General features: G+C 46.3%; 103 protein-coding genes, 2 tRNA genes and 2 pseudogenes (2 of these 107 running past the window's edge). 81 read left to right on the plus strand and 26 right to left on the minus strand.

Annotated elements, in window-relative coordinates; genetic code table 11:
• A protein-coding gene (gene acnA, locus BCY86_RS03745) for an aconitate hydratase AcnA (protein ID WP_075276520.1) crosses the window boundary here: on the plus strand, positions 1–840 show its 3' portion. The gene continues 1929 nt to the left of window position 1, outside the view; only the last 840 of its 2769 coding nucleotides appear in the window; its start codon lies off the left edge, out of view; its stop codon occupies positions 838–840.
• 105 nt (positions 841–945) lie between these two features.
• Positions 946–2274: a dicarboxylate/amino acid:cation symporter gene (locus BCY86_RS03750; protein ID WP_075276521.1), complete on the plus strand. Its 1329-nt coding sequence runs from the start codon at positions 946–948 to the stop codon at positions 2272–2274.
• A 1405-nt stretch (positions 2275–3679) separates the two neighbouring features.
• Here BCY86_RS03750 and BCY86_RS03760 read toward each other — a convergent pair.
• Entirely contained in the window at positions 3680–4885 is a 1206-nt protein-coding gene (locus tag BCY86_RS03760) for a tetratricopeptide repeat protein (protein ID WP_075276523.1), read from the minus strand.
• Positions 4886–5010: 125 nt separating this feature from the next.
• Here BCY86_RS03760 and BCY86_RS03765 point away from each other — a divergent pair, with 125 nt between their 5' ends.
• A complete protein-coding gene (locus BCY86_RS03765; RefSeq protein ID WP_245776263.1) occupies positions 5011–6462 on the plus strand; it encodes a TldD/PmbA family protein in 1452 nt (483 codons plus the stop codon).
• A gap of 12 nt (positions 6463–6474) precedes the next feature.
• The gene (pdxA, locus tag BCY86_RS03770) at positions 6475–7488 is read left to right on the plus strand and encodes a 4-hydroxythreonine-4-phosphate dehydrogenase PdxA (RefSeq protein WP_075276524.1); all 1014 of its coding nucleotides are present in this window, start codon (positions 6475–6477) and stop codon (positions 7486–7488) included.
• A 1483-nt stretch (positions 7489–8971) separates the two neighbouring features.
• On the opposite strand, the gene BCY86_RS09705 is transcribed toward pdxA, so the two are convergent.
• Positions 8972–9196: a hypothetical protein gene (locus tag BCY86_RS09705; protein WP_156865047.1), complete on the minus strand. Its 225-nt coding sequence runs from the start codon at positions 9194–9196 to the stop codon at positions 8972–8974.
• A gap of 502 nt (positions 9197–9698) precedes the next feature.
• Complete coding sequence (locus BCY86_RS03790; RefSeq protein ID WP_245776264.1) at positions 9699–10451, minus strand: uracil-DNA glycosylase; 753 nt, start codon at positions 10449–10451, stop codon at positions 9699–9701.
• Between the two features lie 479 nt (positions 10452–10930).
• On the opposite strand from BCY86_RS03790, the gene BCY86_RS09710 reads away from it, so the two are divergent.
• A complete protein-coding gene (locus BCY86_RS09710) occupies positions 10931–11095 on the plus strand; it encodes a hypothetical protein (RefSeq protein WP_156865048.1) in 165 nt (54 codons plus the stop codon).
• A gap of 136 nt (positions 11096–11231) precedes the next feature.
• Complete coding sequence (locus BCY86_RS03800) at positions 11232–11588, plus strand: hypothetical protein (protein WP_156865049.1); 357 nt, start codon at positions 11232–11234, stop codon at positions 11586–11588.
• 137 nt (positions 11589–11725) lie between these two features.
• Here BCY86_RS03800 and BCY86_RS03805 read toward each other — a convergent pair whose 3' ends face one another.
• The 3 genes from BCY86_RS03805 to BCY86_RS03815 form a co-directional block, all read right to left on the minus strand.
• Positions 11726–12592: an energy transducer TonB gene (locus tag BCY86_RS03805; RefSeq protein WP_156865050.1), complete on the minus strand. Its 867-nt coding sequence runs from the start codon at positions 12590–12592 to the stop codon at positions 11726–11728.
• Entirely contained in the window at positions 12582–13016 is a 435-nt protein-coding gene (locus tag BCY86_RS03810; RefSeq protein WP_075276531.1) for an ExbD/TolR family protein, read from the minus strand. Before BCY86_RS03810 ends, BCY86_RS03805 begins: the two co-directional genes overlap by 11 nt.
• A gap of 61 nt (positions 13017–13077) precedes the next feature.
• Positions 13078–13758, minus strand: a complete 681-nt coding sequence (locus BCY86_RS03815; protein WP_075276532.1) for a MotA/TolQ/ExbB proton channel family protein — start codon at positions 13756–13758, stop codon at positions 13078–13080.
• 432 nt (positions 13759–14190) lie between these two features.
• Here BCY86_RS03815 and BCY86_RS03820 point away from each other — a divergent pair, with 432 nt between their 5' ends.
• From BCY86_RS03820 to BCY86_RS03860, 7 genes are all read left to right on the plus strand, one after another.
• On the plus strand, positions 14191–17802 hold the full coding sequence (locus tag BCY86_RS03820; RefSeq protein WP_075276533.1) for a BadF/BadG/BcrA/BcrD ATPase family protein: 3612 nt from the start codon (positions 14191–14193) through the stop codon (positions 17800–17802).
• 22 nt (positions 17803–17824) lie between these two features.
• A complete protein-coding gene (locus BCY86_RS03825) occupies positions 17825–19687 on the plus strand; it encodes a 2-hydroxyglutaryl-CoA dehydratase (RefSeq protein ID WP_075276534.1) in 1863 nt (620 codons plus the stop codon).
• A 24-nt stretch (positions 19688–19711) separates the two neighbouring features.
• Positions 19712–21127 carry a CCA tRNA nucleotidyltransferase gene (locus tag BCY86_RS03830; RefSeq protein ID WP_156865051.1) on the plus strand — a complete coding sequence of 472 codons (1416 nt, stop codon included), beginning with the start codon at positions 19712–19714 and terminating at the stop codon, positions 21125–21127.
• A gap of 1324 nt (positions 21128–22451) precedes the next feature.
• The gene (locus BCY86_RS03840; protein ID WP_075276536.1) at positions 22452–22667 is read left to right on the plus strand and encodes a hypothetical protein; all 216 of its coding nucleotides are present in this window, start codon (positions 22452–22454) and stop codon (positions 22665–22667) included.
• Between the two features lies 1 nt (position 22668).
• Positions 22669–22869 carry a hypothetical protein gene (locus tag BCY86_RS03845; protein WP_075276537.1) on the plus strand — a complete coding sequence of 67 codons (201 nt, stop codon included), beginning with the start codon at positions 22669–22671 and terminating at the stop codon, positions 22867–22869.
• 21 nt (positions 22870–22890) lie between these two features.
• Entirely contained in the window at positions 22891–23058 is a 168-nt protein-coding gene (locus tag BCY86_RS09715; RefSeq protein WP_156865052.1) for a hypothetical protein, read from the plus strand.
• Between the two features lie 1279 nt (positions 23059–24337).
• Complete coding sequence (locus tag BCY86_RS03860; protein ID WP_156865053.1) at positions 24338–24553, plus strand: hypothetical protein; 216 nt, start codon at positions 24338–24340, stop codon at positions 24551–24553.
• 1254 nt (positions 24554–25807) lie between these two features.
• Here the strand turns inward: BCY86_RS03860 and BCY86_RS10200 are convergent.
• Positions 25808–26020, minus strand: coding sequence for a hypothetical protein (locus BCY86_RS10200; protein ID WP_075276541.1), 213 nt, complete (start codon positions 26018–26020; stop codon positions 25808–25810).
• Between the two features lie 269 nt (positions 26021–26289).
• Here BCY86_RS10200 and BCY86_RS03870 point away from each other — a divergent pair, with 269 nt between their 5' ends.
• Together BCY86_RS03870 and BCY86_RS03875 are read left to right on the plus strand one after the other, a co-directional pair.
• Entirely contained in the window at positions 26290–27045 is a 756-nt protein-coding gene (locus BCY86_RS03870) for an SDR family NAD(P)-dependent oxidoreductase (RefSeq protein WP_075276542.1), read from the plus strand.
• 12 nt (positions 27046–27057) lie between these two features.
• Positions 27058–28497, plus strand: coding sequence for an FAD-binding oxidoreductase (locus BCY86_RS03875; RefSeq protein ID WP_075276543.1), 1440 nt, complete (start codon positions 27058–27060; stop codon positions 28495–28497).
• 350 nt (positions 28498–28847) lie between these two features.
• Here the strand turns inward: BCY86_RS03875 and BCY86_RS03880 are convergent, their stop codons facing one another.
• The 4 genes from BCY86_RS03880 to BCY86_RS03895 form a co-directional block, all read right to left on the minus strand.
• Positions 28848–31553, minus strand: coding sequence for a glycosyltransferase family 39 protein (locus BCY86_RS03880; protein WP_075276544.1), 2706 nt, complete (start codon positions 31551–31553; stop codon positions 28848–28850).
• Between the two features lie 17 nt (positions 31554–31570).
• The gene (locus BCY86_RS03885; RefSeq protein WP_075276545.1) at positions 31571–34417 is read right to left on the minus strand and encodes a valine--tRNA ligase; all 2847 of its coding nucleotides are present in this window, start codon (positions 34415–34417) and stop codon (positions 31571–31573) included.
• Between the two features lie 62 nt (positions 34418–34479).
• Positions 34480–35592, minus strand: coding sequence for a response regulator transcription factor (locus tag BCY86_RS10520; protein ID WP_156865054.1), 1113 nt, complete (start codon positions 35590–35592; stop codon positions 34480–34482).
• A 117-nt stretch (positions 35593–35709) separates the two neighbouring features.
• Positions 35710–36453: an extensin family protein gene (locus BCY86_RS03895; RefSeq protein ID WP_075276547.1), complete on the minus strand. Its 744-nt coding sequence runs from the start codon at positions 36451–36453 to the stop codon at positions 35710–35712.
• Between the two features lie 53 nt (positions 36454–36506).
• Between BCY86_RS03895 and BCY86_RS03900 the strand changes: the two genes are divergently transcribed.
• The 7 genes and pseudogenes from BCY86_RS03900 to BCY86_RS03920 all read left to right on the plus strand — a co-directional run bounded on the left by BCY86_RS03900 (position 36507) and on the right by BCY86_RS03920 (position 40870).
• The gene (locus tag BCY86_RS03900; RefSeq protein ID WP_075276548.1) at positions 36507–36704 is read left to right on the plus strand and encodes a hypothetical protein; all 198 of its coding nucleotides are present in this window, start codon (positions 36507–36509) and stop codon (positions 36702–36704) included.
• Between the two features lie 32 nt (positions 36705–36736).
• Positions 36737–37071 (plus strand): annotated as a pseudogene (locus BCY86_RS10600) (hypothetical protein).
• Positions 37071–37247, plus strand: a complete 177-nt coding sequence (locus tag BCY86_RS09725) for a hypothetical protein (protein WP_156865056.1) — start codon at positions 37071–37073, stop codon at positions 37245–37247. The pseudogene BCY86_RS10600 and the gene BCY86_RS09725 overlap by 1 nt, the downstream one beginning before the upstream one ends.
• Positions 37228–37518, plus strand: coding sequence for a hypothetical protein (locus BCY86_RS03905; protein ID WP_156865057.1), 291 nt, complete (start codon positions 37228–37230; stop codon positions 37516–37518). Before BCY86_RS09725 ends, BCY86_RS03905 begins: the two co-directional genes overlap by 20 nt.
• Positions 37519–37700: 182 nt before the next feature.
• Positions 37701–38732 carry a cation diffusion facilitator family transporter gene (locus tag BCY86_RS03910; RefSeq protein ID WP_083604174.1) on the plus strand — a complete coding sequence of 344 codons (1032 nt, stop codon included), beginning with the start codon at positions 37701–37703 and terminating at the stop codon, positions 38730–38732.
• Between the two features lie 13 nt (positions 38733–38745).
• Positions 38746–39426 (plus strand): OmpH/Skp family outer membrane protein, encoded by a 681-nt coding sequence (locus BCY86_RS03915; protein ID WP_172824790.1) that lies wholly within the window; start codon positions 38746–38748, stop codon positions 39424–39426.
• A gap of 73 nt (positions 39427–39499) precedes the next feature.
• Positions 39500–40870, plus strand: a complete 1371-nt coding sequence (locus BCY86_RS03920; RefSeq protein WP_075276552.1) for an ATP-binding protein — start codon at positions 39500–39502, stop codon at positions 40868–40870.
• Here the strand turns inward: BCY86_RS03920 and BCY86_RS03925 are convergent.
• The gene (locus BCY86_RS03925; RefSeq protein ID WP_075276553.1) at positions 40815–41408 is read right to left on the minus strand and encodes a response regulator transcription factor; all 594 of its coding nucleotides are present in this window, start codon (positions 41406–41408) and stop codon (positions 40815–40817) included. The genes BCY86_RS03920 and BCY86_RS03925 overlap by 56 nt on opposite strands.
• Before the next feature lie 192 nt (positions 41409–41600).
• On the opposite strand from BCY86_RS03925, the gene BCY86_RS03930 reads away from it, so the two are divergent.
• The 11 genes from BCY86_RS03930 to BCY86_RS03990 all read left to right on the plus strand — a co-directional run bounded on the left by BCY86_RS03930 (position 41601) and on the right by BCY86_RS03990 (position 51179).
• Positions 41601–41831, plus strand: coding sequence for a hypothetical protein (locus tag BCY86_RS03930; RefSeq protein ID WP_075276554.1), 231 nt, complete (start codon positions 41601–41603; stop codon positions 41829–41831).
• A gap of 257 nt (positions 41832–42088) precedes the next feature.
• Positions 42089–42805: a tRNA (adenosine(37)-N6)-threonylcarbamoyltransferase complex dimerization subunit type 1 TsaB gene (gene tsaB, locus BCY86_RS03935; RefSeq protein WP_075276555.1), complete on the plus strand. Its 717-nt coding sequence runs from the start codon at positions 42089–42091 to the stop codon at positions 42803–42805.
• A 41-nt stretch (positions 42806–42846) separates the two neighbouring features.
• Positions 42847–45132 carry a tetratricopeptide repeat protein gene (locus BCY86_RS03940; protein ID WP_075276556.1) on the plus strand — a complete coding sequence of 762 codons (2286 nt, stop codon included), beginning with the start codon at positions 42847–42849 and terminating at the stop codon, positions 45130–45132.
• 50 nt (positions 45133–45182) lie between these two features.
• Complete coding sequence (locus BCY86_RS03945; RefSeq protein WP_156865058.1) at positions 45183–45518, plus strand: hypothetical protein; 336 nt, start codon at positions 45183–45185, stop codon at positions 45516–45518.
• Positions 45519–46353: 835 nt separating this feature from the next.
• A complete protein-coding gene (locus BCY86_RS03950) occupies positions 46354–46599 on the plus strand; it encodes a hypothetical protein (protein ID WP_075276558.1) in 246 nt (81 codons plus the stop codon).
• A 155-nt stretch (positions 46600–46754) separates the two neighbouring features.
• A complete protein-coding gene (locus tag BCY86_RS09730) occupies positions 46755–46901 on the plus strand; it encodes a hypothetical protein (protein ID WP_156865059.1) in 147 nt (48 codons plus the stop codon).
• Entirely contained in the window at positions 46883–47257 is a 375-nt protein-coding gene (locus BCY86_RS03955; RefSeq protein ID WP_075276559.1) for a hypothetical protein, read from the plus strand. Before BCY86_RS09730 ends, BCY86_RS03955 begins: the two co-directional genes overlap by 19 nt.
• Positions 47258–47728: 471 nt before the next feature.
• Positions 47729–47926: a hypothetical protein gene (locus BCY86_RS03965; protein ID WP_075276561.1), complete on the plus strand. Its 198-nt coding sequence runs from the start codon at positions 47729–47731 to the stop codon at positions 47924–47926.
• 1450 nt (positions 47927–49376) lie between these two features.
• Positions 49377–49452, plus strand: a tRNA-Phe gene (locus BCY86_RS03980).
• A gap of 62 nt (positions 49453–49514) precedes the next feature.
• Entirely contained in the window at positions 49515–49991 is a 477-nt protein-coding gene (locus tag BCY86_RS03985; protein ID WP_245776265.1) for a hypothetical protein, read from the plus strand.
• Positions 49992–50018: 27 nt separating this feature from the next.
• Positions 50019–51179 (plus strand): metallophosphoesterase family protein, encoded by a 1161-nt coding sequence (locus tag BCY86_RS03990; protein WP_083604177.1) that lies wholly within the window; start codon positions 50019–50021, stop codon positions 51177–51179.
• An 80-nt stretch (positions 51180–51259) separates the two neighbouring features.
• Here BCY86_RS03990 and BCY86_RS03995 read toward each other — a convergent pair whose 3' ends face one another.
• Positions 51260–51646 carry a hypothetical protein gene (locus tag BCY86_RS03995; protein WP_075276565.1) on the minus strand — a complete coding sequence of 129 codons (387 nt, stop codon included), beginning with the start codon at positions 51644–51646 and terminating at the stop codon, positions 51260–51262.
• Positions 51647–51699: 53 nt separating this feature from the next.
• Between BCY86_RS03995 and BCY86_RS04000 the strand changes: the two genes are divergently transcribed.
• Together BCY86_RS04000 and BCY86_RS04005 are read left to right on the plus strand one after the other, a co-directional pair.
• On the plus strand, positions 51700–52998 hold the full coding sequence (locus tag BCY86_RS04000) for an anthranilate synthase component I family protein (RefSeq protein ID WP_075276566.1): 1299 nt from the start codon (positions 51700–51702) through the stop codon (positions 52996–52998).
• Between the two features lie 67 nt (positions 52999–53065).
• Complete coding sequence (locus BCY86_RS04005) at positions 53066–53887, plus strand: SPOR domain-containing protein (protein WP_075276567.1); 822 nt, start codon at positions 53066–53068, stop codon at positions 53885–53887.
• A 151-nt stretch (positions 53888–54038) separates the two neighbouring features.
• On the opposite strand, the gene BCY86_RS04010 is transcribed toward BCY86_RS04005, so the two are convergent.
• Both BCY86_RS04010 and BCY86_RS04015 read right to left on the minus strand, forming a co-directional pair.
• Positions 54039–54111 (minus strand) — tRNA-Lys (locus BCY86_RS04010).
• A 58-nt stretch (positions 54112–54169) separates the two neighbouring features.
• Complete coding sequence (locus tag BCY86_RS04015; RefSeq protein WP_156865060.1) at positions 54170–54844, minus strand: hypothetical protein; 675 nt, start codon at positions 54842–54844, stop codon at positions 54170–54172.
• 824 nt (positions 54845–55668) lie between these two features.
• Between BCY86_RS04015 and BCY86_RS04025 the strand changes: the two genes are divergently transcribed.
• Together BCY86_RS04025 and BCY86_RS04030 are read left to right on the plus strand one after the other, a co-directional pair.
• The gene (locus tag BCY86_RS04025) at positions 55669–56727 is read left to right on the plus strand and encodes a polyprenyl synthetase family protein (RefSeq protein WP_083604178.1); all 1059 of its coding nucleotides are present in this window, start codon (positions 55669–55671) and stop codon (positions 56725–56727) included.
• On the plus strand, positions 56642–58120 hold the full coding sequence (locus tag BCY86_RS04030; RefSeq protein ID WP_156865061.1) for a hypothetical protein: 1479 nt from the start codon (positions 56642–56644) through the stop codon (positions 58118–58120). The genes BCY86_RS04025 and BCY86_RS04030 overlap by 86 nt, the downstream gene beginning before the upstream one ends.
• Before the next feature lie 364 nt (positions 58121–58484).
• On the opposite strand, the gene BCY86_RS04035 is transcribed toward BCY86_RS04030, so the two are convergent.
• The gene (locus BCY86_RS04035) at positions 58485–59456 is read right to left on the minus strand and encodes a tetratricopeptide repeat protein (protein WP_245776266.1); all 972 of its coding nucleotides are present in this window, start codon (positions 59454–59456) and stop codon (positions 58485–58487) included.
• Positions 59457–60246: 790 nt separating this feature from the next.
• Here BCY86_RS04035 and BCY86_RS04045 point away from each other — a divergent pair.
• Positions 60247–60594, plus strand: a complete 348-nt coding sequence (locus tag BCY86_RS04045) for a hypothetical protein (protein WP_156865062.1) — start codon at positions 60247–60249, stop codon at positions 60592–60594.
• A gap of 168 nt (positions 60595–60762) precedes the next feature.
• Positions 60763–62004, plus strand: a complete 1242-nt coding sequence (locus BCY86_RS04050) for a hypothetical protein (RefSeq protein ID WP_156865063.1) — start codon at positions 60763–60765, stop codon at positions 62002–62004.
• Positions 62005–62016: 12 nt separating this feature from the next.
• On the opposite strand, the gene BCY86_RS04055 is transcribed toward BCY86_RS04050, so the two are convergent.
• A complete protein-coding gene (locus BCY86_RS04055; RefSeq protein WP_075276575.1) occupies positions 62017–64806 on the minus strand; it encodes a 2-oxoglutarate dehydrogenase E1 component in 2790 nt (929 codons plus the stop codon).
• 141 nt (positions 64807–64947) lie between these two features.
• Between BCY86_RS04055 and BCY86_RS04060 the strand changes: the two genes are divergently transcribed.
• From BCY86_RS04060 to BCY86_RS04100, 8 genes are all read left to right on the plus strand, one after another.
• Positions 64948–65613, plus strand: coding sequence for a DNA-3-methyladenine glycosylase (locus tag BCY86_RS04060; RefSeq protein ID WP_075276576.1), 666 nt, complete (start codon positions 64948–64950; stop codon positions 65611–65613).
• Positions 65610–66014 (plus strand): dihydroneopterin aldolase, encoded by a 405-nt coding sequence (locus BCY86_RS04065; RefSeq protein ID WP_075276577.1) that lies wholly within the window; start codon positions 65610–65612, stop codon positions 66012–66014. Before BCY86_RS04060 ends, BCY86_RS04065 begins: the two co-directional genes overlap by 4 nt.
• Before the next feature lie 1708 nt (positions 66015–67722).
• Positions 67723–67956 carry a hypothetical protein gene (locus BCY86_RS04085; protein WP_075276581.1) on the plus strand — a complete coding sequence of 78 codons (234 nt, stop codon included), beginning with the start codon at positions 67723–67725 and terminating at the stop codon, positions 67954–67956.
• 682 nt (positions 67957–68638) lie between these two features.
• On the plus strand, positions 68639–68830 hold the full coding sequence (locus BCY86_RS09735) for a hypothetical protein (RefSeq protein WP_156865064.1): 192 nt from the start codon (positions 68639–68641) through the stop codon (positions 68828–68830).
• A gap of 673 nt (positions 68831–69503) precedes the next feature.
• Entirely contained in the window at positions 69504–70103 is a 600-nt protein-coding gene (locus BCY86_RS04090) for an RCC1 domain-containing protein (RefSeq protein ID WP_172824793.1), read from the plus strand.
• Positions 70104–71156: 1053 nt separating this feature from the next.
• A complete protein-coding gene (locus BCY86_RS09740; RefSeq protein WP_156865065.1) occupies positions 71157–71300 on the plus strand; it encodes a hypothetical protein in 144 nt (47 codons plus the stop codon).
• Positions 71301–71434: 134 nt separating this feature from the next.
• Positions 71435–71770, plus strand: coding sequence for an alpha/beta hydrolase (locus tag BCY86_RS10730; RefSeq protein WP_420814552.1), 336 nt, complete (start codon positions 71435–71437; stop codon positions 71768–71770).
• A gap of 123 nt (positions 71771–71893) precedes the next feature.
• On the plus strand, positions 71894–72433 hold the full coding sequence (locus tag BCY86_RS04100) for a hypothetical protein (protein WP_156865066.1): 540 nt from the start codon (positions 71894–71896) through the stop codon (positions 72431–72433).
• A 1033-nt stretch (positions 72434–73466) separates the two neighbouring features.
• Here BCY86_RS04100 and BCY86_RS10735 read toward each other — a convergent pair.
• Positions 73467–73643 (minus strand): GNAT family N-acetyltransferase, encoded by a 177-nt coding sequence (locus BCY86_RS10735; RefSeq protein WP_216636032.1) that lies wholly within the window; start codon positions 73641–73643, stop codon positions 73467–73469.
• 1158 nt (positions 73644–74801) lie between these two features.
• On the opposite strand from BCY86_RS10735, the gene BCY86_RS04115 reads away from it, so the two are divergent.
• The 8 genes from BCY86_RS04115 to BCY86_RS04155 all read left to right on the plus strand — a co-directional run bounded on the left by BCY86_RS04115 (position 74802) and on the right by BCY86_RS04155 (position 83977).
• Entirely contained in the window at positions 74802–75830 is a 1029-nt protein-coding gene (locus tag BCY86_RS04115) for a ComEC/Rec2 family competence protein (RefSeq protein WP_083604179.1), read from the plus strand.
• Between the two features lie 49 nt (positions 75831–75879).
• The gene (gene ubiE / locus BCY86_RS04120) at positions 75880–76614 is read left to right on the plus strand and encodes a bifunctional demethylmenaquinone methyltransferase/2-methoxy-6-polyprenyl-1,4-benzoquinol methylase UbiE (protein WP_075276587.1); all 735 of its coding nucleotides are present in this window, start codon (positions 75880–75882) and stop codon (positions 76612–76614) included.
• Positions 76615–76618: 4 nt separating this feature from the next.
• Entirely contained in the window at positions 76619–77998 is a 1380-nt protein-coding gene (locus BCY86_RS04125) for an isochorismate synthase (protein WP_075276588.1), read from the plus strand.
• A complete protein-coding gene (menD, locus tag BCY86_RS04130; protein WP_075276589.1) occupies positions 77995–79776 on the plus strand; it encodes a 2-succinyl-5-enolpyruvyl-6-hydroxy-3-cyclohexene-1-carboxylic-acid synthase in 1782 nt (593 codons plus the stop codon). Before BCY86_RS04125 ends, menD begins: the two co-directional genes overlap by 4 nt.
• A gap of 362 nt (positions 79777–80138) precedes the next feature.
• Positions 80139–80567 (plus strand): alpha/beta hydrolase family protein, encoded by a 429-nt coding sequence (locus tag BCY86_RS04140; RefSeq protein ID WP_075276592.1) that lies wholly within the window; start codon positions 80139–80141, stop codon positions 80565–80567.
• Positions 80568–80681: 114 nt separating this feature from the next.
• Positions 80682–81506 (plus strand): 1,4-dihydroxy-2-naphthoyl-CoA synthase, encoded by an 825-nt coding sequence (gene menB, locus BCY86_RS04145; protein ID WP_075277572.1) that lies wholly within the window; start codon positions 80682–80684, stop codon positions 81504–81506.
• 11 nt (positions 81507–81517) lie between these two features.
• Positions 81518–82426 (plus strand): 1,4-dihydroxy-2-naphthoate octaprenyltransferase, encoded by a 909-nt coding sequence (gene menA, locus BCY86_RS04150; RefSeq protein ID WP_075276594.1) that lies wholly within the window; start codon positions 81518–81520, stop codon positions 82424–82426.
• A 6-nt stretch (positions 82427–82432) separates the two neighbouring features.
• Entirely contained in the window at positions 82433–83977 is a 1545-nt protein-coding gene (locus BCY86_RS04155) for a class I adenylate-forming enzyme family protein (RefSeq protein ID WP_075276597.1), read from the plus strand.
• On the opposite strand, the gene BCY86_RS04160 is transcribed toward BCY86_RS04155, so the two are convergent.
• Positions 83958–84467, minus strand: a complete 510-nt coding sequence (locus BCY86_RS04160; protein ID WP_075276599.1) for an acyl-CoA thioesterase — start codon at positions 84465–84467, stop codon at positions 83958–83960. The two genes, BCY86_RS04155 and BCY86_RS04160, sit on opposite strands and share 20 nt — an antisense overlap.
• Before the next feature lie 429 nt (positions 84468–84896).
• Here BCY86_RS04160 and BCY86_RS04165 point away from each other — a divergent pair, with 429 nt between their 5' ends.
• The 11 genes from BCY86_RS04165 (at position 84897) to recD (ending at position 98597) form a co-directional block, all read left to right on the plus strand.
• Entirely contained in the window at positions 84897–85214 is a 318-nt protein-coding gene (locus tag BCY86_RS04165) for an SUMF1/EgtB/PvdO family nonheme iron enzyme (RefSeq protein WP_075276602.1), read from the plus strand.
• Between the two features lie 9 nt (positions 85215–85223).
• A complete protein-coding gene (locus BCY86_RS04170; RefSeq protein ID WP_075276604.1) occupies positions 85224–85442 on the plus strand; it encodes a hypothetical protein in 219 nt (72 codons plus the stop codon).
• 178 nt (positions 85443–85620) lie between these two features.
• Complete coding sequence (locus tag BCY86_RS04175) at positions 85621–85806, plus strand: hypothetical protein (RefSeq protein WP_075276606.1); 186 nt, start codon at positions 85621–85623, stop codon at positions 85804–85806.
• 1135 nt (positions 85807–86941) lie between these two features.
• Positions 86942–87208, plus strand: coding sequence for a hypothetical protein (locus BCY86_RS04185; RefSeq protein ID WP_156865067.1), 267 nt, complete (start codon positions 86942–86944; stop codon positions 87206–87208).
• Between the two features lie 83 nt (positions 87209–87291).
• Positions 87292–87651: a hypothetical protein gene (locus BCY86_RS04190; RefSeq protein WP_156865068.1), complete on the plus strand. Its 360-nt coding sequence runs from the start codon at positions 87292–87294 to the stop codon at positions 87649–87651.
• 131 nt (positions 87652–87782) lie between these two features.
• Positions 87783–88025 (plus strand): hypothetical protein, encoded by a 243-nt coding sequence (locus tag BCY86_RS04195; RefSeq protein WP_156865069.1) that lies wholly within the window; start codon positions 87783–87785, stop codon positions 88023–88025.
• Positions 88026–88297: 272 nt separating this feature from the next.
• A complete protein-coding gene (locus BCY86_RS10525; RefSeq protein WP_275935844.1) occupies positions 88298–88426 on the plus strand; it encodes a hypothetical protein in 129 nt (42 codons plus the stop codon).
• A 773-nt stretch (positions 88427–89199) separates the two neighbouring features.
• On the plus strand, positions 89200–89388 hold the full coding sequence (locus tag BCY86_RS10065; RefSeq protein WP_075276617.1) for a hypothetical protein: 189 nt from the start codon (positions 89200–89202) through the stop codon (positions 89386–89388).
• 81 nt (positions 89389–89469) lie between these two features.
• A complete protein-coding gene (locus tag BCY86_RS04210) occupies positions 89470–92922 on the plus strand; it encodes an exodeoxyribonuclease V subunit gamma (RefSeq protein ID WP_075276619.1) in 3453 nt (1150 codons plus the stop codon).
• A complete protein-coding gene (locus tag BCY86_RS04215; RefSeq protein ID WP_075276621.1) occupies positions 92922–96506 on the plus strand; it encodes a UvrD-helicase domain-containing protein in 3585 nt (1194 codons plus the stop codon). The genes BCY86_RS04210 and BCY86_RS04215 overlap by 1 nt, the downstream gene beginning before the upstream one ends.
• A 3-nt stretch (positions 96507–96509) precedes the next feature.
• Complete coding sequence (gene recD, locus BCY86_RS04220) at positions 96510–98597, plus strand: exodeoxyribonuclease V subunit alpha (RefSeq protein ID WP_075276622.1); 2088 nt, start codon at positions 96510–96512, stop codon at positions 98595–98597.
• Positions 98598–98812: 215 nt separating this feature from the next.
• Here the strand turns inward: recD and BCY86_RS04225 are convergent, their stop codons facing one another.
• Both BCY86_RS04225 and BCY86_RS04230 read right to left on the minus strand, forming a co-directional pair.
• Complete coding sequence (locus BCY86_RS04225) at positions 98813–99217, minus strand: SxtJ family membrane protein (protein ID WP_083604181.1); 405 nt, start codon at positions 99215–99217, stop codon at positions 98813–98815.
• A 99-nt stretch (positions 99218–99316) separates the two neighbouring features.
• A complete protein-coding gene (locus BCY86_RS04230; protein WP_075276624.1) occupies positions 99317–100531 on the minus strand; it encodes an SGNH/GDSL hydrolase family protein in 1215 nt (404 codons plus the stop codon).
• A 299-nt stretch (positions 100532–100830) separates the two neighbouring features.
• On the opposite strand from BCY86_RS04230, the gene BCY86_RS04235 reads away from it, so the two are divergent.
• Together BCY86_RS04235 and BCY86_RS04240 are read left to right on the plus strand one after the other, a co-directional pair.
• Positions 100831–101778 (plus strand): tyrosine recombinase XerC, encoded by a 948-nt coding sequence (locus BCY86_RS04235; RefSeq protein ID WP_083604182.1) that lies wholly within the window; start codon positions 100831–100833, stop codon positions 101776–101778.
• A gap of 51 nt (positions 101779–101829) precedes the next feature.
• On the plus strand, positions 101830–102705 hold the full coding sequence (locus BCY86_RS04240) for a hypothetical protein (protein WP_156865070.1): 876 nt from the start codon (positions 101830–101832) through the stop codon (positions 102703–102705).
• Between the two features lie 836 nt (positions 102706–103541).
• Here BCY86_RS04240 and pdxH read toward each other — a convergent pair.
• On the minus strand, positions 103542–104138 hold the full coding sequence (pdxH, locus tag BCY86_RS04255) for a pyridoxamine 5'-phosphate oxidase (protein ID WP_083604183.1): 597 nt from the start codon (positions 104136–104138) through the stop codon (positions 103542–103544).
• 37 nt (positions 104139–104175) lie between these two features.
• Here pdxH and BCY86_RS04260 point away from each other — a divergent pair, with 37 nt between their 5' ends.
• Both BCY86_RS04260 and tatC read left to right on the plus strand, forming a co-directional pair.
• A complete protein-coding gene (locus tag BCY86_RS04260) occupies positions 104176–104667 on the plus strand; it encodes a Sec-independent protein translocase subunit TatA/TatB (RefSeq protein WP_075276629.1) in 492 nt (163 codons plus the stop codon).
• Positions 104664–105476, plus strand: a complete 813-nt coding sequence (tatC, locus tag BCY86_RS04265; protein ID WP_075276630.1) for a twin-arginine translocase subunit TatC — start codon at positions 104664–104666, stop codon at positions 105474–105476. The genes BCY86_RS04260 and tatC overlap by 4 nt, the downstream gene beginning before the upstream one ends.
• Before the next feature lie 314 nt (positions 105477–105790).
• Here tatC and rsfS read toward each other — a convergent pair whose 3' ends face one another.
• The gene (gene rsfS / locus BCY86_RS04270) at positions 105791–106240 is read right to left on the minus strand and encodes a ribosome silencing factor (protein WP_083604184.1); all 450 of its coding nucleotides are present in this window, start codon (positions 106238–106240) and stop codon (positions 105791–105793) included.
• Between the two features lie 196 nt (positions 106241–106436).
• Between rsfS and mutY the strand changes: the two genes are divergently transcribed.
• A complete protein-coding gene (gene mutY, locus BCY86_RS04275) occupies positions 106437–107612 on the plus strand; it encodes an A/G-specific adenine glycosylase (RefSeq protein WP_075276631.1) in 1176 nt (391 codons plus the stop codon).
• Between the two features lie 68 nt (positions 107613–107680).
• Positions 107681–109045 carry a TolC family protein gene (locus tag BCY86_RS04280; RefSeq protein ID WP_083604185.1) on the plus strand — a complete coding sequence of 455 codons (1365 nt, stop codon included), beginning with the start codon at positions 107681–107683 and terminating at the stop codon, positions 109043–109045.
• A 470-nt stretch (positions 109046–109515) separates the two neighbouring features.
• Here BCY86_RS04280 and BCY86_RS04290 read toward each other — a convergent pair whose 3' ends face one another.
• Positions 109516–109842 carry a hypothetical protein gene (locus tag BCY86_RS04290; protein ID WP_156865072.1) on the minus strand — a complete coding sequence of 109 codons (327 nt, stop codon included), beginning with the start codon at positions 109840–109842 and terminating at the stop codon, positions 109516–109518.
• Positions 109843–110193: 351 nt separating this feature from the next.
• Here BCY86_RS04290 and BCY86_RS04295 point away from each other — a divergent pair, with 351 nt between their 5' ends.
• The 7 genes from BCY86_RS04295 to BCY86_RS10530 all read left to right on the plus strand — a co-directional run bounded on the left by BCY86_RS04295 (position 110194) and on the right by BCY86_RS10530 (position 113313).
• Positions 110194–110652 carry a hypothetical protein gene (locus BCY86_RS04295; protein WP_075276634.1) on the plus strand — a complete coding sequence of 153 codons (459 nt, stop codon included), beginning with the start codon at positions 110194–110196 and terminating at the stop codon, positions 110650–110652.
• A 92-nt stretch (positions 110653–110744) separates the two neighbouring features.
• Positions 110745–111056 (plus strand): 30S ribosomal protein S16, encoded by a 312-nt coding sequence (gene rpsP, locus BCY86_RS04300; protein WP_075276635.1) that lies wholly within the window; start codon positions 110745–110747, stop codon positions 111054–111056.
• 24 nt (positions 111057–111080) lie between these two features.
• Positions 111081–111314, plus strand: coding sequence for a KH domain-containing protein (locus BCY86_RS04305; RefSeq protein ID WP_075276636.1), 234 nt, complete (start codon positions 111081–111083; stop codon positions 111312–111314).
• Positions 111315–111378: 64 nt separating this feature from the next.
• The gene (rimM, locus tag BCY86_RS04310) at positions 111379–111897 is read left to right on the plus strand and encodes a ribosome maturation factor RimM (protein ID WP_172824795.1); all 519 of its coding nucleotides are present in this window, start codon (positions 111379–111381) and stop codon (positions 111895–111897) included.
• A gap of 15 nt (positions 111898–111912) precedes the next feature.
• Positions 111913–112662 (plus strand): tRNA (guanosine(37)-N1)-methyltransferase TrmD, encoded by a 750-nt coding sequence (gene trmD / locus BCY86_RS04315; RefSeq protein ID WP_075276638.1) that lies wholly within the window; start codon positions 111913–111915, stop codon positions 112660–112662.
• Positions 112659–113057: an RNA methyltransferase gene (locus BCY86_RS10330; RefSeq protein ID WP_075276639.1), complete on the plus strand. Its 399-nt coding sequence runs from the start codon at positions 112659–112661 to the stop codon at positions 113055–113057. Before trmD ends, BCY86_RS10330 begins: the two co-directional genes overlap by 4 nt.
• Entirely contained in the window at positions 112945–113313 is a 369-nt protein-coding gene (locus BCY86_RS10530) for an RNA methyltransferase (RefSeq protein ID WP_275935851.1), read from the plus strand. The genes BCY86_RS10330 and BCY86_RS10530 overlap by 113 nt, the downstream gene beginning before the upstream one ends.
• Before the next feature lie 317 nt (positions 113314–113630).
• On the opposite strand, the pseudogene BCY86_RS10535 reads toward BCY86_RS10530, so the two are convergent.
• A pseudogene (locus BCY86_RS10535) lies at positions 113631–114092 on the minus strand (methyltransferase); the annotation flags it as partial.
• A gap of 272 nt (positions 114093–114364) precedes the next feature.
• On the opposite strand from BCY86_RS10535, the gene BCY86_RS04335 reads away from it, so the two are divergent.
• Both BCY86_RS04335 and BCY86_RS04340 read left to right on the plus strand, forming a co-directional pair.
• Positions 114365–114553, plus strand: a complete 189-nt coding sequence (locus BCY86_RS04335; protein ID WP_075276642.1) for a hypothetical protein — start codon at positions 114365–114367, stop codon at positions 114551–114553.
• A gap of 41 nt (positions 114554–114594) precedes the next feature.
• Positions 114595–114810, plus strand: a complete 216-nt coding sequence (locus BCY86_RS04340; RefSeq protein WP_075276643.1) for a 4Fe-4S double cluster binding domain-containing protein — start codon at positions 114595–114597, stop codon at positions 114808–114810.
• A 310-nt stretch (positions 114811–115120) separates the two neighbouring features.
• Here the strand turns inward: BCY86_RS04340 and nth are convergent, their stop codons facing one another.
• Positions 115121–115343, minus strand: partial view of an endonuclease III gene (nth, locus tag BCY86_RS04345; protein ID WP_075276644.1) — the final stretch only. Its footprint extends 467 nt past the window's final position; 223 of the gene's 690 nt are visible here — the last part of the coding sequence; its start codon lies beyond the right edge, outside the window; its stop codon occupies positions 115121–115123.

Consider the following 115343-nt stretch of genomic DNA (forward strand, 5'->3'; position numbering starts at 1 on the left):
CCTTCGGGAGATCTTTTTGAATGGAACGGAAGCTCTACATATGTAAGACATCCCCCTTATTTTGCAAAGATGAGTGCTGATCCGGATCCTGTTCGTTCTATCCAGGGGGCACGCGTCTTGGTCGTCCTCGGGGATTGTATTACCACGGATCACATTTCTCCCGCAGGCTCCATTAAATCAACTAGTCCAGCAGGCAGATACCTCCAGCAACAGGGAGTGGAGCCACAGGACTTTAATTCCTACGGCTCTCGGCGAGGAAATCACGAAGTGATGGTCCGAGGTACTTTCGCAAACGTGAGGTTGCGCAATCAGTTGGTTCCTGGAGTTGAGGGAGGGATGACTCGTTATCTCCCTACAGGAGAAGTCCTTTCCATCTATGATGCAGCGATGCGCTATGCAGAAACCAGTACTCCCCTTCTGATCATTGCTGGCAAAGAATATGGATCGGGTTCTTCACGGGATTGGGCTGCAAAGGGTCCTCATTTGCTGGGAGTGCGGTTTGTCATTGCAGAGAGCTATGAGCGGATCCATCGGAGCAATCTAGTTGGAATGGGGATTCTTCCGCTCCAATTTAAGGCGGGTGAAAACTTTTCTTCATTAGACTTGACAGGAGAGGAATTGTACAGTGTGGATGGTCTTAAGGAAGTGTTGGATGGTGCTTCCTCCCATGGACGTCAAGTGATCATCAGAGCACGTAGGGAAGGAGTGGGAAATGAGGTGCGTGAATTCCAGGTTGATGTTCGTATTGATACACCTCAGGAAATCCTTTACTACAAGCACGGAGGCATTTTGCTCTATGCCCTTCGCCAGCTGCTTGCTCGCGACTCCGTCCGTTCATGAGTAAGCACCCTCTCCTTTTTCCTCTGCTGAGGAATGAATCCGATCGACTCTATTCGATCGACTGGGCAACCATTCCATGATAATTATAGCTTAAAGGAAAGACAAGTGGCAAACTCTTTATCAACCCGCTGGTATCGATCGAGTGGAAATTTAATTCTGATTGGGCTCTTCCTTGGGATTGTATTGGGAGGCTCATTCCCGAAAGATTCCTATCCCATACTTTTTGATTGCTTCTTCTTCTGCTCCAAGATTTTCTTGAGTCTCATTAAAGGTCTGATTGTCCCTCTTCTCATTTCGACGATTATTGTCGGAATTGCTCAGACGGGGGATGTGAAGGCGGTGGGGCGTATGGGGGCCAAAGCGCTTCTTTATTTTGAAATTGTCACTTCAATCGCTCTGGTGATTGGACTCGTGATCGGTAATTTATTGAAGCCTGGGGAGGGGCTTCCGATCGATCTGAATGCACGAGTTGGCATGTCTGCTTCACGTCCCCTTTCGGGTTGGGAGATTGTGATGCATGCGTTCCCTTCGAACCTTGTCAAACATGCTGCAGACGGAGATATTCTGCCAGTTGTTGTTTTTGCCACACTGTTTGGTATTGCCCTGACAAAAGTAGGAGAACGCGGACGTCCCGTCCTGGTGTTCTTCCGAGGCGTTGCCCAAATTATGTTTAAGTATACGGACATCATCATGAAACTTACCCCTATTGGTGTGTTTGGCGCGATGGCGTCCAGTGTTAGCAGTATGGCTGCAGGACACTTAGAAGATGGGGTTTTGATTAAGGGGTGGTCAGCTGTTTCCCAACTTCTGGGGTGCTATGCGTTGCTAGTGGGGAGCCTTTACTTCTCTTTGGCGGCTCTTGTAATCATTGTATTTATTCCTATCCTCTTCCTTATTAAAGTTCCTGTGCGTTCATTTTTTCGAGTTATCCGTGAGCCTGCGCTGACCGCTTTTTCTACAGCGAGCAGCGAAACGGCGCTCCCCAAATTGCTTGAAGAAATTGTTCGGTTTGGAGTGCCATCTAGAGTAGCTGGCTTTGTCATTCCAACAGGGTATTCCTTTAATCTGGATGGGTCTACGCTCTACTTGGTATTGGCTACGTTGACTATTGCCCAAGCCGCTCATGTCAACATGACAATCACACAGCAGATCATGATCATGCTGACTTTCGTATTAACTTCGAAAGGAGTAGCAGGTATTCCGAGAGCGACACTGGTGATCATTGCGGCGACATGCGATAGCTTCCATCTTCCTGGGGAGGCTGGCGTAGCCATGCTCCTTGCAGTGGATGGGGTTATGGACATGGCGCGCGCTGCGACCAACGTGATTGGAAACGCCCTAGCCTCTGTCGTCGTTGCACGATGGGAAGGAGTGTTAGGTGTAGAACAACGGCCTATTGACACTGAAGAGATGACCCCTGGAATTCACCTGTAGTAGCCTCATACCTTCATCAAAACTGATATCATCAGCTCATAACATTTGCGAGCTTGTGGATTCTTTTTGCCTTCAGTCGTCTTTAAAACTATTTCTAGTTTATTTCTCTTCTAAACTTTTCCCTTTATTTTAATCCACCATTTTTTCTTCGGTGATGACATATAAATCAGGATAGGTGGGAAAATGAGTTGTAAGTAGCTTGTTCGAGCGATGTGTAGCTGGATCCATTGACAGAAAGTGACTCTTATCTGTGTCTATCTGTCTATTCTGGCTGGAAGCAAGGCATATGTGGTATACAGAAAATATTGGTGTATAATTGCACGATTGCCGATGATGAAAGTGAGGCTAAAATTGGTGAGATCTATGATGTAGCATCCTATTATTATTTTTGACCTAAATACCTAAATTTGTTTTTAAAATATCATTAAATTTAAAATATCCATTGGAAGAATGGAGTCTAGGATTAACAAGCATTATGAGGTAAAAAGTGGAGATAAAAAACAGATTTTCTTATCTTGTTCTTCTAAAAATGAAGATGATTGAGATTAATGCTCCACAAGTGAGGATTGTCAAAGGTGTTAATAGAGGAAAAAGTATATGGAAGGAAGGCCTACTTAGGTATGAATCTTGGATTAATTACTATACGTTACGTTTTAAGAAAACGAGCCATTGAGAAAACAATTTAAGCATTCTTTTTTTTGAACTGGCTTATATGATCAGTAAAACATGATTTTTATATATATGCGGTAATATAATTATTCAGAAAGAAGATGGAAAAGTGTGTTTTAAATTTATGAGTTGGAGGGAAATTATGATCATCATTGGGCAGTTGGAGTTGATCAATTGATGCGTTTGGCGCATGATGGTTTTTATTGGCCTATTCTTAATCATATTGCAAGTTGGAAGGGAAATACGTGAGAAAAAAGATGCTCCATGAATCAGAGGTGATAAGGATAAATGGATATTATCTGTGTATTATTGAGGAAATCAATTCTTATAAAGAAATTAATAGATATTATCGAAAAAAATAGAAGATAAACTTTTGTGTCTTCTTGAGCTTGAGAAAGATCCAAATAAGATAAAATGAATTTGTGGCAGAAAATTAAAAAATAAAAGTATTGAGTGTGCTTTGCGACCCGAATCAGGTCAAGTAATTTGGGAAATGTATAATCTAAGAAAATCTGTTGTTTGTCCTGGGAATTGAGGTTTATTCATTTGATCAAAGAGAAGGATTTGATTATTGAATTTAATGAACAAATGGAACTTTTAGAAGTTCATTTTTAATTTTTTTTAGATTAAATAAAGAAAAGGTAGTTCTTTCTATGATATGAATAGATTAATGTAGGAAGATTTCCTGTGCCTTTAGAGTGATTCTCCCGCATGATTTAATATTACAGATAAGAACTTAGTTTTGGGTAGTCTCGATTTCATGGAGGCGCTCGAGGAGGAGGGGGTGGTTAGGCCACTGGAGAAACGAGCTGTCGGCAAGGTCTTTTGCTTCCTTGAGTAAGCCTGAAGCGATCAGAGAATCCAGCTGATCAAGCGTTTCTTCGATTTTAAAGTAGGGTTGTGTGGAGGAGGGAAGGGGAATGGGTAGTGGGGTTTGGGTTTTCGGAGGTTTGGAGGAGACAGAGACGGAAGGAATGGGGGGAGGAGAGGGGACTTGTGCTTTGGATGCTTGAGAAGTTCCATCGAGGTTGCTGATCAAGCGTTGGACATTTTGGTCGTGTGGGGCTTGTTGCTTGAGGTTGGCGAGGAGAGCTTGATGGAGCTCATCATTTTTTTGTTCCTGAGCGATTCGAACCATTTCTTTTTGTACGGCGAGCGCTTTTTCGTTGTGACCGATGCGATCAAAAGCTTCCACCAACAATTGCAAGGCTGGAAGGTCAGAGGGGTAAGCTTGTAAGCAAATTTGGAGTTTGAAGATCGCAAGCAGGGTATCGTCTTGCCTTCCTCTTGCGAGGTAGAGGGAAGCGGCTGTGCGGGCGTAGAAGGGCTCTGGTTTATAAAGAAGGAGGCGTTCGATGACCTGGAGCGCTTCTTCTTGTTGGCCTGCCTCCAGAAAGAGAGAGGTTGCTTGAGCGAGATGCCCCACGATTTCATCCACTTTGTTCAGCGGATGAAGCGCTTCGGCAAGTCTAAGATGAGAGAAAGGATTCGAAGGGTCCAACGCGGCGAGTTCTCGATAAAAAGGTAACGCTTTTTCTATTTTCTGATCATTCGTCCAGTAATTGGCAAGTTCCTGAAGAAAATGGATGGCTTCCTTCGTTTGCCCTGTTTGTCGGTACAACCTCGCAAGAGCAGAGCACACATGAAGATATTGCTCCTTCTCTTGGGGTAGGTACTTTGTAATTATTTGACTCATTTGTTGGTAAACTGCAATCGCTTTAGGTATTATACCTTCAGATACGTACAATTGTCCTGCTCGAGCATAGAGCGATAGAGCGTGAGCATAATGACCCAATTTGATATGAAGATCGCCCAGCTTGAGGAGGATATAGGTATCCTCCGGGGTCTCCTGGAGGAGCTTTTGGTATTCTAGAGTCGCTTTTTCATATTTTTGATTAGCTACAAATGCCTTGGCTTGTTTTAATGTTCTTGCGCGGTCCATTTGCACGCGTCCTGAAAAGGAAGGATCTCTGTATAGTCTAGGATGAATGAAAATGAAGCGAATCTTCTTGGTAGATTGAGAACGATCTCGACGTTCAAGAGAATTCGATGTAGTTTCCGGTGATCATGATAACTCACTCTATATTGTACAAAGCCCCTTTTTCTCAAGGGGGTGATTATGCCATTGATGAGGTCCTCGCTCAGCGGTTAATTCAAATTGCTCTCTCGAAAGGGGGCGACTACGCTGATCTTTTCTTTGAGTACCGTGTAGCAGGTAGCTTTGTATTTGATGAGTGTTTTCTTAAAAATTTATCTCGCGGAGTATCGATGGGGCTTGGTGTCCGTGTACTTCAAGGGGATGCAACGGGGTACGCTTATGTGGAACGATTCGATTGGAAAGCAATGGTTGGAGCCGCTCAGACGGCCGCTCAGATCGCTTCAGGAGGCGGAAGGCAAGCTGCTTTTCATTTCCATCGAGGGGATGAAATGCCCACCCGCTATTCGCTTTCACAGGTGACGCTCGATAGCAGCACTGCTGAAAAACGCAAGTTGCTTGAGCAAGCCGCAGCTGGCGCTCATGCCTTCGATCGACGTGTTATTAAGGCAGAAGTCAGCCTCGCTGAGGAGTTGAGAGAAATTTTAGTTTTTACGTCAGATGGAAAGAAAGTCGAGGACACGCAGCCTCTCGTTCGCTTTGGTCTTCGGGTAGTTGCGGAAGATCGAGGCAAGAGGCAAGAGGCCTCTTCAGGGGGTGGAGGACGCATCAACCTCGATTATTTCTCAGTGAAAACTCCTCAGGCTTATGCGGAAGAGGCTGTCAAGCAAGCGATTGTGATGCTGGATGCTCGCGAGGCTCCTGCTGGTCAGATGGAAGTGGTCCTTGCTCCAGGAGATAGCGGGATCCTCCTCCATGAAGCGATAGGACACGGGCTGGAAGCTGACTTCAACCGAAAGGGCACAAGCAACTATTCAGGCCAAATGGGGCAGCAGGTGGCTAGTCCTCTCTGTACGGTAGTTGATGATGCGACATTTGCTCAGACCAGGGGAAGTCTCAATGTGGATGATGAAGGGAATACCCCTCATCGGACCGTGTTGATCCGAGATGGTCAATTGGTCAATTATTTACATGACCGGATCAGTGCAGCTTATTTTAACGTCCAAGCGAGTGGCCATGGACGGCGGGAAAGCTTCGCTTCCGTCCCTCTCCCCAGGATGACAAATACAATTCTGGAGCCAGGGCCCCATGATCCTGAGGAGATCATTCGAAGCGTTAAAAGAGGGGTATACGCTAAAAAATTCGGTGGGGGGCAAGTGGATATCACCAATGGGGATTTCGTTTTCTCCTTGACCGAAAGCTATTTAGTGGAGGACGGAAAGATCACAGTCCCTCTCAAGGGGGTTAACTTGATCGGAAACGGGCCTGAAGTCTTGCGGAAAGTCACCATGCTTGGTCATGATTTCAAGTTGTCTGACGGGATTTGGACATGCGGTAAGGATGGACAGAGCGTTCCTGTCGGATTAGGATGTCCTACTGTCAAAATTTCTTCAATTACAGTAGGGGGAACTCAGATTGGGTGAGTTTGTGAAGAGATGGACAGAGCGCGGCTAGCTATCAGTATCGGATGCCCTTGTGGTATTGGGCCAGAGGTTAGCCTTCTTGCGGCTTTTAAACGACCATTTCCATCTCTCCTGGTTGGCGATGAGTTTGTCCTTAGGCGTACCGCCTCTCTGTACCCGATCGATTCCGCACGACTCATTCGTGTACAGTCTCCCGAGGAGGCGTGGGCACTCCAAGAAGGGACTCATGCCGTTTTCCAGCCTACCTCTTCACTCGAGTGGAACGAATGCGAGCCAGGAGTCCCTTCTTCTGCTGCAGGTGCTGCTCAGCTAACTTGGATTGATACTGCGTGCGATCTGGTTGCTCAGGGGGTGGCTGACGCTCTCGTGACAGGGCCTGTAAGTAAGTATTGGATCGCCTCCTCTCAAAAAAGGGGGGATCTATTCCGAGGCCATACGGAGTATCTCAAGCAGCGACTAGGGGCCCTCGATGTGGTGATGGCCTTTTGGACGGAGCGGTTGGTTACAGCGCTGGTCACGACTCATCTGCCATTGATAGACGTGCCTCGCGCGGTCACTTCTGAGCAAGTGGAACGCACGATCTATTACCTTGGACTCTTTTTGGCTTGCCTCCATGAGGATCGCACCATGGGACGGATCGCTGTGTCTGGATTGAATCCACACGCAGGTGAGGACGGACTGCTGGGGCATGGCGAAGAACAGCGGATTCGGGAAGGTATCCATGCTGCGTGCATCCGTTTAGAGGAAGCTCAGATCCGTGGGGAAGTAATCGGTCCTATCCCTTCGGAAGTAGCTTTCCGACTGGCAGTGCAAGGGGATTATAGCGGGGTCGTCGCGATGTATCACGATCAAGCGACAATTCCCTTGAAATTGGTCAATTTTGGAGAGGCTGTCAATGTTTCTTTAGGCCTTCCTATCATACGGACCAGCGTTGATCACGGAACTGCCTACGACCGAGCAGGCAAGGGGTCAGCAGACCCCCGTGGGATGGTCCTGGCCATGCACCTCGCTGAACAGCTGGTCTAGATCGTCTGGATAGCTCCCTTTGTATGGTGTGATCAATCTATCCTTGGATAACGACCTGCTTATCCAAGAGCGTTATCCTTCGCCGTAGACTTAAAAGCTCCTCCATGCTCTTGGGGATCGAATCATGCGTTGAGAATTCATTTCGAGATATACATTTTGAATTTTAAAATAAATGAATCCGATAAACATTGTCGTGAGTTGATTTTTAAATCAATTTTCAATGTTTTTTGCATGATTTGATTGATGCATATCTTTTTTTTAATTCCACTGTAAGTGTGGGGGTGTCTCTTTCTGTGCGTCAGCATTTGCTGAATTAAAATAAAAGACTATATTTTTAGATCTAAAAATAATATGGATTAGATAGGATGATGAAACAAAAAAGTCTCTTGCAAGGATTTATTTTAAAATTCAACATGTACATCTCGAACAGACTATTTTTAGCTCTCTTATAGGGAGGAGGTCCGTTTTAACAAGATCTTCTGTATTGTTTTGCTTATTGTTGGCAGTTTGTTCTTCTTTATCTGGAGATGAATTGAAAGTGAATTCGATTACGGGTGGCAATGTAGCCCTTCTCTTGGTAGTCTTGCTTCTTCCACCGTGTGCTTGCACTGTATCGAAGATGGGAAAAAAAGGCAACGTCTCCTGCATACATGCACGGCCGTCTATATGTGGCGCTACGTTGTAGTCACAGCGGATCACTGCCTCTCCAGTGTTTAAGATGAGCAAGCCTGTTGATCCAAAAGATAGGACTCATAACTTCATTAAAATCTCAATCAAGGGAAATCGAGCTCGCTGACATTTACATGGACATGGGGGTTGGTGGAATAGAGGCTGCGCTCATAGAAAATATGTTCTATATCCCTTCCAATGAGTTTGTAACGCGTGATTCGACCCTCAAGAACATGGGTGAGGTTATTAAATCTACGGCATATGACATGGCAATTCTTTAGCTCAGGGATCCTCTGAATGATCGGATAGAGTTGCCATCCTCGACTACACTTTGCCGAAGGACGAGGTATCAAGGGGGAAACCTGACAGTTAACAACACAACTGCTCGATCTCTATAGAGTTGCTACCTATATAAAGCCTACTAGTGATGGTGCTGACTATGGTGCTACGTTTACAATATTCGAGCATACCACAATCCAGAATCAGCTGCTTTTACGCATCATACAGCGCGAGCGCTTCTCGAGAACTCCTGAAGTCTCCGAATTTTGGTACAACCGACACTCCGTCTAAAAAGCTCCCTCCACAGACCAATCCAGGGGACAGTGGGGGATCCATGTACAATTAGGATAGCCCTCAATGCAATATTTTGATTGGAGTGCTGTCAGGCGAAATCTCAATTTAAATTTAAATGGGGTGAAGGAAACGTATGATGCTTTTGTCCCTGTTTCTTTTAGTGCATCGTTTATTCAAGCAGAGCTCGAAGATGTTTCGAACAATATGTGCAGGGGGGTAGGACGTGCTAGTAATCCCCATCTCAAGAGAAGTATGAAAGCACTACTCCGGTAGGAGCAGGACAGGGGCAAGACGGAGGTACAGCCCCCCACCCGAGCTCCAAACCGACAGCAGATGGAGGTACTTCTGTGAATCCGAGTCCGCAAGTTAGCCCAAATCTAGCTAGGAAGAGCAGCGGTTGCTCCATCGGAGGGGAGTTGTCCAGCTTGAGTGCCTTGGGGAATACGGGACTTTTTCTCTTCTTCATTGCAGCCCCCGGTGTGCTAAACAGAAAAAGCTTCGGATGAAAAGGTGTTTTATGATTGATCAATCGGTCACGTATGTTTTGCTTATCGATTTGGTAAGAGAGTGCGGGTAGCTTCAGAAAGTTGTGCGATGGTTTGGTTCCACTGGGCCAGGAATGCAAAATAGGTACTGCGGTAGCTTATTCAAAATGTGAAAATCGCAATGAGAGAGATTGAAACAACCTAAACAATACGTGCAGTGGGAGCAATCGATGCACTGGATAGGGTAGGAGCTCTGATAGCATTGCGTGCTCGGGAGTGGATACATTCGGCGCAGTCGATGCATTTTTGGCAGTATTGGTTTTGGATCACTCGTGTACAAGACTGACAAAAAGTACAAAAGGTGCAAGATTCACAGTGTGTGCAATCCAAGCATGCTATATTGGAGGAAGGAGGAGAAGCAGAGGCGTTCAGTTCGAGAAATGCTTGCTCAAAGCCCGGAGGTCTATAGGAAATACCTAAAGATCAGCATTGAGGTTTTTTAGGAAGGGGCAATTTCAGTTCTTTCATGACGGCTTGCAGATCTTCCCATGCCTGTTTTTTGGCTTCTTTTTGTTGTTCACTGGGGCGCATAAGATATGAGGGGTGGTAGGTGGGCATGACTAAGATCGATCCTTTGTATAGTTTCCACTGACCTCGTATCTTCGTGATGCCTACTTTTGTTCCTAAAAGAGCAGCTACGGCGGTGTTCCCTAGCGCTACGATCACTTTGGGAGAAACGTGAGCAATCTGCTCATTCAGATAAGGGACGCACGCGTCTATTTCTTCTGAGGTGGGACGTCGGTTGTTGGGGGGACGGCATTTAATGATATTGCAGATGTAGACATCGCGTGCTGAGTCAAGACCCATCGCTTGGATCATTTTGTCGAGCAGTTGCCCTGCGCGACCTACAAAGGGAAGCCCTTGCTTATCTTCATCGGCGCCGGGTGCTTCTCCTATGAAACATAGGGAAGCTTTTGGATTCCCACGTGCGAAGACAGTATGTTTGCGAGTAGGAGCCAAGCCACATCGCGTACAACGGCTGACTTCTTCCTCAATCACTTTTAGAGAGCGATTGGAAGTAGAAGGGGAAGGAAGCGGATCGTCCGTTGATAGGGGCAAAGTCATTTGAGGATTTGGGTGGAATCCGAGGGCACCTGAGTCGCGATAAACATCGAGCCATGCTCGAAGAGAAGTGCTCAGATCGAGGATCTCTTCTTTCGGGGCATTTCCTGTCACGTTTTTTCCCCTTTCAAAATACCTAATCAATGTAAAAGGGATTCTATCTGCTTGCAAGGAAATAGCAGGATGCTACAAATTCATACGCAGAGGCATTTCCTAGACCTTTTTTCTTGATAGAAGAAAGGTGAAGCTTATGTTCCATTGCCGTGCTTGTTTCACAAGTCCATGAATCCATCTTGGATACCTTCGGGACCCATCCTAATTCTGTCCTGGAACTCCTCCAAGAACAAGGGTATAGTGCATCCATCCTACGCCTTCGTGCAAATCGAAGGCAATGAGCTAAGTTACTCTACCGCTTTCCAGTTCCAGGCTGATTTGGTCCTCGCTCTCCACAATCCACACAGACACCCCCAGCTATGGTGATCGAAGCACAAACTCACCTGGATAAACGAAAACAATAGACTTGGCCTGCTTATCTGAGCAACCAGGTTGCTCACTTCGAATGCCCCGCATGCCTCCTTGTCGTTACCCCCCAGGTGGCTCTAGCACAAGGGTGTATCCGTCTGGCCCAACAGAGTCAGTCCGATTGGAAGCGATCGTCGTACATTATTGCTCTTGACCATATCCCTTTAGAGGCTCTCTCAGGGGGAGCGATTGGCAAGGCCGGAGCGATTGATCCTCAAAGCGAGGATTGGATGTAATTATGACGGAGCGCTGTATTGTTGTGTGCAAGCTTGTCAAATCCTTGAATAGGCCGAGCCTGAGGAATTGTCTTCTTATCTCAAGGCGTTGTATTTAGCGTTACAAGCCAAGTGGAAAGAGGAGTTTAAAAACGAAATGCTTGCGACTTCATACAATTCCGTTTTCAAAACGGCGCTCGCTCAACAGCTTATCATTGAAGGGGAAGCAAGAGGAACCGCGGAGGAAAAGGGGGGGTGCGTGCCATTCTCAAAATGCTGCGGGCGCGAAGGTTTCAGAGGACAAAAGCTGTGCAGGAATGGGTGTCGGCATGCTATGACTTGGATTAGCTTGATCGGTGGGTCACTCGCGCTGCAACTGTCACTAGTCTCTGCAATTGCTTTGAGGCAGAAGATGATCCGTGTCGGAGCAATGAAACTGTTACATGGAGGGAGGGATGAAAATGATGTCACATGGGAAAAATATTTGTCTTTGCTTATGGCTCTGTTTTTTTGAAATAATAAGGCATAAAAAGAGGCGTTCCATCCTTTCGTCCTGGTTCCATCCTGGGATCTCTTTTAAAGATCCATTAGGGGTATTCTTCCCCTGTCTTCTTGCAAGTCGAACGCAATAAGATGAACGATCCAGCATAGCTATTCGCGTTCGAAGTGGATATAGAAGGGAGGGGTCTGACTTCGAATCGGGATCCCGTCGCGATTGAGAGCGGGAATGAATTTATGCTGCATTACGCATGATTTGGCCTCTTCAGCAAATCCATAGCCTGGATCGGAAAGGATCTCTACGCGTTCGGGAAGTCCATTGGTCTGTACAGTGACCCTGACTTTGACGATCGCTTCGTCAATGTGAGCGAGTTCTGCCTCAAAGGGCCATGGACAGTTCCAGTCTTTAGTTTCAGCAATTGTGGCAGGTCGAGAGCGGTTCACCTGCCTCTCTTCTTCCTTTCCGTTCGCTCCCCCTTGTGCATTCGCTTGGTAGACGGCACCTGAACTGGTCCCTAGCGTGTGGGTAGTACCTCCCGCAAAATTTTCGTTGTTTCCAGTGACGAATGTATGGGTGAGGTCGACAACCTCTTCTTCCTGATGTTTAGCTTCTAGCAATGCACCTGCTTGTGTAGCAGCAGGGCGCTCTTCAGTGGGAAAAGGAGAGGGTGTAGAAGGTGGGGGGGAGATAGTAGGAGGATGAACCAGAGGCGAGGATGGGGATGGAATGGATAGGGGATTCGCCTTGGCTTCTTCTTCCAGAGGGGGGGAGATTGGAATTAAATCCAAATCGTCCGTGAGAAAATAAGAAGTATCTTTCTGTATTCTGTGAAACCAATGCAGAAATTCAGAAGAATCGAATAGAGTGAAGCAGAATATACCAGCGATATGCGAGGTCAGAGCGAGCAGGATCCCTTTGCTAAATCTTCTGGAATCGGGCTTGCCCAATTGCAAGACAGAACTGAGGGGATCTGCACACAGGGTGAGGGGCATGGGAGGTGTGTTTAGATTACTTTCCATCCTTCGGGGCGACTGGGGGGACAGGGGATACACCAAAAGCAACTTTTGTAATCCCCGCTTGTTTGAGAAGATCTAAAATATGGATCACGCGGCCGTGAGTCACAGCGTTGTCTGCTTTAATGATTGCTCGCAGATCGGAGGATTGGGCTCGGGCTGTTTGGGCGAGGGTGAAAATTGAATCATCCGATGGGATCGGCTTCGAATTGACAAGAACGGATCCGGTAGCAGGGATAATGATATTGAAAGTCATTTGCAATTCAGTTCCCGAAGCAGCCTTGGGCAGATCAAGAGGGACCGATTGAGACACGATCATTTTTGCAGTAACCATGAAAATAACCAAAAGAACAAGTGTGATATCGACCAATGGGGTTACGTTAATCCCATTGATACCCTCTTCCCCTTCTTGAGAACCGTTGCCTGCCATTTATGGATTGAACCTCCCTAAGTTTGTCAATTCAAAATTCGTTTCGTGAGGTTGACTTGCATCAGCCCGATGTCTGAAGAGGCAATGAAGGAGACTCATCCGCCTTCTTGAGGTGGGTGAGCAACACTCGACCGAGCGCTTCCGTATTGGCTACTGTGGTGCGTACAAGGCGTTGAAACAGGTTGAATGCAGCTACAGCAGGGATAGCGACAACCAAACCGACTGCTGTTGCGACGAGTGCCTCTGCAATATTGGTCATCACTGCTGAAGGTGCTAGCGGCCCTGCGTTGTTGCTGGCTTCTGCACTTACTTTCCCTAGCTCTTCAAAGGCTCCTATAATCCCGATCACTGTGCCGAGGAGGCCGATGAAGGGAGCGTTGTTGCCAAGCGTTCCGAGAAACGCGAGCCGGCGTTCAAGCCTGAGGCGTTGCAGAGTACCTGCTCCTGCCATCGCTTCTTCCGCTGCGTAAGCCCCTCGATCGATTTCCGAAAACCCTGCCATGACGACAGCAGCTTCCGCGCTTTGTGAAGCTTCAAGGCGTCTTTTTGCTCCTTCAATATCTCCACTGTGCAGGAGGCGTGTGAGGTCTGTCATCAGCATTTCAATATCGTCTCGCAACGACCAAAAAAGCCATGCCCGCTCAAGAATGATCGCTAGGGAGATAACACTAAGGACAAACATAAGCCACAGCACCCACGTCGCGCCTGCTCCCACCAAACCGTTTTTAAGATGTTCAATCATACCAACTCTACAACTACACTTTCTTTCTTTTCGTCAATCAATCTATGTTAAAAATTAAGGGGCCGCAAAGAAATTTTGAAGCGGAATTCTAAGGCAATAAGAGAATGAAATCATCGACAAACCGCTTCTCCAGCACTGTAAAGGAGGCTGAATGACAGCGTCCATTTTAACACTGGAGAAGAGAATCGATCGGATGCTGAGGCAGGCAGCAGTCTTCAGACGTTGGTTCCCCTTTTGCATGGTGAAAGTGGTGCTATCAAGGGCTTGTGTTATGGAAATAGATTCTATAAACTAATACGCCTTAAAAGTAAAACCTTGCTGAGTTGGGTTTCTTTGGTTGCTTGGGAATGCATGAATGACTGATATGATGAGAAGCCAGGGGCTTTCGTTATCACAAGAGAGGGTGAGAGGTAGTTGGTCTTGGAGGCAACGATGAAAGTAGCGGCAAAGGAGCTTGCCATTGGGGTGGATGTCGGGAGCACGACTGTTAAGGTTGTTGTGATTGATCCTGACACCAAAGAGATTCTGTGGTCTGACTACCAGCGACATCACACCAAGCAGCCTGAGTATGTGTTGGATATGCTTAAAACGATTCAAAAGGCGTTTACCAATGGTTCTTCCCCTGCATTTCGCATCTTTATGACGGGGTCTGGAGCGGGCCCTCTCTGCGATCCACTCGGTGGAAAATTCGTCCAAGAAGTCAATGCGGTGACGCTTGCCGTGGAGCATCTGCATCCTGATGTCGGTTCAGTGATCGAATTGGGTGGTCAGGATGCCAAGATCATTATGTTCAAAACCGATGAACATGGTCAGAAGACAGCGCTTGCTTCGATGAATGACAAATGCGCTTCGGGTACAGGAGCTACCATTGATAAGTGTTTTCTCAAGGTCAATGCCCTTGCTGACATGGTGACCCGTTTACATTTTGATCCGACGAAACTACATCATGTAGCGGCTAAATGCGGTGTCTTTGCGGAGACTGACATCGTGAATTTGATCAAGAGTGGTATCCCTGCGGAGGAAGTCCTCTGTTCTCTTGCAGACGCGATCGTCATGCAGAACTTGAGCGTCTTGACCCGTGGGGGAACCCTGAAGCATCGCGTTCTCCTGCTGGGGGGGCCGAATACCTACTTGCCTTTTCTCCAAGAATGTTGGCGCCTCCGTATTCCCCAGACGTGGCAGGAGCGCAGTTATGCGTATCCGCAGGATATTCCACTCGAGGAATTGATCTTTGTTCCTCAGAACAGTCAGTATTATGCAGCTTTTGGAGCCGTGATGTATGGGCTCTGCGAAGAAAGAGATGTAGGGCTCTTGTGTGGGCTGGAGAGGTTGGAAGAATACATCACGCACGGGAGAAAAGCGCGACTGGGAGAATCTGCGGGTCCACCTCTTTCTTACAGTCATGATGCGCTTGAGGAATTCAAACGGCTTTACACAATCCCTCCTTTTGTCCCTGCAGCTTTTACTAAGGGGGAAGAAGTGTGTGGTTATTTGGGACTCGATGGAGGATCTACTTCGTCGAAAGCGGTTCTCTTGGATGAAAAAGGGGATATTTTAGTCAAAGCGTACCAGCTATCCAAAGGGAACCCCTTGCAAGACACCAAAGAGCTGCTCGCTCAGATCAGAGACCATGTGGAAGGGAAGTACCAAGCTCAGTTGAACATCCTCGGGTTTGGAGCGACGGGGTATGCGGCGGATATCCTTCAGGAGACGCTCTGTACCGACGTCAATATTGTCGAAACAGTTGCCCACATGATCAGTGCTGTCCACTTTTTTGGGGATATTGATGTGATATGCGATATCGGTGGACAAGACATCAAAGTTCTCTTCATGAAGAATGGAGAGATCCATAACTTTCGTCTCTCGAATAGCTGCTCGGCGGGCAATGGGATGCTTCTTCAGGCGACAAGTGATTCGTTTGGCGTGCCCGTCACGGAATATGCTCAAACTGCATTTCAAGCGGAGCTCTCTCCCAAATTTTCCTACGGGTGCGCTGTATTTTTAGACACCGATCGCGTTAATTTTCAGAAAGAGGGGTTTTCTAAGGAGGAGCTGCTCGCAGGTCTCGCCCACGTGCTCCCCAAGAATGTGTGGCAGTATGTAGTACAAATCCCTCGTCTCGCTTCATTAGGACGTCGGTTTGTTTTACAAGGGGGGACTCAGTACAATTTGGCAGCGGTCAAAGCGCAAGTAGATTACATCAAAGAGCGTGTTCCTGATGCGGAGGTGTATGTCCATCCGCATACAGGGGAAGCGGGTGCCATTGGTGCCGCGAAAGAGGCGATGCGCGTCGTCAAGAGGCGCGGGTGGTCCACCTTTGTGGGGTTGGATACCGCAATCCACCTCGCGTACACAACTAAAAATGATGCAGAAACAGTGTGTCACTTCTGCCCTAACGAGTGCAAGCGCACCTTCATTGATGCCAAACGACCGGATGGTTCCGTAAGTCGCTACATTGCAGGATTTTCTTGCGAAAAGGGGACTGTCGAATCCAAAGAAGCGATGCTCGCGTTGGTCAAAGAGCAGAAGAAAATAGCGGACCAATATCCCAATTGTGTGGATTACGAATCAAAGAAGGCGTTCATGCATTTTTATGATCCGCTCCCTCTCCCCTCTGCGGAGACGCTGATCGACGACATCGAAGTGCGACGAGGGCTTTTCGGAATTCGCCGCATTGCGTTGAAGCGCAAGTTTTGCCGGTCCTCCGAAGAGAGTGCGCGATCCCGTAAGAAAATTCGGATAGGGATCCCGCGTGCTCTCAATATTTATTCGACCGCCCCTTGGTTCCGCACATATTTTGAGACGATCGGAATTGCCAAGCAGCATATCGTTTTCAGTGATCACACTACGGAAGAAATGTGGATGGAAGGGGGGAAGTATGGGTCAATCGATCCGTGTTACCCTTCTAAGGTTGTTCAGGCGCATGTGCATTCTTTGTTGTTTCACAAGCACACGAGGGAAAAACCACTTCATTACATCTTCTTTCCCGTTTTGACCCACGTCAACAATTTCGTAGTGGACACGATGGACAACGCTTCCTGCCCGATTGTGGCAGGTGCACCCAATGTGATTAAGGCTGCTTTCACCAAAGAGATCGACTTTTTCGCTCAGCGTCAGATCGAATACCTCGATCCCGCGCTTTCCTTTGAAGAGCCCACGTTGCTTGCCAGGCGTATGTTTGAAACCTTTGGTTCTCGGTTAGGTATTACGGAAGATGAAAATGACCACGCATGCCAAGAAGCGTGGAAGGCGTTGGATCTCTTCGAGAAAGACTTGCAGGGTAAAGGGAAGGCGATTCTCGAAACAGTGGAGGCAGAGGATCGCGTAGCGATTCTGATGATCGGGCGTCCCTATCATTCTGATCCAGGGCTCAATCATGGTATTCCGGAGCAATTTCAGGCGCTCGGATATCCCATTCTCAGTGTTCGCTCGATTCCCAAAGACAGGGCTTTTCTTGATCGATACTTCAAGCAGGAGTTATTAGAAGGGGAGATCCAATCCCCATTGGAATTAAATCACGTGTGGCCTGAGAATTATTCGGTCAACAGCGCCCAAAAAGTGTGGGCTACCTATTTTGCTGCGCACCATCCGAATGTGGTCCTCTTGGATCTCTCTTCCTTTAAATGCGGCCACGATGCTCCTACGTATGGATTGATCGATTCCATTGTCAGTGCAGCCAAGACCCCCTATGCAGCTCTCCACGATATCGACGCGAATAAGCCAGGCGGATCAATCAAAATCCGGGTCAAGACTTATGTGTATACGTTGAAGCTGTATGAGGAGCGGTTACAGGATCTGCGGAGGAGAAAGGGGGAGCTTCACGATGCGATCCGTGCCAAGCGTGAAGAGCTCTTAAGGATGCGTCAAGAACAGAAGAAATTTGAGCAATCCCCCGATCCACAACGTTATATGCAATTGGAGGCGTTGCGGATTAAATTGGCTTTGTACAAAGAGTCCTTGAACCAACGCGAGGACGATGCTTCTGGGGGAATCATTAAGTTGGGAAAAAAGACGGCTTGGGGGGTCGTTCGGATTCAGGCATAACGCAAACGGAGGTTATATAGGTATGGAGACAGAGCTACTGAATGGGAATTCACGCAAGCGAGTCCTTCCTTTCTTGCAAATGAGCGATATCGAGGCGGAGCTCAAGGATTTTGAATCCGAGGAGCGGAAGCGCCTTGGGATCGAGGAGAAGGTAGTCGATCATTGGGTCGAAAAGATGGCGAACCTCACGTTCACCAAGTCGGAGCGATCGACTATCACCCTTCTTGTTGGGGGTCTTACAATGGCGCATGACTACTTCGTGGAAGGGGGGCTCCGCGGTGTGGGGTATCGTGTGCAGATGCTCGACATGCCTGATACAGCTGCTCTTCAATATGGAAGGGAATTCGGGAACCGAGGACAGTGTAATCCCACTTATTTTACAGTGGGTAATCTCGTGAAGTTTCTCTGCACATTGCGGGATAAACGTCACATTAAGACCGAAGACATCATTAAGAATTATGTGTTCTTGACAGCTGGGGCTTGTGGTCCTTGTCGGTTTGGGATGTACGTGACAGAATATAGAAAAGCACTTCGCGATGCAGGATTTGATGGTTTTCGTGTGGTGATCTTTCAGCAGACAGGGGGTCTTAAACAAGCGACGGGGGAAGCATCAGGGCTTGAGCTGAATCCTACTTTTTTTAGCGCTATTGTTAAAGCTCTTTTGGTTGGAGATATCATCAATGCCCTTGGATACAGGATTCGCCCGTACGAAATTCACTCGGGAGATACCGATAAAGCGATTGAAAAAGCGAAGGCGATCGTCTACCAGGCGATGGTGAAACGAAAGTCTGTGCTGCGAGCATTATGGAAGAGCCGTTTGTTGTTTTCCTCCATCCCGGTAGATCGCACGCGTGTTAAGCCTAAGGTGAGCATCATCGGTGAATTTTGGGCGATGACCACCGAAGGGGATGGGAACTATCAGCTCCAGCGCTTTCTTGAATCTGAAGGGGCGGAAGCGGATATTCAGTTGGTGACCGCATGGCTCCTCTACATGGTGTGGGAAGCCCAACACGATACAGAAGAACGGAAGCACCTGCGAGGATCGGATAGAAGCAAGTACGGGTTGGGAGAGCTCACGAACGACCCATTTGGAATTGCCAAAAAACTCTACGCTCTTCATGGGGCTGATTACGCGATCCGCATTCTCTTTCAGATTTTCGCTCATGTGGGTGGTCTTCATGGGTACAAGCTTCCTAATATGAAGGAGATCGCTGAGATTTCGCATCAGTATTACGACAATGACATTCGGGGAGGAGAAGGGCATATGGAAGTGGGGAAACTGATCATGAATGTGACCAAGTCCAAATCTCATATGACTCTGAGTGTGAAACCGTTTGGCTGTATGCCGAGTGCAGGGGTTTCAGACGGTGTTCAATCTGCGATTATAGAGAAATTCCCGGGTACGATTTTTTGCCCTGTTGAAACGAGCGGCGATGGGCGGGTGAATTTCTATTCTCGCATTCAGATGTATCTCTTCAAAGCGAGGCAGGCTGCTGTCGAAGAGTACGATCGAGCGCTTGCAAAAGAGGGGATTAGTAAAGACCAGATTAGACAGTTTTTGGAGAAGAAACAGCGCTATGCGAGTCCGCTCTACAAGGCCCCTCATGTGTATGCGGGGAGCAGTGCGGATCTCGTGGCCAAAGTGGCTCCTCTTCTCACCCAGTCAAGGTGGCAGCGAACGAAAAGGTGGGTGCGTACAGTCAGAGGCACTTCTGCTCGTCTCATGGAGAATTCACCTCGCAAGGTTTGGAATTGGCTCAATCATGCCTATCGGTCAATTCCGGAGGTAGCGGGTTGGGTGAGGGAGGATGTGATGATGATGAAGGAGTACTATCAGGATTGGCGAGGACGTAAGAAAACTGCGCATCAGGTCAGCGCTGGTTGAGAAAAGGAGGTTTGGGAAGAGACGATGCGTGCAGAACAAAGGCGTGAGCAGATGCAATATCGGATCAATCTTCCCTTTTTGATGACTTTGATCCCTCGGGGGGTGTTTGCAGTGAGCCAGCGGCTTCAGGCTCATGGAAAGCGGAGCTGGCTCGTGGGGGGGTGCGTTCGCGATCTCCTTCTCGGTCGTCATGGATGCGATTGGGATTTTGCGACCGATGCGGTGCCCGATGATGTAATGCGGATCTTCTCTCATGTAATCCCAACCGGGATTCGACATGGGACTGTAACAGTGATTCATGGAAAAGAACATTATGAAGTTACTACCTTGCGTGGTGAGGCTCCCTACACCGATGGACGCAGACCTGATTTTGTCTATTTTGTTTCTGATTTAGAAGCGGATCTCGCACGGCGTGATTTTACCATCAATGCAATCGCGCTTGATCTTTTACAAGAGCGTTTGATCGATCCCTTTGGGGGGCTCAGCGATCTCAAACGAGGTCTATTGAAGGCAGTGGGGAATCCACTTGCCCGATTTTGCGAGGATGGATTGCGAATTCTGAGAGCAGCTCGCTTTGTCGCTACGCTTTCTGTGGAGTTGGATCCTGCTACGGAGCTGGCGATGGATAAGGCGTTGGATACTTACCGGAAAGTATCTCAAGAAAGGGTGCGGGGTGAGTGGTTGAAGACGATGAAGGCAGCTTCCCCTTCCCGGGCCTTTGAGGTGATGCGGAAGGCTGGAATTTTACAGGTTACCTGTCCAGAGCTATTGGAAGGGGTAGGGTTTGCTCAGAATCGTTATCATGCCTACGATGTGTGGCGCCATAACCTGGAATGCATGGATCGCTGCCGGGGGGATCCGATTTTGCGGGTTGCAGCATTGATGCATGATATCGGAAAGCCCCGCACTCGTGGCTGGAGTGAGAAACATCAGGATTATACATTTTACAATCACGATCAGGTGGGTGCAGAAATGGTGGGGCGGATCTGTCGGCGGCTCCGTTTTTCCAATGAAGAGCAGCAGCGTATCGCTCATTTGGTTCGCTGCCATATGTTCTATTATACGCCGGAGTGGACGGATGCAGCGGTAAGGCGCTGGGTCAAACGGGTGGGGCCTGAGCATATGGAGAGCTTTTACACGTTGCATGAAGCAGATGTGCTCTCTAAAGGGAAGGAGACTGCTGATGGATTGGAATCGTTGGCGGGTCTCAAGGCGCATGTGAATCGGGTCCTCGCTCAAGGGGCGACCTTTTCTACCCGTGACCTCGCTGTGAATGGAGGCGAACTTATTAAAGAGTTAGGGCTACAACCTGGCCCTCTGGTGGGGCAGCTTCTCCGATCATTGCTGGAAGAAGTCCTAATCGACTCATCTGTAAACTGTCGGCAGGCTCTTTTAGAACGCGCACGTGCGCTTTTGCGCTCTTCTATCTCTTCAACTTAATCTTGAAGACAGGAGAATCCCAGATATTCTCCTTGTTGAGGGTAGGGGTAAGCACTGGAGGAGTAGGCTTGTACTTGTGAGGGAAAGGTAGAGATTGTGTGGGTTGAATGCCCTTGTTTCTTGTTGTAGAAGTCAGATGGGATAAGTGTGTAAGAAAAATCGAAAGGCTCATTTGTATTTTGAACAAAAGGAAATACAAGTGGATAAAGAAAAAAATTAGCTTTCTTTCTTTTGTTTTTTTCCTTTCTTCAGATGGGGAGTCGACCATAACTGAATGAAATTGAACAATTGATGAAAGTAAGAGGAGGAGGAAGAGATAACACGATTAAATTGAGTACAGGATTGAGTGAGCTTTTGTAGTGGTAGGAACAGAGAGTGTTCTTATCGGCGTTGAAGCAGAAGTTCGATAAGGTATTTGTAGGCTAAGGGTAGCGGAGAGAGGGGCGAGCGTAGTAAGATTGTGCTTTGCTGTCTTTTTGGGGAGGGGTGTTTTGTTTTATCAGATGTTCCATCATGCCTTTTAGCTGAGGAGATTAAAGAATAGAAAAAGAGGTGAAGGAGGATTCCATCGTCATATGTGGAACTATTATGGAATAGGTTTGAGTTTGTGTGTGATGAGTTATGTTTACAGAGTTCTAAGGGTTCTGGATGCTAGAGTAAATCTGAGCTAAAGGTGTCTGATGAAGAAGAAGGAATGAAGGGGGAACAGGATGGAGGGAATGTAGGAGAGGGGAGAGGCTCTGGGGCTGTGGAGGGTGGCCATGAAAATGCTCTGAGAGACAGATAGAGTTATTGTTGATTTGTGTGGTGAATGTGGCCCCAGGGACGGTTATATGTTACCAAAGCTAGTCCACCTCAGTATGGTGTTCTTCTGTTTGCGAATTTGGCTGGGACTCTAGGCGGTATGAAATTTGATAGTATTCCCCTTCATCAAAACAGAAGGTCTTAAACTTACTGAAGAGGTCTGTAGCCATCTCGCTCAGAGCAGTGGACTACCAGGAAAGTATATTCCCTTTCTCTTTGTTCAAGATTATGGTCCTTTGTCTGGCGTGATGGAGAGGCTTCTCTTTAACGTGAGGGGAGAGAAAATTGCTGTTAGGCTAGAGAGTTTTAATAAGTTCTCGCTCACAGATGAAGGCACTCCTTATTGTATAAAGGTGGCTTGTACATGCATATGGATCCTCCCCCTACAAATATCTTGAGTTTAGAACTGAACCCGGGGATTACTCTGTCGAGCATCACATTCTCTGTGTTTTGTCTAAAGGAAAGTCTCTGTCTTGAGTCAGGATTTCATCCTGCGAGTGAGTTGTGGGAATGAAAGCCAGTGATCCCCATAGAAGGGTATGTTGTCGATATCCCTGTCAAGATTGGGGAACGAGGTGCGCCAAGGAGTACGATTGTGCAGATCGATTCTGCCAAGCAACGCGTGTACAGTTATCAAGAAGCTTATGCCAGTGCCGTTGCAAAGTATGCTCAGAGTCAAGCGGTTCTGAAACAACATCAGGCGGATCGCTTGTCGAAGGTAACCCAGTTGCATTAAGATGAGTTACAGCAGAAAAGGGCAGCTAGCCTCTCTCAGATCAATTGTGAGCCAATCGGAATATGAGCGTATCAACAGCACGCTGTTAATGCATCGGGCTGAATTGGCTGCGTTAGATGCTCAGATCCAAACTCAAGAGGAAGAGGTTGTGGATGCAGAGCACCATGTGGCTTATATAGAAACACTCGCTAAAGAGCGGTAAGAACAGCTGCGTTATTATCAAATGGTGGCTCCCTTCGAAGGGACTGTGGGGGATATCCCTGCCCGACTCGGACAAAGAGTCGATCCCAGTACCTACCTTGCAACCTTGGATAACAACGAACTCCTCGAGGCTGAATGGAATCTACCTTTAGTCAAAGCGTGGAGAGCATTTTGCACAATGCCCCTTTGAAATTAGAGAATTTATGTTGATCGATATCAATTGTCCATACAACTATCCTTTTGAAGAGAACATCCCTTATATCAGTGACCTTAACAGGATAGTTCTTCTTTTAAATCAGAATACTGCAAAAGAGATGACGTGGAATTCAGAAAACTGACGAAACGATTTCCTAAGTTAAAGCAACTAGAAGTGGGATTTCCAAATGGATATCTGCATGCTTTTTTCAAAGGTGAGGCCAAAAAGCTCTTCTCGAGAGTGAGTGGGTGGTTGGGGAAAAGTGTGTTGAGGGAAGCGCAAAAAAGGTTTTTTCTACTTTGATGCATTCTACTTTTTTGGGTCCTCAACCTCCTTCTCCGTTTTAGCTGATCATAGGGAAGTGGGAGAGAGCGATTCATCGCTCTTTGTCTTCGGTGGGATACCTCAAAGCGATCTGCTGTTTCTGCTCTGCATAGGAGACTCTCTACTCGAAAGTCATTAATTGCATAATGCAATCGACTTTCTTCTGTTTTTGAGGAATCTCAGGAAGATGAATAAAATTTTAGAGAATGTGTATTTTCTATGTTGCTTTATTAAAAAAAAGATACAAAGGGGAATCCTTTCTCTCTTCTATTTTTTCTTCTTTCAGACGAGCGATCAAACGAAGCTAAATGCAAAAGGCATTTGAATAGTTGAGAGATTAGAGAAAATGGAGAAGTGATAACAGGTGAGTTTTTTACACAATAATGGGTAATATTGTGTTGGATGGGTTTCTTGTGAGGAGATAAGAGCGACCTCTTGTAGGGAGTGTGTCTCTGTCCAGAATAAGCCAAAGGTCTCAAGGGGTTATGCTGGATGGGGCTTGAGATAAGAGTGTGACGTTGTTGAACAGAATCTCTTATTTGGAGTGGATGTTTTTTTGTGTGGAAGATTGGTTGATTCTGTTTGAAATAAAGAAATAAGGAAGGGACACAATGAAACGTTATCGAAGTCAAAGTCATCGCTCTTTGTTAGGGTTGGGCATTTGTATTCTTAGCAGCTTTGTATCAATCATAGTCGCATGTTCTTCTGACAGTAAGAAGTGATGATGAGCAAATCGGCGTTGGAGCAGTAGACTGAGGCTTCTCCGAACCCAAGCAGAAGATTGAGAGTGATGGTATGAAGTGAAGGGGGAGGGGACAGCAGCCTCGATGGGTGTGATCTCCCTCTAAAAGACTGTCCTCTCGGAACGGTTGATATTAAAAAGGATGGTACCTACGTTGCTGTTGTGTTTGCCAGTTCGATTGTTGCCAATAGTATAATGAAGTTTGATATGTTAAAAGATGTAACATTTACGAATGATAAAGGAATTTCACGTGCGACAGAAGTGTACAACCATTTAGTTGGTCAAGGTCAAAAGACTAAACATCTCTCTGTAACCTTTAATCCGATATTGATAGCGATGAAATCATATTCTTCGCGTAGCAATGATTTTGAGAAAGGCGTTCCTCTTTATAGCGTAAATGGTGCACAAATTACCAAAATATAGATATCTTTTTTTAAGATGAAAGTAATGTTAAATTATTGAGGAATTACGATGTTAATGAATCAGGTCAAAAGGTTCATTCAAAGGGAATTGGTATAGGATTTGGATAGGAGGACGTGATTCTCAAAACGGGCTAATTAATTGTAGCAACTGGTCGTTGGACGGAAGTGACAAAGGCTCTGATAAGGTGAGTGGCATGGTATGGACTTATTCGAAAAGCAATACTACATTAGACAATGATATTTGTGATAATAGGTATCATATATTATGTGCTACATCTGTAGAATAATGATTTCATCCGGTTGTGTGTTCATTCTGTCAGGTGTGGATTTAAGGATGAGGGCAAAGTTCTTTTTTTATTAGAGGCTTTGACCTTTGGCTGGTGAAATTCTAGAGGCCAGGTTAAAAGAGGCTATTTTCTCCTTTAATAGATAGGGATGCCATGCGCGGTGGCAGGGAGAGGGGAGGTCTCCATCTGATGAGAGGTGGTTTTCTCTAATAGGTGTTTAGCTTTAGGGGTAGCTGATATCCCCTTGCGTAAGCGAAAATGATGCTGTTTAGAAGGAAGTTGAGGCATTATATATGGCTTGGAAATTTATATGTAGCATGTATTCTATGTTTGGGTGTCAATGGATGTGCAGAGCATGAATGGAATGACTTACATGTATTTAAGAGGACAGTCAGGAAGAAGACGGGCGACGTGGGGATAGAAAAAGGGGTATCTCTTCTAAATCATTGGACGGTGGTAATTCGCGATCTCCGTCGGGTTCTCATGATTGTCCAGCCGGGACTGCATCCATTACTGACCAGTCCAATGGTGTTCCAGTTTGCGGAAGGATTGTTTTGGTCATGTCAGCAACAGTTGATGGCAAAATGGGTAAGGCCAAGGAGTTGGGAGCGGAGGAAGCACTGGAGCGAAAGCGGAAAAAGAAGAACTCTTTAAATTCTTTAATTAATTCTAACTCGAAGAAGCTATTGGGAATAGCTAATTAAAGTGCTTCCTGATACAATGATAAAAAGCATCTCTGTGGGGAAGGGGAGAAGGCTCTGTAATCAGCTGGCTCAAAAGGGTTCTGCAATTAAAAATCTCACTCTATCTTATGCTGTGCTGTTGAATTGAAGTAATCAAATAAGGTATTATCAGTAATCTTTTGGTAGAACGTGATTATCCTCTTTATGTGATGCAGACTGGTGAGATCGGAATTAGGATAGCAGAACACTTTTCTGATCTATGGAACAATGAAATGCCTATTTTTATCAAGTGAATTTGGATGAAAATGAAGATTCGATTGCTGGAGCTGCGTGGACAGGTTTTTCATTCATCAGCAGGTGGATAAGAGCGTAGCTTGTCAGGATTGGAAGAGCCACTTGAGTACAGACTATAGGATGGTTGGAAATGCTGGAGATTCCAATCATGAGAGGATTTTGGAGAAGATGATTCAGTGTGATAGCCAAGCTCGCTTGTACCATATCTCAACTTGTGATGAGGGATAAACTGGAAGTAAAGACTGGATATGATTTGCTTCATTTTTTATTGTGATAAGTTACGATTTAAAAGATACAGTTGTGACAGATGCTTCTGTTTATGATGCTAATGGTGACCGTATTACCGCAAAATGAATCTGGCATTTTATTGTAGTTCTCTATTGTACAATGAAGTCCTTTCGTTATAAGGACTGAATAGCAGTGAGTTGTTATTTAACTTGACGTAATCTCCTCTATTGAGCCAGTTAGGAGGGATGGTTGCTGGTCCATTTATGCGGTCGATTGTGGTGGGTGCTTCTTCTGGGATAGGGGAAGCATTGGCGCTTCAGTTGGCGACGCAAGGAGAGTATGTGTCAATCCTCGGGCGCCGTCAGGATAAGCTTGAACGGATCTGCCGAGTAACTCGTGAATGTGGATTGGGGCAGGTGGATGCTTATCCCCATGATGTAACGTCGTTTGAAGAGATTGCTCCGCTATTTGAAAAGATTGTAGCGCGCATGGGGGGGCTTGATATGTTAGTCTATGCGGCGGGGGTGATGCCTCCTCTGAAAGAAAACGAATATTCATTTGTTAAAGATCGTAAAATGGTTGAGGTCAATCTTCTCGGGGCTATGGGGTGGCTAAACGTCGCGGCCCCTTTTTTTGAAGCTCGGAGGAGTGGTACCTTGATGGTGATCTCCAGCATTGCAGGAGAGAGGGGACGGCGAGGGAATCCCGGCTATTGCGCTACGAAAGCTGCGCTCAGCACGTATCAGGAATCGCTCCGCAATCGCCTCTCACGCTATGGTGTGAATGTAGTGACCATCAAGCCTGGTTTTGTAGATACTGCGATGACCAAAGGGAAACCTGGCCTATTCTGGCTCATTTCTGCTGAAGAAGCAGCTTCTCAATCCTTGGCGATTGCTCAGAAAGGGGTAGGGGCTTCCCAATACGTCCCTTTCCGATGGGGATTGATTGCTTGGGTTGTACGGAATATCCCTTCTTTTATTTTCCGTCGCCTCAGTTTCTGAAAGGGGCAGGTGATGCATTCTTCTCCTCTCCCCCTTCGCTCGTATGCTCCGTGGCGGGTGCTTGATGGATTCGGTCGCTCTGTCTATTCCTCTTCCAGGTATGCAGAGCCCGATTCTGCTGAGGAGCTTGTCCAGATCCTTCAACAGGCTCGGCGGGAAGGGCTTTCTGTGGCCTTTCGCGGATCGGGTCGTAGCTATGGGGATGCGGCTCTTAGCCAGTCTGGGCTTGTGCTCCACACGGGGCGGCTCAATCGTATGCTCCAGTGGGATCCTGTCCGTGGGATTGCAGAAATGGAGGCTGGGCTTACCATAGAAGGATTATGGAGGCGTACGCTTGAGGATGGATGGTGGCCTGCTGTTGTGCCTGGTACGATGTTCCCTACGATGGGGGGATGTTTGAGCATGAACATTCACGGAAAGAACAACTTCCGTGCAGGCTCTTTTGGAGAGCATGTGCTCGATTTTGATCTGGTTACTATCCGTGGAGAAAGGTTCTACTGTTCACCTCAAGAAAATGCCGATCTTTTTTATGCAGCGATTGGTGGATTAGGTCTTCTCGGGGCGATTGTTCGGGTCCGGCTGAAGCTGAAGAAAGTGGAGAGCGGTTTACTCCGCGTGACGCCGTTGATTGCTCGAGGGATTGAAGAGATGTTTGCGATTTTCGAGCAATGTCTGCCTGATTCCGATTATCTAGTGGGATGGGTAGACTGCACGTGTGGAGGTGCTGGCCTTGGTCGTGGGGTTATCCATCAAGCCAATTATCTCCAGCAAGAGCATGATCCTTGTGGTCTCGATTCATTACATATTGAGCGTCAGACACTCCCCCCAATAATCCTCGGAGTTCCCCGCAAATATTTGTGGCGAGTGATGTCCTTGTGGATGCACAACCCCGGAGTTGCTTTCATCAATGCGGCCAAATATTACTCGGCGCTTGTGAGCAAGCAGAAGAGCTATTTGCAGTCTCATGTAGCCTTCTCTTTTTTGCTCGATTATGTCCCTCACTGGCGCTTGGCTTATGGAAAGGGAGGATTTATTCAGTACCAAATTTTTGCTCCAGCCCATTCAGCGCTCTCTTTATTCAGGGAGATCCTAACTCTCTGCCTTCGAGAAAACCTCCCTTCCTATTTGGGTGTACTCAAGCGGCATAGAAAAGATCCATTCTTACTTACACATGCGTTGGATGGATATTCTTTGGCGCTCGATTTTCCTGTGGTTGCTTCTCATCACAAGCGTTTACTCGCTATGACACGCATTCTATCCGAGCGTGTCATAGCGAAGGGGGGTAAATTCTATCTAGCGAAGGATGCTATATTAATTCCGGAAGAGATTGAGCCTGCCTACGGCACGGAGCCATTGGATGCGTTTTTTGCTATTAAAGAGCGTCTCGATCCTGATCGGATGCTGGTTACAGACTTAGCGAGACGGCTTTTCCCTCACCGATTTTCTGCTTGAATGCGTTGGGCTCTCGTTTCTTTTTTGGTGTTTCTAGCCTTGAGGTGTAGCTTCAGGGATCGTATGGCCGTTCGATCGCTGGATTGGTGGCATGCTATATGTAGCGCTTCTCTTTTATGCGATGGCACTGGCAGGTGACCTGATCGATGTTTGCCTTTTCTCCTTAGTGGGGAAGAAGGCGGATCAAGGATGGAAAACTCTTCCATGTGAGATTTAAAGAAAGATTCCAAGAGGAAGGAAGTGCGCCTCGAGGGTAGTCTTGTCCCTAGAGGGTTGTTGGGTGCTTAGCAGCATGCTGAAGTGCATTGATCCAGGTGATGGGGATTCTTTAGACGGACAGAACCTATAGGTTAGAGTTCCGTGCGGATGAGAATAAATTTATTGCAGAGGGAGGCAGACGTTAATTCTTCATAGGACTTCGGCTTTACTTCTGAACGGAGCCATTGGGCACGGTTTCTCTCCGTAATGAAGAACATGACTTTGACGTTCTCTTCCCGTTTCTTCTGGAGCCAATTGGTGAATGGTGTTCTTGTGGAGACAAAGGCCGGAATTCGATTGCCTGTGTAGAAATTTTCACCTTTCCAGTTCATTTGGTAGGCTACCAGCAGTTCGTCCTGGTTTTTCCGAGCTCGGTAATAAGTCTCAATGACTTCTCGCTGTCCCCAATGAGGTGCTGTTTTGAGCATATAGCTGTTGAGTCCCCAGAGTGCCCAGATAAATGAAAAGAGGTAGAAGGCAACTAGACTTTGGATTCGAGTCCGAGGGATGGCGAGGCCGATGCTAAGGAGGGAAGCCACCGCTGTAAAGACCATCAACGTTTGGGAAAAGTCTAGAGAGGTAGGCCAGGGGCGACGGTAGTTATAAGTAAATAGATGGACAAAACGGATCGCCCCTGGATGATCGAATCCAGCCTGTTTAGGGACGATCAGATCGCGACCGATCAGCCCTACAAAGATGGCGGAGGAAATACAAGCAACTCCCATCATGAGGGATTCATGAGAGGATAAGGACTTAGGGGGGGAGGCCGCCCCTTCTGCTGCTTGAAACCACGTGATTCGGCCCCTATCAAGGCAGGAACTGAGCACAATCCCGATCAGCATAGTAGTTGGTGGAAGGACAGGAGAGATATAGTGGTGGAATTTTGTACCCATCGATGCAAAGAGAAAAAAGGCTAGAAAAGCCCACATGCCGAGGAGGACGGCTACATCTGTCTTCTCTTTTGCTTGAGAAGCGCTGGAGCGGAGCCAATACGTAAGGCCAAAGGGGGCGAGGCCTGACCAGGGGAATAGTGCGTATCCGAGCTGCCATATGTAAAATCGGAATGAGATGTCATCCCCTTCGTTGGTGTCGTGTACGTGGGCGAAGGCTCGATTGATCATGTCGTGGAAGATAAGACGATCGATAAAGGGTGGACCATGCCTGACAAACATCGCAATGTACCACGGGATTGCCACGACCGTGATGATCAGCAAACCGCTTCCCAGTTTCAATTGGAGCAGCTTGTGCCACTGTTTTTGAGCGAGTCCATAGACCAGCACGCAGGATAAAGGGAGGACAAAGCCGGCGGGACCTTTTCCAAGAGTCGCTAAAGCAGCAAAAAACCAGACTCCTAAGTAATAGATAGCCTGTTGTCTTCGTTCATGAATATTGATGAATAGGAGGAGTCCTAAGGCGCACGACCAGAGCAACCCTTGCATAACTGGTTCGAAAGCGACAAAAAGTCTCTGCAAGAAGGTGAAGAGTGTGTCCTCGCCTCGCGCCGATCTCGGCACGCTAGCGGGTATTTGGGAAGAGCAGGGCTCATTTCCAGGAAGAGTGCAATTATTGTGGGATCCACTGGTGAACTCATCCCAGTGGAGATGCAGCCCAAAGGAGCCTTCTCCACTTATCACGAGATCGGTATGCCGAGAGAACAGATAGAGAATCTGGGGGATTGTGGCAAGGAGGATTGCTCCTATTGCGAGATGCCAGCTAGAGACGTGGAATGTACGCTTCCCATGCGTAATTTCATAGGATTTGGCAAGTGCATCGGCTGGTGTGTGAAGGCCCATCAAAAGAAGCCCCATCCCGCTTGCCATACAGCCCACAAGGAGCATGTCCGTCATGATCTGATGGGTGATAAAATACCATTGAGGCGTCGTGAGGAGAGCAAATCCTCCTAAGAAGGCGGTATTCCTTCCAAAAACTCTGGCGACTCCTTTGTAGAGAAGATAGACGCTTAAAATGGACAAGAGTGCATGGGGGATGCGCATGGCCCATTCAGGGTGAGCGCTAGCCCCCCAAATCCCTCGCAACACTTGATCGGGCTCGTAGTGGACTCCAGTGCTTGCCATCATGAGTGCCTGTACCCAGAAATTCAGAACAGGCTTAGACCAGAACCAACCATCTTGAGCCCACCAGAGGGAAATCCAATCATCTCGGGCAAGCACCTCCCGCGCGACCTCTCCGTAGTGGGACTCCCAAGGATCCCAAAGGGAGAAAGCACCGAGCGTTGGCAAGTACAGGACACCGGCTGTAGTGATCAGCCAAAAACCGTGGCGTTTCCAGAAAGGGCGGAAAATCCCATATTCATCCTCTTTCCATGGGCCTAGACGAACCCCCAATTGAAAGAATGTGATGACAACGCTAGTAAAGCTGAGCAGAATCAAAATCCCCCAGCACCACGGGTAGCCAGGCCCATGAACGGCTCCTACCAGGGCCCCCCAAAAGCTGAGTAGGGCTGCTATAAAGAACCCCAGAGGGGATTTGAGCTTGGAGAGAGAGACAGAATGGGTAGGTGGTACGGAAGGGGTGTAAAGCGTGCCAATCGCATGCAAGATCCCCCCTGTGGCTATTATCAATAAGCAAGCCCCGATGGGCACCCCTAAAGTCAGATGTTGATTGTGCGCCATCATCAGGAAAACGGACAGCAGCGAAAAGAAAGCGAGAAGACTTCCCTTCCATACGCTTGGATAAAATGGAGAAAAAGGAAGGGATTTTTCCTGAGGCGGAGAAAATGGATGAGCCTGTGGCTCAAGAGAAGGGTTTTCTGTTTCGGATGCGGAATAATCTGTCATGGTAGAAACTGGTACCTTTATGATTTCTCTGTGTTTTCGAGTTCTTGGGCGAGTTGAAAGGCTTGTTCGAGATATTCTTTTGCTTCAAGGAGTGATTTGCGTTGTGCTTCCGCCTCGTTCACTACATTTTGAGGAGCTCGGTCAAAGAAATCTGGATTGTTAAGCTTTCGGTTAATGGCAGCAAGATCTTTTTCTAGCTTTCGCAAGGCTCGGTCGATTCTCGCTTTTTCTTTTTCTGCAGAGACAAATCCCTTCAGATGAACGATCACCTCGATGGTCTCTTTTAAAGTGGGGATAACTGTGAAGGAAGTTCCTGCTGGTCGTGAAGTGGTGCGTTCCGTGTGAAAGTGAAGAGGTGTCGCTTTGGTGAGTTTCTCAATCACATATGTGTGCTCTGTGAGCAAGGGGATGAGACTCTCTTCGACTCGGATATCGATCGGAATCACACTCGAAGGAGGAACTTCATATTGGCTGCGAAGGGTTCTTGCTGCACTGATGATGGTTTGGAGTATTTCCATGGTGTGAAACATATGGGAACTTTTCTCATCTCCCTCGAGGGATGCTGCGTGAGGGAAAGGAGCGATGGCAATGGAAATAGGGTGGGGTTTCGATTTGGGGAGCCGTTGCCATAGTTCTTCCGTGAGAAACGGCATAAAAGGATGGAGAAGCCGTAGAGAAGCCTCCATCACCGCCGCCAATGTTTTTTTGGTTTCGGCGTGATGTGATCGGTAAGGGCTCTCAGAGTGGGTGAACACCATTTTGGTCAATTCAAGATACCAATCGCATACATCATTCCAAAAAAATTGATAAAAAGCGTGTGCTGCATCGTCTATTCGGAATTGGTCAAGGCCATTGCGGACAGCTCGTATGGTTTTTTCGAGCTGACAAAGAATCCATCGATTGTAAAACCAGTCAGGTGATTGCGTGCTGTGGGGCGAATGAATACCAGAATTCACTTCCGTCCCCTGAATATGGTCTAATGCATAGCGCATTGCGTTCCAGATTTTGTTAGCGAAATACCGGTAGCCTTCTATTTTTTTAGGGGCTAAACTGATCCGAGGCTGATTCGGAGAAAAAGTAGCCAGCGTAAAGCGAAGTGCATCTGCACCAAAGGCAGGGAATCCGATCCCCATTGTCGCTGTCGAAGGATAAGCCGCTTTGAATTGCTGCAGGGCCTCTGCTTTTGAAGCGCAGGGAGAGGTTTTTTGAAGGATTTCGTCAAAACTGGCCCCTTGAATGAGATCGAGCGGATCAATCACATTCCCTTTCACTTTGCTCATTTTGCAGCCGGTCTCGTCTACAATTAATCCGTGGAGAAGCACCCGCTTAAAGGGGGGAGCCCCCATGAAATGGATGCCAAACATCATCATTCGGGCAACCCAAAAAAATAGAATATCGTAGCCTGTCTCGAGATCACTGGCTGGATAGAATGTTTGCAGTGCAGCAGTGCGCTTGGGCCAACCGAGCGTTGAAAAAGGCCAGAGCGCGGCAGAGAACCATGTGTCGAGGACATCTCCATCTTGGACCCATCCTTCTCCGCATTCAGCTGGCCGGCTTCGAGCAACCCGGATTTCTCCCTGAAGTCCATACCAGGCAGGGATCTGGTGCCCCCACCACAGCTGTCGGGAAACGCACCAATCTTGTATGTTTTCTAAAAAATGAAGATACGTTTTGGTCCATTCAGTCGGTAAAATTATAGTCTGTCCACTATGAATCGCCTCGATCGCCTGTTCTGCCATCTGCTTCATGCGGAGAAACCACTGAGTCGAAAGCATCGGTTCGATCACTCCACCGGATCGCTGACAGCGGGGTAAGGTCATGCGGTGAGGTCGAGCGCCACGCGCGAATCCCCGTTCTATGAGCGCTTGTTTAACTTTTTTGCGTGCCTTGAATCGATCGAACCCTTGGAATGGGCCACCTTGTTCATTGAGGGTGCCGTCTAGGTGGAACAGGTTGAGCTCTTCCAGTTGATTTCGTTTTCCAGCTTCGAAGTCGTTAAAGTCGTGTGCAGGAGTTACTTTGACAGCGCCTGTCCCAAACATGGGGTCGACTAAGATCGGATCGGTGATGATTGGGATTTTTCGGTCGACAAAGGGATGGATGACATACTTTCCGTGTAGTGATAGATAGCGCGGGTCCTGTGGATGGACTGCGACTGCTGTATCGGCTAACATCGTCTCTGGACGCGTTGTGGAGACAACAAGCTCCCCTTGTCCTTCTTCTAAGGGATAGGCGAAGAAAAACAGCTCCCCTTCGGTTTCCCCTTCGTTGTTAACTTCCAGATCGCTAAGCGCTGTACGGCATTCCGGACACCAGTTAATGAGGCGGGTAGCGCGATACATGAGTCCTGCTTCATGCAGTTGAACGAAGGCCTCGCGCACCGCCTCGCTCATATCGGGGTCCATAGTAAACTTCGAGCGCTTCCAATCAGACGAGGCGCCTATGAGCCGCAACTGCTCTTGAATTCTTCCACCGCTTTCTTCTTTCCACTGCCACACCCTTTGCTCAAATTCCAATCGCCCTAAATCAAATCGATTCTTCCCCTCGCGTGCGAGTTGGCGCTCCACGACAGTCTGTGTTGCGATTCCTGCGTGATCAATACCGGGTTGCCAGAGCGTATTGTATCCATCCATTCGGTGGTAACGCACGAGAATATCTTGGAGAGTGCAGAAAAGAGCGTGTCCCATGTGTAAAGAGCCTGTCACATTGGGTGGAGGCATGGGGATAACATAAGAAGGTCGTGTTTCTTTTGGATCGTGGCTGGCTTCGAAAATCCCATTCTTTTCCCAGAAAGAATACCATGGCTCTTCAATTGCTTTTGGATCGTAGCCCTTCGTTAAAGGGGATGTAAAGAAATCACTCATGCAGCTGACATAGCATGAAATCGGGCAGGGATCCCTGCTGTAACGCAATTTATAAGTTTCCTTTACTTTTCTCTTATCAGAACATCCAACTCTTGTTGAATGAGCTCTTTGACTAAAGAAGGAATGATTTCTTTTATGGCTTTCTCGATCGCTTGTTGGGAGAGGATTAAGAATCCTTCTATTTGCTTTGGAGTGAGAGGGAGTCCTTCTATTTTGTAGAGGATTTCATCCTGAATGATCTTCGAGACCTTGGAGGAGTGAAGAGAAGGGGGGGGAGGAGAGGAGGGAGGAAGGGGGGGGATTGATTGTAAGGAGGGTAGCGGCGGCGGTATGCTGGCTTGGTTGGAGAGGGAAGGTAGACGGGTAGAAGGGGGAGGAGGGGTTACAGGGATAGAAGAAGGGGTGACAAGAACAGAGGGGGGAGGGAGTGGAGCGGAAGAGAGGGGGTGCTCTTCTGTTGGAGCTGTGGGGACTCTCGAAGTGATGATGGGGAGAGGGGGGGAGATACGGCTTACTGGATCGGATAAAATAGAAGAGGAAACTTTTGAAGGTAGGATGTGCTCTTCTTTTTTGGAAGATGGCGTAAGACTTGATGGTGATGCGGAAGAGAGAGCGAAACATGAGATAGAAGGAGGAGAGAGGACTGCAAGCGGACTGGGATAGGTAGCGCGAGGAAGGGGTGATTTGAGGTTAGGAGGGTGATGGCTTTCGGCGGAGGATGCATTGAATACCCGAAGAGCAGTGGGAGGAGGAGAGGGGACAGCAGGGGGGGAAGCGTGAGCGAGAGGGGCAGGGTGGGTCAAGCGGGCGAGATCTTTGACGACCAAAAGATGGTGTACTTTCTCGAGAGCGTGATGGGCTTCGAAAGGTTTGACCAGGTGGTCATCTGCACCGGCTAGTTTCCCTTTTTCTTCGTCAAAAGGGTGAAACTGGCTTGTTAAAAGAATGATTCCTACATATCGGTCTTGTCGACGGATCTGTTTGCAAAAAGCATAACGCTCTTGATCGGCAAGATGAATATCAATAAATAGAATTCGAGGATGAGTTTCTAATAAAGAAGCAGCTGCAGAACAGCTCGCTGCCGTACTGACTTGAAATCCTTCGGGGCCGAAGGTCATTTCAAATGTTTTGCGAATAATGGTGTTATCATCAATGATAAGCAAGGGTATGGTCACGCGAAATCTCTCTTGGTTGAGTGAGGTGACAACGCCTCTTTTTCTCTACAATTTGAAAGAGATTGTGAAGGAGAGGATATTTGCTGTCAAGAAAACGAGAAAAGATAAATTTTTAGGTTACCGTACAAAGAAAGAAGCTTGATGTGAAATGTCAAAATGAAAATGATCGCGATGAGCTGCATTGTAGTTGGGCGTTAATAAAACGTTAAAAACTTTTGCGGTTGCTGTTTTACAAATGATCTTTCTTAAAATCAAAGCTTGAGGGATCAAGGAAGTGGGTGGATTGGCTTTGGAACCACAGGTTGTATCGCCAATGCGACCATAGAAATGGTCTTTAACCTGAATGGAAGAACCGTCGGAAAAAATAAAAGTGGCGATATCAATGGCGAGCCCTGCAGGATGACGTGTTTTCCCATGCTGTAAGGTCCAATGGGGAGGAGGGTGGCGGTAGGCGGAAATATAAATCACTTCGACAACCCGATAGGGGGCAAGTAGCGCTGCAAAATCATCGAGAGCGAGTAACATTCTGCAATCAAAAATTTCTTGCAATGTGTGGTTCCGTTTTGATGGCGGTAACGGGCTATGGAATTGAATCCCATGTAGTGGACTCATCAAGCGTACTGGAGTTCGGACTCCGGCTACTGCCTCTGCGGCCTGCCATCGGATTTGACGGCGGTTAAGTTCATTTTGACATGTGATTGGATTAAGGAAAAAATAAGAAGTAGCGCGGGTAGCAGGAGTGGGGGGACGAGGATAGGAAGAAGGGCGGGATGGATGGCAAGCTAGGAAGCAAAAAATAGCAAAAAGATAGAACGGGAGGGGTTTCTTTATTTGTTTCTCGTTCGTCTTGGGAGCAAGCATCGTAAGCTGATGATAAAATCAGAGATATCAATCGAACCGTTGTATCGATCAACTTGCGTGCTCGTCAAATCCTTCGGTGTGTGATCCTGGAGCATATTACTACAGGAGAACCCGTCGGTTCGCGAGTGCTTTCAGAAAAAACAGGCCTTCATCTTTCTCCAGCAAGCATAAGGAATATTCTCAGTCATTTAGAAGATAATGGGATTTCTCCCTCCATTAACCCCATCCGAGTGCAAGGCGAGCGCCGATAAATACTGCATCCCACTTCTTTATTGATGTGCTGATGGAAACGCGCTCGATTTCCAAGGTGCAGGACAGTGAAATCTGTCACTATTTCGATTCTTGTCAATCTGGTGATGATCTATTGCGTAAGATAGGGAAGTTGCCGAGCGAATTAACAGACACTACAGCGATTGTGACTACTCCACGAATTGATACCATTGTTTTAAAACAAATGCGTTTTGTTCGAACGAATCCAGGGAATTGCTTGCTGTTTTGGTCATGGCGAATAGTTCGGTGCAACATCAGTTTATCGATTCTTTGTTAACCGAGGAGGAATTGAGTCGAGTTCATAACCTTCTCGGTGAAGTGATCGAAGGGCGCACGCTTAATTATTAATGGCATTGTTTGCTCGGAAAATTACCGAACAAGCTGATCCCAATCAGCTCTATCGTCAGCTTTTTGAGTTGAGAGAAAGGGTGGTGGAAAGTGCTGGAAATCAGTCTATTGATCTCGTGATTGAAGGGAAAGAACGGCTTTTGGAGAAGAGGGAATTTGCTGAAGCTGATCGTTAAAGAGATCGTTCGCTCTCGAAGAACGAACACAATGATCCGATTGTTGGAAACAACCCTCGAAACTAGAGGCTTTACTGTTAAAGTTGGACGGGATGTGAGGGAACTTACGAGAGGGCAGCTTGCATTTGTGGGGGCGGCTTATCGAGAACACGGACAGTCTGCTGGATCCCTGTGGATCATTAGCCCCACTCGAATGGATTATGTGGTCATTCTTCCTTTGGTGATTGCTACTGCAAACGCAGTCAGTGATTGTATGGAACGAACGAGTTAAAATCTATCCTCATTGAGAGAAAACAAGATAATCTTGTATGGCTTTTTAAAGAAAGGGGAGTTTTTTGCTCATTTGCTATTTTTAAATAGTTTCATTTACGCTGGAAGAGGAAATAATGATATGCCCGCTTCTCCAAATGATGGTGCGACTCAAAAAGATAATTCTAACAGGTAGGGAGTCCGATGAATAGTAGCTCACAGCGAGAGCCTGTGATGAAGGCTGAGTGGAAGGTAAACCCTCCTCCTCAAAGAGTGGAGCAGACACGTCGTTTACTCGGTGTTACCCTGCTTCTCAGTGTCCTTTTTTTCGTGGAATTAGCAGCGGGATTGTATGCTCGTAGTCGTGTTCTTCAAGCGGATGCAGTCCATCTCCTAATGGATGTTTTTTTGATTGGGATCAATCTTCTCGCTGTGTGTCTCGCTACTTGGAAACCCTCGGCTCGATTTACGTACGGACTCCGAAGAGCTGAACCTCTTACTGCTATTTTTAGTGTTTTTTTTGTGCTGGAGCTGCTCGCTCATATTCTTGCGAAAGCGGTGGAAGAGGTTCAAATAGACGCCATTCCTGAATCAGGTCTTATGCTTTGGGCTTCTCTTTTGGTTGTTTGTACGAAGGTGATTGGACTGTTCATTCTCCGTGGCACAATTGGTATTCAGAAAGGGGGAGGGTATTCGTGTGGTACCGATGGGGACCTTAATGTGCGAGGGGTTCGTCTTCACATGCTTGGCGATATACTCGGCTCAGGGATCGTTTTGATCACAGCGATTACATTGCAGTGGTTCGGTAAAACTTGGATTGATGGAGTGGCTAGCTTTGCAGTTGCTTTTATCCTTTTTCTAGGTACCTTTCGCCTTCTGTGGGACGCTTTTCTGGTTCTTCTTGAAGCGGCCCCTTCTCACCTTTCTATTGATGCTATCTATCATGCCATTAAGCAGGTTGTTGATGTGTGTGAAGTGCATGATTTACACGTATGGACACTCGGTGCGGATTGTTACGCTATCAGCGTTCACGTAAAAATGAGTGAACCCGATCCAGCTCTTGCTGCACGCCTTGCTCGTTATTTGAAGGCAGAATTCTCCTTAAGTTATGCAACTGTGCAAGTCGAATTGCCAGAACAGTGGTGCTCTCCTTCTTCCTGTCCTGGACCTGATGATTCTGCTCCAATCTCCCTTGCTCCTCCCTTCTCTCTTGACCGTGTATCACTCTTTCGCTAGCTATCAGGTAAATATGAAACGGATATTCTACTCTTATTTGCCTTCTCCTCCAGTCTTTTTTCTCCCTTTGATCTTGCTAGCCGGAAAAGTCGGTCAAGCGAAGGGCGCCCCTGAAAGTAAGTCTGGTATGACTCCTGAGGTGAAAGTTGCTCCAGATGTGAAAGGCGATGGGAAGAGCAGGATTGCTGTGATCGATATGGAGCGGGCTATTGCGCAGACAGAAGAGGGACTGCGCGCCCAAGCGAAATTGAAAAGCGAATTTGATACACGGCAGCGCGAGCTCAATGAAAAACAGCAGAAGCTGGCCAAAGAAAAAGAAAATCTTGATAAGCAGATGAGTAATCCCCCTCGCAATGACGAGTCCAGAAAGAAATTGCAGGCTCAGCTCGAGATATGGCAGAGAGATAGTGCCGATCTGCAAGCGAAATTTATGGCCTATTCGAGTCAGTTGGATGCTGATAGGGCTAAGGCGATCAATCCCATCTATAATGAGATCAAAGATGTGCTTGCTCAGATCGCATCTCGCGATGGCTATGATCTGGTAGTAGAGGAGAGAAGTGCTTATTATTATAAGAGGTATATGAACATTACCGATCAGGTGGTTCAGAATTACAATCAGAGAAAAAAAGTGACCCCTTCGACTCCACCTTCTCCCTCTCATGTGAATCCGTCCCCCTCTTTTCGTCCTAAATGAGATAGAAGAGATATCAAGGGCTAATTTCGATGGGCTGGCTTGAGATGCTCTCGCCTGAGGTTTTTTAAGCTGCATGTCTTCGCAGGTATGGGAGCTGACAGCTCAGGGAAAAGCGAGTGATGTTGTCCTCTTATCTGCTCCGCAGGTAGGGCTCTCCTGGCTTGTTCGGATCCGGTGGGGGGCTGTCGCGAGTCAATTGTGTGTCCTTGTGATCGTATATGGAGGATTGCATTGGTCTCTGCCGGTGGTTCCGCTTTTTGGCCTCATTGGTTTCAATGCGATCTGTAACGTAGCTCTCTGGAAATGGATCAAGCGGGTGAGTTTATCCGTTCTTTTGATCGTACTGATTTTAATCTTTGACAGTACGACATTGACAGCTCTTCTCTTTTTTTCAGGAGGACCTAGAAATCCTTTCAGTGTTTTTTATTTGGTTTACGTAGCGCTTGCGGCAGTGCTTTTAGGGCCATGGGGGGCATGCTGTCTTTTTGCAATCACTTCCCTCGAATTTGGGAGTCTGTTTCTGACCTATTCCTCTTTCTTTTTAACAGCATGGGGAATAGAGCATGAGATGGGCTCTCATCTCTCTAGACATCTGCAGGGGATGTGGATCGCTTATACGATGGCGGCTGGGTTTGTCGCTTATTTCGTCTCGAAAGTGGTGGGTGCGTTGCGCCATCGAGAAAGGGAGGTGATGCGTCTCCAACAGGCCGCTGCTCATGCGGAGAAATTGGCTTCATTGAGTACCCTTGCGGCTGGGGCAGCGCATGAGCTGGGAGGACCTCTCGGGACGATTGCTGTCCTCGCTCGGGAACTGGAGCATTCCCTGAAAGCAAGTGCACTAGAAACGAGAGGAGGTGTTTATGCTGATATGGTGGGGGAAGCACTGTTGATCCGTCAGGAAGTAGAGCGGTGCCGTACAATCCTTGAACAGATGGGTAGGACAGCGAGGCAGACGGAAGGAGAGAATTTGTTTTGGGTTTCCTTCGACCAGCTCCTGCAACAGATTAAGAAGGAGTTGGGGATTGCCCAGTTTGAACGTTTAGAAGTGCGCGGTGATAGAACAGCGATGCTTCTTGTTCCACCTTCTGCTCTAGTTCAGACGCTTTTAATTCTGCTTCGGAATGCGTTTGAGGCCCATGAGCAGAATCAGTCCGCAGAGTTTGTTGTATTGACGGTTGCAGTGCTTCCACATCAGGTTGCTTTTACTGTACTGGATTTTGGTCCAGGGGTGTCTGAAGAGGTGATCCACCGGATTGGGGAGCCTTTCTTCACAACAAAAGCTCCTGGATGTGGACTAGGATTGGGTCTGTTTCTAGCGACTGCATTTGCCCATCAATGGGGGGGAGATCTTCAACTCAGGAATCTCGAAAGGAGAGGCGGAACGGAATTTAAGTTGACCCTCCCTTTCCATGAGAATATTCCTGAAGAACGGGGTATTTATTGAGCTTTCGCTGAAGAGAGCGGCGATGGATTCCGAGATAACGTGCTGCGCTTGAAATGTTTCCACCGCACATTCGAAGGATGCGTTGGATATGTTCCCATTCCACGCGTGCAAGCGTAGGAACAGGTAAAGGAGGAAGAGTCTCTATAGGGGAGTTCTCTCCCATAAAGGCGGCCAAGATGTTGTCCACATCAGCTGGTTTTGTGAGATAGTGAATGGCTCCATACCGCATTGCTTCTGTAGCAGTGGCGATGCTTCCATATCCTGTGAGGATGATTGTCTTAGGGGGGGCGTGGAGCGATTGAAAAGCGCGCAATACATCGATTCCAAAGGTGCCTGGCATCTTGAGATCGAGCACCACATGGGTGATCTGATGTGTGGCGACCTCTTCTAGAGCTGTTTCTACCCCGCGCCGGATGCCATGCGTTTCATATCCTCGGCGCTGGAGGACTCGCATTAAGACTGTACGGAAGGTATCATCATCGTCTATGATGAGAAAGCGTGTACAGGATAGATCAAGAAAAGAATGCTTGCGTTCCAAGGGTTAAACCTCCAAAGGACACGATGGGTGGCTTGACATGAGCTGAGCTATGAAATATCCTGCTTTTTTCTGTAGCAAAGGGATGAAAGAAAAAAAGAAAAAACGTGAAAAGGGTGTACCTACTTTCGTATGTGAACAAGGAAGCGATGAGGCAAGAGGCTCTACCCGCATTGTGGATCGGTCTTGGTATCTATGACAGTGGCTGAAGTGAGCACTCAAGAAGTCCCTGCATCCATTGCCCCCACTTCTTCTTCTGTTTCTTCAACATCTGACTCAATAACATCTGTTCGTGAGGTAGCTAAGATTCCAAATGTCCCGCTTTTGGTGGCAAGAGCAATCTCTCTGGTGGGGGCCTATGTTCCTCCAGCGATGGTTGGGGGCTCAGTCCTCGCGAAGTTGATCGCAATTTGGTGGTTCCAGTAGCAGGCCCTTGAATAAGGGGGGTTAAGCAACACTTTAAAGATAAAGATGGGATTAATGTTGCCTTGGTTATCAGCGGTATTTTTCAAGCGATGGGGGTTATTGTGGTGAGGCTCAGTTGTTTGATTCCTGAGCATGTTCCCTTTAGTCGTTTTGAAATTGCAGAGATAATCCAGATGCAGCTTATCCCGACTCCTATAGAAGGCTAAGGATATGGTGTGATGGCCACCGCTACTTTTTAGCCAGTGGAATAGAAGGGTATGGGATTGGAAAGAGAAGCTTGTGCTCCATGGAAGGCAGAGATGCGGAGAGGGGGGATAGACGCATCGAATGCGCAGGCCAGTGTGGCGCTTTTCGAAGGCGATAACCTCTTGATTGAACGAGAAGGAGGGAGTCATCGGGAAGCGAGTGAATGGTTACTCCCTTTGTTGAATGATGCCTGCTATCAACTTAGATGGAGTCCTCAGGACATCCAGCAGTGGGTGGTATGTATCGGGCCTGGCTCATTTACAGGGGTCCGTGCGGCAGCTAGCCTGATTAAGGGGATTGCTCTGGTGACGGGAGCTGTGGTTTGTGCAGTGACTTCCTTTGAAGCTGAAATGTTCTCCTTCCAACCAGAACAAGAAGAGATGCTGGCGGTCGTTTTGCCTGCTTCGCCAGGAGAGTTGTTCCTTCAGGTCAATCGAGGAAGGGAGACCGTGATTGAACCGGTTGCTCTTCAGCAAAAAGAGTGTGCTCTTTTTCTAAAGCCTTTTGTGAATGGTCCTTTGGTGATCCTTGAACAGGAAGGCGGATCAGGAATCGATTGGAGCCCTCTTGCTGCGTGTAGTTCTGTGCGGTGGGAGCGACTTGGGAAGGGGTCGCGTGCAAAAAAGGTAGGGCTTGCTGTGAGGAATCAACGTCCTATTCCTATTGATGCGCTGGAGCCTTTTTATATTAAGCCTCCTCTGATTACGCAGCCTAAAAAAATCGTTTAAACGAGCTATCTTCGTCTGTTCCAAGCGACTATTCTGGACAGATGGAATTGGTTTCTTTTTCTCCTTTGGTGAGGATGGCTGGGGTTGGCATTGTGCTGGGCATGGGGGGGGTTGGATGTTTTTCTTTTATGGCGGGACTAGGATATGAACATGCGCTTGTCAGCGGTCTGATTGTTCCCAGTGTTGCTGCGGTGGTTTGTGCTTTTGAACAGAGGAAGAAGGAGAAACAGGGATTGATTGTACTGCTGCAGGGGATGGGGGTGGGGGCATTTTTGGCGAACCTCTCTTTTTTGGCTGGAGTGTTGCATGGGTGGAGGGTAGGATTTTGCGATCTAGGTCAGGATATATCCTTTTTTTGGTTAACGGCTGGATTGGGCTCTCTCTTAGGGGGGGCGTGGGGGGCATGTTCGGGTTGGATTGGTTGTCGATGGGGGTGGGGCAGAATGATTTGTGCCGTGGTTGCTTGTGCAGCGCCTCTGGCTTCTGTAGGAGTTAGCTTATGCCGCTTTTATGGCTCACCTATGGTCTTTTCATTGGACCCTTTCTTTGGTTACTTTAATGGTGCTCTTTACGATATTGTTTTAGGCCATCGCGTCCCCTTGTTGACTTATCGGATAGGAACTTTGTCTACTCTCCTGGGGGCTCTCGCTTTTGCTCTATGGCATGATCGGAGAGAGGCGAGCTCGAGAAAGAAATGGTTTTCTCATTGGCTTCTGTTGGGAATGATTCTGTGGGGTATCAGCGGCGCTATGACTTGGTGTGGTCCTCGTCTCGGGCACTGGCAGACCTCTCATTCCATTGCTCAGCAGTTGGGTGGTCTTGCGAGAGGAAATCGCTGTCATGTGTTTTATCCTGTGGGGATTGGGATAAGACGTGCGGCCTTGCTCGTTAAAGACTGCGAAGAGCAATTGGCAAGGGTGGAGAGCCGATTGAAAGTTCGAGGGCCTGATACGATCCAAGTCTTTTTCTTTGAATCGGCCGAACAAAAAAAACATCTGATGGGTGCTGGGGAGATTCTGATCGCTAAGCCTTGGCGACATGAGGTGTATCTTCAGATGCATTCTTATCCTCATCCAGTGCTCAGTCACGAACTGGCGCACGTGGTGGCCGCTAGCTTTGGCCGTGGACCTTTTCGGATTGCTGGCGAGTGGGGGGGATGGCTTCCTAACCCTGGTCTCATCGAAGGGCTTGCTGTTGCGGTTTCTCCTGATGAAGGGGAACTTACCGCTGAACAGTGGGCTCGTGTGTTGATGGATTTAAATCGTATGCCTTCTTTTCACTCTCTCTTTTCTCTCAATTTTTTAGGGTCTTCTGCTGTGAAAAATTATACATTATCAGGAGCTTTTCTTCGATGGTTGATGATGGAAAAGGGGATTGGCACTGTAAGGGACTGGTACAGCGGAGAATCTATTGAAGCTTTAACGGGAGAAGCCTGGCCTGCCCTTGAACATCAGTTCCGAACTTTTCTAAAGACATTGAAGGCTCCTCCTGCTGAAGCCTATGCCTATGCTCTCTCTGCCTTTGAGCGGCCAGGAATATTTGGGCTTACATGTCCTCATGCACTTGAAGTGATGAGGCAAAAAGCGGATCAAGACCGTCATGCGGGGCGATGGCTTGCTGCGATTCATAGATACGACCGTATTCTTTCTTATGATTCTCAGGACGAGAGGGCCCGGTTTGGCCGTGCAATGGCTATATATCGTTTGAAAGGTCCTCAGGAAGGGGTGCAAGCCTTACAAGCTTTTGCTTCTGACCTTCGTGGATCTCAGTTATGGCGGGATAGAGCGGTGGAAGCCCTTGCGGATGATGCATTCGTTCAGGGACGGTATGCGGAAGCAAAGGCTCGCTATGAAGAATTAGCAACTCGTGGTTTTGAGGGGGGGGTTGCTCGTACCCTTGAAATCAAAGCAATGGCTTGTACAGATCCAGAGATTCGTCATGCTTTGTTTCCTGCCTTGTGGAATAAATGGATTGATCCTCCTCCGGATGCATGGATAGTCGCTTCTTACCTGACGCGATGGATGGAACGAAGCAAAAATAGCCTAGGGGCATATCTGTTGGCCCGTCATTTCTTCGAGAGAGGATGGTATCTAGAAGCAAAAAATTACATGGATCATGCATTAGAACAAGGACTCCCGACAGTGGGATTGGAACGAGAAGCTTTACGTATTCGTGTATTTATTGCTTGTTTATTGGGAAGCCAAGAAGATTTAAAAAATATGTGCTTTACAATTGATAGCAAAGCTTCTTTTTTTGAGAAGGGGGCTGAAGCGAAGTTTACGTCTCTTTATGATTTCTTAAAGTTCTGTCATTTTTCAGGACCTTAAGTTGTCCAGGGGTCACATAAATGCATTGACAGATCATTGAGTTCTGTCCAGTGCACCTGGCTTTAGTGAAAGCCGGGAGGTCTGTTATACGTTCCTATAAATGGTTGATGATAGGTTTGTATGTTTTCTCTTCTTGTGATAGGCAAGGCGAATTTGCTGTATCTGGAGCTTGGGATCTAGAAAACAAATCACGGGATGCTAGAAGTGGGCAAAAACTGGAAGCAAGCTTTATGTGGCAAAAGTTCGATGAAGAACTTGTTCCCCCCGATGATAAACATGAACGTATTCCTCCCGATTCTAGACAAGCAGACAATAAATCCTATTCACCTGAAAATATTCCCTCTATCACTTTCAAGCGGTCCTTCCTCATCTTCTTCATCCAATAACGATGCTTCATTATCTGGCCTACAAGGCTTTGTTATGTATCTTGATAAAACAAGCATTAAAACAATAAAATTATATCTAAATGAAGTTGAAAAAGCATTTTAAAAAACATGGTATACAATATAAGCTATTCAATATTGGCTATCTCCAGTCTAATCGATTTTTATGAAATTAAATGATGAAAACAAAGATAAAATCGAGGAAAAGATTTAAAGTATTAAATCAACGAATGTACGTAACAAACCACAATTGGCTTAAAAATCCATGAAAAAGATGGTACGAGATAAAGAATAACAAAGATATCAGTTTCTATTATTTTTAAAGCTGAAGAGTGAGATGATTATAAAGAAGTTTTTAATAAGTTTAAATGAGGATTGAATTGTGATGTAGTTCCTTGTCTAGATAAAAATCAATATGCAAAAGAATTTATTTTTTGTTTATATTTACAATTTTAAAGCTGAAGAATATATTAATTCTGTAGATAATTCTTTGCAAGAGGCTTAAAAAAGAAGAAAAAGCTAATATTTAATCCATTGGTTTGATCGAATGTAGAAAAATAATATATAAAAACGTTTTTTATCTTCCATTTTTTATTTTTCTGTAAAAGGAAAATATTAATTTCTTCGTATTCAATCGTCTTGCGCATGTAGAGAAATGAGCGAGTGCATATCAGCTTGGCTGTTTCAGTGAATGTGGCATTGCAAAAGTCTCTTTAATTTTTATCTGTTTTTTTGACAAGCTCGTTCGCCTTGATTAAATCTTGCTCTCTAAACTCTAGGTGGCTTTTATTATTACAAGGGGGGTTGGCATGCGTTTTAGTCGATATGGATTATTGTTGTGGGACTTGCTGCTTGTGGTGTTTCTCCGCAGACGTTGACTTCTTCAGAGTTAGAAACGGAGGAACAGGCACCATGTCATCAGGGTTCGTCTACGAAAGGGAAGAAAAAGCGACTAGCTCAATCTCCTCATCTCTCTGTCGCAAATGCGCCGCTTGGTTCGTCATGTGTTTCAAATCCTCAAGGCTCCGAGGAAGCACGTGAAGACTTTGAGCAGCAAAAAGATAAAAATTTGCTGAGTTGCTAGTGTTAGGTGTGAGTGATGTGGAGGATGAAGATAAAACGTCTGAAATAGATATGGATAAGATCTCTAGCTTGAGCGGTGAAGTAAGTCTTCTGGTGCTTTTCGTCTAGAAGCAGAAACAGAGGACAAGATTTCTAGTACAAATGCTGGAGAACAGTATGTCTAAAGAAGAAGATATCAAAGATAAAGAAGTAGTCGCTGAGGATCGTGATGAAGGTTACCATCCTGCAGATGCACCTATACCTGCCTATGCTATTGTTCCTCTTGACTACAGTTCATCGGGGGGTTGGGGGGAAGAGAGATAGGCTATGATTCTCTCACCAGAGAGGAAGAGCTCAAGCTCCTTCTGGAGGAATTCTCTCTTGGAAGTAAAAAAGGTGGAATCGAGGATTCCACTGAAGGTCGATGGTATCAGATCGATTTCGAGCTAGGGCTGACCGAAAAGCATCATAAGTTTGTAGGTGAGGTTTGGAGAACTGTGAAACTCGGTGGAGCGATAGAATCCACAGAGATGAATATGGAATCGGATGTCATTATCGTTTTCCATCTATTTTCAGCCAAGGATGATGGAGAAGCCAAATCGATGGTGTCTGGATTTTTTCAACAGGTCCAAACAAAAATTTGGAGGGAGAGCCGGAGTACCAATTTCCAGTCTCGATAAATTGGAGATGAGGTATGCGGATTGCCATAAGACTGTCTTGGATACGGATATGTATGAGCCGATTGTAGTGCCGCATGCTGTTCTTAAAGACAGTGACTTAGGGTAAGTGGTGTCACTATACAAGAAAATTGATGCTCTATCATACGAGGATAATCGATCATAAATGCATGATTGAGTCAGATAATACAGTGGATCAGCTGAAGTCTCAATTTAAAGCAGCAACTGAACGACATGGCGTTTATATCAATCAAGATACGTCCACATCGAGGAGAGGGTTTGCATTTGAGAGCATTCAGCTCGTTCGAAGAGAAAACCTAATGTATTGTAAAGTGGTCGAGTGTGTACCACTGACTCTAAGTAGAGCAGGGTTTGTAAGAAAGAGGATTAAAAATTGGACCGCTGTGGAACAGGATAATCGGCATTTCTAACGCTTTGTTTGTCTAGTGGGCCTATTCAGAAGGGTGAGATTTTATGAATAGACGCCTATGTGTTCTATCGTTAGCGGGGGTGATCGCTTGCGAAGGTGTGGTTCAGAAAGAGCTGCATCCTTCGCAAGATTTATCAGAAGAACAAGGGCCTGATCAGGGTATCCATATCTTGCAAAATTCAATGATGAAATCGAAGAAACCTAGTGAGATCGGTCCAGCACCTATTCATTCAACCGGGTGAAAAAACGGGTGATTTTGTATATAACCTTCTTTTTTCCAAGGAATGATGCCAATATTAAATTAATTCAAGAAGTGATCGATCAATGTTGTGAAAACAATCAAATGGTCACCTTAGAATAGAAAACCATTCAATTGCCTGTTATTCAAGTAAGACCTGTCTATAAGTATTACAAAAGATTGTTGCTAGAGATCAAGACTGTAAGTCATATTGAATATGTTCGTGTATAAATTAGATAAAAAAAGATTTGAATAATGATTTAGTTCTTTTTGAGCGTGGTTCTTACTTGTTTTTGGATTAAATCTGAACATTTCTGGGCCATTTGCGGATGTTAATTTGGATCGATTAAAGAAGGATATAAAAAACGAAACAAGAGCTATTTCCTTTCAATGGAATAAGAAGAATTTAGATAGGAGTGGCATCTTGTGGCTTATTCTAATAGAGAGAAAGGATATTGTTGTAAGTGATAAGATAAAAAAAGAAGTCCAAAAACTTTGCAAGTTTTTTCTCCAAGGTTGAACTAAAAAAATTGCTTTAAGGCTGAGTAGCAGTGATAGAGAGATTGATGGAAAGGGGAAACCAAAGCCTGAGGTAAAAGAAAAGCATGGTTGAGAGCAGGCGATGACTGACGTGTCTAAGAAACAATAAACTTTTATTTATGGTTTTACTTTTTCAGATGATGATAAACATGTTATTAATATAAAAGAGGCTCTGAAAAGCAGCATTTCGGGTGTTAAAAGTCAACTTGCTTCTAATTTTGGAGTTCATGAATTTCATCATCATTTTATTCCGGTAAGTGATTATGTAATTGCGAATGAAAGTCAAGGAGAGGAAGTTAAGGAAAAATATAAGGAAATCCTAGGTTTGTATAAGACCAATACAAAAGAATTAAAATTTGGTTCTCCTATTTCTTTGGACGAAGATTTAGAATTTGCAGATTATAGATTAGATAGAAAAGATTATGTGTTGATTGGATTGAAGATGAACGTTCGGTCTCTGATAGGAGTCGAAGCGAGTATCAACTCTACTTCAAATTCTTAGAGAAAAACTTTTCTCGGTATAGCTTGAGCTCTAAAAAGGCTTAAGTGGATGTTATTTGGTTTATGGCTGTTAAGAACGAGAATATTCTACTGACTAAGTTTAAAAGAAAAATTAAGAAAAACCACGGGCATAATAGTCAGAAAGCTACAGGAAAAGAGGGTGTTTTTCATTCCCTTCAATCCAATTTGGTTCTAAACTTCAATTTCTTAGAATATTCTATGCTGATAGCGAAGGCAAATATACAATTGCTGGCAGCATAACGATCTAGTCAAAAGACCGATCGGATGAAACAGGGAGCTTTCAGGTCCCTTGTTTTTCGTTTTAAGTAAAAAATGGCGTTTATTTGCATCAAACTCTTGACAACTTGCAGGGGGATGGGGGAAGGTCATCGCCTGTCTTTCGGTAGAGAAAGGCCCAGGTAGCTCAGTCGGTAGAGCAGGGGACTGAAAATCCCTGTGTCGGCGGTTCAATTCCGTCCCTGGGCACCACGGTTTTCAGTGGTGTGTAAGCATACCGAGCAGCGTTTCACTTCCAAAAAAGATAGATCGTAATGAATGGGCTAAAGCGTGCAATTGTTCTTCTATTGAGTTTGGGATGGATGGCCTGCTCGAAAACATACATTCCCAATACCGATGTGGAAGACAAAGAGATCAATCGAGCGGTGATTCTCTTTTGTGAGCGGTATCGGCACGCTGTAGAGGAAAGAAATGTTGGGGAGTTGCTCAAGTTAGCTAGCCCAGCCTATCACGAGGATGGTGGAAATACGCGCGGGGATGATGATCTTGACTATGAAGGTCTCAAGGAATATCTGACGGAGACATTTATCAAGACGAATTCAATCCGTTATGAGATTCGCTATCGGCGTATTACATTTACAGAGCGAAACTATATTTACGTAGATTATACGTATGCGGCCAGTTATAAAATCCCTGGTTTGAAGGGGGAAGAGTGGAAGCATACGATTGCGGACAATCGGCTCGAGCTTGTGATCGATGGAGATAGTTACAAAATTATTGCGGGGATGTGATCTGCCGCTTATCATTTAATTGGAACGATGAGTTCCTTTGTGATTGCACATATTTCTGATCTTCATCTTTCTTCCTTTGGAGATACACTGGTCGATCGTCAGTATCGTGTTAAGCGGAGCGCTCTTTCCGTTTCATTCAATGCGAGGCGGCATGAGCTCTGTTTGGAGATAGAAGGCTGGAGCATCGTTCGCGATCGGTTATTCCGAAAGAAAGTGTTTCTCATTGATCCAGAAGGCTATCGCCATTCTGTGAAGCAGTCCTCTCTTGATCAAGATGGCCTCGATCCTGTTGAGCAAGCAGCCTGTATAGCACTGCAACTGGAGTCACGTCGCGCTTTGACCTTAGCCAAGGAGCTCCCTTCCCCCGCTGCGTTGGATGCGTTGCTTCAAGAGACCCCACGCAATGTCAACCTTCGTTTCCTCTCGTCGCTTCAGCAGATTTGTGCAGCAAAGCCCGATGTGATTTTGATCACGGGGGATTTGACAGATAATGGGAGCGGATATGAGCTCATTGAGGCAGCTTTCGCTCCTTGGGTGCCTGATATGCGGCTCTTGGCAGTGCGCGGCAATCATGATGCTTATTTGTTACCTGTATTGGGGAGCGATCGCCCCCGACCAACGCGAGAGACCAAAAATAAAGCATGGCTCAATTTCGCTCATCGGATCGGTTTGGATCTCGATGAAAGCGGAGCATGGTGTGTGGCTTATGCGGAAGCGGGATTAATTGTCGTTGGATTGGACTCCTGTACGCAGCCCCCCCCGAGATTCTTTCGCCATAATGGGAGTATTGGAGCCCTCCAACTTGATTACATTCAGCAGATTGCGCGCACGGTTGCCTGGCAAAAGGCCCGTCATCGCCTAGTTGCTTTTCATCATCATATTGTCCCTCTTTCAAAGGGGATTGGAAAGAGGCACCCTCCTGAAATGGGAATGAAACTGGATGATGCGCCTGAAGTCGCAAAAGTGCTCAATGAGATTGGTGCAACCATTATTTTGCACGGTCACCGGCATATCAGCGAGCATAGGCATCCTGCCGGCTGCCATTTTCAATTGCTCTCCTCTCCTTCGCTTACACTCGGATGCAAGAGTGGAGATACTCCTTCGTTTTGGAGGCTTGAATTGGGGAATCACGTTCAAGTATCTCGCGTCCGGCTTTCTCATGGGGAGAGGATCCCCAGTGAAGGTTGATTGTTAAGCCACTTTTCTTCGTAAGAAATCCTCGCATCGATTGCTTGATCTGCAGCCATGTTCTTAGCAGATGATAATGACTATTTCTTTTCTGTACTGCCATCAGCGGGTGGAGTTAACCACTGACAGCCTGGAACATCTTGAGGAGTGAGAACGGCCGTGCAGTTACCTTTTTCTATTTCATTGAGGCATGCCTTGACCTGTTCCACAGAGGGGGAGGAGGGGATAACCATTCCGTGGAGGCATGCGATCTGATAATAATTCATGCATGCTGCGATCGGATCTTGAGACTGTTGAGAAGGAGGGATGCGGGACAGATCGCGACCGCATTCATTGGCGTGTCTGCATCGCGCGTATTCGATTTTTTGGCAGTCATTGGTTGCGATAGAATTGGTTCCACATCCTGCTCCTAGAGTGGAGGGTAAGACTATCGCAAAAAGGTATGGAGAAGATCTTCGTTGCAGCATCGAAACACTTTATTATCTAATTATCTTTAAAACAGAAGAAGAACCTGCTTAATATGAGTGTTGCTCTCGAGTTAAACCTAGCGCCTAGAGTCGATACACTTGCTCGCGCATTGCGGGATCGGCGTGGGCTCGCTGTGCTTTTAAGTAGTCCCACTCATGCTCTCCGTCTAGAAGATGCGCGTTTCAGTTATATTGCTTGCGATCCTGTGGAGGTTTTTCAGGGCTGGATCCCGCCTCCTTCTGCTCAAGAGGAAGGGTGGGGAGGGTATTCTGCCGCCCCCCGTTGGATTGGAGGGATCCCTTATGAAGCGATGCGCAACATTGAGCGCAGTTCCTATAAGCCTGTAGAGCGACGCCCTCCTCCGTGGACGGAGCAACCTATTTGGTTTCGATATGATGCCGTATTGCGGGTGGATCATCTTTCAGGGCAGGTTGTAATCGAAGGGGATGATGAGCGATCACGCATGCAGTTAGCTCGGAAAATCGACATCACTCTTTCCCATCCAAAACCGTTTTCAATAGAGCAAATTATCTGTGAGGAATTGGATTCTCAGTATCTCTCTCGGATTCGTACGGCTCTGGAATGGATAAAGCGCGGTGATATTTATTTAGTGAATATGGCTCGTCAGCTTGTGTCTCGTGTCGATGGTTCTCTACTGGATCTTTTTCTTGCTTTGTATCGTCGCTCGCCCGCACCTTATGGTCTTTTTTTGGATACTGGCCATTCCGTTTGGTGTGCTGCGAGTCCAGAACTCGCTCTTGAAGTGAGAAGAGGGAGAATACGTACAGGACCTATCAAGGGGACGAGACCTCGCGGTGTGGATGCGCAGAGCGATCGCAAACTTCAGCAGGAGCTTGCTTGTAGCGAAAAGGAGAAAGCGGAGCTGGCGATGGTGACTGATCTCCATCGTAATGATCTCGGGATCGTAGCGCGGCGAGGTGGGGTGCGCGTGCGTTACGGAGAACATTTCCTTCCCACCAAGACAGTTTGGAGCCGTATTTCTGAGGTAATTGCTGTACTACGTCCTGATGTGTCTTGGGATCAGGTGCTACGTGTTACCCTCCCGTGTGGGAGCGTGACAGGTGCGCCCAAAATCCGTGCAATGGAGGCAATTGCTACCTTAGAGCCTTTCCGGCGTGGGTTGTATACAGGAGCGTTTGGTTATATGGGAAGAGATGGGGCTTTCTGCCTTTCAGTCGCAATCCGTATGTTAGAGGTCAAAGAAAAAGCGCTTGTATATTGCTCAGGAGGAGGAATCGTAGCGGATAGCGATCCCCATGCTGAACTTGAGGAAACTCATTGGAAAGCTGCTCAACTTGTCTCTTTGAGTGCGCAAGGAAGAGAGACTTAGGATAGACGCAAGGGATCAAGTATGATATGCTTTTCCAAAGAGTACGTAAGATTTTCTTATCAATACAATGGAGTCTATTCCACCTTTTCCGACTTCCACTTCATCCCCATCCTCTGTTGAACCCAGTGTGCCTGTGGGGATTAGCTTGGCATTTATTGCATTAGCAGCAGCCTTTCTTCTTTTTGCTATTTTGGTTCTCAGCGGTAGGAGAACCTTTGCGATTTTTCATCCCGATCAAGCTGTGTTAGACCTTAACCCTCTATTGAATGATCAAGAGCGATCATCCCATCCTTACCAATCAGATCAATTTTTAAAAGAGGTTACTTTCCCTTCGATTTTAAGTGACAAGCCCTCCCCTACCACCGCTCTTGCAGTGGTCAAGAATTCATTCTCTTCTCATCCTGACGAAAACCCCAAAGAGCCTCCTGTTGCTGACACCTACAGGGGCAATGATGTGCAAGAAATCACCATTCGTCCCCCTTTGCCCGTTGCTAAAAAGCTCGCTCGTGCTTCTCTGTTACCTGCTCGCTATGTGCTTCATCTATCTCCTGTGGTGACGCGATCCAAAGATGCATTAAGTCGAATGGCGGGAGAGGCAGTGCAGTTTCCTTCGACGACTCCATCCAGTGAAGGAGCAGATCCGGATGGATATCAATTACAGATTACTTCTTTTGCATCTTTGCAGGACGCGCGAGTTTTTGTCGATCAACTGCGGGCGCGTGGCCATAAAGCCTATTTCGTGATGTCTCAAGTGTCAGGCAGAGAGCCTTTGTACCGCGTTCGGATAGGCCCTTTCCCGAGCAAACAAGCCGCAGCTGCTTATCGGGTTACTTTTGAAGCAAAAGAGCATATTGTTCCTTTTCTCTTGTTCCATGTTTCCCATGAATGAACTCGCTAATATGAATGCAGAATTTCTTATCCTTGCTGTTGGTCTTTGTGCCCCAGCGCTTATCCACTATGGAGCAAAACTCCTTGTTTGGCATTACCAGCGGTTCACTTGCTCTTTTATAGAAGAGGTTGAAGAGGAAGTGAAAAGGAAGTGGGTCGACTGGGGCTCGAACCCAGGACCTACGGATTAAAAGTCCGCAGCTCTACCAGCTGAGCTATCGACCCTCTAACTCATTTACTATGTGTACCACGAGTGTTCTTTATATCCAGTAAAAAGAGAAAATTATTTAAATCGATTGAGATGTACGATAAACCATTCCCCTTTCCATGCGATCAGGGAACGCACCGGAATCATGATTGGACGCTTTGTGGAAGCTCCTTCAGTGAGTTGATAATGCAAGCGTGCGCCTAAGATTTGGCAGTATCCCAATTTGTTCCACTCTTTCTCTGGGTTAACCCACCGCATACTCCCTTGGAGGACTTCCAATCGTACAAAACGAGCATGAGGGGATTGAGTGCTGAATCGTTGATGAAGCTCATGAATGTCGCGATTGTAATTCGAGATCAATCTGTATTTCCAGTCTGCTTTTGGGTTGGATACTGCTTTTACCTGTTCGTAAGCGGAGAGAGGAAAAAAGAAAAGCATCCCTTTTTGAGGTTGCTCTTGCACGATTGCTTGCCAGAGCGCATCCGCTTTCTCTTTTAATGAGGATTCCGTCGGTTTCTCACAAGGGGGATGGGCAGCAATGGGTGCTGGAGCTGAAGAGCCTACCGTTGTCTTTCTACGAGAAGAGAATGAATTGACTCTTGATGCTTGAGAAAGAGGGGAAGAACTATCTGGGAGGGAGTTGCTCGGTGGGGCTGCTGAAGGGAGGGGAAAAGAGGCGGTTACCTCTGGCGGAAATGAACCGGGGAGCTCTTCGTGTGTGCATTGCATCAATATAACAAGAGTGCACACACGAATCCTCTTTGTGCCAGCTCTCCACATCTTAACTTGAGTGAAGGGGGAGAAGGAAAGCGAGGTTGAAGGCTGAAGATGGGGTTGACAGGAGAGCAAAGACATCGTGTGGAAAATGTGAAAAGGAAGTAAATCGGGTCCTGTTGAGGAATCTATCTCTTCTGGTACTTTAAAACGAGGTTGGATGACAAGAATCGAATAATTTAATCTCTCTTGGGGAGCTTGTCGATCGATGTTGATAGCATCTCAGCGATTGTTTTGCGCGCAGCTACAGTTTGCTTTGTACGTCGATTCAAAAATCTCGTTTCTGTTTCGTAAATTCGTAAGACAGCTGCTAATGCTTTCTGATCTGCAACGCTCTGAGAACAGGAGCGATGGAGGGAGGGGGGTACAGTTGGAAGAGAGGGTAATGAAGAAACATCAGAAGGGGGATGAGGTGAGTTGGATAGGAGAAAATGAGCAACAGACTGATCGAGTACATGAATTGCTTGATCTATTTCGGCAGCACATGGTTTTGAGGTAGAGTCTTGAAAAGGAGATTGAGCTTTTGGTGCAAAACAGCAAGCTTGGGAGATGATGTGATGGGCGCTTTGGCTTATAAAGCCGATCACAAACAGGGTAAAAATACAATAGACGAGTTTTTTCCCTTTTTTTTTTCGCGGTCGGTGGTGTGCATAGACAAGGGTATTTCAGAGACTTTCATTGGTAATTGCGCAGATGTGGCTGGAAAGGGAATGGAAGAAGACTCGTCTTTGTTGATCAATAGGTTCAACTCTTCTCTTTTTTACTTGTGATTGCAAGAAAGATCGTTTTGAAAGAAATCAATGGCGGCTCAGTTTTTAACAGGTGATATGGATCCTCTTACTCCAATGAATAAACTCTATGAGATAACTCTTCTTTCTCATGAGCATACGAAGACGACAGAATGCATTACAACTGCTCGTGCTTTGCTTCAGGAAGATATTGTGTGGGTAGAAGAGAGGTTAAAAGAGATTGTCAAAGTGGGTGTCTCCCCTGCAACCGAAGTGGCCTCTTATCTTCTTGAATCGGGAGGAAAGTGGATCCGACCGATTGCGTTGCTCCTTTCAATGGCCTGTTTTGGACCGATCGATAAGAAAGCGCGGGAATTGGCTGTAGTTGTTGAGCTTGTTCATCTCGCTACGTTGCTTCACGATGATGTGGTGGATGAGGGGCAAGAGCGGCGCGGTCGGCTGGTGGCGAGGCGAATTTGGGGAAATGCAGTCAGCGTTCTTGCAGGTGATCTTCTATTGACACATGCGCTCGAACGCACGCATGCGGTTGGTTATTCTGTTGTCTTGCAGGATCTGATTGGGACGCTGCGACAGCTTGTAGATGGGGAGGTGATTCAGTTAAATGGACGAACAAGAACCATCAATGAAGAAGAATATTTTCAGGTGATCCGCCAGAAAACGGCTTCTCTCTTTGCGTGGGCAGCTCGAGCAGGGGCGTATGCTGGAAAAGCCTCTCAAAATGCTGTGAATGCGTTGGGGGACTACGGGTTTCATCTTGGCGTTGCTTTTCAGTTAATCGACGATGTTCTTGATTATGTTGGCGATCCCAAAATGATGGGAAAGCTCGTGCATGCGGATCTATGCGAGGGGAAACAAACTCTTCCGCTGATTTTATTAATGAAACAGAGTCCTAAACTTGAACAAGAAATGATCCGAGCAAGGGAAGGAAACGAGCAGGCTATTTTTAATTTAATTGAAGGAGTGAATACTTCAGGAGTCTGTCATACGATTCGCTTTTATGCGCTTGAGGAAACAAAAAAAGCAATTGATTCATTGGAAGCGATCCCATCAAGCCCATCGCGTGATCTTCTGGCGAGTGTTGCTCACGATTTGGGTGCTCGGTTGCCGTAGTTCAAAAAAGGGGAGGGTGCTGTTCAGTGCCTTTCTTTTGTGTTGGTGTTTTTTTTCACCTCTTTGCGCTTTTTCTCAGAATTTATCGATTGTTAATAACAACTATACGCTTGAGATTTTTCAAGGTCCGATCATTCTTTCGTCCAATCGGATGACCTCCTTAGGGGGGGCAGTGACGGCTTCTCCCGAGGGTGTGGAAGGGGGATATGCAAATGCGGCTGCTCCGGCTGTACGTGACCCTTTCAGCTTTTCGTGGTGGGATTGTGATGGGAGTATCGGTTTGATGCGATCGGGGGCTTTCAAAAAGACAAATTTCGACAATTCTTCTTTGCCCTCTTCTCATTCAACCAACTTTAATAATTTTTTCTTATTGGGTGCTGGTGGTGGGATTCAACTCGGTTCTTTTGGTGTTTCTGCAATTGCTGATCTGCAGCAGGTTGCAATTACGCCTGAGCGTCCTGAAGATTCTCCACTATCTTTGCGGTTGGTTCGTTGGGTTGGATTGATCGCTCATGCTCTTGAGAAAGAGCAATTGGTGATCGGGGGGGGGATTAGAGGAATTACGGTGCAACTAATGGAGGGTGGACTATTGGAGCATATTCTTATGTCTGTGGTGGGATTCGCACCCCAATTTGGGTTTTTGGTTAAACCCAACGATCAGCCTTGGCGTGTGGGTGCGACGTTTCGAGCGCCGATTGATGTCGCGAATTCGCGAGTGCCGCAGGAGGATAAGCAGGAATTGTCTCCTGTTCGTGTTGGTCGTTTATTGGTGCCCCGTCGTGTCGTTGTCCCTTATGAGTTAGAGATTGGGATTGCTTTTCAGTTAGGTCCAAGGCCTCTTAATCCTCTGTGGACGGATCCTCGTAGAGAGGAGGCAGAGTTTCAAAAGTATTTGCAAATGGCTCGTATGGATACCTTGAGACAGGATGCTTTACTTTCTGGCGCCTCTTCTGTTTCTGAGGAAGAGAGGAAAGCTTTGGCTCAATGGCTTTATCAACGGCGGAAGGCGCGCTATGAAAAATTAGCTCGCTCGAAGTTATTGCTGTTGATGAGTACACTTGTGACGGGAGCAAGTGATGGGGTGGTTAGCGTTCAAGGTCTCTTAGACCAGAATTATGATCAGGTGGGGAGAAAGGTGGTGGTCTCTCCTCGGCTTGGGCTGGAGGGAGAGCCTATTTCCAATTATTTTCGTCTTCGGATGGGGAGTTATCTGGAGCCTTCTCGGTTTTCTGCGGGTCGATTTCGGCCTCATGTGACGGGAGGAGGGGATCTGAAATTAATTAAATGGGATGCTTTTAGTCTGTTTAGGGATGTTGTGTGGAGGGTTACTTTTTCGGTTGATGTGGCATCAGAATATTTTAATTGGGGGGTAGGGATTGGAGCTTGGCATTGAGGGGGATACTTGTGAAGGGGAAGTCGTCTTATTTAAACTGCTTTTTTGTGTTGGGAGGTGGGAGGGTTTTTTGAAAAAAGTTGTTGGTAATTTGTGATTTGTTTTGGGGTCATGTAAGGGAACGGTTCTGTACATTGAATTGGGGATGGGGGGGAGCAAGTATTGAAATAAGCTCAGCCAAATAGCGAGAAGAAAGCAGTTCTGTCTTCCTAATCACAAGATATTAATGGCCCCAATTTCTTTTCGGTTTAATAGAAGGCTAAGTGTGCAGTTTTGTTTAGCAGTGATCTTACGTTAGCTTGGATTAGAGATGCAATTAGTTGAAGGGAGGTATGCTTTTGCCTCCCCTTAAATTTAAATTTTTTTAATTGATGTGGTGTTTGTTCGGTACGCTAATAGACGATTCTTTTTCGAGAAAAACAGTTGTAATTTCTCTTTCCAACGCTTCTCCGATTTCTTCTTCCACCTCTTCCATAGAAGCAGCAATTCGTTCTATATTGCGTTGGTAAATGAAGATTCTGGTTCGTGGAGGATCGGCATTGGTTTTTACTGGAGGGGAAGGGTCGACAAGTACAGGCGCCCGTGGATCGACACCGTCTACAATTAGCTCTGCTCCCGGCAGATCCATAATGAACACGTCTGCTTCACGAATGTATTGAGTGAGCACAGCGTCGAGCTTACTAATCGCTTGTCGCGCCAAGGTGCTGAATGTTTCTGGGGAAAGGGACCAAGAGGGAGCGGGCAGGCTTGAATCTAGAGTTCGTGTTCGCAAAAATGCTTCTGTTGCTCCACGGGCATCTCCTTGATCATCGCGTAGGAGGCCGAGGTAGTATTGGATATCTCCATTCGAAGTGTTGCTTCTTGCTGCTTCTTCGATGAGCGGCTTTGCTTTTTCTAAATCGCCGAGCTCATAAAAGGAGCGACCAATTAAAAAAATATAAATTGAGTCAGAAAGGGGAACATCCGGAATCATAGCCATTGTTTTCTTAGCTTCATCTATATCGGATTTAGCAATAAGTGCATCCACTTTGAGAAGAATGCAATCGCGAATCTCTTGGGGAGACTCCGCATGAGCGAGTGCTCGATCGCACACGTCGATAGCTTCATCTACTTTTCCCAATCGATTGAGAAGGAGATCTGCTGTGTTAAGAAGTACGTCAAAATAACCCTCCTCGAGTTCAATGGCGTTTCGGTAGTAGTGCAGCGCTTGGTGGTATTCTCCTTGGAGAATGGAGGAAACCCCAAGTAAGTTGTAAGCTTCTGCTGAATTTTTATCCAATTCAAGGGCACTCCTTGCACAGGCACCTGCGCCTACACCATCTCCTTTGTAAGCCAACTCCCATCCATGGTCGAGATATCTGGAAAATGGATCCATGAGAAGATATACGAGAAGGTTGAAAAAGAATCAACATTTACGCTGAATGAGTCAATAAGAATAGAAAAAAACGGAAAATGTCGAGCACAAAAGAATGAAACGAAGACATACAGCAAGCGCGGTTGTTTGAACAGTTGTGGGGATGACAGATGGTTTAAGTGAAAGTGCTTTCTCTTCGGTTATGTTTTCCTTTTTTGGGAAAGAGATAAAAGTCGCTCTTTTTTTAATGATGAGCTGGTGTGCAAGCATCGTTGGGGACGTGAAAGATGTGGGATGTAGAGCAAGAGGTTGTGAGGAAAGGGAAACAAACCTATAGTGCTGACTATCTTTTTCTCCTTAGTGGGATGGGGGTGAACGAGGAATGGCTCCTATTTTTTTTGGATAGGGGGCTATGGGATGCGAGAGTCCGAAAGAAAAGAAGGATACGAGCAGGTCTGATAGGAATAGGAGTAGGAGTGGGCTGTGGACGGGGGATGGAGATGGAAGACGAGGCTGTCCATCAGTCTGTGTTCGAGATGACAGATCAATCACCATGGAATCACTTGCCCCCGGAGATATGGGCGAAAGTTTTAAGGTTGAGTGCAGATGACCTAAAGGGACTTTTAAAGTTTCGTGAGGTAAATCGAACGAGCAGAGGCATAGTAGATAACTTGTTGATAAGACCAAAATCTCGAAAAGCACTATTTTCTTACCGCTTTAAGGTTGGAAGGGAAAACTTACGGGGGCAAAGGAAGCCCTGCGTGATGTGTGAATGCGACAGGGAAAACTTCTTGAAGTTTTTGGAGGGGAGGAGGTGTTTTCAATTGAAGAGATCAGGCTAGAAGAAAAGTGTGACCAGGAAATGGTAAAGCTTTTGGAAGGTGCTTCAATCAATTGCTTACGTTTGCTGGTAGGCATGACGGAAGGACAAATCAATCTTTTGGCAGTCTCGCCAATCCTGCAGGAAAACTTGCAGCATCTCTCTGTACTGATCGATGGACGGAGTCCAGATTTGCTGAAAAAAATTGTCTCCTTTCAGATGTTTGAAGACGTTAGCTCTAGAGGCGGAGGGGACGGAGAAGCAGATTCCCCCCTTTGCTTATGCTTGACATCTTTTTAGGAGTGGGAAGGTGCTTGATGCTACTATATTGGTAACTGTAAGCTGAGCAAATGGTCTTTGGAAGAGGAGGAGAAGGGTGCCTATAGTGAAAGAGGGATGGCACTGGTGAGAAAAAAATCTCGAGCAATTATGCGATATACTTTTTATTCATGGGTTTTATGCTGTGTTATGTCTTGTGGGGTTCATTCTTTTCTCGGATTGGTTTGTGCCCCTTACTTTCTCTCGCTGAGAAAGATTCAGATCGTCGATCCTGGAGGGGACCTGACCCTTCCTATCACGCTGGATGAAATCTCGTCTCAGGAAGAGCAGGAGGGCTCTTCGGGTGCTTTAGAGCATTCCGAAACTGCTTTAAAAGGCCATGCAGGGAAGGAGGAAAATATGTCAGAGAAACAAGGATCTCTTTCAGAAAGAGGGCCTCTGGCTGATACAAAAGAGCATCTTTCTTCTTCCTCAAAAGAGGAAATGCAATCACGAGAATGGATCGCTAAAGTGGATGGATGGGCCCCCCTTCGTGATTTTGCTGCTCGTTCAAAGGCGCAACAAAATGCAATTAAAAATCCAGCTTCCTTGCTTAAGCCCTTCAATCAACAAGGTGAGCCCCCTTTTATGACGCTCTGTATTAATTTTAAGGCTGCGCGCAGTCACCCTCTAGGAGCACGCGCAGGTCATTTATTGGAGGCGATCCCAGAGTGGAAAGAGTGGATCGGCGATATGCCTATCCACGTCATGGAACATATCGATTGGCTTGTTTTATTTAGTCCCTCTCTGACATCTTATGCGCAAAATGCCATCATCCTAGGCTATTCTGCTTCTTCCGATGCACTTGTGGATCAATTTTTAGAGCAGGTGACGCAGCGCCTATATCCATCGCGTTCTTTTGATAACACGAAACAAGGAGTGTATACGGTCATGGGGACACTCCATCAATCTCCTCATGTTTTTATGAAAGCTCCTTCTCGCTTGCTTTTGATTGGGCCTGCTGAATTTGCCCCTCTGTTTGCGAAGTTATACGCTTCTTTTTCTTCATTTCCCTTGAAAGCTCAAAAAGGTCAGTCAGATGACTTAGCCTTTCTCTCTTTGCATCGCCCCTCTCGAGGAATACCGATGTTGTCGAAAGCTATACGAGAATTTCGATTTTTTATCAAAATGCATCAATGGACCCATCATATTACCCTAGAAGGTGAAGGAGATTGTAAGAGTGAAGCGGAAGCCCCTAGAGCATCCAGAATGTTGATGGAATTCATTCAGAGCTATAACTCTCTCCCTTTGCGGTTGTTGACACACGGGCTCCTCGATGGGGTTAAGATAGAAGCGAAAGGAAGCAGCCTTCATCTCCATCTCCCTGTGACCGAAAAGCAGCTGGAGGCTTTGCTCTCTTTTGGAGAGTTCCGTTTGGGTATTTCCGAATAGCTTTTTCCCCTTCTATTTTTTGCTCTTGAAGGCTTGATCAAGAAGCACTTTTTGCTCGAGATCATGGCTCGCTTTGCTTCCTGTTGCAGGGCTTGCGCTTTCTGGGCGTGCAACAACCGAGAGAGGAAAATCGTTCCCTAACCATTCTTCCTGGCGTGCATTCATAAAGTACCAACCACCCATATTGAGCGGCTCTTCTTGTACCCACACAACAGGTATCCCCTTTTTGTATTGTTGAAGGCACCTTAGGAGGAAAGGGGAGATGGGATATAACTGCTCCAGGCGGAGGATGGCAGTGTCGTATTGTTTTTTTTCTTCTCTCGTTTTGAGGAGATCGTAATAGACTTTGCCACTTGTGAGCAAAATTGTCTTTGCTTTTGAGAATTCAACAGTTGGGTCTCCTAGGATGCGCTGAAAGCCACCTTCTGTAAACTCTTTCAGGCGCGATGTTGCATCGGGATGTCGAAGTAAACTCTTGGGTGTGAAGACAACGAGCGGCTTGCGAAGAGGTCGATGGACTTGTCTTCGCAATAGGTGGAAAAATTGAGCTGGAGTCGTTGGCGTACAGATTTGAATGTTGTCATTGGAAGCAAGCTGTAAGAAACGCTCAATGCGTGCACTGGAGTGCTCTGGCCCAGCCCCTTCGTAACCGTGTGGGAGAAGGAGTACCAATCCGCTGAGCCGCCTCCATTTATCTTCTGCGGAGGCGATAAATTGATCGACAATCACTTGAGCAGAATTCCAAAAATCACCGAATTGGGCTTCCCACAGCACGAGCCCATCTGGATAGTCAAGACTATAACCGTACTCAAAACCTAACACCCCTGCTTCAGAAAGAGGGCTGTTGTAGATTTGAAGAGAGGCTTGGCCTGGAGAAAGGTGATTGAGAGGAATATAGGATTCTCCGGACTCCATATCCAATAAGACCGCATGTCGATGACTGAATGTTCCTCTTTGAACATCCTGTCCAGTGAGACGAATAGGGATTTTCTCGACAAGGAGCGAAGCAAACGCCAAGTGCTCTCCCGCTCCCCAGTCGAGCGGTTGATCGGCGAGTGCCCGCTCTTTTCTTTGTTCGATCAGGCGCACCACTTTCGGATGGGCTTTGAAAGAAGAAGGGATGATCGAAAGCTGATCGAGCAAGTGGAGAAGAGTTTTCTTGGGGATAGCTGTTGTCCCTTCAGGAGTCTTTTTGTCTGATCCTCCTTTGTAAGGAGTCCAAAGCCCTTGCATGGTGCTCGGCTTCTGATTGTAATCCCCTTTTCTAGCCTCTTCGAGGGCTTGATCGAGTATTTTTGTGCACTCTTGGATAATCGTGTCTGCTTCGTTCTGTGTAACTTCTCCCAAAGTGGTGAGGTGTTGAACATACATCTCTCGCACCGTTGGTTTCTGATCGATCCGTGCATACATGAGCGGTTGGGTATAGCGGGGCTCATCGCCTTCGTTGTGTCCATGTTTTCGATAGCAGTACATATCGATGACGACATCGGTAGCAAATTGTTGACGAAATGCGATCGCTAATTTGGTTACTTGAATCACAGCTTCAGGATCTTCTCCGTTGACATGGAAGACGGGGATCCCGAGCATGTGGGTGATGTCTGTACAGTAGCGAGTAGAGCGCGCGTCTTCTGGATTGGTGGTGAAGCCGATCTGATTGTTGACGACGAGATGAACCGTGCCTCCTGTGGAATAACCGGGGAGTTTGGATAAATTCAGGGTTTCCATGACAATCCCTTGACCTATAAAAGAAGCGTCTCCGTGGATGAGAAGAGGCATGACCACCTTCTGCTTCTCTCTATCCTGCTTCGCGCGCACTCGCCCTTCAACGACGGGATTGACCCACTCGAGGTGGCTTGGATTGAAAGCGAGAGATAAATGTACTAGCGCCCCATTCTTAGTGACCCGATCGCTGGAATAGCCGAGGTGGTATTTAACATCTCCTGATCCTAAGAATCGTTCTGGATGTTTATCGTCGAAGGCTGCGAAGAGTTCTCGTGGATTTTTCCCAAGGATATTGATCAACACATTCAATCGGCCGCGGTGAGCCATCCCAATAACGATCTCTTGCACTCCATACGTGCTTGCTGTTTCCACCAAAAGATCGATGAGAGCGATCATACTTTCTGCGCCTTCCAGTGAAAACCGTTTCGCTCCCACGTAGTTTTTATAGAGGAATTGCTCTAGGATTTCAGCGTCTGTCAATTTTTTCAGGATGTATAAGAGTTCACTACGGTTGAGTGCAGCGCGGTTTTGAGTGGACTCCATCTTCTCTTGCAGCCATTGCTGTGCCTTTGGATTTTCAATATGAGTGAATTCGACGCCAATCGATCTGCAGTAAGTAATCTGTAGATGGTCGATGATGGTTTGAAGAGGAGCACTTGAAGGGAGCCCTGCAACCCCTACCGTAGGGAATACTTTTTCTAGATCATTTTCAGTTAATCCGAAGTGGCTAAGGTGAAGTTCAGAGGCTGCTTGTATATTCTCTTTGAGGGGATCTAAGTGAGCAAATAGATGCCCTCGGGTTCGATACGTATTCACCAGTTTGTACATGCGTGCTTGAACTGCGACTTCCGACAGTTCGATTGCAGCGAGGGTTCTTTCTCGGGAAGGCGTGGTGTATGTAAGCATGTCTTGCAGCGTCGAATCCAAGCAGGTTACATTCCCTTCCATGGTTTCAAAAAACGTGTGCCAATTGTCAGAAACGGACTTAGGCCTGTACAAATATTCAGTATAAAGTTCTTCTACGTAGCCTGCATTGATTCCGAATTCATAGAATGTTTTTGAGGGAGCTTGCTTACACATAGAAAAACCTTAAAGCAGATAAGTTTGGAGCTGGATCAAGAATTCATTCCTTAGATAATTATTTAAATATAGCCAAGACAAAGTATAGGCTTTAAACTCTATGATCTCTACTTTTTTGAGAGCATTATCAAGGACATTCCTGTGAAATTAGGCAATTCGAATGCAAGAATCTCTTTCTATCCCCTTGTTCGTTATCGATTGCCACGCTCTTTTTATGCGTGTGATGCGTTAGAACTCGCTCCGAAGCTGATCGGCTGTTACGTGGTGCACCGGCTTTCTCCGATACGGATTGGTAGAATTGTAGAGGTGGAGGCATATCGAGGGCCAGACGATGCTGCCTGTCATGCGCGTGTAGGGTTGACCAAGCGAACAAAAACTTTGTTGGGAGAGGAAGGTCATGCTTATATATTCCGTATCTATGGAATGTATGATTGTTTAAATGTTGTATGCGGCAGTAAAGGTTGGGGGCATGCGGTATTAATTCGTGGAGTAGAACCTGTGTTGGGATTTCCAGAAGGGAAACGTACGGATGGTCCGGGGAGGGTCTGTAACGCCCTCGGAATTACTAAGGATGATGATGGGTGCACTCTTGTTGGAGAGGCTCTCTACCTCCTGCCCCGTACCTCCTCTCCTGTGATTCAGACAAGCGCGCGGGTAGGCGTTGCCTATGCAGGTGCGTATGCAGAGCAGCCCTGGAGATTTTTGGATGCCTCGAGCCCCCATGTTTCTCGTCCCCCTTCACGGATGATCGGGCTTGGAAATCAAACGGGTGAAAATCGAAGCAACACTAACCCTTTTAGGCTATGAGTATCTCGCTAGTGGGATTTCCTCTTTCTCATTATAGAATTAGACTTGAGAATATCCGATTTCGGGCCAATCACGGGGCGTTAGCTCCAGAGCGCCAATTGCTGCAAGATTTTCTTGTTACCGTGGAGATGCATCTTCCCGCTACGCATTTGGTGCAATCGAATAATCAGCTCGAGGTGTTTGATTATAGCTCCATCGCGGATATGGTGGTGAAAGAAGGTACAAAGCAAACTTACCATTTTCTTGAGGCAGTGGCTCAATCCGTCATCAACCGTATTTTTCGGGATACTCCTGCCATTCAAGTGCGTGTGGCGGTTACGAAGCTTCAACCTCCTACAAAGCATAGCGTGGATGCAGTGACTGTGGAGCTGATTGCGGATCAATCACTTACCAATCCATAAACTTTCTCAGAGGGGAGGTTGCTTAAAAGACTAGTAAGTAAAATGTCTCATTGAAGAGGTAAAAACGGGGCAGAAGAAAAGGAGGAATCCTTTTCTTCTAGGGGTAGGGGTGTAGCTTGTTATGAGCATGGGGGATTTACTCGCTAGATTCGAAGTCCGAATGTTGTCTTTTGTTGGAGATGCGATGTGAAGAGCTAGAAGGGCTACTTTCCGAGCACGATGGAGAGGCGTGAACGAACCTATCCAACAGTACTTCTCCTTTTTTTGCTATATACACTAACATCTTTTCATCTCCCCGCCAGGCAAATAACTTGCAATCAAATAATTGTTTCTTCTGTACTATCTAGAAGAAGAACAGCAACTTCTTCTATATCGTTGAAGGTGAGGATCAGTTTCTCAAGGTTTTTTGTGCCTTCAAGGAGGGCTTCTACCATTTGTCTAGTCACTATCGCGCCGTTCACGGCTACGACATCTCAATCCAGCTCTGTGAGATTTTTAGGATAAGCAAGAGCTTGATAAAATCCGAAATTGCTTTATTGCTTTTTTTAGAGTATTGATGGAATTCTTCAGTGGAATCTGAATCGCTATCACTTTCGCAGTATCCAAGATGTTCCTCATTTATTTCCATCTTAAGTCTCTTGATCTCAGACGTGGACCAATTCACCAAATCCTTAAACCCATTTTGTGTAAAATCACGATCTGATAAGCAAAGCAATAAGTGAAACAAAAAGGAGATTGCTGAGCATTGTATCTCCAAGTTGATCGCCATGCAAATGAGGCTCTTGCAATGTTTTTAATTCTTTAAGCCTTTCAAATTTATTATAAAATGGCTTGTCATCTCTGTCTACCTAACTATTTCCATATAAAGATAAATGTATAAGCTCCGTGACAGCAGCTATCTCTTCAAGTCAAGGTTAGAAAAAATTTCTCCTGTGATGTCCTTGAGATTCATGGAGATCTTTCTCAAGCTCTTTTTTAAGACTGATTCTGTCAAGCCCTTAAAGTATTCTTCGAAATGTGCTCATCAAGATTCAAGATACCGAACTGAGAGTTTGTTAAAAAGTCCATTGTAGGATCCGTGAAGTCACTCACCGTTACTTCAACTTTAGAATCCTTTAACTCTAAATGAGTCTCATCTGGTTTCGTATCACTCGTATTTTCTATACTTGTAAAATGGATCAATGGGATTCATCTTTATTTATCTTTATCCTCCTGCGTCATTGTGGGCGCAAACCCATGGATACGTCCTTCCTTCTCCTCTATCCCCTATCCACAGCACACCCATACCCCTAGCCCTATCAGTCCTACCCCTAGTTTATTCTTTTACTCATCCGGGTTATGTTTTTCTCTATTTTTTCAAGCAAGTTTATGTCCTTTTGGTTGCCCTCCCATACGAGAAAGATGCATTAAATAAGTCTGGTCCCTGTTCTTTTTCTCCCAACCTCACTCTCTTGATTGCATATTGTAATTTATGATCGTGGAAGGATAAAAAGGAGAATAGAGAAAAAAACTGGTATTTATGGCGATTTTTCTAAGTCGGGAGAGGTTTTGAGTGCTCTCTTGGGGAAAGATCTATAGAAAAAGAAAATGTAGGGTCTATGTGAGTTTTTAAATAGATTGCGAGAGGAGGAGAATGATAGGAGTTGCTATATCTTGCTTTCTGTAGGGAGTAGGGATGAAGAACTCCTGATTCTTTTTGAGAAAGGGGATGAGTAGAGATGCGGAATTATGGAAGGGATATGGGGTAGGAGCAGCTTTGATGAAGCTGAGGATACGGACGGGACGTGGACAGGGGATGGAAGGACATATCCATGGGTTTATGTTTCCGATGATGAAGGGGGTAGAAGGTCCTGTCTGTAAGTCTGTGTCTGTAGAAATGGAAGGGGAAGATAAGATAGGGATGAATGGAGTGTCTACTGAGGGGGGGGTTATTTCTAGCTGAATCCGTGAATGACATTGTGTGAGTGAAATGACTGAAAAGCTGATGGTGGAACGCTCGCTTATCAGCGGCAGTTGGTCTTCTGAGAATCCAGTTGTATACAGTTTCATTAAAGTTATATGTCCATCCATTACATTGTGATGATCACGAATCATCGATTTCTTAATCTCTTTCTTTATACTTAGGTGAGGTAAGCGTTTCTTTTCTTACCGTCAGTGTATTAAATGGATGATGGCTCTTCTAGTTTGGGATTGTAGTGAGGGCGGAGGGGATGAGCGATTTGAGGGGGATGTGGGCTGGGGGGATTTTTCAGCGATCAGCTCTTAAAAACAAATCTGCTGTTTGATATCGCGGTGGTGGGGTAGAACCAGAAGGTCTTAACTGGAGGCAATGGAAGCTGATTGAGAAAGATACAGATGCGGTGGAGCGGAAGAATCGCGGACAGAAGATGTGAGTGAAATGGGATCGAAGGAACAATATTTTTATTTAATAAAAAGCTAGGAAAATGGAACAGGGCTTCTACTTTTGTCGCAGCGGGTAGTTCGTACACGTGCGGGTTAAAATAGGATGGGTCTCTTCTCTGTTGGGAGAATTACGGCTTGGGTAATGTACCTGGTGATGGACTAAATTTCCCCGTCTCAACGGGTTTCTCTCGTACGTGTAGGATCAAGTTGGGGGGGAGACCGTGTGCTGGGGATATAACGACGAATATGGACATCAGACGGAGGTCCCTGTTTATCGTTTGGTGTCTGTGGGTGAATATCAGACGTGTGCGATTAAAGTGGGAGGAGGGGTCAGTTGGTGGGGCTATGGCCATATGGGGCTCCCTGAGGGACTCTATCGAGCTGTTTCAGTGGGTAGTGGACGTGCATGTTAAATTAGAGCCGATGAGACGATCTCATGCTGGAACCATCACGGCTTATTTGAACTGGGTGCTCCTGAGGGTACTTGTAAGGCGATCTCTGTAAGGAGTAGACATGCGTGTAAGTGACGAAAGAGGCTGAGATTTGCTGTTAGCCTTGGGGTTTTCCAGATTTCTGTTTCTATGGGGAGACGACTGTTCCAGAGAGGTCGTGTGAGTACAGTTCGGTTTCAGTAGTTTCTCTTTATGTATGTGGTTTAAAAAGACGGACAGTATTCTATGTTGGGGGGATAACCGGTTCGATTAGATAGGTGTCCTTCTCGGCACCTACGTTTCGGCTTCAGCTGGCAGCCTTCATACCTGTGGAGTGACATGGCTTAGCGACAATGTTGTGGTTATAATAATTATGGTCAGTTAGGAATTCCTTGAGGCGTGTCTGGTGCGAAATAATTCTCTAGGGTTTGGTTTCTGTTGTGTGCTATTAAGCTTTCACTGTGGGGATGCTCCGTCCAAAGAAACGGTATCTGTTTCAGCAGGAGGTGCTCATACCTGCCAGAAGCAAGTGAACAATCAAGTCCGTTGTTGGGGATCAAACAGCAAAGGCCAGACTTCTATCCCTGAGGGGGAATATAGATCTGTCTCAACGGGGGGTCAGTACACATGCGCAATACGATTAAGTAGGGAACTCGTGTGCTGGGGAGATCATGCTTGGGGGCAGACGGAAGTCCCTCAAGGTCAATATACGTTTGTTGCAGCTGGGAATGCGCATGCATGCGCGATAGCATTGGGGCAGCTTGTCTGTTGGGGGGATGGTAGCCACGGTCAGACCCATGCACCTCAAGGGGAAGGATATACACTTGTTTCAGCTGGTGGGTTACATACCTGTGCTTTAAGAAATTATCAGGTTGAGTGCTTTGGGTCTAACGATGCAGGGCAGACCAATGTCCCTAAAGGGGAATACGTAGAAGTTTCAGCTGGTGGGTTACATACCTGTGCGATTGACAAAGAGAAAAGGGTGATTTGTTGGGGATCAAACAGCAAAGGCCAGATCGTTGTGCCCAATGAAGGACAGTATATCCAGGTATCTGCTGGCGGGTTTCACACCTGTGCTCTCGATAGAAACGGTGAGATTATCTGTTGGGGGGATAATAAAAAAGGCCAGACTATCGTACCTCAGGGAATCTATCAGTCGGTTTCTTCAGGTAGTGAGCATACCTGTGCTGTCACGCAGAAAGGTGCGGTTGTCTGTTGGGGTGCGAATCACTTGAGACAAACAGACGTGATTTAATGATTTTCTCATGCTCATGATGGTGTGGTGGGGGGATGATGCGGGTTTAGATACAGCGAGCGGTGTCCAGACATAAGTTTTTTCTTACCTTAGGGTGTTTGACTTTTACGTGGATATTTTTCATAGGATGAATAGGGGGTATGCCCGTAGCCAGCAGAAGGAAGACGTCTAATAGTGTTTATGAGGAATGAATATTGTTTGGGATGCGTCTAATTTTATCCCGCTCTCTCATCATTTACGGGTTATTTATCCTTTGGGGTATGGTAACATGTGATGGTGAGGGCTAGGAATGGTTTGTATAGGCTGATCCCATATCATGAAATGGCTCCTTCTTCTATTGATTCTTTAGTGGAATGTAGATGGCTGAGGGTCTCCCAGACACGGGTGCGCCTTAAGAAGTCGCTTGGACCTTATGTTGTTCGGTTTAAATCCTCTAGCTCTTAACGGAATGCTCCTCTGCTCTATCTCGATAGGTGCCTGGAAAGAGTGTGAGAGTGTATTTTGACCTTTATTAAAAAAGGGATAGGCGTTGAAATCGCGGATCGATTGGGATAAGATTTTATTCCTATCTCCCAGCGTGGAACGGAATACTCCTATCCTTTTATTTCTTGTGAATGATTTTCTGCAAAACAAAAGAGTGGAAGAGTGTGTGTGAATCAATATCAATCGCGGGGTTTTGGTTTAAAAACATTCAACACGGTTGAAAGTGTGTCGGATGTGGCCTGCTTGCGAAGGCATTGATATTTTAAACTTGTGCTGTAGGAGCGCTCATGTGGAACGTTTCTTGCGGGATTGAGTCTCAGAAATTACCCTGACTCGTGAAGAGTCTCATCCTAGAAGGGGCAATGCTTGGATATCGGTTAGATAACATTGAGAGAGTCCAATCTTTCCCTTAGAGCAGGAGGGTGATTTGCTCCTAGTATATGTGTTTATCACATAGCGGTGTATGTCCGGAAGAATTCATCCGTGTGGATTTAAATCCGGAGACAGATTATCAAATTGCTCTTTCTAAACTGGAGAAAAAGGCGGTGGATTTGAGTGGCGATCTTCTTTATGACCAAAAACCTCTTTGAGGAATTGATCATGAGCGGCCTCTCTTTGGTCAGTACCCGTTCTTCCATTATTCTGGCAGCTTATGTGCTTGATCATTTGACTTATATAAGATTTTATCGATCGGTTTGGGCCAATGATTCGTAGGGCAGGAGAGTTCACTAAGCTCATTAGTGCTAATGTCTGTATTGCCTGCCGTTAATTGTTGTGAATAGGTTCAATTTGATCATTCGTGGCTTGAGGTGAATCCCTCTCCTCTGCCTGCTTTTTTGGTTTCTCAGATGGAAGTTCGGCAATTGATCTGTGGGTCCCTCTTGAAAAGGATTCAAGAAGACTTCTCTGCCTTTTTTTCTAGTGAGATAGACGCCAACAAGGCTCGCGTTCCCATGCTCTTTCTGAGCGGGAGACTCGATTCATGGACTCCTTTATCATCGTTTGAGTCAGACAGTCGGCGATTTACAGAGGCACAGTATGTGGAAAGTCCATGCTTAGGGCAGTCTTTTATCACAGAGGGGAAAAATTGTGCATGGAGCATCATGAGCTCTTTCCTGGCAGATCCTACGAAACGAATTGATACTTCCTATCCGTCAAATTTCTGTTCCCAGTTTTTGCATTAAGGCAAAAATCCTACAAGGACCTGTGTAATCTTTTGAATGAAGTCTCGGGGAAAGTTGAAAATAGAGTGGTGGCCCCTCCGAAATTTTACACGAACTTTTCACGAAAGAGCTGCACTCGTTGTCATGATAGAACTTCCAAGGCGTTTGCTACCTTCCTCCCGTCGTTTCCTGCTTGATCCTTACGTCAAGAGGGAGCTATCGGCAAGGCAAATTGCTGGAGGGACTGTTTCCTCCAAGTCTACTGTTCTTAACGCACTGCGATACTTTGGCATCCCGATTCGCGAACCACCTCACCCCTACGGCCAAAACTCCTTTCCCTCATTCTGGCTACGAAAAGATCCGTGGAAGATTAGAGTATATCCCAAAGAACAAAACATAATTGCTGTCATTGAGCAACTTCACGCTGAGGGGATGAGCCTGAAAGACATCACTGGGCTTTTAACCAAGATGAAAATACACACGGCACACAACGGTTACATCGCTTACCCGCCAGTGGCAAATGGGATCCCTCTTTTGCGTGGAATTGGAAAACTCTCTCCTTGCTTAACTTTTCTTCAAAACGGGCAAACTCAGTGTAACTCACATCTTAATAATGCAGTCAACGTTTTCAATGGGTCTTGGATCAGGACTGCCTTCTTCTTCCAAATAGAGAGGAGCTGTTGAACCACCCACAAAGACTAACTCATACTTCGGGTCCCCAGGACATTGGCCACAATTTCAATCATCTGAAAGCTAGCATGACTACGCCTTATAGTCATTTCCTGCGCGAATCATTTTAACCAGTTCATCCTTAGAAAAGCCTGTTTCCTGGCCTTTCCTATCCTTGAAAGCATAATCAGGGCTAAGTAGCGATACATCCTGGGATTTGCTAGAGTGGCTAGAGGCGCGCACGCGCACTTCTTGTAGAGAGGTGAAACACTGAGTCTTCTGCTTTTGCCCTTGGCATAAGGCCAAACGTATGCTTCTTGCTCATTGGCTACAATAAGCTCTTTGAGTAATGAGGCTGAGTGAGCTGTTGGTATGCCTTGTGCTGTCGGTCCAATTTGGACTGGACAACAGTGTTTCAATCCTTACAGCAGAAAATCTTCCATCTCAGTGTGCCAGTGCATTCCAGTTCTGGATCAAAACGAGAAGCTTTCTCAAGCGCTTAATGGCTTTCTGGGCTTCATTCTTACTGAGGTGTATAGATTCCACTAGGGGCATAATTCGCTAGCGTCCCTGGTTCCAGAGATGCAGCTTGATAAGAACTATGACGTCTTGTGGCTTTATCCCAGGATCGAGGAAAAGTTTCTAGGAAAAATATGGAAATAGTATCTAATCCTTTATAATAAAAGGTTTTTAGTTATTTTCTTTGAATCGTGTGGCTGGAAACTATTACTTATACCCTTTATTCAGTATCCACTTAAGTGAAATTTCCTTACGGGCCTTGTAACTCCTCCAAATACGGTGGAGTCTGTCTTACAGTGTGCTATTTGCGCAGATGAATGCTCATAAATGCCTAGAGGCGCTGACAGAACTTAGCGAATCAATCTCAATCAAAGCCACCAAGACTTTGCGACTGAGATTAACAAGGAAATTGAGGCCTACGTGATTACACAGTTTGGATTCAACTGCTGATGTAAAATTCGTATAATTGAGACCAATAAATTCCAATAGTTCTCTTGTCTCTTTGAGTTCTGTGGCCCGTAGAATATATCTATATTTTTATATTTTCCCAGTGGCTACTTGCATACTTTATGAAATCTTTCACCTCCTCCATGGTTATTGGCTCACGCAAAAAACCTATCACCTTTGGATCTTGGTTGATGCGATAGTAGGCTGCTGCATCTTTCACTTGCCAAGTTCTAAGGATTAATCGTTTTGCCTCTATCACTTTTATAAGAAGTTCAATTTATTTTCAGCATTCAGCATTGTTCAGAGATTTTTTCCAAAGGAACTTGCTTCGCGAAAGCGGCTATTAAGATGAATGGCTACAGATTGCTGTGATGCTCTAATTAAACGAGGTTTGATGGCTAATTTCTTCTGTATCTCGCGCTGTGGCGGGTGCTGAACCCAGCAGGCATCTACTATAAGGCGATGTGCTGGTGGGTAACCAAACCAAAAAGTTCACCTTCACGGACTTGAATAGCGTCACAGGCTGCGCGGCATTCAGGAGACGTGCCCTATAGCAGTTATCATATGGAACCTCGGCAAAAGGAAAAATGACCCTACAGCCAGAACATTCGCAGATAGATTGACCTAATGCATTCCCTGTAAACGCCCTCGAAAAATAATTCAAGAAGATTGTAGCTAATGCTTTTCCAGTAAACGATCGAAAATCATATGTCCCATACTTGGAACGACTTCGAGACGGGTGTTTTAACCACCTTGGCCGTTCTGATTCCGCCTTCAGAAGAGATCAGAACGTCTTTCTCCCCAGGAATGAATAAGGCTGGTGGGCTCTCTTTTTCTAGCAATGATGATAGGCTTCCCACGTTGTTTTGACAAAGGATGTGGTTCTAGGCGACGCCTACTGGATGACTTATCGAACTCTCCACTGTTGTTACAGACATTGAGGCAACACTGATCAAACAGTCAGGATGATAAGTGCTTAATGGCTGAGCGATTGTCCTTCCCGTTAAGTGTCCTACGACATGAGCCTTTTGTACTCCAGAGGAGAGTTTTACTAAAGGCTCTGGCGCTCCGTTTTTGGTCATAAGCGCATTGACGAATCCTTATTCAGATCATTTTTTTAGTGGCGGAGTATCTGGGGTCTTTCACCAGATCATTTACAGATCTGATCAGTGATCTGGATCTGGAAGTACGTTTGCCAAACTCAGAGACTGTTCCAGATGATTTTTTAAATCTGGAAACCTCAAAAATCTAGTCCTCTTATGCGGGTGATTTGTGATAGGGGCTTTTTTGGTTGAGTTTAGGTTTCAGGCCTTGGTACTAATTTGTAGGTAAATATAGCCATGGCCTTTTTAAAACGCTGTGTGGTATGGGTGTAGACACAGACGATGGTATAGATAATTAATGGATCGTGAGAAGAATGGCATTCGTGCTCTTAGTCTTGGTTTTCTCGAGCTTGCAGTGTGGGGGGAGCTTTGGATGGATCTCTGAAGCATCGGCTCAATCGGTTGTTGTGCCCTCTGTTTCCTGTGGTTCGGGGGCAAAGATGAAAGTTCACTTTTACAATGTGGGGGAAGGGCTTGCTGTGCTGATCGCCCTTCCGGATCGGCGTCATATTCTAGTGGATACAGGCGATTTTCCTCGGCGGCAGGGGTGTGGTTCAGTCTGTAGCGAAGCGCACTCTCACTTGATCGACCAACTGGAACGTGATTTAAAGGGGGCACCCATTGATATGCTTTGGATCACTCACCTGCATTCCGATCACATAGGGGGAGCATCGCTGGTGCTGCGTACATTTAAAGTGAATGCCTACGTAGATAATGGACAAGGAAAGAAGCAAAATACGGTGCGTCGTATTCGGACGATGGCAAGGCGGAGGAGGGTTCGTGTTGTTACAGTCGATCCAGGGCATCGGGACCTCCCTATAGAAAGTTCTTCTGCGCTTCAAATAAGAGCGATTGTCCCTCCTCGATGGCCGAAGCCATGTCATATCAACCCAAACAATTGCTCGATTGGATTACGGGTTGATTACTGTAACTCTTCTGTCCTTTTTATAGGTGATGCTGAGGCAGAAGAGGAGAAACTTCTGGATCTGTTAGGATCGATTACTTTGTTTCAGGTAGGGCATCATGGGAGCGATACCTCCTCAAGTGAATCTTTTTTGAGCAAACTAATGCCTAAGTATGCTGTGATCTCAGCAGGTCGAGCAGAAGAAGGTCTCAATCGGCATTACTGCCATCCTCACACTTCTGCAGTTGTTCGGGTTAATGCAGCGTTAGGAGGTTCTTTTTCTGTTCCTATGCGGGTATTTGATAATCGAATGCGGTGCAATCAAGCGAGAGAGGAAGATTGGAAAAGCGTTCTCACGAGCGATAGACTTTGGATTACCTCACGGGATGGGGATATTGTGTTGACCACCACGGGTGATGGAGTCTTTCAGCGAGAATAAGAGAAAGCAGATCCTGGGCAGGTACTACAAAAACGGTTGAGTTAAGTCAATGGAACGAGACAGGAGATTGGAACAGTCAGCAGCGAAAGTGCGAGAGGGGAGTGGCAAAATGTTCGATGGGATTGCTCAGCGCTATGACTTGCTCAATCGGGTTCTCTCCCTAGGAATGGATCGGGGATGGCGACGGCGGGTGGCCATGGAATTGCAACTCCCTTCTGAAGCTCGTGTTCTCGATCTTGCGACAGGCACTTCCGATCTTGCGATTGAGATCCTTTGCCAGTTCCCTCATGTGACGGTGGAAGGGGTGGACCCTTCTCACCAGATGCTTGCGATTGGAAGAGAGAAATTGGAGTCGTTGGGGCTGAACGAGCGAGTTCGTTTGTCCTATGGACAGGCAGAAAAATTAGCATTTCAAGATGCATCGTTTGATGCAGTGGTGATCGCGTTTGGAATCCGGAATGTGCAAGATCGGAAGGGGGCTTTGCGGGAAATGGCCAGAGTGACGAAACCTGGAGGTCAAGTGGCTATCTTGGAATTATCCGAACCTCAACGTGGCTGGATGTCTTCTTTAGCCCGTTTTTATATTCATACCCTGGTCCCCTGGGTGGGGGCTGCTTTGTCGGGTACCAGGGAATACCGATACCTGGCCAAGTCAATCGCTTCCTTTCCACCTTCTGATCGCTTGATTGAGATGATGGAGGAATCCCAGTTACAATGTGTCAAGAAGATCCCTTTTCTGTTTGGAGTTGTGATGCTCTATATTGCTCGTTCTAGGTGGGAATAGAGTTATGCTTTCGTTTGAAGAAGCGGGGCTGGAAGAATTTAGTCACAGTGCTGCCCCGGACCAACTTGTATCGCTAACCTGGGCAGTAGAGCCTATGGAAGTAGATCATTTTCTAGAGGTGGTGAAAGAGGGGACTGCGTGGCTTTGGGATCCATCAAAGGAAGGGGAAGGAGACAAATGGTCATTTGCAGGGTGGGGAGAGACTTTAAGACTGGAGGTAAGAGAGGATTTATCTTGCGAAGGAGAGAGAATTCTTATGCAGGCTATGGAGAAGAGAAACCCTGGTCATCTGGAAGTGCCGAGCCTCAGGCTGTTTGGGGGATTTGCTTTCGAATCAGATTGGGATCCGTCTTTTCCTTGGAAGAAATTCGGTTGCGCTAGTTTCTCTGTGCCACGCTGGAGTTACGGATGCTGTGGGGCTAAGGCTTTTTTGCGAATGACAGTACAGGGGAGAGATTGTCAGCATCGTTCTTCCCTTCTTGAGGAGATTGGAGGCGTACTTAAGAAAATAACCACATCGCCTTTCAAAATAGAGAATCGGAAACTGACATTCAGGAAAGTGGAAGGAGAAACGTTAGAGGAATGGGGTCAAAAGATTGAATCCATTCTGCGAGAAATTTCTCTTGGACATTTTAAGAAAGTGGTAATGGCTTGCCGCAGTCGCCTTGAAGCGGAGATGCCTTTGAATGGAGTGGATATCGTTAGGCGCTTCAAAGGGAGGCATGGGGATCGTGTTCGGTTTCTTATGCAGCGAGGAGATTTTTGGTTTGTCGGTTCTACTCCAGAATTGCTTGTGGAGCGAAGGGAAAAGTGGATCAGGACAGACGCTCTTGCTGGATCCGTTGTATTGGACGTTGATAGTCGACGCGAAGATTGTGAACAACGGAAGCAGGAACTCTTATCCAGTCTTAAAGATCGAGAAGAGCATGCTTTTGTGGTAGATTGGATCAAGGCCAGTCTGCGGCCATTCTGCCATAAGATAGATAGCCCTGATGTTCCTTTTATCCGTGAGCTTAAGGGGCTTGCCCATCTTTGGACTCCTATTGTAGCAGAATGTAGTCAAGAGGTACATGTGCTTGAATTGGTTCATGCGCTCCATCCAACCCCTGCTGTTTGTGGAATTCCAAGGGAGATCGCAAGAGCGTGGATCGCTGCTCATGAAACGTCTTCTCGTGGCTGGTATGCTGGACCTATTGGATGGTTTGATGCGAAAGGAGAGGGGGCATTTTTTGTTGGCATTCGATCGATGTTAGTACATGGAAGAACTGTGTGGGTGTATACAGGTGCTGGCATTTTGAGAGGTTCAGAGCCCGAAAAAGAATATAAGGAGATTGCGGCTAAGCAAGCCTCGCTCTTAATGTCTGTGGGGGATGTACAAAAATGACCAACCTTCATACAGCTTGGGCTCGTCTCATCATACGGAGTTTTGCTGACTCTGGTGTTCGTCATGTGGTGATCAGTCCTGGCTCCCGTTCTACTCCTCTTGCGCTAGCTGCTGCTGAGGAACAGGAAGTTCAGTGCCATGCTGTGGTCGATGAAAGAACAGCTGGTTTTTTTGCTCTTGGCCAGGGGCGCTGGGAGCGTAATCCAACGTTGCTGATCTGTACTTCAGGCACGGCGGGAGCTCATTACTTACCTGCCATCATAGAAGCAAGTCAATCTTATATCCCTCTTGTGGTGATGACCGCAGACCGTCCTTGGGAAGCTTACGATGCTGCTTTGTCTCAGACTACAGATCAAGTCAAACTGTTTGGAAATCATGTTCGACACTATGCTGAAATCGGCCTTCCTGATCCCCAGGAGATGGCCATGTTAGGAGCTCAACGCATTGCTGCTCAAGCCGTTTACCGTTCTCAGTATCCTGTCCCTGGTGTAGTGCACATCAATGCCCGTTTTCGTAAACCTCTTGAGCCTATCGTCATGCCCGCTGAAGAACCGTGGGAAGAGACCTATAGGAGAATTGTAGGTAATGGTCCTTCTCGCTTCTTCATTCCTCAAATGAGTGTCCATGAGGAGGCTATCGATCAACTGACTTATGCTTGCCTGCGGTCTCACTGTGGGTGGATTGCGTGTGGCCCTTCTCTGCATGTGGAACCGCAAGAGAAACTCTGTCGGGAAGTGGTCAAACTGGCCAAGGCATTGGGATTTGGGGTGCTTGCGGAAATCGCGAGTGGAGTCCGATGTGGACTTGATCCAGCCCAAGTTGTAGCTCCTTCTTTTTTTGCTAGTCTGCTGCGGTCTTGCTCGTGGCATCGCAGTTTATGTCCTGACTTAATTCTTGAAATCAATGCTCCTCTTGTTTCAGAAGAATATCATAGTTGGGTCAGGAATCATCGTTGGATTGACCGTTACGTTGTCGCGCCTTATGGATGGAACGACTCTCAGGGGGGGGCTAGAATGCTGATCCATGGCCCCCCTAGCCAGGTTTTGTCTGGTATCCGGAGACGATTGGATCCTGGGGACAAACGATCTGTCGTTTCCTCATTAAAACAACTTCAAAAAGCAGATCGTTACGTTGAGAGTATTTTGGAGCAAGAGTGGCAGGGAGGTTCTCTGACTGAGGGGATGGTTGCTTTTTCTGTTATGCAGGCTCTTCAACAAGGGGATATCATGATGATTGGGAATAGCAATCCGATCCGACTTTTTGATCGCTATTGCCCGGTTAAAAAGAAGCCGATTTACGTGTTTCACCAACGAGGGGTGAGTGGAATTGACGGGTTAGTTGCGGGAGCAGTGGGAATTCAGAAGGTGGCCAAGAAGAGGATGGTTCTGGTGGTTGGAGATCTGTCCTTTTTGCACGATCTTGGAGGACTTGTACTCTGTCGTCAGGTGGAAGGACCTTTGGTTATTGTCGTGATCCATAATGGAGGGGGGCGTATTTTTGAACAGCTTCCTGTTGCTCGACAGCCTTCCCTCGCTCCTCTTCTCGAGCGTTATTTTGTTGTCTTCCATCATTTAACCTTTAAAGGGATAGCGGACATGTGTGGAGTCTATTATGTGCAGGTAACTGAACGTACACAACTGGCAGATGCTCTCACTTCTGGTCTTAATCAAAAGGGATGTACAGTGATTGAGGTGAAAGTCCCTCCTCATGATTCCCAACGGCGGTGGTCTGCTTTAGGGGCTCAGGTGGATGAATATTTAAAGAGAGTTTCTCAATGAGTTTTATCTGGGTTCAGGGAAGGTGGGAAAGGGAGGGAGAGCCTCCCTTACTTTGTATTCATGGTTTTATGGGTCATCCGTGTATGTGGAACGACTTTCTTAAATTTCTGTCCTATCCTGGGTCCTATAGGGTGTTTCCAGTTGCCAGGGCACAGTTTGAGGCCATGGTATCCTAGTGAATCTTCTTTTGATGGAGCCGTGGATGCACTTGCGCAAGATATACCCTTTCGGCGGCCATTTTGGATTCTCGCGTATTCAATGGGAACACGGTTGGGGCTTGCGCTGGCCTTGCGTTATCCTGCATGTGTACATGGTGTTTGTTTAGTTGGCGTGTATCCAGGGCTTGAGGATGCCAGTGAAAGATGGCAGCGGATCATGTGGGAGAGGGAGGAAGCGGATCAATTACTTTCAATGGATCCATCATTGTATCTCGGTATCTCGAGCGGTGGCGTAGTCAGCCCCTTTTCGTGAGTCAGCAATCTCTTCCTCTTGCTCTTCAGTTGCGTGAGAGCCGTATGAATCTTCAACATACCTCCTCAGGTTTTGCATGGGCTATGCGCATACTGGGATTGGAAAAAATGCCTGATTTGAGACCTGAATTAAGTTCTGTCTCGTGGCCTGTGATGCTGATTACAGGTGAGTTGGACACTAAATTCTGCTTGTTAGCAGAAGATTTCAGCAAGCAGTATCCTCATGTGAACCACATGATTGCTCCTCACGTGGGGCACAATGTTGTGATAGAAGCCCCATCTTGTATTGCAGGTTGGTTTAAAAAGGGGGTTAAAGGATAACTTTCTTTTCCTTTGGAGCGAGATAGTTCTCCTTTTAATTAAGAGGTTGACTCAATGGATAAAGTCAACTAGCCCCGTTTTAGGCTTAGATAATATTTGCATGAGGTGATCAGTGTGTCCTCGGTAGTATGGCAAAAGGCTGGTGATTTTGAAGACATTCGGTATGAAAAGAGTGCTGAAGGAATTGCAAAAATTACGATTCAGAGGCCTGAGGTGCGGAATGCGTTTCGCCCCAAAACCATTGAAGAAATGCAAGCCGTGTTTACAGATGTGCGAGATGACCTTTCTATCGGTGTAGCAATCCTTACAGGAGAAGGGGATCAAGCGTTTTGCGCAGGGGGAGATCAAAAGGTTAGAGGAGAAGGGGGATACGTTGGGCAAGATGGAATCCCGCGCCTTAATGTGCTCGATCTGCAGCGGCAAATACGGATGCTTCCCAAGCCTGTGATTGCAATGGTAGCAGGATATGCAATTGGGGGAGGACATGTCTTGCATATGGTTTGCGATTTGACGATTGCAGCTGAGAATGCGCGATTTGGTCAGACAGGACCTAAGGTAGGCAGTTTTGATGCAGGATATGGAGCCTCTTATATGGCCCGCATTATAGGTCAGAAAAAAGCGAGGGAAATATGGTTTCTCTGCCGACAATATACGGCTCAGCAGGCATTGGAAATGGGGCTTGTTAATGCTGTGGTCCCTTTGGAAGAGTTGGAGCGTGAGACCATTCAGTGGTGTCGAGAGATCCTGAAGCATAGCCCTACTGCGTTGCGTTTCTTGAAATCAGCTCTTAATGCAGATTGTGATGGACAGGCTGGACTACAAGAACTTGCGGGAAACGCAACGCTTCTTTTCTATTTGACTGAAGAAGCTAAGGAAGGGCAACGTGCATTTTTAGAAAGGCGAAAGCCCGACTTCAAGAAATATAAGCGATTTCCATAAAGGGAGGTTTGGTGAAAGAGGAGCGAGGTTTCCTTTCTACCCTTAACATCTGGTGGCTTGCTTGTAGGCCTGCTACGTTGACATTGACAGTAGCCCCAGTTTTGGTTGGCACTGCAGTGGCTTACGCCCAAGGACAAGTTCAGTGGCTTGTTTTCCTGATTACGTTGCTGGGAGGTCTCTTGATCCAGATCGCTACCAACCTAGCCAACGATCTGTTTGACTATGAAAAAGGGGCAGACACTGCTATGCGAGTAGGGCCTCTGCGTGTTACACAGGCTGGTCTTTTAACGACCGCTCAAATGAGAAAAGGGCTCTGGACAGTGTTGACCATGTCCTTGGGTGCAGGGGTATATCTAGTCTGGAAAGGGGGAATGATCCTTGCGATAGGAGGGATTCTTTCCCTTCTGTCCGCTGTGGCGTATACGGCAGGTCCTTATCCCCTGGCATATCATGGGCTTGGTGATCTTTTTGTGATGCTTTGCTTCGGGTTCTTCGGGGTGTGCGGGACGGTTCTTGTGCAGTGCGGTTTAATTCCGAAGCTGGCTTATATGGCCTCCGTCCCTGTAGGGGCTATGGCTACGTCAGTGCTTGTCGTCAATCATATTCGCGATAGAGATGAAGATGCGGCCTGTAATAAACGTACGCTTGTTGTCAAATGGGGAACTTCTTTTGGTCAAAAAGAATACCAATTTCTCTTAGGTACTGCTTATGGTATGGTCATTTGGATTGGATTTTCGGGTCTCTGCTCAAAAGGGGTTTGGCTGCCTTGCTTGACCTTCCCCTACGGGTGGAAATTAAGACGTGCGGTTCTTAACAAACCCAGACAGGAGCTCAATGAGGTGTTAAAAAAAACGGTTCAATTGTCTTTCTTCTTTTCTTTGCTGATGGCAATAGGACTTCTCTTCCCTTCCTTGGATTGAACGGATATGTTAAGCAGCTGGCCATTCTTTTCTCCTGCTTTTGATTCCCTTTGCATATTGCAGGCTGCTGATGAAGCACCTGATCAAATTGCTCTCATTTCACGATCGCGGACTTATTCGTTTCGCGAATTAGCTCAGTCAGTCCAATTGATCGCTGCGCAGCTTGCTCCTTTTATCCAGGAAGAGAGACGGATGGCTCTTCTACGCGTATCGACTGGAGTAGAGTCTCTTTTGGTTATCTATGCACTTTTGCAGTGTCGGATCCCTTTTGTTCCTTTGCATCCTCGTCTGACCTCTTTTGAAGAGGAGACCATCGCTCAGGATGTTGGGACGGATCTTCTAATAAAAGTTGATCCTGATCGAGGAATTCTACCCAACATTTTACAGGCTATCGATACTTCCAATGCACCTTTCTTTCCTCTGGATTTAGCAGTGTTGATGTATACCTCGGGTACTACGGGTAAGCCCAAGGGAGCGCTTCTTTCACGCTCCGCATTGATGGCTAGTGCGCAAGCGAGTGCTGCTCGCCTCGGATGGAATTCAAAAGACCGATGGCTTTTGTGTATGCCTATCTGTCATATGGGTGGACTGTCTATCGTCCTCCGTACACTTATTGCTAGGCGATGTGTTGTTGTTGAATCTGGGTTCGATCCAGACGCGGTTCTCTGGCGAATTGAGCGTGATCGGGTTACGTTACTTTCCCTGGTTCCTTCGATGTTACAGCGTTTGCTCAGTATCGATCGAAGGAATATTCTCTCTCGACTTCGCGCTCTTCTTCTAGGGGGAGCTCCTACCCCTGTTCGTTTAATAGAGGAAGGCAAGAAGCGAGGAGTGCCTATTCTTCTAACATATGGATTGACGGAGGCCTGCTCTCAAGTAGCTACTCAGATGCCAGGACAAGAAATCGGCGAGGAGGGATGTGTGGGCTATCCGTTACCTGGCTGGTCGGTCGAAGTTGTAGGGGAGAAAGGGGACGGGCTGATCGGGGGAGATGTGGGACGGATTCGGATTCGGGGTTCTTCTCTGATGACGGGATACTGGAGACATCCCCCTTTAACAGAAGATGGATTTGATACAGGAGATCTGGGACGGATCGATGAAAAAGGTCTTCTGTACATTTATGGGAGAAGGACGGATTTGATGATTACAGGAGGGGAAAACGTATATCATGCTGAAGTCGAGCACGCGATCCAAGCTTGTCCGGGAGTCCTGAGAGTTTTGGTGTTTGGCGTTCCGGATGAAGTATGGGGTCAGCGAGTAGCTGCTCTCATTGAGGTGGATCCTGGACAGACTATTTCAGAATATGCCCTTTGGGAAACAATCTGCTCCCGTCTTGCTCCGTATAAGAGGCCAAGACTGGTCGCTTTGGTTCCCTCTCTTCCTTTGTTACAACAGGGGAAAATCGATAGGAATCAAGCGCGGATCCATTTTGAACGTTGGCTCCGTCCGTGGCCACCCCCTTCCTTTGAGCTCACAGAAAAAAAACGCGTTTCGCATCCTTGCGATTCTTTTAGCACAGATGATTTCTCTATCACTCTGTCTTATCGGTAAGCCAGGTGCGAATAGAAGGAGGAAGAGGGGATGGCCGATGGTGAATGATGTCCAGGCAAACATGGACAGTGCTACCTGAGGCTGCTTTTTGATAGAACGCTCCCTGTTTGCAAATGCGATAGGCAAGAGTGAAGGAAGTCTTGCCTAGAAAGACAGATGTGATCTCCACGCGTAGCCGATCTCCAAAACGGAGAGGGAGGTGATAATCAGCTCTTGCGTGTACTAAAGGGAATAAAAAAGTTTGTGGATGGGCTGAATGAAAAGAGAGAGGGGATTGATGACCAATCCATTCCATGTAGGCGTCGTGGAAATATTCAAAGAACCTAGCAAAAAAGACAATCCCCGCCGCATCGACATCTTGAAAACGAACGGATCGTTCCGTTTTAAAAATCCATTCTGTTTCTGTTGAAACAGAAGACAAACCTGGGTTGTCTATATGCTCCTTTGCAATGAGAGGCTTGGAGGAGTGTGTTCTTGCTTTGAATTGCATTCAACGTGAGCTTACTCTTTATATTAACATTTTGGATTGATCCATCAGAGGATTCATATATAGCTCACCCATTAGTTTGCTCTTTATTACTGCCTGTGTAAAGTGATTTAATGAAGGAGTTAAATGGGGGATGGGAGGAAACAGCCTGTTGGTTAATCTGACCTGATCTATTGGGGCGGAGGGATTATCTGTGTGATGACAGGGGGGTGCCAAAAGGATAGGTTTTTTAGATCATCAGAAGGGGATATCCCAGAATGGATACACCTCGAGAGAGAAACAATGACTTCGGGTTTTGCTTCGGGCGTGATCCGGGAACCCTGCATTTTTAAATCCTTTTGGATGCTCCAAACACCGATTACAGTAGAATAGTATCGTGCGTGTATACAGGCTCAAGCATTTCGGGTTCCTAGTTTAAATACAGCACCCTGTATGGCTAAACAGGGGTCTTGGTACTTGCAATCGACCTATTCGGAAGAGCCTTTGCACGATCAACTCCCCGTCACTTGTATAACCTTCCAAGAAGCGGCCTCGTACTGTCGGTGGATAGGAGGAAAGCTCTTCACTTTGGAGTGGCTATTGGCAGCACAGGGGAAAGGTGTGCGGTTGTATGCTTGGGGAAATGAACAGAAAACCTGTGCGCATCATGGGTTCCACGATTATTTTGCGGGGGGATGGAGCCTGTGTTGGGAGGGGGAGTGGGGAACCCAAAATGCGCTTTGGGTCAAGCAACATCCAGCTGGGAAATAGCCATCGGGGATGGAGGATGTGCTTTTCACTCTTGCAGAGTTGCTGGCTGGTGCTAAGAACTCTAACCTTGGGGCATGTGCTTCAAATGCTTCATATATTGTGGGAACAGGCGCTTGCTCTGCTACGATTGAATGGGTGGGACCTGTGGTCCAGTGGGTTCGAGATGCGGGAGTCAGCAAAGAGCAAGTTCCTTATGGATTTCGATGTATGATGAATGAAGGAAACTGAATGAGGGGGAAGAGGGGATGCCTATGACTGATGCTGTTCATCTTTCTATTCCTCGTCTCCTTTGGATCGGGATCGGATCATAAAGAATCAGTCCTCTTGCAGCTTCACGCGCTGCTAGAATTTTGCTTTTTGGCACTCTCTTACTCTCATAAAAAAGGTAACCTCGTGGGATGGAACAATGGTCGAATTCGTCTTAGCAGATGCTTGGGTAGTCTGTTCGCTACGTGCTGTTGATGTGTGTCCAGATGAACTCGATCCGCCCCAAGAGATTCTTTTAACTCACGATCGACATTTGGAAGCATTGAAATTGAAGATGAAAGGGGTGACATGTGGCCTTCCTGCAGTAGATGAGGCACTATCCTAGAAGGTGAGCCTGGGATATCAATGGTATGTGCTAAGGAAGGAAGAAACATATAACTGAGACTTAGGAATAGCTCCCTATCGTGCGGTTGAACTGATGGAGAAAAAGAACTGTTCCTATTTGGTTCATGAAGGTGGTCAGCAATCTTAACAAGCATCTAAGCAAAAAGTAAAAAATCGGTCTCGGAATCGGATCGGCCTCTTATTGAATTGTGTATTGCCTCCAGGCTGTGTCAGTAAGCTCCCGGTATTAGCAGGGGGAGAAGCGCTCTTTCTGCCTATGTATGAGCAAAAACAACTATTAGAAATGGTCCGTAAACGTTCCCAGGTTCTGTGTTATCTTATGCTGAGTTAGCTTCTGCAGCCACTCAATGAAGCTATGTCTTGCGCTCTTCATCGGAAGAGAGAAAGGGAAGTGAGCGAGTGTGTTGAAACCTATCCCCCAGAGCAAGACAGCCATGAGAAAGAGAGATAAAAGTAAGATCAGGGTGTCAATTTAGTGGCTGCTGTGCAGCTCCATAAGATACGATCTCGAGCTAGGAAATATTTGCGCTCCTGGCATGAAATGGAAGTGCGCGATCCCACCGAGGGGGCTCTCCTTCAGGACGTTAACAGAGGAGAATTAGAAACCTAATTCTTGGCACTAGCGAGGAAGTCCGTTGGTTCCGCATAGACCGAGCGGGGGGCTTCCCCATGGAGACATATCCTTTCTCCGAAAGGAGGGGATTCAGGACGTCTGGAAGAAGGACAATAGTTGGAAAGAATGAAAAAGGATTGGGCAGATATCGATATCCAGGATCCAGAAGTTCATCTTTTTCTTTAACTAGCGTGTTAGTTGGATGCGCTCAAATTAAAAAAATCGCCTCAACAGGGGGAGCATAATGGTGGACTGGATGAGCAGATTTCTGAAGAAAGCATGTATCATTCGATCGAATCCCATTTTGGTTTTTCAGGGAGCTTTGGAGGTCAGGAAAGTGAAACGCTCTCGACTCTCGATGTGCGGCAGGAATATGAATTATTTTCTTTATGGAAAATACATAAGAACTCCTACTCGCACAGAGTAGGAAATTCGTCTCTTACATCAGTTATTGCCCAAACAGTATCATTTGCACTCTGGTCAAGAATGGTGGGGAGGCGCGATGGACATCCGGGAGAAGATTACAGAGCAGGTGGAAGCGGATGGGGTTTGGCTTTACTTGTCTTCTGATCTTCAATTTATCCCTAAGGACAATTATATCCCTAAGGATTTACCTGAGATAAAGCCTTTCTGCCAGGAACTTCTGGCCTATCATTTAGAGGACGTGATTGTCCCTCTCCCTTCTCGCTCTGAGCAGGAGCCTGGTTCTCTCAGGGCAGAGAAGAGGAAGCCACTTCTCTGCAAGAAGCTAAGTGGCTTCTGGGGTTAACGGCAGCCCTTGGGGTTGTTCGTGAACGACTCCTGAATGTGTTGGGGATGGAATCCCATGCATTCTAACAGTTTCCAGAAGGATTGATTGAATCTGCAACTCATACATTAAACTTGATAGAAACAGCGATTGGTCCAGTAGGCGTGGGCATTAATCCACTTCTTTCGACCAGACCATTTACTGATCAGCTTATGGACCCTATTCTTAATAATGATGAGGTTAAGATTTCTTATCAGTCTTCTGTGCCTGTTGGGTCTGTGTTTGAAATTCCTTGCGAGGAGCAAACGAAAACGAAAGAAGTTCCTATCTGGTGCGTTACCTTGTTTTTCCCCTATGGGGATTCTTGGATGGATGAATCTTCTCTCTCTTCCGTGACGCTCTGCGCAGCGCCTAAAAACGGACTGACTGCGAACTTGGTAAGGCATCCTGGTCCATTGGGATAGGATTCGGGTCTGTGACTGAATTCCTCGCACAAGACTCATCTCTCAAGATGGGAAATCTGGTAGAAAAAAAAGTTTTCTCCAATTTGAAGGTCCCTTTGGTCAGTGCAATTTTCACAAAAGCGTGGTGCTGGATGACCGCTTTTAGTCTCTGGAGAGAAGCTCTCTGGACTGCACTATTTTTAGGGTGGGATAGAGTATTTCTTGAGCTTTGGAGGGGTTCTCAATGCTCTGCTCAGTCGCTGATAGTCGAGGAACCCAATCCGAGTCAAACGCTGTTTGATGGTTTTGGGATGACACGCAAGTGGGATCTGCTTTCTGACCCAGCTTTATTAAGACATTTTGGTGCAGCTGGGTCGTTATTTGATACTTTATAAGTAAACAAGAAGGCAATCTTACCATAACAGCTACAGAAACAAAAAGCCGTGGGGTAGAATAGCTTTCTCAAAAAGCACTTTGTAGGGAACATAATCTGGATTGTTCTTTACCTGTCCAGTTATTTTCATTGCCGGGGAATCAGTTATAGAAAGATTAGGCGGAGTATCAAGAAGAGGGCTCGGAGAAAAGGTGGAATCGTCTCATCGATCGCTGTATGATCTTTTCCCAGGAAGAAAAGATCTCTCAAGACCTGGAGTGCTTGGTTGCGATCATGTTACAGAAGTTGGAAGTCCCGATTCCTCTGGCCGTTTCCGTCATCGAATACTGGCGTGATCCTGTGACCCATTCCTTTAATAAATTTCGAGGTGGAACTCTTCATGCTGTTCTTCTTGACCAATAGAAGGCTCTTCAAAAATTCTAGCAAGAGGCCAAAGAATTGGTGATGTCGACGTGGGTTATGCAAGAGAATGGATGAGTTTAAAGTTGGATATCGAGCCGTAACCATTTGTCACGAGTCCCCCTCTGTGGTCTGAGCAGATTTACGAGTATGACCTGAATGTGCCTCAGACGGTAGGGTTGTGGGTGGTAGATCAGGAGGCTGGTGGCATTTATATCAATCGAGTCTTTGACTACATCAACAATCTAGAACATGTGATGCAGGGGTGTTCCATGGATAGGCCGTCTACAGTTACGAAGCGAGACGCTGAAGTGGTTTGCTTGCTGCCTCCGTTTCCTTGTGGAGTTTAGTTTCTAGGGTGTTCCATGGACAGGCAGAAGGGTGGTGCTACTGGTGTACTGATATTCCAGGGGGATTGGGTCTCCGCGTCTTCTCCAGCGGAATTATCTGCGGCATGTTGGGGGATAGGTCCCTAACCAGGCTCAGTTAATGTTTCGACTGGATCCGTGGAGGCATCTGATTCGGGATAGATCTGAATGGCCATATCGCGATCGGTATCATGTCAGGTGGGAGCAGCTTGCTGTAAGTGTGAAGTAGAAAAGTATCTTGGATTGCATGTTGCCGAGGAACCCTGTCGGTGTGAAACAGGATCATTCTTGTGCGACACATTGTCTCACGTAGGTCCTGTATGGGTTACCAATTATCGGCAAGAATGGTGCCTATTTTTGGGATGGACTTGGAAAAATTGAAGGGGGAAAAGTAATTCTTCGCGAAGATTGGTTAAAAGGATTAATCAAGGATGGGATGATGATGCGATCAAAGCCGTTGGACGTATGGAATTCCAAAAACGTCCTTTAGGAGGCACATATCACCTCACTTTTCGACTTGGTCCGGAGGTGAGACTGGGGAGTATTGAGCAGATTCAATTGTTGATGTGGTTGACTTACTGGGTCAAGCAGCAATAAAAAAGGAAGGAAAGGAGGGACTTTATAGTGAAAAGGCTTTCCTTAAATAAGCCCGAGCGCTAAAGATAAGTACTAGGGAAGATGCTGTACGTTGTGTATTCGAATCGTCAAGAAGAGCTCGTGGATGAGATGGCGGAGAGGATGGAACAGCGGGAAAGCATTTTTAAACTCGCGCATCTGATTGTTCCTAATCGAAGTGTTGAGGAGTATGTCAAGATGCGTGCAGCATCTTCTTCAAAAAAGATGATTGGATCGCTCAAAACACATACTTTGTCTGAATGGTTAGAAGAGATTTTATTCTGCTTTAATCCTTGTTCCCGTTATGCAGATAAGGAAGTGATGCGCAATCTCCTGCTTGACCTTTTTCATAGCGAGGAGATTCTTGAACGACCAGAATTAGCCCCTGTTCGATATTACCTTCAGCGTGCGATGGGGGATCCAAAGGCTCATGCACAAAGGTGCTTTCAGTTAGCGGAGGAAGTGGCGTCCTCTTTTGAGGAATATCATTTTCACGATCCTGAAAAGGTTTTACGATGGACTGAGTCAGGAGCCGTCCACCAGGATGGAGACAATGCAGATGAGTTATGGAGGGCTTTCCTCTGGAATATGATCTTCAATAGAGCAAATGTGGAATCCGGTGGCTTGATAACGGCTCGCAGCCACTCTGTTCCATTTGTCTCTTTATTGCATCAGGAATTCTCTTTCTTCTGGAAAGGGGGAGGTCCTTTTTATTTCTTTGGCTTTCCTTTCTTCCCAAAAGGTATCTATGAGCTGTTTAGACGTCTTTCAGACAAGGCTGATCTATGGGTGTTTAGCATGAATCCATGTCAGGAATATTGGGAGGATATTGAATGCATGCCGAGCCATATCTTTTGTGAAAGGACAGCATCGGTTGGGCAGGAGATAGGTGGATCCATGCAAGAAGGAAAAGAACTTTTTCCTTTTGATCCCGTCCTTCTTAAATCATTGGGGAAAGTGAGTCAGTCCCATGTACGCATGCTGGACGATCTGACTCAGGGAAATCGGATCGATTGTTTCCATGATCCTCTAAAGGATGGAAATTCTCTTTTGCATTATCTCCAACATGATCTTTTGACACGCGCATGGACAGTGCGAGAGGAAAAGGACAGACAAAAATGGAAAACCGATCAGAGTGTTTCTATCCTGTCTTGTTCAAGCGTTCGGCGTGAACTGGAAACGATTGGAGAAGAAATCTGGAAGTGGATTCGACACAATCATGGACAAGAGGCAAGGCCGGGCGCTTCGCTTTGTTTTGATGAGATAGCCGTTATGGTCTCGGATGCGGAGTGGTCGCGGTATGTCTCTCACATTTCTGCTGTGTTTGAAGAGATGCATGGGATCCCCCATGTCATGTGTGATATTCCTCTTTCTTCTATTTATCCTTCGGTAGAGGCTATCGATATTCTTCTAGGACTTCCAGCAAAACAGCTTACGTATTCGGAATGGATTCGATTGATCCGTCATCCTGCATGCATCCACTGGACGGATGGTCAAGGAGTTGAACTATGGGAACGATACCTAAAACGTTTTGGGGCTATTGTGGGGGTAGCGGAGGAGACAGGATCACAGGACCCCTTCCGCGGTGATCTTGCGAATTGGGAGCGCGCATTGCGTAGACTTGCACTAGGCATCTTCATGGCGGGAGATCTTCATTCTTCAGGAGCCCCTTTTCGAGCAGGAAAAATGGGCATACTTCCTGTGGAAACTTCTCCTTCTGAAATGCATGTCGTTGCTCAATTGCTTAGTGTTTTTCGTTCACTACTAGCTGATATACGGTTTGCTCGTTCTTCTTTGCTAACTGGGAAAGAGTGGGTTTGCTTTTTCTGTGATCTGGTTTCTATGTATATTCGTCCTGCTGGAGGAGAGGATACACAGGCTTTTCTTGAAGTCAAACAGCATATTTCCTCTATGGGGAGTCATTATCCAGGGGACTTTCCTATTTCCTTTGAATTAGCTCATCAGTTGATTCAATCATCGCTCCACCAGCTTTCTGTTTCCAGAGGGGGAAGAGGAGTGAGGATTGGTCCCGTCTCCAGGCTAGAGGGGCTTCCTTTTCGAATAGTCTTTGGGATTGGCTTTGGTGAGACTTCCCCTTTTTCTTGTGATGGTGAGATGTGGAAGGTGAAACCCAGGGGTGAAATGCTATCCATCTATTCGTCTCGCGATCGGGATGCGTCCGTACTCTTGAGTCTTCTTTTGTCTGCACGCGAACGCCTGTATTTATCCTATGTGAATCAGGACGCCAAATCAGGTGAACGCACTCGACCATCCCTTTTGGTTGAAGAATTCATTCAGATCGTGCAACGGGACTATTTGGTGGATCAGACGGAATCGTTGCTTGTTCGCTCACCTTATCCCTGTCGTTACGATCCACGTCTTTTCCCTAGTTTATTTCCAGAAGAGGGGGGGACAGAGGAAGAGAGCATCCATCCTATTGCATATGCTGAGGCTTCTGCTTTGGCTCTTTGTCAGGGACACTTCGAACGGGTAACAGAAATTTCTTCGCCCTCTATTGCTTTAAAAGTCATTGCCCAGCGAATTTCTCTGCGGTCTCTTCGACGATTTTTGGAGGATCCTCTGCAGGAGTTTGTTAGGACCTCTCTAGGTCTTAAAAAACCTAGTCAAAAAGGGGAACCGTATGAGCCCTCTTTTTTTAAAATGCATCCGTGGCAAGCAGAATCTTTCTTACATGCTGTATGGATTCACGCTTGTAATGGAGGCCTGCCTCTAGAAAAAGTATACGATGAGGAAGTTTCTCTTCGTCGGCTCAAGGGGGAATTGCCAGTCGGTTGGTTTGCTGATGCTCAGCGTAGGCGTCATCTGCATATTTTACTTGGGTGGCAGAAGGTTGTTCGGGATCAATTGGGTGTCCCTCATGAACAGATCAAGACTCTTTGTTTTGGATCTCCTTGGGAAGGTGGAGGGGCTATGGAAGTACTCGCTCCTCTTTTACTAAAGGGGGGATATTCTACTCTGGTTTCTCAAGGTAGGCATTCTCTTGAGCTTTCGGGGATCGTAAACGCTTTCGCAGGGAATAATGGAATTTTTCTGTTTCGACGGAGTGCAGCAACCACTCGTTTTCACAAAGAGAAAGAGAAGCTTAGATGTTTTCTGAAATATGTGACCCTCTGCGCAGCAGGGATGATCCATGGAGAGGCTCCCTATCCGGCGCACATATGTACGGTCGATCCAACCCCTTCTGTTCGAACCATTTACTTCCCTTCGTTCTCCACTCAGAAGGCATTGGATTATCTTCATCAGATTGCTTCTGATTTGTTGAAGAATCCTCATTTTTACTTTTTCCCTTTTGAAGCGGTTGTGATGTTTCAGGAGTCTCAAGATGTCAAGGTAGTGGAGACTTGGATGGAGGAGGTACGGAATTCTGGGAGGGAAGACGGACATGCTATTGAATTGAACCAACGCTATCCATTACCTTCGTTAGCGGACATCGAAGAAATTCTCGAGAGGCGCTTTGGTCTTTTTTTCCATATGACGAGGTCAATAGAACCGTGATGGAATCTGCTTGGATTCGACCGTCTCTTCTGAATACGATTTCTCTTCGTCATCATGCGCTGATTGAGGCATCGGCAGGGACGGGAAAAACATTTCTTCTAGAAAATCTTTTGGTTGAGTTGCTGCTCAAGACAGACGTAAAAATTGAACAAATCCTTGTAGTTACCTTTACTGAAAAAGCGGCACGGGATCTCAAAAATCGACTGTATACAAAATTGAAGGTACTCGTGCAATCCTTTCCTAAAGGGGAATCTGTCTCTCCGGATCGGTGGCAACTGGATTGGGATGCCGTTCACAAACTTCATTCTGCTCTTTTTTCATTCGAGCAGGCTTCGATTTCGACGATTCATGGATTCTGTCATCATCTGCTAGCTCGACATGCTTTCGAACAGGGTCGTCTCTTTCAAGAAAGGAAAGTGGATGGAAAGGCTCTTTTTGCGGAAGTGTTTCGGGATGCCCTCTGTTGTGATCTTGCCCAGGATCAACAAACCCGACGTTGGATTGAAACCGCTTTGGAAGTTGGATGGGACGTTGAGCAATTGGAAGAATTACTCTATTCCTGTATATCGGAGCGTGGAAGGTGGCAGCCTGAAAACATTTGTGTAGAACCTTTTCTTGAAGCTCTGATGGCATTTCCTTGGGAGGAAATTTGCTCTTCTTTGAAAGGAAATCTTAAGGCTGCTGGCTTGCATGCCAATACAGCCCATGCCGCGGAAAGAAAAATCCACCGATTGGCTTCATTAAAAGATGAATTTCTTAATGAGCGTGATCCTATTCGTCTTTGGGTCCATCTCGAACAGACCCCTTTTGTAGATTGGTTGGAACAGCTGTGGACTACAGTCCATGAAAGTCCATGTGACTCTGATAAGCTTTTGGCAGGTGCTCTCCTTCGAATTCGACACGCTGTGGTTCCTCTTGAAGCTGCTTTTGCTCATGTTTTGATCCCCCCCCTGACTCGGTTGATGGAAGCGAAAAAGCGCAGGGAAGGGCTTTACGATTTTGATGATATGTTGCTGGTGGTTCAACGAAGCATACAGGGGGAAAAAGGGAGATCTCTTGTCAACCAATGGCGTGCTCGCTATCGATATGCGCTTATTGATGAATTTCAGGACACGGATGAAGTCCAGTGGTCTATTTTTCATAGGCTGTTTATAGAAAGCCCAGGGGAAAATTGTTTATATTTAATTGGAGACCCAAAGCAGGCCATCTATGGTTTTCGGGGAGCCCATCTAGACACTTATCTGATAGCCAAGGAGATTATTCAGCAGCACGGGGGTATAGTAGTCTATCTCGAGGAAAATTATCGATCCACCTCAGTCCTTATCTCTGCTTGTAACGCTTTATTGGATCAGAATGCTGGTGCTGCAGCTCTGTTTCAGGGGGAGGTGCGCTATGATCATCCCGTCGTTTCTGGAAGTTCAGACAAAGAAGCTCATCAGATAATTGGACCAGATACCTCTCCAGTGGTTTTATTACCACTTTCTCCTTCTGATGCGCAGCAAATAGGTGAAAAGTTGATTGGCCCTTCTGCTCGATTACCGAAACGCAGAAAGAAGAAACAAGAATTTTTCGAAGAGCTCAGCATTCAAATCGCCAGCACACTCAAAGAACTTCTGACTCCTTCTTCTGCCTTTCGATGCCTTAAAAAAGGGATATCGAACTCTGTAAAAGGGAAGGATGTGTTTGTCCTTACACGTACATGGAACGATGCATATCGTATTGCTTCTGTCTTTCAACAATACGGGATTCGATATATTTTTCATAAAGCTCCTGGTCTCTTCCAAACCAAACAAGCTATCCATGTAAAGACAGTTCTAGAAGCGATTGCTGATCCATTTGATTTTTCTCAATGCATGCGCGCATGGCTGACCCCGTTTTTTGACATTTCTCTGGAAATGATCGCTCATCTTCAGAATCTCTTATGCGCACACCCTCTTCGCGCTCGACTGATTGAGTGGCATACGCTGGCTCAGAAAAAAGATTATTCCTCCTTGTTCTCTCAGATGTGGAAAGAAAGTGGACTTGCACAAAGGCTTATTTTTCGGGATCCAGAGGGGTTGTCTCTTACTACCTATGCCCATATCTTTGAAGTATTGCTTGATCATGCTCAAGCATCTCCTTCTTACACCTTGCAGGATATGGTCATGCTCATTGATTCCCTTAGGGAGGCTAGTCAGAAGAATGAGGAAGAGGACTCTTATCCTCTGCGTGCTTCTGTTCATGAGGATGCAGTGCAAATCATGACGATTTATGCATCGAAGGGGCTTGAGGCCAAAGTAGTCTTCCTTGCCGCTGGAATTGGACAGAGCACTCGCTCCCGTTCTCTTGGAATTTTTTCGAATGACCAGAGAGAACGTGTTGTGTATATAGGGCGCCCGCCTCCTGACCTAGCAATAAGGATCCGAGCGGAACAAGAAGAACAGGAAGCAAGACTTCTCTATGTGGCTTTGACAAGAGCACGATTGCGTCTTTATCTTCCCTGGATTTCAGGACAGGAGAAAAACATTAAAGGACCTTATGCTCGTCTCAATCAACGGTTGACGGATCTGATTAGGGAAGAAGATACCTCTTTGAAAGAACTTTTTTCTGTCAAATCTCAATCTTCTTTTTTATCGGATGGAGATAAGACAGAGAGGCTCTCTCTCCCTGACTCCCTTTCTTTTATGAATATGAAGGTAGGAGAGAAAGATTGGTCCTCCTTTTCTGATTTAAAGAAAAAAAGGTTGGGTGCTTGGATAACCTCTTATACCAAGCTCAAGGGGAATAGTAGGAAATATGATTCCCCAGGACAAGAGCGTGTTTTAGTCCCTTTAGAGCGTATTAATCTATCTGGACAGACCCTATCGAGTCAACTTCCACCTGGTCCAGAGATTGGTCTTCTCCTCCACTTTCTTCTTGAAAAGATGCCTTTTTCTCTGGCACGTGATGCCTTGTCTCTAGAAGATTGGATAGCTCATCCTATAGTTGATTCTCTCCTGGAACGAGGGATGGAGCAGTGGTCTGTCGATCCAGTTTGGAAGGGGGTTATTCAGGGGAGGATATGGACTGCTTTGAAATGTTCTATCCGTCTTGGCGATGGTTGTTTTTTGGAAGGAATCAGTTCTTTAGACAACTGTGTACGAGAAACAGAATTCCTCTATCCGCTTCCTCTCTGGATAGATTTTGGAATGGACCAGTTTGGATTTCGAAGAGAAGAAGTTTGCAAAAGAGAAGGAAAGATGTCTTGTGAGTTTTATGGAGGTCAGATCTATGTGAGGGGAATGATCGATTGCTGCTTTGAAAAAAATGGAAAAATGTATCTTGTAGATTGGAAAAGTGACCGCTTGGCTGATTGGGGGGAAGATACCCTTCGTCAACATGTTCTTCGAAATTATGTTCTTCAGGCTCAGATATATACAGCTGCAATGGTACGCATGATGTTGATCGATCGGTTGATCCATTATCAAGAACGTTTTGGGGGGATCTTCTTTGGTTTCTTGAGAGGGATGTCGTTAGAGCATACGCCTACCCCTTCTGTTCTCCTGTATTGTCCTCAGTGGGATGACATTATCCCTTGGATTTCTAATCATCGGAAGGAACGATGAAAGATGGATTTTTCCAATCGGAGTTGCGGGAACGTCTCTTATGCCTCTTTTGGTGCTGGAGCGTTGCAGTTCTTAAAAAGGGGAGGAGGAGAAAGGGTACGGACGGATTCTGCTTACGAGGAAATACGAACTTTACTTAAGAGTGCTCCACAGCGACAGTGGGGGGAGGAACTCTTAAGTATCGCGTGGGAGATTGTCGAATCTGTTGAACCACCTTGTTCTGAGATCCATAAGACTCCTCTTGGTTTTCTCGTTTTAGCCTCTCTGTTGAGTGTTCGATATGGTCATACGAGACTTCCCTTTCGAGGCGAGGGGAAAGCTACATTTCAGAACATCATGGAGGAATTGGGAGTCCCTTTATGCATTCAGCAACAGATCATGCGGTGGTTAGAGGAGAGTCATATCCCTACTGAACTTCAATCAATCATTGGGCATGGTGGGGAGGCGAAACCCATTGTAATAGAACGAGGTGCGCTTGCCTTACACAAATTGTATAGGATGGAAAAGGTGCTCGCCCAATGGGTTCAAAGTCATGCGGATAGTGCACAACAGCAGATAGACAAGAACGCTATGGATGCAGCAGTCCAAGATGTATATCAACGTCCTCCATTCTGGAAGAAAAAGCCTATGTGGCTATCCTTAGAACAGAAGAAAGCTGTTGAGGCTGCTGCTCTTTCTAACGTTCTCTTGATTACAGGAGGCCCTGGGACTGGGAAGACTTCAGTGGTGGTTTCTATTCTTAGAATGTTGGTCCGTCTAGGCCTTTCCCCTCACCAAATGGCTCTTGTAGGACCTACTGGCAAGGCTGCTAGATGTCTCGATAAGTCAGTTCGTACTAGCCTTGAAGCAATAGACAGTCCATCTCTTGAGGACAGGGAACTACTAACTGAAGTTCCGAGAGCTCAAACCATCCATAGCCTTTTGAGGTATGTGCCTTCTACGGACACATTCCGTCACCATTCCTTATCCAGACTCCCTTACCAGCTGGTTTGTGTCGATGAAGCTTCGATGGTAGACGTTTCTCTAATGGTCTATCTGGTTCAAGCGCTCTGTGATACAACCCGCTTCATTCTGTTAGGAGATGTGGATCAGTTGCCTTCTGTTGAACCTGGAGCAGTCTTCCGCGACCTTCTCAGTATCCCTTCTGAAAAAAACCAGGAGAAATGGTGTACTGCACGCCTCACAGAAAACTTTCGAATCCAATCGGAAGAAAGGAGAGAAGAAGGGATTTTATCCATATCCTATCAAATACGCAGTGGCCAGGTCCCCTCTTCTTTTACTTCTCCTTCCTGCTTTCAAAGCATGGATAGCCCCTTTTCTTTCGAAGCAATCCGCCGGAAAGACGCTGAATTGTTAGAAGGGGAATGGACTGCGATGGAAGATCCATTTCTCAAAAAGTGGTTTCAGACTCATATCGAACCTGCCTCTTCACTCAGAAAAGTCATTCAGACCACCTATCCATTTCCAATGAACGGGGCTTCCATGGATATGTATCCAGAGCTCCGCTCTCTCTTACTGCATTACGAAAAAAGCAGGATTCTTGGAGCTACTTATTTTGTTCGAGAAGGGGGAGGGATGGATCAGATCAATCAGAAACTTCATCAGCATATGCTGAAATTCATCCAACCGTATCATTTGGATTATATAGGATCCTTTCCTTTTTGTCCAGGCGAACCTGTTCTGCTGTATCAGAACGATTACACCCATGGTTTACGCAATGGAGATCAAGGAATTGTGCTGCGGATTAAACAAGCAGAGAAAGAACAAGAACTTGCCGTCGCATTTTTATCTTTTCAAGGCTGCCAAGAAGAACTCCTCTTATTTCCCTTATTTCTGCTGGCCGATAGATTGGAACACGCCTATGCAATGACGGTCCATAAATCCCAAGGATCCGAATTCGATCACGTAGCTCTCATACTTCCCCAAGCAGCCACCCCCTTTTTGACCCGAGAATTGATCTACACAGCCATAACCCGAAGCCGCACCTCCGTCGTCATCCTAGGTCAGCTATCCATACTTCACCAAGGCATCACCCGCACCACTCCCCGCCACACTTGGCTTCCCCATTTGCTCCAGACCTGTATGATGTGATCGAAACGCAGTTTATACGAAGGAGTTGACGTGTTTTTTAGAATGATCTACTGCTCTTTTGGAGAACTATACAGGAATTTTTCCAGCAGCACCGCGACCTCGCCATCTCAAATCCCTCCTTATCTGCATCAGCCTTTTTTTCTAATCCATAAGAAATAAAGGAGCTCTTGGAGGGCAGGCCACATGACAGATTCCCTTTGATTTTTGAGAAAGTACTAAAATTGATTGCGGAAGCTTTGAGAAGAGATAGTAGATTTGCGAAATATCCAATAGCTCTTTTGTTCTGGCTCCAATTGAAGACAGAGGATATTTTTTCCTCTCCAGCGGAGGAATAGCCCAATGGGTGTAAACACGCCGTAGAAAAGAAGACCGAGGAGCAACGGGCTTATGATTGTATGGAGGAGAAGAGCAAGTTGCATCCACTTTTGATTGAGGGGGTGAAGTAAGTGGGGAGACAAAACCCCTAGGATGAGGAGAGGAACTCCAAGGAATAAGGCCCATCTTAGGATGGGTTCACTGTGCCAAAGAGGCAATAAAGCGATTGCCAGAAGGATAGAGCCAAAGGTCAACCCAAATTTTCTGTCTGAGGGCAGTTGGTTGGTTGTAGGAATATAGCTCATTTCTTCTTGCATGACTGGAGTAGAATAACTAACCCAATATTAAATGCTTAAATTTTGCACCCTTTTTATCTTTCTATATCATTGATGTCAAAAAAAAAATTAGTTTTGATGAAAATAAGAAGAAGCTTCTGCACATATTTTTTCAGCGAGTGCTTTTCCTGCTAATTCATGTCCTAATTCGTTCCAATGTCCGCCGCATGGAATACAATTAGAGAAACCATGAATACATTTTTTTTCTGACCTTGCAAATTGTTGAAGGATTGGAACTAATGTGAGAATAGGAATATGGTTTGTTTTAGCAAATTCAGAAATTCTGTGATCTGGATAGAAAATATCATTAATATGATGGCGTAACATGAAATCTTTAACTTGGTTGTAATAGGGAAAAACTTGCAATTCATTACTTAGTGTCATTATTAGTAGACTTGCAGAATGAAGTTGGGTTTCTCGATGTATAGCGAGCAAAAAATCTTCAGTTAATTGCCATGCATGAATCCATTTTTGATCTGTAGGTGGACGATAAATGCCTAAATTCTCACCTAATTCAAGAACATCACCGGATTCCAAATCTGGTATTTCTTTTTGGCTTCTTCTTTTTATTGCTAATTGTCCTCTCAGTGATGAGATTAGGTAAAGAAGATTTGAATGTGAGTGTATAATATTTTTGACTTGAATTTTAACTTGTTTTGCGCTGAAGTGACGAAGACTTGTTTGAATTAATTTGTTATCTTTTATTTCATAATAAGGACGAGGATGACGTGTTAAAAAATCAGGACTATTATCCATGATGTCATTTGCAGTGTACATGGCGATAATAACCATGTTTGGGGAGTAATCCCAGACATCTTTCTGTAGAACGAGAAATTCTTGTATTGTTCCATAACTTGAAACGCCAAAATTTATTATTTCTACTTTTTTGTCTTGAAAAAATGGACATTTTTTTAAGTGTTGTTCAGCTTGTTTGCAAAATGTCTTTTCTAGAGGTACCTGAATCGCTTCTGTAAAAGAATCACCTAGGATGGCAATCCTTATTGTGTTATTTTGTTTTTCTAGAGAATATTCTATATCTCGCAGACCGTGGCTATTGATTTGGACGAACGATTTTCCTTCGCCTTCATAATTTGATTTTGCTAATGGTACATGAACCATCTTGAGTAAAGGATCATATTTAAATAAAGGAGGTGTGTTTAAAAAGGGAATGTATCGGTTTCTTATAAATGGAAGGCGAAGGATAAACTCTCCTATTAATAAGAAGTATACAAAGTAAATAATTGTATGTCCAAAAATTTTTTTTAAGATATTAAAAATTTTCATTTGTATCTCATGCGAGATAGATTTGAAGATTCATCATGCTTCTTCAATATTGTTTAAACTGGTGTTTATTTTTTAGAAGTTTTTTATTGCTTGGAAATTTCGAATATAAGTGGGAGTGCATCCAAGTGTTTTTTTGTTGCATGGTAAACTGGAAATCTACACATATAAAAGTTTCTATTTATGCTGAGAAGCATGTGGTGATTTTTTCTTTTGTTGGTTAAATTAGTCATTTTCCAAGTAGAGTGGGATTAAAATCCAAGGGGCTTTTCTAAGCTGGCAGAGAGTGTTACAAAGCCAACATGACGATTCCACAGGCGATTCAGGCGTTTCTTCAGCATTTGGAAGTAGAGAGGCGAGTGTCGCCCTATACGGTAAAGTCTTATGGAAGAGACTTAGCTAGTTTATCTCGTTTTATTGAAACTGTGAAGGATTGTCGTAGAGGTTCTAGTGATCCCTTAAGTGCTCTTCGGGGTATTGATCTTGTGCTTCTGCGGCGGTGGCTTGGGGAGATGGTCAACACGCATGCCACTTCTTCGATGGCGCGAGCTGTTGCGGCGGTGCGGGCTTGGATGCGGTGGCTTCATCAGCTGGGATGGATTGAGGTCAACCCTGCTGATGCGCTTGCTACCCCCAAGGTGCGGCGTGGGCTTCCCCTTTGCTTATCCGCGGATGCGGCCAAAGAGGTGGTTGAAGCTCCTGGCTTTGAGGGTAAGATGTCTGTGCGGGATGCTTCTATTTTAGAGCTGCTGTATGGATCTGGGCTTCGTGTGAGTGAGTTGGTATCTGTCAATATTCAGGATATCGATTGGGAAGGAGGGCAAGTGTGCATACAGGGGAAGGGGAACAAAGAGAGAGTGGTTCCTTTGGGGCGCCTTTGTCAGGAGGCTCTTAAAAAATATCTTGAAACACGAATTCACCAAACAGTAGCAGTTCCTTCGAAAAATCAACTTGAGCCTCTTTTTTTGAATCATCGAGGGGGTAGACTTAGTGTGCGAGCGGTGCAGCGCTTGGTCAATCGATATGGTATGATAGGAGCGGGTCGGGCGGATCTCTACCCTCACGCATTGCGTCATACGTGTGCTACGCATCTTCTTGCAGGAGGGGCAGACCTACGCACCATCCAAACGTTTCTCGGGCATGCTTCTCTGTCCACGACGCAGCGGTATACTCATGTATCGATTGAGCATTTAATGAAAGTCTATGATGCATCTCATCCTCTTGCGCGCGCTTTTCAAGAGAAAGAATAAAACTTCGTGTGTTCTTGTTTAATTCGTATCCTTTACTCTTGTTTGGGAGGAATGATTGGTACTATCATTGTGGCTGCCCTGGAAGCAAATCTAGCGACCCGCTTGGATGCTTCTTTCTCTTTCTTTGATTTCTTTCTAGCTGATCTTGCTTTATTGATTCCCTTTGCTTTGGCAGGGGGAAGTGCGGGAGGCGGGCTTATGTGTATTCTCGAGCCTGGTCGAATGAAGACCTTAGGGGAATATGCTGAGGACTTGAGGAGTTGGCCTGTACTCGCTCGCTTGCGGATGGCAGCATTGGTCCCTTTGCTTGTTTTTGCAAGCTTTGGCTGGTTTCTTACGCTTGCGCATACAGCTCATCAGATATTTAAGCAGCCGTCACCGATGGAAGTGGGAGTTCAACTCGGTTTTCTTTCCTTGGCTGTATTTCTTCTCTTGTTAGCGGTGGCATTTGCACTATACCCCTCCCTTCGCCGAGTTCTTGCATGGTTAGTTCAATATCATCAGTGTTGGGTTGACCCTACTTTTACAGGAGGCGGTGCAGTTCTTCTTGTACTTGGCATGATCGGTTTGGGGATTGGTTTGGGTGAACCCAATGGCTCCAGTGAGGGACTATGGATATTAGGCTTGTTGAAGAAACCAGCCATCGATTGGAAACCGTTGGTCAACGGACTTATTCTTGCGACAGGAATTTATTTAGCCCCTTTTGCTTTTTATCCAGTTCGTCGTCGATTGATGACGGTGTTGCCCATCCTTCTCATCACTTTGTTGCCTCTTGGCGTTACGCTTCATCAAGCGCACGCTTTAAATCAAAATCCATCGCTGGTGATCGCTCTTGAAGAGAAAGCTCCTTTAGGTGGGAAGGCCCTCGCTCTCTGGCATAGAGTTGTTACATGGAACAGAGAAGGCGATTCTCTTTATCACTATTGATACGCTGAGGATGAACGTCGGCTTTATGGGCTATCCTAAGAGGTGTTCACTCCCCACCTGGATAAGTTGGCTGAGAAAAGTATTGTATTCGATAAAGCTTATGCGCTTGCTTCCTACACAGGAAAGAGCCTCGGTCCTCTTTTAATACGATATCCCAGCGAGACAGAACGGGATGGCAAAATTTCACCAAATACAATAAGCAGAATATATTCCTCACTACTCGTTTGCAACGAGCAGGTATTCACATGGGGGCTGCAGCTCATTGGTATTTTACCTACTGAAGTGGTTTGGCACAAGGAATCCAGGACCATGATCTCTTTTTTAAGCCTTATCAAGGATCAGGGGATACGGATACCTCTGTCATAAGCCTTCAGCTAACAGACGCTGCCATTTGTCTATTAACGAAACAGGAGCAGCGGGGAGGGCAATTTTTTTATGGGTTCACTATTTTGATCCCCATGCCGATTGATATGGTTCCCACGATTCTCGATATCCTGTACGTGAACAACTCTGAACATACAGCGTTCCTTTCAGGAAAAAGCTTATGGATCGACTTATCTGGCGGGAGAACAGGATCCGCACGAAGAGAGAGACATCTATATTGATATGCCTGTAGGCCCTTACAATCATTTGCGACATGCTCTGATCCATGGGCCGACCCCTGGGATCAGACTCATTCATCGTGGTGGTGAGCTCTATCAGCTGTTTGATTTACACTCTGATCCAAATGAGTTACATGTTCTCTCTAGGGACAAAAGCCAACTCTTCCCGATGGTGAGTCGCATGAATGCTTTCCGCTCCTAGCTTCGCGAAATCGAAGTCGAACCTGCTTCCACCTACGGATTGAGCCTCTCTATGGACCATTCGGTATCTAGGGGGGAGGTTCTGGAATAGAGAATTCGAGAATGGAGGCGGTGTACCTCTTCTTCCCAGAATTCTATCTGCAATGGAATCAGACGGTACCCTCCCCAGTGGGGGGGGCGAGGAATGGTGTGATGTTGAAATTGCTTCTCAAACCTCTCCATGCGCTCCATCAATGCTTTGTGAGAGGGGAGGGGTTCGCTTTGCTGAGATGCCCATGCACTTAGTTGACTCTGGCGTGGCCTCGAAGCAAAATAAGTGTCTGATTCCTCATCCGAGGTGAGTTCCACATCTCCTTCGATTCTGATCTGCTCTTTTAGGTGAGGCCAATAAATACAAAGGGCAGCGTGGGGATTGAGTGAAAGATCTTTCCCCTTTCGGCTCAGACGGTTGGTGTAAAATAGAAACCCTCTCTCATCCATCCCTTTTAAGAATACAATTCGAGCGGAGGGATGTCCTGATGGATCAGCCGTTGCCAGGGTCATCGCGATTGGATCAAAAGGGGGAGACACCAAAGCTCGAGCGAATGACTCACGGAAACGGAAAAATGGGTCATGCGGTTCATCAAACATCTCGGAAATCTCCATCTATGTGCTATAGTTAGAAGGCATGTTAGGATTGAGCTTTGGCGAGCTCCTGGTTTTAGCTGTTGTGACGCTGATTGTAGCAGGACCTCAGGAACTACCGCGTGTGCTTCACAAAATAGGTCGCTGGGCAGGTGAGTTGCGCAGAATGGCTGCTGATCTGCGCGCCTCCAGTGAAGTTGATCAGTTCTTTGAAGAGAGTATCCATTCAGATCTCCGTGAAATTCGTAAACTTATGCGAGGCGAATGGGATGATATCCTGACATTCCAACAAGTGGAACGAAACACTTCCGAGTGGGAAATCGAAAAAGAACATGAGCACCCCTTGGGAGGAGTCGATGCCTATTACGTGCTTCCTGAAAGTGCTGGTATGGACGAAGTCTTGGCTCCTTCCAAGTGGTCACAAGATCCCATATTTACATGTGGACTGGAACAGGATATCGAGCCTGTTGCAGCAGATCAACAATTTGTCCTCCCTTCGTCTCTTTCTCATCCTGAACTCCAAAAGAAAGAATGAGCGCTGACCTTTTTTCTTCCTTAAGAAAAAGCCAAAACGACGCACGGATGACCTTCTTCGAACATTTAGAGGAGCTACGCGTCCGCTTGCTCCGTGCAGTTGGTGCTCTTACAGGATGTACGCTGGTAGGTTGGGTTTACCGAGTCGAGATTCTTGGGCTGCTGCTGATACCTTATGAAAATGCGTGGAGAGAAAAGCAAATTCCAGGTGCTCCTGAGCTGCAGACGCTCTCTCCTGCCGATGCGTTTGTAGGGTACCTTCAACTATCTCTTTTTGCTGGTTTGATTGGAGCCGCCCCATTCTTTTTTTATGAGCTGTGGGGATTCATAAGCCCTGGTCTTTACCCTCGAGAGAAACGCTTGATTATTCCGTTCGTTTTCTTTTCTACGCTTTTGTTTTTGGCTGGTGTTTTGTTCGTCTATCACATCGCTTTCCCCTTTACGTTTAACTATTTCCTCTCTCTCTTGGGACAAGTGTCAGAAGGGGGAACTGTCTTAACTCACCGACCTACGCTTGAGTTTTATCTCGATTTCGCAATGCGAATGATTCTCGCTTTTGGGCTTGTGTTTGAGCTCCCTCTGTTTATTGCTTTTTTAGTGATAGGTGGCCTTGTAACTCCAAAGCAGCTTTTAAAATTTAGCCGCTGGGCGATTCTCCTCTCGTTTTTTGTTGGTGCTGTTGTAACTCCAGGTCCGGAAGTCTCCAGCCAGGTGGCTGTTAGCAGTGTTCTAGTCGCGCTTTATTTTCTGTCGATTGGTATTGCTTTTTTAATCCGCCCTTCCCCCTCTTCTTTTAACGAACCTGCTTGAAAGGTAGAGAAGGGGGGTTGTTGTCTTGGATAGAAAGTGAGGAGGAAAATGAGTTAAATCTGCAGCAAAAGGGAGATATCGTGTGCGCGTAAGGTCTGAAGAGTGGATTGTAGTTCACTTTCCCCGTGATGGATAGGAAAGGAGGAGTCATCTTGTCCATTCAAGCGTTGTATCTGATTCTTTTCGACTCGTTCTAAAAGTGCTTACAGCTTTTCGATCTTCTCTTGTTTATTCATTTTGATAATTCATTAGGATAGCTTGAGTTAAGGTAAGGACAGCTCGAGAGATATTAAGTAACGGTTGAGATTAGATCCTTAAGCAGCGTTCTTGCCCTGTTCTTCTTTATCCTTAGGCAGCTTGATTCTTTGGGCATCCATCCATAGCCCTTCAAGATCGTACAGCTGATGTGCCTGTTGCTGGAAGAGATGTGCTACGACATCTCCGAAGTCCATGATGACCCAATAAGCATGAGGGAGCCCTTCAACAGAACAATGGATTTTCTTGTTTTTCTTTCGCAGTGCTTCTTCGATCCCATACACGAGCGCGGCGACTTGTCGGTCACTGTGACCCATCATGAGGACTAGAAAATCAGTATAGTCCACATGCCTTCTCACATCTAAGATTTCGAGGGATGCGGCTTTTTTCTCCATTGCTGCTGTTGCAATCTGAAGAGCGAGACGACGTGCTTGCTCATGTGATCTTTCGAAGCTGGTTTTTTCAGGCTGTTCGGTTGACAGTTTTTTGGAAGTGCGTTCCTTGGTCACTATTCTGTTGTTCCATTTTTGTTGGGTTCATTTTCCAATCTTGTCTTTTGCCTCTTATTATAAAAGAGTGCAGATCAGCAAGGAAGAAATGAGCACAAAAAATGGATTTCAATTCTAATCGAGATTCGATGGGTTGAAAGAAAAAGCGGATCAACTTATTCGTTTGATGATTGGTTAGACTAGTTTGAAGAGCTGTGTGAAAAAGTCAGTAGCTGAAAAAGGGGTCGGTTCTTTTACGCAAGGCAGTTGCGCTGAGAATGTTTCGCCTGAAATGATCTCTTCTCTTCATGGATTATTGCTCGCATGGTACTCAACTGCATGCCGTGATTTACCTTGGCGTAAAACCAATGATCCTTATGCAGTATGGCTGAGCGAAGTCATGTTGCAGCAGACGAGAGTAGAGACGGTGATCCCTTATTGGAAACGGTTTATGGATGCGTTCCCAACCATTCAAGCTCTTGCAGAAGCTTCACTCGAAAGTGTTCTTACACTTTGGAGCGGACTGGGGTACTACCGGCGTGCCCAATCACTGCATCGTACAGCTCAACAGGTCTGTTCTCACTATGCTGGATTGTTTCCTCAGACAGTTCGAGAGTTATGTGCCCTTGATGGAATAGGAGCCTATACAGCAGGTGCAATAGCCAGTATTGCTTATCAGCAACCGGCCCCTCTTGTAGATGGCAATGTGGCTCGTGTGTTTGCAAGAATATTCGCTATTCGGGAGGATGTGCGACAGAAAGATGGGCTGAAGCAAGTCTGGAAGCTCGCTGAAACTCTTGTTTCATCTGATCAGCCGGGGGAATGGAATCAGGCGGTGATGGAGTTGGGCTCTCTTATCTGTGTCCCTCGAGAACCCAAATGCCTTTTGTGTCCTGTAAGCGCTGTATGTGAAGCCCGAATCATTGGATTGGAACGGCAGCTTCCGATTCAGTTGTCAAAACCGAAACCTACAATAGAACAACGGATCGCCTTTGTGCTTGTGAGAGACGGTCACGTACTGCTCGGTCAAAGATGGCGAGGAATCAACGCAGGTCTTTGGGAACCTCCCATGATCAGCATGGAAACTTCCTCTTCTGAAAGAGTGGAAAATCAAAAAGCAGTGTTGCGCCAATCGTTTGGAATTCACGCCAGGCAGCTTTGTCGTGTCAATTCCATAAGCCATATTCTTACACACCGTAGATTGGAAGTGGAGATTTGGAGAGGGGAGACTGTAAAGGCGTTAAAAGATGAGTGGAAGCAGGACATCTATCAAACGCTCAAGTGGGTTTCTTTGAATGCATTTGAATACTGTCCTCTTTCCATGCTTTCTCGAAAAATTTTACGTGCTGCTGGGATAAGCCATAGAGCTCAATCTCCTGTTGATCTAAGCTGAGTTATTCAATCATGGAGAAGGTAACTGCTCTTATCATCAGGTCCTGTTATGGATGGAAAACAAGGGGTTTGATTCTAGGTGTCATCGGGTTTCTAAGCTTTCTCACTCATGCGGAGGAGGGTAGCATCCCTACCTCAAATCCTCGCCACACCTATACGCTTGCGGAATGTTTGGCTCTGGTTGAACGGAATCATCCTGCTTTGTGGGTAGCCCGTGCAAAATTAGGCTTTATTCATGCTCAACTCGATGAAGCGAGGTGGACACCTTGGTGGCAATGGAATGCGAGTGGGATCGTGTCCATTGTCCCTCCTATTGAGGGAACGGCGGTTTATTCTCCTTCATCGCGCGTTAAACTATTAAATCCTATGCTGGCAAATGTTATACAGCCTTTCGCCAAACTTGAGGTGAGTGGGATCGTACCGCTGTATACCTTTGGTAAAATCGAAGCAGCTCGAAAAGCAGCTGAAGCAAACGTGCGTGTGAATGAATGGGACCTTGAGAAGGTTAAACAACAAGCGCGTTGGGATGTGCGGCGGGCCTACTTTGGTCTTCTTCTTGCCCGTAATGCAAAGTTGATTTTGGATGAAGTGTTGTCTCGCCTCGATCATGCGATTGAGCTCTTGAAATCGAAAATAGAAGATGGGGATCCATTGGTGACGGAAGGGGATCAATTTCGTTTAGAGGTCTATCGTGAGGAGATTAGCGCTCGGGCAGGTGAAATTCCAAAAGGAGAAGCGACTGCCCTCAGCTCTCTTCGGTTTCTAACAGGAGTGCAGACCGATTTTGATATTCCCAATGAAGTTCTTCGCAGGCCTGAAAAGCATCTCTCTTCCGTCACGACCTATCTTCTCGCTGCGCGCCTCCATCGACCTGAGATAAATATGGTTAGAACCGGTGTGCTTGCCCGCAAGTATTGGCTTAATTTTAATCGAGCCAAATTATTTCCAGATCTTGGTCTCGCTCTTGGTGTTTCCTATTCGGTGGCCCCTAGTGCAATTGTTCAGACAAATCCGTGGATCAATGACCCATTAAATGGATTTGGATTTGGAGTTGGATTGGGATTCAAATGGAATTTGGACCTTTTCCCGCAGGCGGCTCGGGTTGCACAAGCGCAATCTCAATTAGAAGAAACACGTGCTCAAGCGCGGATGGTCCTAGGTGGACTGAGCGCTGAAGTCGAGCAGGCGTATGCGTCTGCTCTTGAAGCCAAAAATCGAGAGGTAGCTTGGGAGCGTGCAGAACAAAAATCGAAACAGTGGATTGTTGTCATTCAGGAGGCGGTCGATATGGGGATAGAAAAGGAGAGGGCGCTGCTCGATCCTTTACGCGCCTATGTGCAGGCGCGGATTACTCATCTACAAGCATTGTTGGATTATAACAACGCGCTCAGTTACTTAGCGCTCGTTTCAGGTTGGGATGGGGCTGCCCCTTAGCGGTGGTTTGCAGTGCTATTGCAGACTCCCTCACCATGTACATGTACTCTTCATTAAGAGAGCATTGATTCTTGCTTGAATTACATGAATTAACTGAGAGTTAGCAGGATTTCTGCATGTCTTAGAGCAGAGCCAGCGGGGATCAGTTCTAGGCTTGTCCCTTTTCCCTCTTTGTACACGATAACCAGTTGATCTGCCTGATTCGCAAAATAACGTGCTTCTTTCTCGATGAAATGGTTTTTGTTCTGCGACGCCAATAGTTCGTTCAGCTTGGATGATTTCAGTTGAAGTGCATCGGTGAAAAGCTTCAAATTGCTGAAGAGAAATATTGTATTCAGCGTTTGATCTCTTTGAAAACCGTAACGCGTACCTCCATCTCAAAAGGGGAAGTTGAAAATAGCCTGGACATTCCAAGTTGTTGTTGTTGAAGCTGGTGGAAGACGCAGGGAGGAAAAAGCGTTCATCTCCCCTTATGTTGTGAGAGTGGGGAAGAAAGGGAGGAGATAGCTTGTTACTTTCTCTTTGGAGGCTTTGATCTGGGCGTGGGCGGCCTCAATATCCCCTCTTTTATCAAGTAAGTCAGTAGGCTGACAGCAGTCGAGAACATAATCAATGAGACCGTTTAAGGTTAATCGAAGGGTAACCCCTATAGCTTCTGGAACACCGAGCGCAAGAAACACTGAGTCTTGCGCTTTTCTGGTCGTTTCGTCTCCGATGACCAAAATGGCGCGCACACTTGTAATGTCCTGCATCGTTGTCTCGATAGCGCGAGCAGGAGGGGCAATGGAACTCACCATTGGATCTTGAATTGGATCCAAAGGCTAATGTGATGGTGGAGTGACGGGTGAATCTTCTGGAACGTTTTAGGAGGCTAATGTAATGAGAGAGGAGGCATCCCAATTATTGCTAATGCAATGAAATAATAGCAATGAAAAGAACATGTACAGCTCCAACCCCGCATTTTTCTTTTAATGGAGAAATCATAGTCTTCAATAGAGGATGGATCTCTTTATCAGACTTTACCTCATACTTAAATTTTAATCTCAATCGCTTCCAATACACATGAATCATGGATAAAACTCAAATTTTATCATAAAATAATGGAGTGAGCTTGACTTCAGAGAGTATTTCGGGTAACCTCACTTCACTTGAACACCTCTCCTTTTTTCATTCAGGTCACTCCTGAAGCATCACAAAATGCATTTGCAAAGATGGTAGCAGCTCTGATTCGGCAGAACCTCGAATCCAATCCATCAAAAGCAAGCGACTTTAATGCTCTGTTCGGTGTAGTTTCACTGGTTGCAGAGGACGCAGAGATAGCGATTACGCTCCTCTTCAATCGTGGAGAGCTATGGGTTACAGACGGAATTACAGGGATTCCTGATATAACGATACGGGGTTCTTCCAATCATATTCTTGCTCTTTCTGCGATTCCTGTGGATCGTTTGTGGACTCTTCTGCTGTTCAAATCAGCTGATCGTGCGGGGTTGGAAGCGATCAAAAACCTTTTGAAAGCGGTGCGCCAAGCTGAACTCCGCCTTTATGGTGTGTGGGCTCGGCCTATTTTCGCCTTACGTTTGACGCGGATCATGTCTGTATCATCTTGACAGAAAACAATTTTTAGTAGTTATGTTGCCACCGGTAGTGATTTGTTATGCTAGTGGCTTGGCTATTTTTTGAGTTTTGAGAAGGAGATTGTATGGCTGTTCATATTCGTTTGGCACCATCGGGATCGAAAAAAAGGCCCTTTTATCGGGTTGTCGTGGCTGATCAGCGGAGTCCACGAGGAGGGCGATTTCTCGAGAAATTGGGCATCTACAATCCTCAAAGGAGTCCCATCATTTTTCAAATCAATCAGGCTCGATTTGCTTATTGGAAGAGTGTAGGTGCTCAATTGACCCCTACAGTCGCACAGCTCTTTAAGAAGTGTTATCGCTCTATGTATGCGTCAGAGGCTTCCACTTCGATAGAAAGGCCTTTTGGCAAGCATCTCCCTTCGCAAAGAAGGTGAAGGGAGATTTTAAGGAGGTAGCCTTTGTTTAAAGATGTTGTTCATTTTATAGCTAGCCAGCTTGTAGATTATCCTGACAAGATTAGAGTTAAGGAAAATACACATGGCCCTTATACTATTGTAGAGCTTCAGGTGGCTAAGGAAGACATTGGGAGAGTAGTAGGAAGAGAGGGGCGCACGGCGCAGGCGATTCGTGTCGTTCTTCAAGCTATGGCAACCAAAATGGGTCGCAAGGCCCAGCTCGATATTCTTGATTAGAACCTTTTTCTGGTGAGATTGGACTTTTCTTATTGTTTCTATGACTGTTGAACAGAGTGTGTGGGTGCCTTTGGCGCAGGTGGTTCGTCCCCATGGTATTAAAGGGGAGCTGAGACTTAAGCTTTACTGTTCATCGAGCGATCTGTTGCTTCATGTGCGGACAGCTCTATTGCGATCGTCTTTTCAAAAAAAAGAACAGCACGTCCAAATTGAATCGGCGCGGCGAGTGAATGAGGCTATTTTAATCAAAGTTCAATCCATTCAAGGTCGCACTCAAGCGGAATTCTGGAAAGGGGCTCAGCTTTACGTGCAACGTGGGGATTTTCTTTCTCTTGAAGAAGGTGAATTTTACGCGTGTGATTTAGAAGGTGCACGGGTATTTAAGCGCCAAGGGAATGCTCTTCAAGAGATCGGTCAAGTGGAAGAAGTCTATGATTATCCTACACTTGATGCGATTTTGATTCGGCCGGTTGGGGAAAATCATTGTTATGAAGTCCCCTTGATCGATTCTTTTGTTGAGGAGGTCGATCCGTGGGAGAAAAGAGTGATCCTTTCTTCTTCCTCTTGGAGCGTCTATTCGTGAAGTGTTTAGACTGACATGCTGCGATTTGATATCGTCACTCTCTTTCCCGAATTGTTTTCTGGTTTCCTCACCACCAGTTTTGTAGGGCGCGCGATCCAAAGAGGAATTCTCCAGATCAAGTTCCAATCCCTGCGACAATTTGGAAAAGGGCGTCACCAGAGTGTCGATGATACACCTTATGGAGGGGGAAGCGGTATGGTCATGCGGGTGGATACGTTGGTCGAAGCGATGGAAGCCTTCGATGAGCGATATACTCCTGAAGAACGTGCTTATCGTGTGCTACTGACCCCTCAAGGGGGGTTGCTCACCCAGCATACTGTCGGTTCTCTTGTTCAGAAAAATGCGATTATGCTGATTTGTGGGCGTTACGAAGGATTTGATGATCGGGTTAGGGATTTTGTCGATGAAGAGATCTCGATTGGGGATTTTGTCATGACGGGAGGGGAGGTAGCTGCTATGACGATCATTGAAGCATCGGTTAGATTGTTGCCTGGAGTACTCCATAATGCTGACTCGATACGCTATGAATCGCACGGTTCCGAAAGCCGTGGATTGCTCGAATATCCTCAATTCACAAGACCTTTAGACTTTCGTGGAAAGAGTGTGCCGCAAGTATTGCTCAGCGGAAACCATCAAAGTATTGAGGAATGGCGCCGAGCAGAATCGGTTCATCGTACTCGTACGCGTCGTCCGGATCTATGGAAGCGGTATCAACAGAGAGCATCTTCGCTCACCGATAAGCCATTCTCTAGGAATCGATCATGACCGGTCTAAAGAGCCGACCTCGTATTGCTGTGGCTCTTATTCATTACCCTGTTCTTGATACGAAGGGGGAAGCAGACACAACTACTATTACAAATCTGGACATTCACGATTTGGCTAGAAGCATTCGTGCGTACGGAGGGTCTGATTATTCATATTGTTCATCCGATCGCAGCGCAGCGAGAGCTAATGGAGCGCATTTGTCATCACTAGATTCATGGCTCTTTGGGAAGGCGGATCCCAGATCGCCGAGAAGCATTAAAGTTAGTTCGGGTTGTTTTTTCTCTGGAGGATGTCATTCAGTCATTAGGCGGGAGAGAAACTGTAACGGTGTGGGTGACCGCAGCGCGGAATATGCGTCCTACTCTTTTGTTTGCTCAGGCGCGAAACTATCTTGAGAAAGAGAGCACGCGCACGATCCTCCTTATATTCGGTACAGAATGGGATCTCGCTTCTGATACGATTGAGAGTGTTGATGCGTGTCTTCAGCCGATAGAAGTGGTAGGCAAAGATTACAATCACCTGAGTGTTCGATCAGCTTTCGCCATTGTGCTCGATCGGTTGATGGATGATCGGGAAGGCAGTTTTATTTCGTCTTCTTGTGCTTCTCGTGCAGGTGGGGAAGAAAGCAGTGATGTTAATTCTGGCGAATAACCGTTATGGGTTCGCTCGATGAGGGGAGGGAGAATCATAAGTCCCCCTTTTTTCCCTAACGTTGCTTCAATCAGGACAATCCTTGCGTGGGTGGTTGCGGTTGTGTGAACAGAACGGAGCCTTTTCGGTTCAAGACCTGCCTGTTGGAGTGTAGTTAGGAGAAAAGACAAAGCTTGGGCAGGATAGACGATACAAATGCGAGCACGGCGTCCTGCAAGTTGTCTAGCTGCTGAGATGAATACCTTGAGATGACCTGAACGTGCCTGCGCTCGAGATGGATCAGTTGGTATATGTCCTGAGCCTGGTTGAATATAAGGAGGATTGCATACGATGAGATCTGCTTTACCAACAAATAAGCGTGCTGTTTGACTTACGTCTTGAGCGAACACGACAGCTCGATTTTCCCATCCGTTGGCTTTGAGATTGAGCGCTGCAAGATGTGCGGTGCGTGGGTTGATTTCGATCATTGTGACTTGACTAGCAATCTCTAAATGGAGGAGGGATAAACCTACAGCACCGACTCCTGCTCCTAGATCGAATGCAATTCGGGCTTGTCGTTGAGCAGCTGCAAATGCAGCTAGAAGAATGGCATCATGATTGGTACGGTATCCCCCAAGAGAGGGTTGATATAGGGTAAGACGACCATTGAAAAGAGTATCTGCTCTCATGACATCTTTCTTTCGTGAATCAACTAAAACTGAGGAAAGTAAGCCTTCCCTTGCGAGAGGTGCCTTGAGGACGGAGGTTGATCCGAACCATCCCTCCGACCCGCACTTCATTTTGAGTGTTGAACAGAAATTAAGCAGTTTGCCAAACAGCTTGGGTTTGGGGCAGTAGGGATCGCTGTCGCGGATGTAGCATTCTTAGAAGGAGCGAAAAGTGTTGTTTGTGTAGCGCACTAATGTCAAAAAAAATCTACTTTCGGGGGAGAAAAAGGGGTTGTCCCTTTCCTTGCTTGCTATGCGTCAGGGCGTGATTATTATGGCTTCTAAAGAAGCGACTTCACAGATTAGCAGCATACATTTCTTTTTTTGGAACGCAGGAGCGGCCTGTGCACAGTCGTGCAATTTGTGATACAGCTCCTGTTTTGGATCGCGCATGGGCAGCTCGCGCTGGACTAGGGTTTATTGGGAGGAATGGACTTCCTATTGGGCCGGAGAAAGGCTCGATGGTACTGCTTGGAGAAGTTATTACAACTTTATCACTGAATGCGGATACTGATGTTCCTATTGGGGGGTGATGTGTTGAGCACATGCGCTGTTTAGATGCCTGCAAGCATTCGTGAAACCGTTCGTCCTGGATGCACGCCGTTGTGTGGCTTATCTTACGATTGAATATTGTTCGGAGATCGATCTCAAACTGCGGGAGGTGGTAGGGGAGCATCTTTTTGGATGTGATGACTGTCAGCTCGTTTGTCCATTCAACGCCTCTCCTTCTCTCTCTTCTTTGATAGAACTTCGAACCCTATCCAAGATGGGAGCCCATCTCTCTCGTTGATCTGCTTGAGATGATGAGAGAACCCCGGTCTTCTTTGAGTGCTGCCAATCCTGTTAGAAGAGCAATTCAGCGTGGATTAGCACGCAATGCAGCCCTCGTTGGGAAATCAAAAGGAACAAGCGGAAACAGCATTTTCAGCTCTTGAGAAGGCTGCAGTGGAGCATCCTTCACCCGATGGTTCGAGATGCAGCTAGGTAGACTTCGAGCATGGTAAGGAGGAAACGTGCCGCGAGTCTCAATCATATCCTTTGTGCTCTACTGCATTTCCCAGATCGCTTTCAGATCTCATCAATTAACTTATTGCATTGTGCTATAAGGCTCGGTTTGATTTGCGTCCGGCAGATTCAGCGCGAAAAGCGTTTGGGCATTTCGTTTGGATAGGACATTGATGACATGCAGGCTTTCGAGCAAAACAAATTTCCCTCCCATGAAGAACGAGAACATGGTTTACACAGATCCATTGTTTCTTCGGAAAGATCTGACAGAGATCCTGTTCGATCTGCCTGGGATTGGTCTTTTGAGTCCATCCGAGG

Origin of the sequence: Pajaroellobacter abortibovis (assembly GCF_001931505.1) — a bacterium.
GTDB classification, from domain to species: Bacteria; Myxococcota_A; Polyangia; order Polyangiales; family Polyangiaceae; genus Pajaroellobacter; species Pajaroellobacter abortibovis.

Excerpts from the sequence above, each read along its gene's own strand:
- BCY86_RS03760 (WP_075276523.1), bottom strand. The coding sequence starts at position 4,885 with ATGGACCGCGCAAGAACATTAAAACAAGCCAAGGCATTTGTAGCTAAT.
- BCY86_RS03765 (WP_245776263.1), top strand. The coding sequence starts at position 5,011 with ATGATAACTCACTCTATATTGTACAAAGCCCCTTTTTCTCAAGGGGGT.
- pdxA (WP_075276524.1), top strand. The coding sequence starts at position 6,475 with ATGGACAGAGCGCGGCTAGCTATCAGTATCGGATGCCCTTGTGGTATT.
- BCY86_RS09705 (WP_156865047.1), bottom strand. The coding sequence starts at position 9,196 with ATGAAGAAGAGAAAAAGTCCCGTATTCCCCAAGGCACTCAAGCTGGAC.
- BCY86_RS03800 (WP_156865049.1), top strand. The coding sequence starts at position 11,232 with ATGCTTGCGACTTCATACAATTCCGTTTTCAAAACGGCGCTCGCTCAA.
- BCY86_RS03805 (WP_156865050.1), bottom strand. The coding sequence starts at position 12,592 with ATGGAAAGTAATCTAAACACACCTCCCATGCCCCTCACCCTGTGTGCA.
- BCY86_RS03810 (WP_075276531.1), bottom strand. The coding sequence starts at position 13,016 with ATGGCAGGCAACGGTTCTCAAGAAGGGGAAGAGGGTATCAATGGGATT.
- BCY86_RS03815 (WP_075276532.1), bottom strand. The coding sequence starts at position 13,758 with ATGATTGAACATCTTAAAAACGGTTTGGTGGGAGCAGGCGCGACGTGG.
- BCY86_RS03820 (WP_075276533.1), top strand. The coding sequence starts at position 14,191 with ATGAAAGTAGCGGCAAAGGAGCTTGCCATTGGGGTGGATGTCGGGAGC.
- BCY86_RS03825 (WP_075276534.1), top strand. The coding sequence starts at position 17,825 with ATGGAGACAGAGCTACTGAATGGGAATTCACGCAAGCGAGTCCTTCCT.
- BCY86_RS03830 (WP_156865051.1), top strand. The coding sequence starts at position 19,712 with ATGCGTGCAGAACAAAGGCGTGAGCAGATGCAATATCGGATCAATCTT.
- BCY86_RS03845 (WP_075276537.1), top strand. The coding sequence starts at position 22,669 with ATGAGTTACAGCAGAAAAGGGCAGCTAGCCTCTCTCAGATCAATTGTG.
- BCY86_RS09715 (WP_156865052.1), top strand. The coding sequence starts at position 22,891 with ATGGTGGCTCCCTTCGAAGGGACTGTGGGGGATATCCCTGCCCGACTC.
- BCY86_RS03860 (WP_156865053.1), top strand. The coding sequence starts at position 24,338 with ATGTTAAAAGATGTAACATTTACGAATGATAAAGGAATTTCACGTGCG.
- BCY86_RS10200 (WP_075276541.1), bottom strand. The coding sequence starts at position 26,020 with ATGGTACAAGCGAGCTTGGCTATCACACTGAATCATCTTCTCCAAAAT.
- BCY86_RS03870 (WP_075276542.1), top strand. The coding sequence starts at position 26,290 with ATGGTTGCTGGTCCATTTATGCGGTCGATTGTGGTGGGTGCTTCTTCT.
- BCY86_RS03875 (WP_075276543.1), top strand. The coding sequence starts at position 27,058 with ATGCATTCTTCTCCTCTCCCCCTTCGCTCGTATGCTCCGTGGCGGGTG.
- BCY86_RS03880 (WP_075276544.1), bottom strand. The coding sequence starts at position 31,553 with ATGACAGATTATTCCGCATCCGAAACAGAAAACCCTTCTCTTGAGCCA.
- BCY86_RS03885 (WP_075276545.1), bottom strand. The coding sequence starts at position 34,417 with ATGAGTGATTTCTTTACATCCCCTTTAACGAAGGGCTACGATCCAAAA.
- BCY86_RS03895 (WP_075276547.1), bottom strand. The coding sequence starts at position 36,453 with ATGCTTGCTCCCAAGACGAACGAGAAACAAATAAAGAAACCCCTCCCG.
- BCY86_RS09725 (WP_156865056.1), top strand. The coding sequence starts at position 37,071 with ATGGCATTGTTTGCTCGGAAAATTACCGAACAAGCTGATCCCAATCAG.
- BCY86_RS03910 (WP_083604174.1), top strand. The coding sequence starts at position 37,701 with ATGAATAGTAGCTCACAGCGAGAGCCTGTGATGAAGGCTGAGTGGAAG.
- BCY86_RS03915 (WP_172824790.1), top strand. The coding sequence starts at position 38,746 with ATGAAACGGATATTCTACTCTTATTTGCCTTCTCCTCCAGTCTTTTTT.
- BCY86_RS03920 (WP_075276552.1), top strand. The coding sequence starts at position 39,500 with ATGTCTTCGCAGGTATGGGAGCTGACAGCTCAGGGAAAAGCGAGTGAT.
- BCY86_RS03930 (WP_075276554.1), top strand. The coding sequence starts at position 41,601 with ATGACAGTGGCTGAAGTGAGCACTCAAGAAGTCCCTGCATCCATTGCC.
- tsaB (WP_075276555.1), top strand. The coding sequence starts at position 42,089 with ATGGGATTGGAAAGAGAAGCTTGTGCTCCATGGAAGGCAGAGATGCGG.
- BCY86_RS03940 (WP_075276556.1), top strand. The coding sequence starts at position 42,847 with ATGGAATTGGTTTCTTTTTCTCCTTTGGTGAGGATGGCTGGGGTTGGC.
- BCY86_RS09730 (WP_156865059.1), top strand. The coding sequence starts at position 46,755 with ATGTCTAAAGAAGAAGATATCAAAGATAAAGAAGTAGTCGCTGAGGAT.
- BCY86_RS03965 (WP_075276561.1), top strand. The coding sequence starts at position 47,729 with ATGAATAGACGCCTATGTGTTCTATCGTTAGCGGGGGTGATCGCTTGC.
- BCY86_RS03985 (WP_245776265.1), top strand. The coding sequence starts at position 49,515 with ATGAATGGGCTAAAGCGTGCAATTGTTCTTCTATTGAGTTTGGGATGG.
- BCY86_RS03990 (WP_083604177.1), top strand. The coding sequence starts at position 50,019 with ATGAGTTCCTTTGTGATTGCACATATTTCTGATCTTCATCTTTCTTCC.
- BCY86_RS03995 (WP_075276565.1), bottom strand. The coding sequence starts at position 51,646 with ATGCTGCAACGAAGATCTTCTCCATACCTTTTTGCGATAGTCTTACCC.
- BCY86_RS04000 (WP_075276566.1), top strand. The coding sequence starts at position 51,700 with ATGAGTGTTGCTCTCGAGTTAAACCTAGCGCCTAGAGTCGATACACTT.
- BCY86_RS04005 (WP_075276567.1), top strand. The coding sequence starts at position 53,066 with ATGGAGTCTATTCCACCTTTTCCGACTTCCACTTCATCCCCATCCTCT.
- BCY86_RS04025 (WP_083604178.1), top strand. The coding sequence starts at position 55,669 with ATGGCGGCTCAGTTTTTAACAGGTGATATGGATCCTCTTACTCCAATG.
- BCY86_RS04045 (WP_156865062.1), top strand. The coding sequence starts at position 60,247 with ATGCGACAGGGAAAACTTCTTGAAGTTTTTGGAGGGGAGGAGGTGTTT.
- BCY86_RS04050 (WP_156865063.1), top strand. The coding sequence starts at position 60,763 with ATGTCTTGTGGGGTTCATTCTTTTCTCGGATTGGTTTGTGCCCCTTAC.
- BCY86_RS04055 (WP_075276575.1), bottom strand. The coding sequence starts at position 64,806 with ATGTGTAAGCAAGCTCCCTCAAAAACATTCTATGAATTCGGAATCAAT.
- BCY86_RS04065 (WP_075276577.1), top strand. The coding sequence starts at position 65,610 with ATGAGTATCTCGCTAGTGGGATTTCCTCTTTCTCATTATAGAATTAGA.
- BCY86_RS04085 (WP_075276581.1), top strand. The coding sequence starts at position 67,723 with ATGAGTAGAGATGCGGAATTATGGAAGGGATATGGGGTAGGAGCAGCT.
- BCY86_RS09740 (WP_156865065.1), top strand. The coding sequence starts at position 71,157 with ATGACCAAAAACCTCTTTGAGGAATTGATCATGAGCGGCCTCTCTTTG.
- BCY86_RS10730 (WP_420814552.1), top strand. The coding sequence starts at position 71,435 with ATGGAAGTTCGGCAATTGATCTGTGGGTCCCTCTTGAAAAGGATTCAA.
- BCY86_RS04100 (WP_156865066.1), top strand. The coding sequence starts at position 71,894 with ATGATAGAACTTCCAAGGCGTTTGCTACCTTCCTCCCGTCGTTTCCTG.
- BCY86_RS04115 (WP_083604179.1), top strand. The coding sequence starts at position 74,802 with ATGGCATTCGTGCTCTTAGTCTTGGTTTTCTCGAGCTTGCAGTGTGGG.
- ubiE (WP_075276587.1), top strand. The coding sequence starts at position 75,880 with ATGGAACGAGACAGGAGATTGGAACAGTCAGCAGCGAAAGTGCGAGAG.
- BCY86_RS04125 (WP_075276588.1), top strand. The coding sequence starts at position 76,619 with ATGCTTTCGTTTGAAGAAGCGGGGCTGGAAGAATTTAGTCACAGTGCT.
- menD (WP_075276589.1), top strand. The coding sequence starts at position 77,995 with ATGACCAACCTTCATACAGCTTGGGCTCGTCTCATCATACGGAGTTTT.
- BCY86_RS04140 (WP_075276592.1), top strand. The coding sequence starts at position 80,139 with ATGGCAGCGGATCATGTGGGAGAGGGAGGAAGCGGATCAATTACTTTC.
- BCY86_RS04155 (WP_075276597.1), top strand. The coding sequence starts at position 82,433 with ATGTTAAGCAGCTGGCCATTCTTTTCTCCTGCTTTTGATTCCCTTTGC.
- BCY86_RS04160 (WP_075276599.1), bottom strand. The coding sequence starts at position 84,467 with ATGCAATTCAAAGCAAGAACACACTCCTCCAAGCCTCTCATTGCAAAG.
- BCY86_RS04165 (WP_075276602.1), top strand. The coding sequence starts at position 84,897 with ATGGCTAAACAGGGGTCTTGGTACTTGCAATCGACCTATTCGGAAGAG.
- BCY86_RS04170 (WP_075276604.1), top strand. The coding sequence starts at position 85,224 with ATGGAGGATGTGCTTTTCACTCTTGCAGAGTTGCTGGCTGGTGCTAAG.
- BCY86_RS04175 (WP_075276606.1), top strand. The coding sequence starts at position 85,621 with ATGGTCGAATTCGTCTTAGCAGATGCTTGGGTAGTCTGTTCGCTACGT.
- BCY86_RS04185 (WP_156865067.1), top strand. The coding sequence starts at position 86,942 with ATGGACATCCGGGAGAAGATTACAGAGCAGGTGGAAGCGGATGGGGTT.
- BCY86_RS04195 (WP_156865069.1), top strand. The coding sequence starts at position 87,783 with ATGACCGCTTTTAGTCTCTGGAGAGAAGCTCTCTGGACTGCACTATTT.
- BCY86_RS10525 (WP_275935844.1), top strand. The coding sequence starts at position 88,298 with ATGTTACAGAAGTTGGAAGTCCCGATTCCTCTGGCCGTTTCCGTCATC.
- BCY86_RS04210 (WP_075276619.1), top strand. The coding sequence starts at position 89,470 with ATGCTGTACGTTGTGTATTCGAATCGTCAAGAAGAGCTCGTGGATGAG.
- BCY86_RS04215 (WP_075276621.1), top strand. The coding sequence starts at position 92,922 with ATGGAATCTGCTTGGATTCGACCGTCTCTTCTGAATACGATTTCTCTT.
- recD (WP_075276622.1), top strand. The coding sequence starts at position 96,510 with ATGGATTTTTCCAATCGGAGTTGCGGGAACGTCTCTTATGCCTCTTTT.
- BCY86_RS04225 (WP_083604181.1), bottom strand. The coding sequence starts at position 99,217 with ATGAGCTATATTCCTACAACCAACCAACTGCCCTCAGACAGAAAATTT.
- BCY86_RS04230 (WP_075276624.1), bottom strand. The coding sequence starts at position 100,531 with ATGAAAATTTTTAATATCTTAAAAAAAATTTTTGGACATACAATTATT.
- BCY86_RS04235 (WP_083604182.1), top strand. The coding sequence starts at position 100,831 with ATGACGATTCCACAGGCGATTCAGGCGTTTCTTCAGCATTTGGAAGTA.
- BCY86_RS04240 (WP_156865070.1), top strand. The coding sequence starts at position 101,830 with ATGATTGGTACTATCATTGTGGCTGCCCTGGAAGCAAATCTAGCGACC.
- pdxH (WP_083604183.1), bottom strand. The coding sequence starts at position 104,138 with ATGTTTGATGAACCGCATGACCCATTTTTCCGTTTCCGTGAGTCATTC.
- BCY86_RS04260 (WP_075276629.1), top strand. The coding sequence starts at position 104,176 with ATGTTAGGATTGAGCTTTGGCGAGCTCCTGGTTTTAGCTGTTGTGACG.
- tatC (WP_075276630.1), top strand. The coding sequence starts at position 104,664 with ATGAGCGCTGACCTTTTTTCTTCCTTAAGAAAAAGCCAAAACGACGCA.
- BCY86_RS04290 (WP_156865072.1), bottom strand. The coding sequence starts at position 109,842 with ATGGTGAGTTCCATTGCCCCTCCTGCTCGCGCTATCGAGACAACGATG.
- rpsP (WP_075276635.1), top strand. The coding sequence starts at position 110,745 with ATGGCTGTTCATATTCGTTTGGCACCATCGGGATCGAAAAAAAGGCCC.
- trmD (WP_075276638.1), top strand. The coding sequence starts at position 111,913 with ATGCTGCGATTTGATATCGTCACTCTCTTTCCCGAATTGTTTTCTGGT.
- BCY86_RS10330 (WP_075276639.1), top strand. The coding sequence starts at position 112,659 with ATGACCGGTCTAAAGAGCCGACCTCGTATTGCTGTGGCTCTTATTCAT.